Source organism: Microbacterium sediminis, assembly GCF_004564075.1.
GTDB classification, from domain to species: Bacteria; Actinomycetota; Actinomycetes; order Actinomycetales; family Microbacteriaceae; genus Microbacterium; species Microbacterium sediminis.
The window spans coordinates 733458-848012 of record NZ_CP038256.1; the positions used below are offsets into that span (position 1 = coordinate 733458).

105 protein-coding genes, 1 pseudogene and 1 riboswitch (2 of these 107 running past the window's edge) are annotated in these 114555 nt (G+C 71.6%); of the genes and pseudogenes, 47 read left to right on the forward strand and 59 right to left on the reverse strand.

What is annotated here, in order from left to right; translation table 11 throughout:
• Positions 1 to 1594, forward strand: partial view of a DUF4073 domain-containing protein gene (locus E3O41_RS03530; RefSeq protein ID WP_067025527.1) — the 3' portion only. The gene continues 623 nt to the left of window position 1, outside the view; the window shows 1594 of its 2217 coding nt (coding positions 624–2217); its start codon lies beyond the left edge, outside the window; its stop codon occupies positions 1592 to 1594.
• A gap of 68 nt (positions 1595 to 1662) precedes the next feature.
• Complete coding sequence (locus E3O41_RS03535) at positions 1663 to 2361, forward strand: HAD family hydrolase (RefSeq protein WP_244927267.1); 699 nt, start codon at positions 1663 to 1665, stop codon at positions 2359 to 2361.
• Here the strand turns inward: E3O41_RS03535 and E3O41_RS03540 are convergent.
• The 6 genes from E3O41_RS03540 to E3O41_RS03565 are packed head-to-tail and all read right to left on the reverse strand — an operon-like array spanning position 2319 to position 8256.
• A complete protein-coding gene (locus tag E3O41_RS03540) occupies positions 2319 to 3107 on the reverse strand; it encodes an ABC transporter ATP-binding protein (protein ID WP_067025531.1) in 789 nt (262 codons plus the stop codon). The two genes, E3O41_RS03535 and E3O41_RS03540, sit on opposite strands and share 43 nt — an antisense overlap.
• The gene (locus E3O41_RS03545) at positions 3104 to 3976 is read right to left on the reverse strand and encodes an ABC transporter ATP-binding protein (RefSeq protein ID WP_083990888.1); all 873 of its coding nucleotides are present in this window, start codon (positions 3974 to 3976) and stop codon (positions 3104 to 3106) included. The genes E3O41_RS03540 and E3O41_RS03545 overlap by 4 nt, the downstream gene beginning before the upstream one ends.
• Positions 3973 to 4845 (reverse strand): ABC transporter permease, encoded by an 873-nt coding sequence (locus tag E3O41_RS03550; RefSeq protein WP_067025534.1) that lies wholly within the window; start codon positions 4843 to 4845, stop codon positions 3973 to 3975. The genes E3O41_RS03545 and E3O41_RS03550 overlap by 4 nt, the downstream gene beginning before the upstream one ends.
• On the reverse strand, positions 4842 to 5795 hold the full coding sequence (locus E3O41_RS03555; protein WP_067025536.1) for an ABC transporter permease: 954 nt from the start codon (positions 5793 to 5795) through the stop codon (positions 4842 to 4844). Before E3O41_RS03555 ends, E3O41_RS03550 begins: the two co-directional genes overlap by 4 nt.
• Before the next feature lie 28 nt (positions 5796 to 5823).
• Positions 5824 to 7332 (reverse strand): ABC transporter substrate-binding protein, encoded by a 1509-nt coding sequence (locus E3O41_RS03560; RefSeq protein WP_067025539.1) that lies wholly within the window; start codon positions 7330 to 7332, stop codon positions 5824 to 5826.
• Between the two features lie 21 nt (positions 7333 to 7353).
• A complete protein-coding gene (locus E3O41_RS03565) occupies positions 7354 to 8256 on the reverse strand; it encodes an alpha/beta fold hydrolase (protein WP_240482328.1) in 903 nt (300 codons plus the stop codon).
• A 227-nt stretch (positions 8257 to 8483) separates the two neighbouring features.
• Here E3O41_RS03565 and E3O41_RS03570 point away from each other — a divergent pair, with 227 nt between their 5' ends.
• Positions 8484 to 8948, forward strand: coding sequence for a carboxymuconolactone decarboxylase family protein (locus tag E3O41_RS03570; RefSeq protein ID WP_067025542.1), 465 nt, complete (start codon positions 8484 to 8486; stop codon positions 8946 to 8948).
• Positions 8949 to 8958: 10 nt separating this feature from the next.
• On the opposite strand, the gene E3O41_RS03575 is transcribed toward E3O41_RS03570, so the two are convergent.
• From E3O41_RS03575 to E3O41_RS03590, 4 genes are all read right to left on the reverse strand, one after another.
• A complete protein-coding gene (locus E3O41_RS03575) occupies positions 8959 to 9948 on the reverse strand; it encodes an aldo/keto reductase (RefSeq protein WP_135012021.1) in 990 nt (329 codons plus the stop codon).
• A 31-nt stretch (positions 9949 to 9979) separates the two neighbouring features.
• Positions 9980 to 10519, reverse strand: a complete 540-nt coding sequence (locus E3O41_RS03580) for a phage holin family protein (RefSeq protein ID WP_067025548.1) — start codon at positions 10517 to 10519, stop codon at positions 9980 to 9982.
• Positions 10520 to 10574: 55 nt separating this feature from the next.
• Complete coding sequence (locus tag E3O41_RS03585; protein ID WP_240482331.1) at positions 10575 to 11972, reverse strand: amino acid permease; 1398 nt, start codon at positions 11970 to 11972, stop codon at positions 10575 to 10577.
• Between the two features lie 73 nt (positions 11973 to 12045).
• Positions 12046 to 13500 (reverse strand): helix-turn-helix domain-containing protein, encoded by a 1455-nt coding sequence (locus E3O41_RS03590; protein WP_067025555.1) that lies wholly within the window; start codon positions 13498 to 13500, stop codon positions 12046 to 12048.
• Between the two features lie 181 nt (positions 13501 to 13681).
• On the opposite strand from E3O41_RS03590, the gene E3O41_RS03595 reads away from it, so the two are divergent.
• A complete protein-coding gene (locus tag E3O41_RS03595; protein ID WP_067025995.1) occupies positions 13682 to 15466 on the forward strand; it encodes a phosphoenolpyruvate carboxykinase (GTP) in 1785 nt (594 codons plus the stop codon).
• A 110-nt stretch (positions 15467 to 15576) separates the two neighbouring features.
• Here E3O41_RS03595 and E3O41_RS03600 read toward each other — a convergent pair whose 3' ends face one another.
• From E3O41_RS03600 to E3O41_RS03615, 4 genes are all read right to left on the reverse strand, one after another.
• The gene (locus tag E3O41_RS03600; protein ID WP_067025558.1) at positions 15577 to 17598 is read right to left on the reverse strand and encodes a S9 family peptidase; all 2022 of its coding nucleotides are present in this window, start codon (positions 17596 to 17598) and stop codon (positions 15577 to 15579) included.
• Between the two features lie 36 nt (positions 17599 to 17634).
• Positions 17635 to 18702, reverse strand: coding sequence for a winged helix DNA-binding domain-containing protein (locus E3O41_RS03605; RefSeq protein WP_135012023.1), 1068 nt, complete (start codon positions 18700 to 18702; stop codon positions 17635 to 17637).
• Positions 18703 to 18928: 226 nt separating this feature from the next.
• A complete protein-coding gene (locus E3O41_RS03610; RefSeq protein ID WP_067025561.1) occupies positions 18929 to 20809 on the reverse strand; it encodes an ABC transporter ATP-binding protein in 1881 nt (626 codons plus the stop codon).
• A 4-nt stretch (positions 20810 to 20813) separates the two neighbouring features.
• Positions 20814 to 21011: a transcriptional regulator gene (locus E3O41_RS03615; protein ID WP_067025564.1), complete on the reverse strand. Its 198-nt coding sequence runs from the start codon at positions 21009 to 21011 to the stop codon at positions 20814 to 20816.
• 319 nt (positions 21012 to 21330) lie between these two features.
• Here E3O41_RS03615 and E3O41_RS03620 point away from each other — a divergent pair, with 319 nt between their 5' ends.
• Positions 21331 to 22731, forward strand: a complete 1401-nt coding sequence (locus tag E3O41_RS03620) for a dihydrolipoyl dehydrogenase family protein (protein ID WP_067025567.1) — start codon at positions 21331 to 21333, stop codon at positions 22729 to 22731.
• Between the two features lie 13 nt (positions 22732 to 22744).
• On the opposite strand, the gene E3O41_RS03625 is transcribed toward E3O41_RS03620, so the two are convergent.
• The 13 genes from E3O41_RS03625 to E3O41_RS03685 form a co-directional block, all read right to left on the reverse strand.
• Positions 22745 to 24385: an ABC transporter ATP-binding protein gene (locus tag E3O41_RS03625; protein ID WP_067025570.1), complete on the reverse strand. Its 1641-nt coding sequence runs from the start codon at positions 24383 to 24385 to the stop codon at positions 22745 to 22747.
• Positions 24382 to 25377: an ABC transporter permease gene (locus tag E3O41_RS03630; protein WP_067025573.1), complete on the reverse strand. Its 996-nt coding sequence runs from the start codon at positions 25375 to 25377 to the stop codon at positions 24382 to 24384. Before E3O41_RS03630 ends, E3O41_RS03625 begins: the two co-directional genes overlap by 4 nt.
• Positions 25377 to 26465 (reverse strand): ABC transporter permease, encoded by a 1089-nt coding sequence (locus E3O41_RS03635; RefSeq protein ID WP_067025576.1) that lies wholly within the window; start codon positions 26463 to 26465, stop codon positions 25377 to 25379. The genes E3O41_RS03630 and E3O41_RS03635 overlap by 1 nt, the downstream gene beginning before the upstream one ends.
• A 71-nt stretch (positions 26466 to 26536) precedes the next feature.
• Positions 26537 to 28168 carry an ABC transporter substrate-binding protein gene (locus E3O41_RS03640; protein WP_067025580.1) on the reverse strand — a complete coding sequence of 544 codons (1632 nt, stop codon included), beginning with the start codon at positions 28166 to 28168 and terminating at the stop codon, positions 26537 to 26539.
• Between the two features lie 206 nt (positions 28169 to 28374).
• Complete coding sequence (locus E3O41_RS03645; protein WP_067025583.1) at positions 28375 to 29868, reverse strand: aldehyde dehydrogenase family protein; 1494 nt, start codon at positions 29866 to 29868, stop codon at positions 28375 to 28377.
• 118 nt (positions 29869 to 29986) lie between these two features.
• A complete protein-coding gene (locus tag E3O41_RS03650) occupies positions 29987 to 30943 on the reverse strand; it encodes a sugar phosphate isomerase/epimerase family protein (protein WP_067025585.1) in 957 nt (318 codons plus the stop codon).
• A gap of 1 nt (position 30944) precedes the next feature.
• Entirely contained in the window at positions 30945 to 31727 is a 783-nt protein-coding gene (locus tag E3O41_RS03655; protein WP_067025588.1) for an SDR family NAD(P)-dependent oxidoreductase, read from the reverse strand.
• Between the two features lie 69 nt (positions 31728 to 31796).
• Positions 31797 to 32813, reverse strand: coding sequence for a sugar ABC transporter substrate-binding protein (locus E3O41_RS03660; RefSeq protein ID WP_067025591.1), 1017 nt, complete (start codon positions 32811 to 32813; stop codon positions 31797 to 31799).
• A 54-nt stretch (positions 32814 to 32867) separates the two neighbouring features.
• Positions 32868 to 33848, reverse strand: coding sequence for an ABC transporter permease (locus E3O41_RS03665; protein WP_083990891.1), 981 nt, complete (start codon positions 33846 to 33848; stop codon positions 32868 to 32870).
• A gap of 1 nt (position 33849) precedes the next feature.
• A complete protein-coding gene (locus E3O41_RS03670) occupies positions 33850 to 35367 on the reverse strand; it encodes a sugar ABC transporter ATP-binding protein (RefSeq protein ID WP_083990892.1) in 1518 nt (505 codons plus the stop codon).
• Positions 35364 to 36431, reverse strand: coding sequence for a zinc-dependent alcohol dehydrogenase (locus E3O41_RS03675; protein ID WP_067025594.1), 1068 nt, complete (start codon positions 36429 to 36431; stop codon positions 35364 to 35366). The genes E3O41_RS03670 and E3O41_RS03675 overlap by 4 nt, the downstream gene beginning before the upstream one ends.
• A 10-nt stretch (positions 36432 to 36441) precedes the next feature.
• Positions 36442 to 37416 (reverse strand): transketolase family protein, encoded by a 975-nt coding sequence (locus tag E3O41_RS03680; protein WP_083990893.1) that lies wholly within the window; start codon positions 37414 to 37416, stop codon positions 36442 to 36444.
• Positions 37416 to 38291, reverse strand: a complete 876-nt coding sequence (locus E3O41_RS03685; RefSeq protein ID WP_067026010.1) for a transketolase — start codon at positions 38289 to 38291, stop codon at positions 37416 to 37418. Before E3O41_RS03685 ends, E3O41_RS03680 begins: the two co-directional genes overlap by 1 nt.
• Positions 38292 to 38503: 212 nt before the next feature.
• Here E3O41_RS03685 and E3O41_RS03690 point away from each other — a divergent pair, with 212 nt between their 5' ends.
• The 3 genes from E3O41_RS03690 to E3O41_RS03700 all read left to right on the forward strand — a co-directional run bounded on the left by E3O41_RS03690 (position 38504) and on the right by E3O41_RS03700 (position 40964).
• Positions 38504 to 39013, forward strand: a complete 510-nt coding sequence (locus tag E3O41_RS03690) for a MarR family winged helix-turn-helix transcriptional regulator (RefSeq protein WP_083990894.1) — start codon at positions 38504 to 38506, stop codon at positions 39011 to 39013.
• A 121-nt stretch (positions 39014 to 39134) separates the two neighbouring features.
• Complete coding sequence (locus E3O41_RS03695) at positions 39135 to 40250, forward strand: NAD(P)-dependent alcohol dehydrogenase (protein WP_338060476.1); 1116 nt, start codon at positions 39135 to 39137, stop codon at positions 40248 to 40250.
• 60 nt (positions 40251 to 40310) lie between these two features.
• Positions 40311 to 40964, forward strand: coding sequence for a GntR family transcriptional regulator (locus tag E3O41_RS03700; RefSeq protein WP_067026013.1), 654 nt, complete (start codon positions 40311 to 40313; stop codon positions 40962 to 40964).
• 57 nt (positions 40965 to 41021) lie between these two features.
• Here E3O41_RS03700 and E3O41_RS03705 read toward each other — a convergent pair whose 3' ends face one another.
• From E3O41_RS03705 to ligM, 6 genes are all read right to left on the reverse strand, one after another.
• On the reverse strand, positions 41022 to 42290 hold the full coding sequence (locus tag E3O41_RS03705; protein ID WP_067025599.1) for an ABC transporter substrate-binding protein: 1269 nt from the start codon (positions 42288 to 42290) through the stop codon (positions 41022 to 41024).
• A 23-nt stretch (positions 42291 to 42313) separates the two neighbouring features.
• Entirely contained in the window at positions 42314 to 43357 is a 1044-nt protein-coding gene (locus E3O41_RS03710; RefSeq protein ID WP_067025602.1) for a branched-chain amino acid ABC transporter permease, read from the reverse strand.
• 8 nt (positions 43358 to 43365) lie between these two features.
• Positions 43366 to 44247 carry a branched-chain amino acid ABC transporter permease gene (locus tag E3O41_RS03715; RefSeq protein ID WP_067025604.1) on the reverse strand — a complete coding sequence of 294 codons (882 nt, stop codon included), beginning with the start codon at positions 44245 to 44247 and terminating at the stop codon, positions 43366 to 43368.
• Between the two features lies 1 nt (position 44248).
• Positions 44249 to 44959, reverse strand: coding sequence for an ABC transporter ATP-binding protein (locus E3O41_RS03720; protein WP_067025608.1), 711 nt, complete (start codon positions 44957 to 44959; stop codon positions 44249 to 44251).
• A complete protein-coding gene (locus E3O41_RS03725; RefSeq protein ID WP_240482333.1) occupies positions 44946 to 45701 on the reverse strand; it encodes an ABC transporter ATP-binding protein in 756 nt (251 codons plus the stop codon). Before E3O41_RS03725 ends, E3O41_RS03720 begins: the two co-directional genes overlap by 14 nt.
• Positions 45702 to 45928: 227 nt before the next feature.
• Positions 45929 to 47332, reverse strand: a complete 1404-nt coding sequence (ligM, locus tag E3O41_RS03730) for a vanillate/3-O-methylgallate O-demethylase (protein ID WP_067025615.1) — start codon at positions 47330 to 47332, stop codon at positions 45929 to 45931.
• A gap of 193 nt (positions 47333 to 47525) precedes the next feature.
• Here ligM and E3O41_RS03735 point away from each other — a divergent pair, with 193 nt between their 5' ends.
• The 4 genes from E3O41_RS03735 to E3O41_RS03750 are packed head-to-tail and all read left to right on the forward strand — an operon-like array spanning position 47526 to position 51046.
• Positions 47526 to 48281 carry a PIG-L deacetylase family protein gene (locus E3O41_RS03735; RefSeq protein ID WP_067025617.1) on the forward strand — a complete coding sequence of 252 codons (756 nt, stop codon included), beginning with the start codon at positions 47526 to 47528 and terminating at the stop codon, positions 48279 to 48281.
• Positions 48278 to 48985, forward strand: a complete 708-nt coding sequence (locus E3O41_RS03740; RefSeq protein WP_067025620.1) for a 4-carboxy-4-hydroxy-2-oxoadipate aldolase/oxaloacetate decarboxylase — start codon at positions 48278 to 48280, stop codon at positions 48983 to 48985. Before E3O41_RS03735 ends, E3O41_RS03740 begins: the two co-directional genes overlap by 4 nt.
• The gene (locus tag E3O41_RS03745; protein WP_240482335.1) at positions 48982 to 50070 is read left to right on the forward strand and encodes a 4-oxalomesaconate tautomerase; all 1089 of its coding nucleotides are present in this window, start codon (positions 48982 to 48984) and stop codon (positions 50068 to 50070) included. The genes E3O41_RS03740 and E3O41_RS03745 overlap by 4 nt, the downstream gene beginning before the upstream one ends.
• 25 nt (positions 50071 to 50095) lie before the next feature.
• On the forward strand, positions 50096 to 51046 hold the full coding sequence (locus E3O41_RS03750) for a VOC family protein (RefSeq protein ID WP_067025624.1): 951 nt from the start codon (positions 50096 to 50098) through the stop codon (positions 51044 to 51046).
• Between the two features lie 64 nt (positions 51047 to 51110).
• On the opposite strand, the gene E3O41_RS03755 is transcribed toward E3O41_RS03750, so the two are convergent.
• The 14 genes and pseudogenes from E3O41_RS03755 to sdhC all read right to left on the reverse strand — a co-directional run bounded on the left by E3O41_RS03755 (position 51111) and on the right by sdhC (position 65114).
• A complete protein-coding gene (locus E3O41_RS03755) occupies positions 51111 to 52532 on the reverse strand; it encodes an MFS transporter (RefSeq protein WP_067025627.1) in 1422 nt (473 codons plus the stop codon).
• 329 nt (positions 52533 to 52861) lie between these two features.
• The gene (locus E3O41_RS03760) at positions 52862 to 53215 is read right to left on the reverse strand and encodes a Fe-S protein (RefSeq protein WP_067025630.1); all 354 of its coding nucleotides are present in this window, start codon (positions 53213 to 53215) and stop codon (positions 52862 to 52864) included.
• 51 nt (positions 53216 to 53266) lie between these two features.
• Positions 53267 to 53749, reverse strand: a complete 483-nt coding sequence (gene ribH / locus E3O41_RS03765; RefSeq protein ID WP_067025633.1) for a 6,7-dimethyl-8-ribityllumazine synthase — start codon at positions 53747 to 53749, stop codon at positions 53267 to 53269.
• Entirely contained in the window at positions 53746 to 55020 is a 1275-nt protein-coding gene (locus tag E3O41_RS03770; protein WP_067026016.1) for a bifunctional 3,4-dihydroxy-2-butanone-4-phosphate synthase/GTP cyclohydrolase II, read from the reverse strand. The genes ribH and E3O41_RS03770 overlap by 4 nt, the downstream gene beginning before the upstream one ends.
• Positions 55021 to 55034: 14 nt before the next feature.
• Positions 55035 to 55763, reverse strand: a complete 729-nt coding sequence (locus tag E3O41_RS03775) for a riboflavin synthase (RefSeq protein ID WP_083990895.1) — start codon at positions 55761 to 55763, stop codon at positions 55035 to 55037.
• The gene (gene ribD, locus E3O41_RS03780) at positions 55763 to 56824 is read right to left on the reverse strand and encodes a bifunctional diaminohydroxyphosphoribosylaminopyrimidine deaminase/5-amino-6-(5-phosphoribosylamino)uracil reductase RibD (RefSeq protein ID WP_067025636.1); all 1062 of its coding nucleotides are present in this window, start codon (positions 56822 to 56824) and stop codon (positions 55763 to 55765) included. The genes E3O41_RS03775 and ribD overlap by 1 nt, the downstream gene beginning before the upstream one ends.
• Before the next feature lie 76 nt (positions 56825 to 56900).
• Positions 56901 to 57042: riboswitch (FMN riboswitch) on the reverse strand.
• Positions 57043 to 57090: 48 nt separating this feature from the next.
• Entirely contained in the window at positions 57091 to 57948 is an 858-nt protein-coding gene (locus E3O41_RS03785) for an Fpg/Nei family DNA glycosylase (RefSeq protein WP_067025639.1), read from the reverse strand.
• Between the two features lie 945 nt (positions 57949 to 58893).
• Positions 58894 to 59455, reverse strand: a pseudogene (locus E3O41_RS03790) (GNAT family N-acetyltransferase).
• Positions 59455 to 60435 carry a tryptophan--tRNA ligase gene (trpS, locus tag E3O41_RS03795; protein WP_067025643.1) on the reverse strand — a complete coding sequence of 327 codons (981 nt, stop codon included), beginning with the start codon at positions 60433 to 60435 and terminating at the stop codon, positions 59455 to 59457. Before trpS ends, E3O41_RS03790 begins: the two are co-directional and overlap by 1 nt.
• Positions 60436 to 60628: 193 nt before the next feature.
• Positions 60629 to 61528: an exodeoxyribonuclease III gene (locus E3O41_RS03800; RefSeq protein ID WP_067025646.1), complete on the reverse strand. Its 900-nt coding sequence runs from the start codon at positions 61526 to 61528 to the stop codon at positions 60629 to 60631.
• Positions 61529 to 61634: 106 nt separating this feature from the next.
• Positions 61635 to 62393, reverse strand: a complete 759-nt coding sequence (locus E3O41_RS03805) for a succinate dehydrogenase iron-sulfur subunit (RefSeq protein ID WP_067025649.1) — start codon at positions 62391 to 62393, stop codon at positions 61635 to 61637.
• Complete coding sequence (gene sdhA, locus E3O41_RS03810; RefSeq protein WP_067025652.1) at positions 62393 to 64219, reverse strand: succinate dehydrogenase flavoprotein subunit; 1827 nt, start codon at positions 64217 to 64219, stop codon at positions 62393 to 62395. Before sdhA ends, E3O41_RS03805 begins: the two co-directional genes overlap by 1 nt.
• A 23-nt stretch (positions 64220 to 64242) precedes the next feature.
• Complete coding sequence (locus tag E3O41_RS03815) at positions 64243 to 64686, reverse strand: succinate dehydrogenase hydrophobic membrane anchor subunit (RefSeq protein WP_067025655.1); 444 nt, start codon at positions 64684 to 64686, stop codon at positions 64243 to 64245.
• A complete protein-coding gene (gene sdhC, locus E3O41_RS03820; RefSeq protein WP_083990897.1) occupies positions 64686 to 65114 on the reverse strand; it encodes a succinate dehydrogenase, cytochrome b556 subunit in 429 nt (142 codons plus the stop codon). Before sdhC ends, E3O41_RS03815 begins: the two co-directional genes overlap by 1 nt.
• Positions 65115 to 65270: 156 nt before the next feature.
• Between sdhC and E3O41_RS03825 the strand changes: the two genes are divergently transcribed.
• From E3O41_RS03825 to E3O41_RS03845, 5 genes are all read left to right on the forward strand, one after another.
• Entirely contained in the window at positions 65271 to 66383 is a 1113-nt protein-coding gene (locus tag E3O41_RS03825; RefSeq protein WP_067025658.1) for a mannose-1-phosphate guanylyltransferase, read from the forward strand.
• Positions 66384 to 66407: 24 nt separating this feature from the next.
• Positions 66408 to 66803 (forward strand): cytidine deaminase, encoded by a 396-nt coding sequence (locus tag E3O41_RS03830; RefSeq protein ID WP_067025661.1) that lies wholly within the window; start codon positions 66408 to 66410, stop codon positions 66801 to 66803.
• Positions 66800 to 68086, forward strand: coding sequence for a thymidine phosphorylase (locus tag E3O41_RS03835; RefSeq protein WP_067025664.1), 1287 nt, complete (start codon positions 66800 to 66802; stop codon positions 68084 to 68086). The genes E3O41_RS03830 and E3O41_RS03835 overlap by 4 nt, the downstream gene beginning before the upstream one ends.
• Positions 68083 to 69189: an adenosine deaminase gene (locus tag E3O41_RS03840; RefSeq protein ID WP_135012025.1), complete on the forward strand. Its 1107-nt coding sequence runs from the start codon at positions 68083 to 68085 to the stop codon at positions 69187 to 69189. The genes E3O41_RS03835 and E3O41_RS03840 overlap by 4 nt, the downstream gene beginning before the upstream one ends.
• A gap of 97 nt (positions 69190 to 69286) precedes the next feature.
• A complete protein-coding gene (locus E3O41_RS03845) occupies positions 69287 to 69790 on the forward strand; it encodes a DUF4190 domain-containing protein (RefSeq protein WP_067025670.1) in 504 nt (167 codons plus the stop codon).
• A gap of 75 nt (positions 69791 to 69865) precedes the next feature.
• Here E3O41_RS03845 and E3O41_RS03850 read toward each other — a convergent pair whose 3' ends face one another.
• From E3O41_RS03850 to E3O41_RS03870, 5 genes are read right to left on the reverse strand one after another with little or no spacing between them, the layout of a single operon-like run.
• Positions 69866 to 71005, reverse strand: coding sequence for a mannitol-1-phosphate 5-dehydrogenase (locus tag E3O41_RS03850; protein ID WP_135012027.1), 1140 nt, complete (start codon positions 71003 to 71005; stop codon positions 69866 to 69868).
• 3 nt (positions 71006 to 71008) lie between these two features.
• Positions 71009 to 73033 (reverse strand): PTS mannitol transporter subunit IICBA, encoded by a 2025-nt coding sequence (locus E3O41_RS03855; protein ID WP_067025675.1) that lies wholly within the window; start codon positions 73031 to 73033, stop codon positions 71009 to 71011.
• A gap of 41 nt (positions 73034 to 73074) precedes the next feature.
• Positions 73075 to 74727, reverse strand: a complete 1653-nt coding sequence (ptsP, locus tag E3O41_RS03860) for a phosphoenolpyruvate--protein phosphotransferase (RefSeq protein WP_083990920.1) — start codon at positions 74725 to 74727, stop codon at positions 73075 to 73077.
• A gap of 5 nt (positions 74728 to 74732) precedes the next feature.
• Positions 74733 to 75008, reverse strand: a complete 276-nt coding sequence (locus E3O41_RS03865) for an HPr family phosphocarrier protein (protein ID WP_067025679.1) — start codon at positions 75006 to 75008, stop codon at positions 74733 to 74735.
• A gap of 13 nt (positions 75009 to 75021) precedes the next feature.
• Positions 75022 to 75348: a PTS sugar transporter subunit IIB gene (locus tag E3O41_RS03870; RefSeq protein WP_067025682.1), complete on the reverse strand. Its 327-nt coding sequence runs from the start codon at positions 75346 to 75348 to the stop codon at positions 75022 to 75024.
• Between the two features lie 136 nt (positions 75349 to 75484).
• Between E3O41_RS03870 and E3O41_RS03875 the strand changes: the two genes are divergently transcribed.
• Positions 75485 to 77422: a BglG family transcription antiterminator gene (locus tag E3O41_RS03875; protein ID WP_067025685.1), complete on the forward strand. Its 1938-nt coding sequence runs from the start codon at positions 75485 to 75487 to the stop codon at positions 77420 to 77422.
• 122 nt (positions 77423 to 77544) lie between these two features.
• On the opposite strand, the gene E3O41_RS03880 is transcribed toward E3O41_RS03875, so the two are convergent.
• The 3 genes from E3O41_RS03880 to E3O41_RS03890 form a co-directional block, all read right to left on the reverse strand.
• The gene (locus E3O41_RS03880; protein ID WP_067025688.1) at positions 77545 to 77799 is read right to left on the reverse strand and encodes an HPr family phosphocarrier protein; all 255 of its coding nucleotides are present in this window, start codon (positions 77797 to 77799) and stop codon (positions 77545 to 77547) included.
• Positions 77800 to 78138: 339 nt separating this feature from the next.
• Complete coding sequence (locus tag E3O41_RS03885; RefSeq protein ID WP_067025692.1) at positions 78139 to 79800, reverse strand: phospho-sugar mutase; 1662 nt, start codon at positions 79798 to 79800, stop codon at positions 78139 to 78141.
• A complete protein-coding gene (locus E3O41_RS03890; RefSeq protein WP_067025695.1) occupies positions 79797 to 80618 on the reverse strand; it encodes a purine-nucleoside phosphorylase in 822 nt (273 codons plus the stop codon). Before E3O41_RS03890 ends, E3O41_RS03885 begins: the two co-directional genes overlap by 4 nt.
• Before the next feature lie 49 nt (positions 80619 to 80667).
• Between E3O41_RS03890 and E3O41_RS03895 the strand changes: the two genes are divergently transcribed.
• The gene (locus tag E3O41_RS03895; protein ID WP_067025698.1) at positions 80668 to 82089 is read left to right on the forward strand and encodes an NAD(P)H-quinone dehydrogenase; all 1422 of its coding nucleotides are present in this window, start codon (positions 80668 to 80670) and stop codon (positions 82087 to 82089) included.
• A 167-nt stretch (positions 82090 to 82256) separates the two neighbouring features.
• Here the strand turns inward: E3O41_RS03895 and E3O41_RS03900 are convergent, their stop codons facing one another.
• Both E3O41_RS03900 and E3O41_RS03905 read right to left on the reverse strand, forming a co-directional pair.
• Entirely contained in the window at positions 82257 to 84029 is a 1773-nt protein-coding gene (locus E3O41_RS03900) for an acetyl/propionyl/methylcrotonyl-CoA carboxylase subunit alpha (RefSeq protein ID WP_067025703.1), read from the reverse strand.
• Between the two features lie 78 nt (positions 84030 to 84107).
• Positions 84108 to 84752, reverse strand: a complete 645-nt coding sequence (locus E3O41_RS03905; protein ID WP_067025705.1) for a Maf family protein — start codon at positions 84750 to 84752, stop codon at positions 84108 to 84110.
• A gap of 67 nt (positions 84753 to 84819) precedes the next feature.
• Between E3O41_RS03905 and argS the strand changes: the two genes are divergently transcribed.
• From argS to E3O41_RS03970, 13 genes are all read left to right on the forward strand, one after another.
• The gene (gene argS / locus E3O41_RS03910) at positions 84820 to 86484 is read left to right on the forward strand and encodes an arginine--tRNA ligase (RefSeq protein WP_067025708.1); all 1665 of its coding nucleotides are present in this window, start codon (positions 84820 to 84822) and stop codon (positions 86482 to 86484) included.
• A 139-nt stretch (positions 86485 to 86623) separates the two neighbouring features.
• Positions 86624 to 87385 (forward strand): LmeA family phospholipid-binding protein, encoded by a 762-nt coding sequence (locus tag E3O41_RS03915; RefSeq protein WP_067025711.1) that lies wholly within the window; start codon positions 86624 to 86626, stop codon positions 87383 to 87385.
• Positions 87386 to 87434: 49 nt separating this feature from the next.
• Positions 87435 to 88853 carry a diaminopimelate decarboxylase gene (gene lysA, locus E3O41_RS03920; RefSeq protein WP_067025714.1) on the forward strand — a complete coding sequence of 473 codons (1419 nt, stop codon included), beginning with the start codon at positions 87435 to 87437 and terminating at the stop codon, positions 88851 to 88853.
• Positions 88850 to 90148 carry a homoserine dehydrogenase gene (locus E3O41_RS03925; RefSeq protein ID WP_067025717.1) on the forward strand — a complete coding sequence of 433 codons (1299 nt, stop codon included), beginning with the start codon at positions 88850 to 88852 and terminating at the stop codon, positions 90146 to 90148. Before lysA ends, E3O41_RS03925 begins: the two co-directional genes overlap by 4 nt.
• A 2-nt stretch (positions 90149 to 90150) precedes the next feature.
• Positions 90151 to 91128, forward strand: coding sequence for a homoserine kinase (gene thrB, locus E3O41_RS03930; RefSeq protein WP_135012670.1), 978 nt, complete (start codon positions 90151 to 90153; stop codon positions 91126 to 91128).
• 173 nt (positions 91129 to 91301) lie between these two features.
• Complete coding sequence (rho, locus tag E3O41_RS03935; protein ID WP_135012029.1) at positions 91302 to 93263, forward strand: transcription termination factor Rho; 1962 nt, start codon at positions 91302 to 91304, stop codon at positions 93261 to 93263.
• Between the two features lie 7 nt (positions 93264 to 93270).
• Positions 93271 to 94344 (forward strand): peptide chain release factor 1, encoded by a 1074-nt coding sequence (gene prfA / locus E3O41_RS03940; RefSeq protein ID WP_067025724.1) that lies wholly within the window; start codon positions 93271 to 93273, stop codon positions 94342 to 94344.
• A gap of 127 nt (positions 94345 to 94471) precedes the next feature.
• Positions 94472 to 95875, forward strand: coding sequence for a threonine synthase (gene thrC, locus E3O41_RS03945; protein WP_067025727.1), 1404 nt, complete (start codon positions 94472 to 94474; stop codon positions 95873 to 95875).
• Positions 95876 to 96041: 166 nt separating this feature from the next.
• Positions 96042 to 96377, forward strand: a complete 336-nt coding sequence (locus E3O41_RS03950; protein WP_067025730.1) for a PadR family transcriptional regulator — start codon at positions 96042 to 96044, stop codon at positions 96375 to 96377.
• A gap of 2 nt (positions 96378 to 96379) precedes the next feature.
• Entirely contained in the window at positions 96380 to 96748 is a 369-nt protein-coding gene (locus tag E3O41_RS03955; protein WP_067025733.1) for a DUF1048 domain-containing protein, read from the forward strand.
• A gap of 104 nt (positions 96749 to 96852) precedes the next feature.
• The gene (locus E3O41_RS03960) at positions 96853 to 97605 is read left to right on the forward strand and encodes an ABC transporter ATP-binding protein (protein WP_067026026.1); all 753 of its coding nucleotides are present in this window, start codon (positions 96853 to 96855) and stop codon (positions 97603 to 97605) included.
• Positions 97605 to 98372, forward strand: a complete 768-nt coding sequence (locus E3O41_RS03965; RefSeq protein ID WP_276204027.1) for an ABC transporter permease — start codon at positions 97605 to 97607, stop codon at positions 98370 to 98372. The genes E3O41_RS03960 and E3O41_RS03965 overlap by 1 nt, the downstream gene beginning before the upstream one ends.
• A gap of 109 nt (positions 98373 to 98481) precedes the next feature.
• Positions 98482 to 99864 carry an amidase gene (locus E3O41_RS03970; RefSeq protein WP_067025736.1) on the forward strand — a complete coding sequence of 461 codons (1383 nt, stop codon included), beginning with the start codon at positions 98482 to 98484 and terminating at the stop codon, positions 99862 to 99864.
• 142 nt (positions 99865 to 100006) lie between these two features.
• Here the strand turns inward: E3O41_RS03970 and epsC are convergent, their stop codons facing one another.
• Positions 100007 to 100570, reverse strand: a complete 564-nt coding sequence (epsC, locus tag E3O41_RS03975; RefSeq protein ID WP_067025739.1) for a serine O-acetyltransferase EpsC — start codon at positions 100568 to 100570, stop codon at positions 100007 to 100009.
• 19 nt (positions 100571 to 100589) lie between these two features.
• The gene (cysK, locus tag E3O41_RS03980) at positions 100590 to 101528 is read right to left on the reverse strand and encodes a cysteine synthase A (protein ID WP_135012031.1); all 939 of its coding nucleotides are present in this window, start codon (positions 101526 to 101528) and stop codon (positions 100590 to 100592) included.
• Between the two features lie 128 nt (positions 101529 to 101656).
• Here cysK and prmC point away from each other — a divergent pair, with 128 nt between their 5' ends.
• From prmC to E3O41_RS04055, 15 genes are all read left to right on the forward strand, one after another.
• Positions 101657 to 102544 (forward strand): peptide chain release factor N(5)-glutamine methyltransferase, encoded by an 888-nt coding sequence (gene prmC, locus E3O41_RS03985; protein ID WP_135012033.1) that lies wholly within the window; start codon positions 101657 to 101659, stop codon positions 102542 to 102544.
• A 28-nt stretch (positions 102545 to 102572) separates the two neighbouring features.
• Positions 102573 to 103412 (forward strand): L-threonylcarbamoyladenylate synthase, encoded by an 840-nt coding sequence (locus E3O41_RS03990; RefSeq protein WP_083990899.1) that lies wholly within the window; start codon positions 102573 to 102575, stop codon positions 103410 to 103412.
• Positions 103409 to 104578, forward strand: a complete 1170-nt coding sequence (locus tag E3O41_RS03995; RefSeq protein WP_067025746.1) for an MraY family glycosyltransferase — start codon at positions 103409 to 103411, stop codon at positions 104576 to 104578. Before E3O41_RS03990 ends, E3O41_RS03995 begins: the two co-directional genes overlap by 4 nt.
• Complete coding sequence (locus E3O41_RS04000) at positions 104578 to 105045, forward strand: Cg1360 family ATP-synthase-associated protein (protein WP_067025749.1); 468 nt, start codon at positions 104578 to 104580, stop codon at positions 105043 to 105045. The genes E3O41_RS03995 and E3O41_RS04000 overlap by 1 nt, the downstream gene beginning before the upstream one ends.
• A 191-nt stretch (positions 105046 to 105236) precedes the next feature.
• Positions 105237 to 106016, forward strand: a complete 780-nt coding sequence (atpB, locus tag E3O41_RS04005) for a F0F1 ATP synthase subunit A (RefSeq protein WP_240482336.1) — start codon at positions 105237 to 105239, stop codon at positions 106014 to 106016.
• A 43-nt stretch (positions 106017 to 106059) separates the two neighbouring features.
• Positions 106060 to 106299, forward strand: coding sequence for an ATP synthase F0 subunit C (atpE, locus tag E3O41_RS04010; protein ID WP_135012035.1), 240 nt, complete (start codon positions 106060 to 106062; stop codon positions 106297 to 106299).
• A 34-nt stretch (positions 106300 to 106333) separates the two neighbouring features.
• The gene (locus E3O41_RS04015) at positions 106334 to 106888 is read left to right on the forward strand and encodes a F0F1 ATP synthase subunit B (protein ID WP_067025755.1); all 555 of its coding nucleotides are present in this window, start codon (positions 106334 to 106336) and stop codon (positions 106886 to 106888) included.
• The gene (locus tag E3O41_RS04020) at positions 106888 to 107673 is read left to right on the forward strand and encodes a F0F1 ATP synthase subunit delta (protein ID WP_067025757.1); all 786 of its coding nucleotides are present in this window, start codon (positions 106888 to 106890) and stop codon (positions 107671 to 107673) included. The genes E3O41_RS04015 and E3O41_RS04020 overlap by 1 nt, the downstream gene beginning before the upstream one ends.
• A gap of 63 nt (positions 107674 to 107736) precedes the next feature.
• The gene (gene atpA / locus E3O41_RS04025; protein WP_067025759.1) at positions 107737 to 109380 is read left to right on the forward strand and encodes a F0F1 ATP synthase subunit alpha; all 1644 of its coding nucleotides are present in this window, start codon (positions 107737 to 107739) and stop codon (positions 109378 to 109380) included.
• Positions 109381 to 109401: 21 nt separating this feature from the next.
• Positions 109402 to 110301: a F0F1 ATP synthase subunit gamma gene (locus E3O41_RS04030; RefSeq protein WP_067025761.1), complete on the forward strand. Its 900-nt coding sequence runs from the start codon at positions 109402 to 109404 to the stop codon at positions 110299 to 110301.
• A 29-nt stretch (positions 110302 to 110330) separates the two neighbouring features.
• A complete protein-coding gene (gene atpD / locus E3O41_RS04035; RefSeq protein ID WP_067025763.1) occupies positions 110331 to 111782 on the forward strand; it encodes a F0F1 ATP synthase subunit beta in 1452 nt (483 codons plus the stop codon).
• Positions 111783 to 111784: 2 nt separating this feature from the next.
• Positions 111785 to 112045, forward strand: coding sequence for a F0F1 ATP synthase subunit epsilon (locus E3O41_RS04040; RefSeq protein ID WP_067025765.1), 261 nt, complete (start codon positions 111785 to 111787; stop codon positions 112043 to 112045).
• Entirely contained in the window at positions 112042 to 112794 is a 753-nt protein-coding gene (locus E3O41_RS04045) for a YaaA family protein (protein WP_067025767.1), read from the forward strand. Before E3O41_RS04040 ends, E3O41_RS04045 begins: the two co-directional genes overlap by 4 nt.
• Positions 112795 to 112903: 109 nt before the next feature.
• Entirely contained in the window at positions 112904 to 113656 is a 753-nt protein-coding gene (locus tag E3O41_RS04050) for a hypothetical protein (RefSeq protein WP_067025769.1), read from the forward strand.
• Positions 113657 to 113781: 125 nt separating this feature from the next.
• On the forward strand, positions 113782 to 114555 hold the 5' portion of the coding sequence (locus tag E3O41_RS04055; RefSeq protein WP_067025771.1) for a PP2C family protein-serine/threonine phosphatase. 66 nt of this gene lie beyond the right edge of the window; 774 of the gene's 840 nt are visible here — the first part of the coding sequence; its start codon is at positions 113782 to 113784; the stop codon falls past the right edge of the window.

Consider the following 114555-nt stretch of genomic DNA (forward strand, 5'->3'; position numbering starts at 1 on the left):
GTACGCGGCCCGGATCGACGAGATGCGCCGCCGCTTCGCCCGCGCCCAGGACACCTTCGCCGTCGCCGACGCGAGGCAGTACGGCGGCGCGCTCGACACCACCCTCGCCTCGGCGCCCGTCGACGTGGCGGGCCTCGGCGCGGTGCGGCTCACGTTCGACAGCCACTACCGAGGCTCGGCCGGCCAGGCCGGCACGGTCGGCGTCAGCTTCGACGGCGGAGAGACCACCGAGATCCTCCGCCTCGACTCGCAGACCGTCACCGACGGCTACGACGCGCGGCAGATGAACTATGTGCAGGACATCACGGTCGAGGTGCCGGCCGGCGCGCACGAGGCCGTGTTCACCTGGGGCTTCACGGGCGAGGGCGACGACCACTACTGGGCGATCGACTCGGTCGCCGTGCACGAGGCGCTCGCCGAGGCGACGGGCGAGCCCACCCAGGCGTGGGTGATGAGCGACATCCAGGGCCACCCCGGCGACTGGCAGCACGCGCTCGGAGACTACGCGCAGCTCGCGCCCGACGCCGACGCGATGGTGATCGTCGGCGACGTGGTCAACTCGGGCACCGAGGCCGAGTGGGACGACATCTCCGAGGTGATGGACGCGACCGCCGACATCCGCCCCGGCAAGACGATCGCCATGATCGGCAACCACGAGCGGTACGCCGCCGGCGGCTTCGAGGCCAACCGCGACCGCTTCCTCGCCTTCGCGCAGCGCGACGAGGTGTACGACGAGTACCTGCTCGAGGGCCCGGGCGGCGACGTGCCGGTGATCGCGCTCGGCCAGGAGTTCGCCAGCCCGTCCGACGTGGCGATGAGCGACGCGCAGGTGGAGTTCCTCGAGGAGCGGCTGGCGTACTGGACCGCGCAGGACAAGCAGGTGCTCGTGATGACGCACTTCCCCCTCGGCGACACCGTGTCGGCCTCGTGGATCCCCTGGTACAGCGAGCACCACCAGATGAACGACCGCCTCACGAGCATCCTCGGCAACTACCCGAACGCCGTGGTGTTCTCGGGCCACACGCACTACCCGGCCGAGCTCGGCGACTGGGCCGTGCAGCGCCGGACCGCGGACGGCCACGCCGACGGGTTCTGGGCGGTGAACACCGTGGCGATGCACATCGAGTGGGACGCGCGCGGCGAGAACACCCAGGGCATCACCGAGGTGACCACCCGCGACATCAACCAGGGCCTCACGGTCGACGCCTACGCCGACCGCCTGGTCGTGACCGCGTACGACTTCGCCGGCGAGGGCGCCACGCCGCTGCGGCAGGTGACGATCCCCAACCCGCTCGTCGCGAGCGAGACCGTCGCCGCGCCGGCCGTCGTGGCGGGTGAGCCGCGCATCGTGTCGACCCACAAGAACGGCATCAAGCCGGGCGCGAAGCTCACCGTCGACGAGGGGGAGTGGACCGAGGGCGCCGAGTTCGCGTACCAGTGGCTGGCCGACGGCGAGCCGATCGCGGGCGCGACGGGCGAGCAGTTCCACCTCGTGGGAGCGTGGAAGGGCACCGACATCGCGGTGCGGGTGACGGGCACGGTCGCGGGCCTCGAGCCGGCCACGGCCGTGTCGGCGCCGGTCCGCATCGACTGACGAGCATCATCGGTGTGCCCCGTCCCGCGCCGGGACGGGGCACACCGCCGTTCGACCGAGAGAGCCCCGTGATCCCACCCCGCACCGCCCCCGCCGCCGTCCTCTGGGACATGGACGGCACGATCGTCGACTCCGAGCACCACTGGATCGCCGCGGCACACGACATCGTCCGCGCCCATGCCCCCGCCGCCGCGCGCACGGGGCTCGACGCGCTCGTGGGCATGGCGATCCCCGACGGCGCCCTGCTGATGCGGGCGCTCGGCGTGGACCTGCCGGTCGACGAGATCGTGCGGCGCCAGGTCGCCGGGGTGCTCACGCGGATGGCGGCGGAACCGCCGCGCTGGCGCCCGGGGGCGCGCGAGCTGCTCGCGGCGGTGCGGGCGGCCGGCATCCCGCAGGCGCTCGTGACCATGTCGTACCGCGAGACGGCCGATCCCGTCATCGCGGCCCTGCCGCCCGGCACGTTCGACGTCGTGGTCACCGGCGACGACGTCGATCGGGGCAAGCCCTTCCCCGACGCGTACCTGCGCGCGGCCGGAGCGCTCGCGGTGGCGCCCGACCGCGCGGTGGCGATCGAGGACTCGCCTACGGGGCTCGCGGCGGCGCGAGCCGCGGGGATCGCGGTGATCGGCGTACCGCACCACGTGCCGCTCGACGGCGCCGACGCGCTCTGGCCCACCCTCGCCGGGCGCGCCGTCACCGACCTGTCGCTGCCGCCGGGCGGTCAGCCGATCGTCGGGATCGACGCCAGCAGTCGGCGCGTGTAGTCCTGCTCGGGGTGCAGCAGCACCCGCGAGGTGGGGCCGGACTCGACGACGGCGCCGTCCTTCATCACCACGACGGTGTCGCAGAGGTTCTGCACCACCCCGATGTCGTGCGACACCATCACCAGCGTGAGGGCCTCGCGCTCGCGCAGCTCGCGGATGAGCGCCAGGATCTGCGCCCGCACCGTGACGTCGAGGGCCGACAGCGGCTCGTCGCCGACGAGGATCCGCGGCCGGTGCGCGATCGCGCGGGCCAGGGCGATGCGCTGGCGCTGGCCGCCCGAGAACTCGTGGGGGTGCCGATCCGCCATCTCGGGATCGAGGCCGACGTCGCCGAGCACCTCGCGCACGCGCGCGCGGTGGTCGCCGTCCACGCCGAGCGCCCACAGCGGCTCGGCGATGATCCGGCCGACGCTCATGCGCGGATCGAGCGACGCGTACGGATCCTGGAACACGACGCCGGTCATGCGGCGCAGCCAGTGCAGCGAGCGCGCGGGCGCCCGGGCGTCGACGGGGCGGCCGTCGACCTCGACGGTGCCGGACGTGGGCCGGTCGAGGCCCAGCAGCAGCCGCACGAGCGTCGACTTGCCCGACCCGGATTCGCCGATGACCCCGACGGCCTCGCCGGCGGCGATATCGAGGTCGGTCGGCTGCAGCGCCGTGGTCACGCGCCGCGGGGCGAACAGCGCGCCGCGGGGCTGCGCGTATTGGCGGCTCAGCCCCCGCGCGCGGATGATCGGCCCGGTCATGCGTCCCCGCCTTCCCGCGAGACTGCGCCCCCGCGCCCAGACTGCTGACGCTGCCCGCTGTCTCGGCGCGGGGCTGCAGTCTCGCGGTCTTCGCCGCCGCGCCAGAGGGTCGCGGTGGCGTCGCGCAGCAGGCCCTGGGTGACCGGATGTGCCGGCGCCGAGAGCAGTTGCGGCACGGACGCGGCCTCGACGACGCGCCCGTCCTCGAGCACGACGCCGTCGGTGGCGACCTGCGACAGCACGGCCAGGTCGTGCGTGATGAACAGCAGCGACATGCCGGCGTCCTCCACGAGCCCCAGCAGCAGATCGAGGATCTCGGCCTGGATCGTCACGTCGAGCGCGGTCGTGGGCTCGTCGGCGATGAGCAGGCGGGGCCGGCACGCCAGGGCCATGGCGATCGCCACCCGCTGGCGCTGACCGCCGGAGAGCTGATGCGGGTACCGGTTCACGATCGACTCGGGGTCGGGCAGTCGCACGCGCGCGGCCTCAGCCACGGCGATGCGCCGCGCCTCGGCGCGCGAGACGCCGCGGTGGATGCGCACCGCCTCCGCGATCTGCCGGCCCACGGTGCGGATCGGGTTCAGCGCCGTCTGCGGCTCCTGGAACACCATCGCCAGGTCGTCGCCGCGCAGCGCCGCGAGCCGACGCTCGGGCAGGCCGATCAGCTCCGTGCCGTCCCATCGGATCGACCCCGAGGCCCGCGCACCGGGGGGCAGCAGGCCCAGCAGGGCGAGCGCGGTGAGGGACTTGCCCGATCCGGACTCGCCGATGAGCCCGAGGCGCGCGCCGTCGGGCACCTCGAACGAGACGCCGTCGACCACGCGACGGCCGTCGATCTCGATCACGAGATCGCTCACCTCGAGGCTCATGCGACCACCCCCGGGGCCTCGTGCGCGATGCGCTGGCGGTCGCCGTGACGCAGCGTGGGGTCGGTCGCCTCGCGCAGCGCGTCGCCGAGCAGGTTCAGCGCGAGCACCGTGAGGGTGATCGCCAGCCCCGGCCACAGCACCGACGTGGGGTGCACCGTGATGTAGGCCTGCAGCTCGCTCAGCAGCAGCCCCCAGGACGGCTCGGTCACGGTGGCGCCGAAACCGAGGTACGACAGCCCGGCCTCGGCGAGCACGGCCACCGCCATGCCCCACGACAGCTGCACGATGAAGATCGGCGCGACGTTGGGCAGCAGGTGCCGCGCGAGATTCTGCAGGGGCGTGAGGCCGGCGGCGCGCCCCGCGAGCACGAAGTCGCTGCGCTGCACGCGGCGCAGCTCGGGGCGCGTGACGCGGGCGATGTTGACGCCGAAGCCGATGCCCACCGCCCACACGACGACCCACAGGGAGCCGCCCCACACGGACGAGATCATCATCGCGATGAGCAGCACGGGGAAGGCGATGAGGATGTCGATGAGCACGGCGATCGTCTCGCGCGTCCAGCGCGGGGTCAGCGCCCCGAGCGCCGCGAGCACGATGCCGAACAGGGTCGCCACGACGGCCGCGCCCACGGCGACGAAGATGGTGGTCCGCGCGCCGGTCATGAGCAGGCTGAGGATGTCGCGCCCCGTGCTGTCGGTGCCGAGGAGGTGCGGCCAGCTGGGCCCGAGCCACCGAGCGGTGGTGTCGATCGACTTGGGATCGAACGGCGTCCAGAACAGCGACACGAGCGCGCAGAGCACGATCGCGGCGAGGACGATGAGCCCGAAGCGTCCGGTCGAGGAGCGCCACAGGCGCGAGACGGTGCTCATTCGGCCTCCCGCTGACGAGGGTCGATCGCGTGGTGGAGCAGGTCGACGACGAAGCCGATCACGAGCACGAAGGCCGTCAGCAGCAGCAGCTCGCCCTGCACCTTCTCGAGATCGCGCGCGCCGACATCGCTCACGAGCATGCGCCCGATGCCGGGCAGGTTGAACACCTGCTCGATGACGACGGCGCCCACGACGATCCCGGCCACCTGCAGCCCGAGCACGGTGACGATCGACAGCCCCACGCTCGGCAGCCCGTGCCGCAGGAGGGCCTGCGTGCGGGTGAGGCCCTTGGCGGCCGCGGTGCGCACGAAGTCCTCGCCGATGGCCTGCAGCGTGGCGCTGCGGACGAAGCGCAGCAGCATCGCCCCCTCGACCACGCCGATCGTCAGGGCCGGCAGCAGCAGCGAGCGCAGGGCGAGCCACGGCGTGCTCCAGCCGGTCGACGTGGGGAAGCCCTGTGCGGGCAGCCAGCCCAGGCTCACCGCGAACACGACGACGAGCATCATGCCGGCCCACACCACGGGCACGGCCGCCACGCCCTGCGCGATCACGCTGATCGCGGTGCCGTCGGCCCGTCCGCGCCGCACGGCCGAAAGCACCCCGAACGGCACCGCCACGAGCAGCGCGACGAGCATGGCGAGGATTCCCAGCGGCACCGTCACCTGGGCCTTGTCGGCCAGCTCCGCCGTGACGGGCGTGCCCGTGAGGAACGACGTGCCGAGGTCGCCCGTGAAGACTCCGACGATCCACTCCAGGTACTGCGTCAGCAGCGGGCGTCCCAGCCCCAGCTCCTCGCGGATGCGGGCGACCTGCTCGGGCGTGCCGTTGGTGCCGGCGATCATCTGCGCGACGTCGCCGGGGAACACCCGCAGCGTCAGGAAGATGATCGCGCTCGCGACGGCGAGGCCCACCGCGAGGAGCAGCAGCCTCGTCAGCGCGTAGCGGATCACGGTCCCAGTGTGCCCGTCTCGGCGCAGATCAGTCGGTGGCCAGCGTCACGCCCGACACGTCGAGGCGCGAGTTGAGCGAGTCGGTGGGGAAGCCCTCCACGCCGGCGCCGACGGCGGTGATCTGCTCGGCGGTGTACAGCCAGTCGGCGGCGTGGTCTTCCGCGACGATCCGGGCGGCCTCGGCCAGCAGGTCGGCCGAGGCGTCGGCGTCGACCTCGGCGAGGGCGGCGGCGTAGAGCTCCTGGACCTCGGGGTTGTCGTAGTGGAAGTAGTAGTCCGGGTTGGCCCACGCACCGAAGTCGCGCGGCTCGACGTGGTTGACCATGCTGAGCTCGTAGTCGCCGTTGGTGTAGACGTCGTTGAGCCAGGTCGAGAACTCCACCGGCTCGACCGTGAGGTCCACGCCGATGTCGTTGAACGCCGACACGAGGAACGTCGAGACGGCGGTGCCGTAGAACGAGGGCACGGTCAGCTGCAGCTGCAGGTTCTCCTGGCCGGCCTCGGCGAGCAGCTCGCGGGCGCGCTCGGGGTCGAAGGGCGCGACCTCCGACAGGTCCTCGTATCCCGGGTCGAGGCTCGGGATGGGGCCGTACTGCGTCTCGCCGGCGCCGATGACCTCCACGAGGCCATCGTGATCGATGGCCAGGCGCAGCGCCTCGCGCACCCGCGGGTCGTCGAGCGGCGCGACGGCGTTGTTGAACGCGAGCACGTACTTGTCGGTGGTGCGGCCGCGCTGCAGCTCGAAGCCGTTGACGCCGTCGAGCTGCGAGGCGAGGTCGGCCTGCACGGGCGTGAGCACGTCGAGCGAGCCGTCCAGGGCCGCGCTGATGCCGGCCTGGAAGTCGGGGATGTACCGGAACGTCACCGTTCCGACGCCGGCCGGCTCGCCCCAGTAGCCCTCGTTGCGCTGGAACGTGATGCTGTCGCCCTGCGCCCACGACTCGAGGGTGAAGGGGCCGGTGCCGTTCGCCGAGGTCTTCAGGTCGGTCTCATCGCCCTCGTCGAAGACGAGGCCGGCCGGGCCGGTGAGCGTGAACAGCAGGTTCTGGTTCGGCTCGCTCAGGGTGATCACGACCGTGCGGTCGTCGGGCGCCTCGACCGAGGCGACGCCGGCGAGGTCGTCGTGGCCCACGTAGGCGGCGTCCTCCACCACGGCGTTCAGCGACCACACCACGTCGCTGGCGGTCAGCTCGCCGCCGCCGTGGAAGGTCACGCCCTCGTGCAGGGTGAACGTGTAGGTCAGGCCGTCGGCGGAGATCTCGTACTCTGAGGCCAGCGCGGGCACGATCTCGTTGTCCTGGGTGCGGGTGACCAGCCCCTCGTACACGTTGTCGACGAGCACCTGCTCGAGCGCGGCGCCCGAGGTGCGGCGGATGTCGAGGGTGGTCGGCTCGAGCACGAGGCCCACGCGCAGCGTGGCGTCGGGGTCGACCTCGGTGGGCTCGGGCGCGGGGGCCTGCCCGGTGCACGCGGTCAGCGCGAGGGCAGCGGTGAGACCGGCGGCGAGGAGCGCGACACGGCGGATCGGGAACGACATGGGTTTCCTTTCGAGGGCGCGTCAGCGGACGCGCGCCGACTGAGACCGGATCACGGTCGCGAGCCCCTCGGGCGCGACCTCCTGGACGTTGTGGGGTGCGTGGAGCTCGACGATCTCGGCGTGCGGCAGCCGCGCGCGGAAGTCCGCGACGGCGTCGGGCGAGACGAAGCCGAGCGTGCCGCGCACCAGCGTGATCGGCGCGGTCACGGCCTCGAGGTCGCTCCAGTCGCCGGGCGTGCGCGTCTCGGGCGCGAGGGCGCCGGCGGCGATGCGCGCGAAGTGGTGCTTCCACTCCACGGTGCCGTCGGGCAGCACGCGCGAGTTGAGCACGATGCCGCGGCGTGCCTGCTCCCGGTCACCGCCGAGGCCGAACGAGAGCACGTAGTCCAGCAGCTCGTCGCGCGAGGCGAACGAGAGGCGCTCGTAGAACCGGCGCAGCTGCGAGGGGCCCGTGCCGTCGATCCCCGGGGTGATGTCGACGAGCACGAGCGCGGCGACGAGGTCGGGCCGGGCGGCCGCGACGGCGGCGGCGGTGGCCCCGCCCAGGGACTGGCCGACGAGCACGACGGGCGACGCGGCCCACGCCTCGATGCCGAGGATCACGTCGGGCGCGAGCACGGCGGGCAGGTACGCCGCGTCGTCGCGCCACGAGGAGTCGCCGTGGCCGGGCAGGTCGATCGCCAGCGCGGGCTCGCCGAGCGACAGCACGGTCGCGTCGAAGGTGTGCGCATTCAGACCGGCGCCGTGCAGCAGAACCACGCGCGGTGCCTCATCGCCGAAGCGAAGGGCGCTGAGCGTGCGTCCGTCGGGGAGCGGCAGCTGCACGCGGCGGGCGGCCGGCACCTCGGAGCCGAGGGCGGCGGCCTGCGCGGGCAGGAACGAGAACTCGTCGGCGTCGTCCGGACGAGTGATGTCAGCGCTCACGCGGTTCCCTTCGCAGCGGTCGTGAGGTCGATCCATTGTGGGGCCGCCGCGGGCACGCGGGAAATCGGAGATCAAAGTGCCAAGAACGCGCGCGACGATTCGTGGCATTATGTCTAAATGAACCGCGAACTAATTGGCACAGTGATTTTCGAGCGTGATCCATGGTGGGGCGGTACTGTCGTCGGGAGGCACCGCGCGGTGCCCCCATCACGGCATCGGAGGAACCCATGGCGCAGAAGCGCGTGCACCTGTCGAAGGCCGCCCCGGAGGCGTACCAGGCGCTCGACGCCTTCGCCGACACGGCGGCCCGCATCGCCCGCGAGAACGGGGTGGACGATCGGCTCAAGGAGCTCGTGCTGCTGCACTGCTCGCAGCTGAACGGGTGCGCCTACTGCTCGCGCGTGCACGCCGACCGCGCCGCGCAGGCCGGCATCTCGTACGACGATCTGGCGCAGCTGCCAGTGTGGCGCGAATCGGGCGTCTTCTCGGAGCGGGAGCGCGCCGCGCTCGAGCTCGCCGAGGCCCTCACCTTCATCCACCGCGGCGGCGTGCCCGACGACGTGTACGACCGCGTGGGCGGCGTGCTCACCGAGGCCGAGTACGTCGGCGTGAGCTGGCTGGCGGTCGAGATCAACGCCTTCAACCGCATCGTCATCGCCGGCCGCTACCCGGTCCCTCCCCGCACCGCCTGACGCGCCGCCATCACCAGCGGTCGTGCACCAGGGGGCGGATCGCCTCGTCGTACAGGTCGCGCACGCCGTCGAGGAACGCCTGCGGCAGCGCAGCGACGTCGCCCGCCGCGGCGTTCGCGCGCGCCTGCTCGGGGTTGCGGGCGCCGGGGATCACGGTCGTGACGCCGCTCTGCTGCGCCACCCACGCCAGGGCCGCGGTCGCGGGCTCCAGCCCCGCCTCGCGCGCGAGCGCGGCGAAGCGCTGGGCCGCGTCCACGCCGACCTCGTAGTCCACGCCCGAGAAGGTCTCGCCCACGTCGAACGCCTCGCCGTGACGGTTGAAGGCGCGGTGATCGTTCTCGGCGAACGTCGTCTCGCGGGTGTACCGGCCGCTCAGCAGGCCGCTCGCCAGCGGCACGCGCGCGATGATCCCGACCCCGGCGGCCGCCGCGGCGGGCAGCACCTCGTCGAGCGGCTTGCGGCGGAACGCGTTGAGGATGATCTGCACGCTCGCCACGCCGGGCCGCTGGATGGCGCGCAGCGCCTCGGCCACCGTCTCGACGCTCACGCCGTAGTTCGCGATCGCGCCCTCGGCCACGAGGGTGTCGAGGTCGTCGAACACGCGGTCGGCCTCGTAGACGTCGCTGGTCGGGCAGTGCAGCTGCACGAGGTCCAGCGTGTCGACGCCGAGGTTGCGGCGCGAGCGGTCGGTCCAGGCGCGGAAGTTGTCGAGCGTGGCGTGGGCGAGATCCGGCGCGCCGGCGCGGCGGATCATCTTCGTCGCCACGAAGACGCCGGCGTCGGGGTTCGCCCTCCGCCACGCGCCGATCGTCTGCTCGCTGCGGCCGTCGCCGTAGACGTCGGCGGTGTCGAACATGGTCACGCCGGCCGCGTAGGCCGCGTCGAGCACGGCCAGGGCGTCGTCCTGGGCCACGTCGCCCCAGTCTCCGCCGAGTTGCCAGGTGCCGAGGCCGATGATCGAGACGTCGCGGCCGGTGCGTCCGAGGGTGCGCTGCTCCATGCCGCCAGCCTACGGCCGGCGGGGCCCGAGGTCAGAGCTCGTCGAGAAGCTTGCGCTGCTCGTCGGTGAGGCCGTCGCGCAGCTCGCGCTTGCCGGCCTCGGCGGCGGGGTTGGGCGCCGGGGTCTCGGCCGGGGCCTTCGGGGCGCCGCCCATCGCCGACGCGGCGCGGTCGTACAGGGCGCCTGCGCGGGCCTCGACGCGGTCGTCGATCGCGTCGTAGATCGCCCAGCCGACCAGCAGGATCAGCGGGGGCAGCACCCAGCCCCAGAACCCGTCGGGGTCCGAGCCCGACAGCAGGAACGTCACGACCCAGATCGCGAACGCCACGAGGTAGACGACGACGTACTCGAGCGTCTTCTCGCCCAGGCCCGCGCGCCCGCGCATGCCGGTCGCGGCGCCCCGGAAGGCGCGCGCGAGGATCGGCTTGAGGAAGAGGGTGGCGAGGGTCAGGATCACCGCCGCCCACAGGGCGCTCCAGCCCACCCGGGCCGTCGTCAGCCAGCCGACGACGAGCAGCACGAGCACGTTGAACACGTACATGCTCGCGAAACGGATGATCCACGCTCTCATGCGCTCAGCGTGGCACGTCGCGCGCGGGAGCGCCACGGCCCGCGCCGCGGCGGGGTCAGCGCGGCTCGAGCACGCGGGTCTCCAGCTGGGGCCGCACCCGGCCCTCCGGTCGCACGAACAGCGCGTAGGCGGCCGACAGCAGCGCGATCCAGATCGCGCCGACGACGAGCGCGGTGCGGCCCGACTCTGTGAAGGCGAGGATCACGACGACGAACGCCATGAACGCGAGCGCGACGACATCGGTCCACGGCCACAGCGGCATCGGGAAGCCCGTGCCCGGCTCGCCGGTGCGGGCCATCTCGCGGCGCATGCCGTGGTGGGCGAGCAGGATCGACGCCCACGTCAGCACGGTCGCGAACGTCGCGATCGAGGCGACCACGAGGAACAGCTGGTCGGGGATCAGCAGGTAGGCGCCGAGGCCCACCACGGTGCAGCCGGCGACGATCGCGACCGGCACGATCGGCACACCCGAGCGGGACAGGCGCGTGAAGACCGCCGGCGCGTGGTGCTGCTCCGCGAGGCCGTACATCGTGCGGCTCGCGGCGTACGTGATCGAGTTCATCGCCGACAGCGCCGCGGTGAGCACGACGAAGTTGATGATGTGCGCGGCCGCCGGCACGCCGAGCTTCGCGAACACCTGCACGAACGGCGATTCGCCCGATCCGATCTCCGTCCACGGGATGAGCATGAGGATCACGGCGAGGGTCGCGACGTAGAACAGCAGGATCCGCACCGGCACCGTGTTCACGGCCTTCGGGATCGCCCGCGCCGGATCCGCCGTCTCGCCGGCCGTCATGCCGAGCGTCTCGATCCCGCCGAACGAGAACACGACGATGCCGAGGCTCATGACGATGCCCCAGACGCCGAACGGCGCAAAGCCGCCGGCGTGGTCGAAGAGGTTGTGCGGGCCGGGATCGAAGCCGCCCAGGCTCACGCCGAGCACGATGAGCACGAGGCCACCGGCGATGAGGGCGATGATCGTGACGATCTTGATGAGGGTGAACCAGAACTCCAGCTCGCCGAACACCTTCACGCGCAGCAGGTTGAGGCCGCAGATCAGCGCGATCGCGGCGACCATCCACACCCAGCCGGGGGTGTCGGGGTACCACATGCCCATGTACCCGGCCGCGGCGGTCATGTCGGCGACGGCGACGACGATCATCTCGAACGTGAACGTCCAGCCCGTGAGGAATCCCAGGAACGGGCTGACGTAGCGGCTCGTGTACTGCGCGAACGATCCCGCCACCGGGTGGCGCACCGCCATCTCACCGAGGGCGCGCATCACGGCGTACGCCGCGCACCCAGCGACGAGGTAGGCGACGAGCACGGCGGGCCCCGCGGCCTGGATCGTCTCGGACGAACCGTAGAACAGGCCCGTGCCGATCGCGGTGCCGAGGGCGATGAAACGGATGTGCCGCAGCGACAGGGTGCGGCCGAGGCGATCAGAAGACACGAGGATCGAGGCTAGGCGATGAACCCGATCCTCCGGTGCGAGGCCCGCCCTCCGGGCGGACCCTCACCGCGGATCATCCGGCGTGGCGCTCCAGGAACTCGAACACCGTGCTGTCGTCGACGCCCGGGAACGTGCCGCGGGGGAGCGGCGTGAAGATGTGCGTGTGCACGCGGGCGCTGGGCCACGCCTTGCCGCGCCAGCGGTCGGCGAGCTCGCCGGGGGCGCGGCGGCAGCACGACTCGTCGGGGCAGGTCGAGGTCTGGCGGTTCTGCGTCTCGCGGCCGCGCCACCACCGGGCGTCGTCGAAGGGCACGCCCACCGTGATCGAGAAGTCGCCGTCCGAGCGCGATCCGGTCTGGGTCGAGCACCAGAACGTGCCGGCCGGGGTGTCGGTGTACTGGTAGTGCTCGGTCGTGCGGTTCTGCTGGTCGAACGCGTCGCGGGCGCTGAACTTGCGGCACACGACCTGGCCCTCGATCGAGCCCGTGACGTCCTCCGGCAGCGGCAGGCCGTCATTCTCGTACACGCGCTCGATGTGGCCCTCCGCGCCCACGCGCAGGAAGTGCAGCCGCATGTCGAAGTGCGTCGTCATGAGGTTGGTCATGCGCATCGCCGCGGCCTCGTGCGTCACGCCGAACGCGTCGCGCAGGTCCTCGACCGCGAGGTTGCGGTCCTTCTTCGCCTGCTCGAGGTAGGCCACCGCCGCCGTCTCGGGCACGAGGCAGCACGAGGCGTAGTAGTTGATCTCGAGGCGCTGCTGCAGGAAATCCGCGTAGTCCGTGGGCGGCTTGTGGCCGAGCAGGCGGTGCGCCATGGCCTGCAGCGCCATCGAGCGCAGGCCGTGGCCGCCGGGGATCGAGGCGGGCGGCAGGTAGATGCGGCCGTTCTCGAGGTCGGTGATCGACCGGGTCGCCGACGGCAGGTCGTTGACGTAGATGAGCTCGAAGCCCAGCTGCTCGGCCATGATGCTCACGGTGCGGTGGCTCAGCGCGCCGCCGGTGTGGCCGGCGGCGGCGAGCTGCTTCTCGGCGAGCTTCTCGATGTCGGGCAGGTAGTTGTGGCGCTCGCGCATGCGCAGGCGCAGCTCGGTGTTGGCGCGGCGGGCCTCCTCGGGCGTGGCGATCGCCTCGCGCTCGCGGCGCTGCAGCTCGTGGTGGAGGCCGAGGATCGACTCGAGCGTCTCGTCGCTGATCGACTTCGACACCTTCACCGGGGGGATGCCGAGCTGGCGGAACACCGGGCTGGACTGCGCGCGTTCGAGTTCGAGCTCCAGCGCCGCGCGGCGGTTCGGCGGCCCGCCCGCGATGAGGTCCTGCACGCTCGTGCCGGTGGCGACCGCGATGCTCTGCAGCAGCGAGAGCTTGGGCTCGCGCTTGCCGTTCTCGATGAGGCTGAGCTGGCTGCCGGCGACGCCGACGGCCGCGCCGAGCTCGTCGAGGGTGAGCCCCTTCTGCACGCGGTAGTGCCGGATCCGGTGGCCGAGGGTCTTCAGCTCCAGGGCGCTGTGCGCATCGCTCGCCGGTGTCATTCCTTGATCATATCTAAAGAACGATGATTCTTTCGACGCTGTGGGGCCTTAAGTCCGACGGATGGCCGCCCATCCTGGATGTATCCCCTCGTCCATACCGCGAAGGAGCCACCTGGTGACGATCGAGACCTACCCCGCCCCCACGGCCGCCGAGACCGCTCCGGCGATCGTCGGACCCGCCATGGCGGATCTCGTCGCCTGGGTGGACGAGATCGCCGCCCTCACCAAGCCGGACCGCATCCACTGGGTGTCGGGTTCCGCGGACGAGCACGACGCGCTCCTGCAGGAGATGGTCGACAAGGGCACGCTCATCAAGCTCGACGACGCGAAGCGCCCCCACTCGTACCTCGCCCGCTCGGATGCCGGCGATGTGGCGCGCCTCGAGTCGCGCACGTTCATCTGCTCCGAGAAGGAGGAGGACGCCGGCCCGACCAACAACTGGGTCGCCCCGGCGCAGATGCGCGCCCGGCTCGAGCCGCTGTTCGAGGGGTCGATGCGCGGCCGCACCATGTACGTCGTGCCGTTCTCGATGGGCAAGGTCGGCGGCCCGATCTCGCAGCTGGGCGTCCAGCTCACCGACAGCGCCTACGCCGTCGCCTCGATCGAGATCATGACGCGGGTCGGCGACGAGGTCGTGGAGCTGATCGCCGAGGGCGCGCCGTTCGTCAAGACCGTGCACAGCGTGGGCGCGCCGCTGGTGGGCGACGCCGAGGACTCCGCCTGGCCGTCCAACCCCGAGAAGTACATCGTCCACTACCCCGAGTCGCTCGAGGTGTGGTCGTTCGGGTCGGGCTACGGCGGCAACGCGATCCTCGCCAAGAAGTGCTACGCGCTGCGCATCGCCTCGGTGCTTGGCCGCGATCAGGGCTGGATGGCCGAGCACATGCTCCTCATCCGCGTGATCGACCCGAACGGCAAGGCGTACCACGTGGCCGCGGCGTTCCCCTCGGCCTGCGGCAAGACCAACCTCGCGATGCTGCGCCCGACGATCCCGGGCTGGCGGGTCGAGACGCTCGGCGACGACATCACCTGGATCCGTCCGGGCGACGACGGCCGCCTGTACGCGATCAACCCGGAGGCCGGCTTCTTCGGCGTCGCGCCCGGTACCGGCGAGTCGACGAACGTCACGGCCGTCGAGACGCTGTGGGGCAACGTCATCTTCACGAACGTCGCGCTCACCGACGACGGCGACGTGTGGTGGGAGGGCCTGACCGACGAGGCGCCCGCGCACCTCATCGACTGGCAGGGCAACGACTGGACGCCCGACGCCGGCCGCCCCGCCGCGCACCCGAACTCGCGCTTCACGGTGGCCGCCGCGCAGGCGCCGTCGATCTCGCCGGACTGGGAGGAGGCCGTCCCGCTCGACGTCATCCTCTTCGGCGGCCGTCGCGCCACGAACGTGCCGCTCGTGGTGCAGGCCTTCGACTGGGAGCACGGCGTGTTCCTCGGGTCGACGATCTCGTCGGAGCGCACCGCCGCCGCGGAGGGCACCGTGGGCGAGCTGCGCCGCGACCCGTTCGCCATGATGCCGTTCTGCGGCTACAACATGGCCGACTACTTCGCGCACTGGATCGAGATGGGCGAGGCGGCCGAGAAGCTGCCCGCGATCTTCCAGGTCAACTGGTTCCGCAAGGGCGCCGACGGCCGCTTCCTGTGGCCCGGCTTCGGCGACAACTCGCGCGTCATCGACTGGATCATCCGCCGCATCCAGGGCGAGGCCGGCGCCGTCGAGTCGCCCATCGGCCTGCTGCCCGAGCCCGGTGCGCTGAACCTCGACGGGATCGACGTGCCGGAGGCCGACCTCGAGGAGCTGTTCTCGATCGATCCCGACTCGTGGCTGGCCGAAGCCGACCTCACCGAGGAGTTCTACAACACGTTCGGCGACAAGGTGCCGGCGCAGCTGCGAGCGCAGCTCGACGCCCTCCGCACCCGCCTGAAGGCCGCGAAGACCCAGACCGCACGCTGAGTCTTCGCCGCGACGCTCCGGACCGCACGCCGGAGCCGAGCACGACAGATGCGGCCCGCCCCCACCGATCCGGGGGCGGGCCGCTTCTTGTTCGCGCTCGCGGACCCGGGTCAGCCGAGCAGCTCGGGGCGGGGAGCGTCCTCGCCGAGCACATGCTCCGACAGGAACGCGAAGATCGTCTCGTACCAGACCTTCGCGTGCTGCGGGGTGAGGACCCAGTGGTTCTCGTTGGGGAAGTACAGGAACCGGTGGGGCATCTCGCCCTCCGGGCTCGCGTGGTGCAGGAAGAGATCGGTCCACAGGCGCAGGCCCTCGCCGATCGGCACACGGTAGTCCTTGTCGCCGTGGATCACGAGCATCGGCGTGGCGATGTTCTCGACGTGGCGGTGCGGCGAGTTCTCGACGAGGCCCTCGGGCGTGAAGGTCGACAGCCAGTAGGTGGGCATGTCGGTGGTGCCGCTGAACTGATCGAGCGCCCACAGGCTCGCGTGGGTGACGATCGCCCGGAAGCGGTCGGTGTGGCCGGCGACCCAGTTGGCCATGTAGCCGCCGAAGGATCCGCCCATGGCGGCCGTGCGGGTCTCGTCGATGTCGTCGCGCGCCTCGACGGCGTCGGTGATCGCCATGAGGTCGGTGTACGGCTTGTCGCCCCAGGCGTTCCAGCCGCGGGCGATGAAGTCGAGGCCGTAGCCGGTGCTGAGGGCGGGATCGGGCAGCAGCACCGCGTAGCCCTTGGCGACCATCAGCTGCGGCGTCCAGCGCCAGCTCCACGCGTTCCAGCTGTTGAGCGGTCCGCCGTGGATCCACAGCAGCAGGGGGCTCGGCTCCGTCGCCCCCTCGGGGGTGAGCAGCCAGCCGCGCACGCGGGTGCCGTCCTCCGCGGTGGTCTCGACCTCGTGCATCGTCGCGTTCGGCGCGGGCACGCGCGCGGGCGTCGCCAGCGGGATGACCGATCCGTTGACCACCTTGACGGGGTGCGGCGGCTCGAGCCAGTTGGAGCGCAGCGCGGTGATGACGCCGTCGTCGGCGATGTCGATCGAGCTGTAGGCGTAGTCGTCGTGCGTGAGCCGCTCGGGCGCGGAGCCGTCGAGCGGGATCCGGAAGATCGGTGCGCGGCCGTTGTCGTCGGCGGTGGCGATGAGCGCGTCGTCGCCCGGGGCGAACCGGAAGGACGAGGGCCAGCGGTCCCACTGCGCGGCGAGCCGCGTGGGGTTCGAGCCGTCGATGCCCGCGACCCAGAGCTCGGCGTCGGACGGGCCGGCGGGCGTGGTCCGCGCGGTGCGCAGATAGGCCACGCGCGTGCCGTCGTTGCTGATCGCCGGTTCCTCGATGTCGAAACCGTCCTCGGTGATGAGGACCCGGCGCTCGCCGGTGGTGACGTCGATCGCGACGAGATCATGGGCGAACGTGCGGTCGGCGATGCGCCGGACGCTGGAGATCACGGTGCCGCCGTCGGGGGTGATCGCCTGCGTCGCATTGTCGAAGGCGCGGCCCGGCTTCGGGGTGAGGTCGCGCAGGGTCGGGCGAGGCCGCTCGCCGGCGGCCGGGGCGGGGGCGATGTCGCCGTCGACGAGCAGCAGGTGCGGCTCGGAAGGGCCGAGGTCGTGGTCCCAGTAACGCACCGGCAGCGTCTCGTGGAGGATCGCCTGCACCTTCAGATCCTTGCGCTTCTTGCGCAGCTCGGCCTCCGCCTCGAGGCCGGCGGCGCCCGGCAGCAGGCCCGTGCCCAGCACCACGGTGCCGGCCTCGCGGGCCACGGCGGCGATGCCGCTCACCCCGCTGGCCAGCGCCGTGAGCGCGCGGGCGTCGCCGCCGTCGCGGGGCAGCAGCCACAGCTGCGCGGTGGACTCGGGGGCGTCCCTGTCCTCGGCGTCGGGCCGGGCCGACGTGAACAGCAGGTCGCCGCTGGGCAGGAACGCCGCGCCCGTCTCGCCCTTCGCCGAGCGCGTGAGGCGCACCGGCGCTCCCTCGCCGGCGACGGGGATCCGCCAGATCGCCCGCTCCCACGCCGTCTTGTCGGCATTGAGCGTCGCGACCGTCGCCGCGGCCCAGGAGCCGTCGGGCGAGAGGGCGAGCGATTCGACGCGCGGGAGGGAGATGAACTGATCCAGATCGGCGTACGGCGAGGTCATGGCTCCACCGTAACGGCCGCGTGTTACGGCGGGGCGTCAGCCGCGGAGCACCGTCATCGCCCGCTCGAGCGCCGCGTGGATCGCCTCCTCCGGCGCGGGGCGGAGCAGCTCGAAGGTCGGCTCGGCGCTCGCGCGCTGCGTGGGCGGCGGCGGCTTCCACAGGCCCACGACCTCACCCTCGTGCACGAGCAGGGAGCGCACCATGCCGTTGGCGCCGGGGCCGGCGGCGGCCATGACGTCGAACCCCGCGACGCGGGAGCGGTCGGCATAGGCGATGTAGTACTCCTCGAAGGTGGGCAGGGCGTGCGTCGACGGCGCGGCCGGCGAGCGCCGGGGCGGCGACGTCGAGACGAACAGCGTTGCGTCGTCGGCCTCGATCGTGGCGAGGCGCTCGGCGGCGCCCGCGGCCGCCCGCCGCGCGTCGCCCTTCGTCACGCCCGCCCACCAGGCGAAGTCCTCGGGGCTCGCGGGGCCGTGCCCCTCGACGTACCGGGCGAACATCTCGACGAGCGGATCGGCGGGGCTCTCGTGCGCCGGGATCCACTCGTCCACGAGCACGAGACGCTGCTCGCGCGGCTCGAGGCCGTCGCGCCGCACGGTCGGGCCCCAGCAGATCACGCCGCGGAGCGCGATGTGGAACAGCAGGTGGTAGCCGCGGCCGGCGGCGGTGGGGATCCCGGCGGCCTCCCACAGCGCGAGCGCCTCGGCGCGGGTGAGTGCCCCGCCGCCGCGCAGCGCGGAGACGATCGCCTCCCGCGCCCGGGCGATCGTGGCGTCGTCGAGCCCCAGCTGCGCGCGCCGCGTGGCGGTCTGCGCGATCGTGCGCTCGGCCGTGACCGCGAGCACCCCGCGCAGGTCGCGCGCCGCGATCGTGTGGAGCGTGCCGCGTTGCGTCCACGCCCGCACGAGCTCGCCGCGGTCGTACGCCGCGTCGACCTGCGAGGCCGTGCCGCCTCGGGTCCTCGTGGCGATCGCCAGGCGGCCGCCCCAGTAGTCCTGCGACTGCACGCACAGCAGGTGGCGCGCCGCGTCCGAGACCGTGCGCGCGGGGGCGGTCAGCCGGTGATGCCGCAGCCGGAGGGCGCGCAGCCTCGCGAGGTCCATGCCGCCATCATGCCCGTGATCGCCGACATCGCCGGTGCGCCGTCGCTTTCGACTCCGGCGCTTCGCACCTCCGCTCAAGCCGTCTCCGCTGCGTTCGCTTCGCTCACTCCGGTCGACGACCCGTTACGGGCTCGTCGACCGGAGCGCCCGCAGGGCGCGGAGCGGAGACGTGCCGAGCGGAGGCCGCGAAGCGGCCGAAGTCGAGGCGGGGCGGGCGACCGGCGTGTCACACAAGCAGCTGGTGCTTGGCGAGCTCGCGGTACAGCGGCGTCGACTCGACGAGCTCGCTGTGGGTGCCCTGGCCGACGACGCGGCCCCGCTCGAGCACGACGATGCGGTCGCTGTCCACCACGGTGGAGAGCCGGTGCGCGATGACGAGGAGCGTGCGGCCCTCGGCCACCGCGTCGATCGCCTCGCGCATCCGCTGCTCGTTCACGCCGTCGAGCGAGGAGGTCGACTCGTCCAGGAGCAGGATCGGCGGCGCGGCAAGCAGCGCCCGGGCGATCGCGAGGCGCTGGCGCTCGCCGCCCGAGAGCATGACGCCGTCCTCGCCGACGGGGGTGTCGATGCCGGCGGGGGAGCGATCGATCACGTCGCCGAGGTTGACCTGCCGCAGCACCGGCTCGCAGTCGGCGTCGCTGGCGTTGGGGGAGGCGAGGCGGAGGTTGTCGGCGATCGTGCCGGCGAGCGTGGGGGCGTCCTGCTCCACGTAGCCGAAGCGGGCGCGCAGCTCGTCGCGCGGAAGGTCGCGGATGTCGGTGCCGCCGAGGCGGATCGTGCCCTCGGTCGGATCGTAGAAGCGCTCGATGAGCGCGAGGATCGTCGACTTCCCGGCGCCGGAGGGGCCGACGAGGGCGACGCGCTTGCCGACGGGCACCTCGAACGACACCCCGCGCAGCACCTCGTTCGCCTCGTCGGGTGCGGTGATCGACTCGGTGTCGAGGTGCGCCTCGGTGGCCAGGCTCAGCGCCTCGCGCTCGACGGCCGCGCGCGCGGCGACGGCGGCCTCCGGGTAGCGGAAGCGCACGCCCTCGAACGCGATCGCCGGGGTGTCGGTGGCGGCGGTGGCGGGGAGTGTCGCCGGCGAGCGGTCGCCGTCGGACTCCAGGGGCAGATCCAGCACCTCCTGGATGCGCCCGAGCGCGCCGAGGGCCTGCCCGACGGAGGTCATCGCGCCGAAGAACGACGCCAGCGGCATGATCATGAGGAACAGGAACATCACGAACGTCACGAGGCTCGCGATCGAGACCGCCCCCGAGGCGACCCGGAAGCCGCCCACGCCGAGGACGACGAGCATCGAGGCCTGCATCGCCACGCTCGCGACCGGCACCACCAGCGCCGAGGCCTTCGCCACCTTGACGCCGGCGCCGTAGGCGGCCTCGGCCATGCCCGACACCGCGGCCTGCTCGCGCTCGGTCGCTCCCGCGGCGCGCACGGTGCGGATGGCGCCGATCGCGCGCTCGACGCCCGAGGTGAGCTCGCCCACGCGCTCCTGCTGCTCGGCGGTGGCGTTGCGGATCCGGCCGCTCAGCGACCCGACCGCGAGCACCGCGATCACGAGGACGCCGACGATCGAGAGCAGCAGGATCGGGTCGATGAAGATCATCGCCACGAGGGCGCCGACGAACAGCAGCGCGTTGCCGACGCTGTCGGCCAGGCCCTGCGTGAGCACGGCGTAGAGCATGGTGGTGTCGGTGCCCACGCGCGAGACGAGGTCGCCGGTGCGCCGCGCGTCGAACTCGCTGATGGGCAGGTGCAGGATCCGGGCGATGAGCTTGCGGCGGCTCGAGTACACGATCGCCGTGCCGGTGCGCTGCAGCAGGTAGTGCTGATACGCGCCGATCGCCGAGGCCAGCACGACGAGCGCGACGAGGCCCCAGACGATCCCGCCCAGCGTCTCGCCGAGCTGCACGCGCTCGATCACCTGACCGATCAGCAGCGGCTGGACGAGCGTGAACACCGCCTCGATCACGCTGAGGATCGCGACGACGATCAGCACGGCCTTGTGCTCGAAGAGGAACGGCAGCAGCTGGCCGAAGGTGGCGCGCGGCCCCTCCTGCTTCGAGGGGCGACGGAACGGGGAGCGGCGGGGTGCGTCGGTGCTCACGGGTCTACTTTCGTCCGTACTTCTTGTGAGCCGCCTGCTTGCTCACGCCCAGCGCGGTCGCGATCGCCTCCCACGAGTACCCCATGACGCGCGCGCGGCGCACGAGCGCCTCCTCCTCGCGGTTCAGCTCGCGCCGGCGCTCGGCGAGGGCAAAGAGCGCGGGGATCGGTCCGTCGGACTCTGAGGAGGCGGTGGCGGGCATGCGTCAACAGTAGTTGACGCTCCTCGACGAAGTCAACCAGTGTTGACGTCGGGGCGTTGCTGCACAACGACGGCAGATCCGTCGCCGCCGGCTCCACCGACCGCGCCGTCACGCGGGCCGGCCCACCGGCGGTCTCCGATTGCCGTCGTTGTGCCGGGAGCGCGGGTGGCAGGGGCGCCGGGAACGCGGGCGCGGGTGGCACGCGACCCGGGGTTGCGGGCGGCGGGGTCCCGCGGGCGCGGGTGGCACGGGATCGCGGGTGGCGGGCGGGAGCCGGGGCCGTTGTGCGCCATGCCGTCTGAGCCGTAGCGTCGGCGGCATGGACACGCGCGAGGTCGATGTGGTCGTGATCGGTGCCGGCCCGGTGGGCGAGAACGTCGCGGATCGGACCGCGAAGGGCGGGCTGCAGACGGTGATCGTCGAGGCGGAGCTGGTCGGCGGGGAGTGCTCGTACTGGGCGTGCATGCCGTCGAAGGCGCTGCTGCGGCCCGGGGCGGCGCTGCGGGCCGCGCAGGCGGTGCGGGGCGTGACGGGCGGCGCGCTCGACCCGCACGCGATCCTCGCCCGCCGCGACGAGTTCGCCGCCCACTGGCACGACGACGGGCAGGTGGAGTGGCTGGCGTCGGCGGGAATCGAGCTCGTCCGCGGGCACGGCCGCATCGTCGGCGATCGGGAGGTGCGCGTGGCCGCCGCCGACGGCGAGGTCGCGCTGCGCGCGCGGCACGCGGTCGTGGTGGCGACGGGATCGACGCCGCGGATCCCCGAAACGCCGGGTCTGCGCGAGTCGCGGCCGTGGACCAGCCGCGAGGCCACCTCGGCGCAGCGGGTTCCTGAGCGCCTCGCCGTGATCGGCGGCGGCGTGGTGGCCGTGGAGGCCGCGACCTTCTTCCGCGATCTCGGCAGCGAGGTGACCGTGCTGGCGCGCGGTGCGCTGCTGCACGGGCTCGAGCCGTTCGCGGGCGAGGCCGTCCGCGACGGTCTGCGCGAGCGCGGTGTGGACGTGCGCGAGGGCGCCTCGGCGGAGGCCGTCGTGCGCGACGTCGACGTGCGCCTCACGCTCGCCGGGGGAGAGGTCGTGCACGCCGACGAGGTGCTGGTGGCGACCGGACGGGCGCCGCGCACGAGCGGCATCGGGCTCGACGCCGTGGGGCGCGAGCCGGGCCGCGCGATCGAGGTGGACGACACGCTGCGCTCGCCCGCGGTGCCCTGGCTCTACGCCGCCGGCGACGCCAACGGCCGCGCGCTGCTGACCCACCAGGGCAAGTACCAGGCGCGGGCGGCGGGCGACGCCATCGTGGCGCGCGTCCGCGGCGAGGCCCTCGACGACGGCCGCTGGGGCCGCCACGCCGCCTCGGCCGACCACGACGCCGTGCCGCAGGTGGTGTTCACCGACCCCGAGGTCGCCGCCGTGGGGATCACCGCCGCGCAGGCTGAGGAGCGCGGGCTGCGCCACCGGGTGATCGACTATGACCTTGCCCACGTCGCCGGCGCCGGGCTGCTCGCCGACGGATTTGCCGGCCGGGTGCGCGCGATCGTCGACGAGGAGCGCCGCGTCATCGTCGGGCTGACGCTGGTCGGTCCCGGCGTGGGCGAGATGCTCCACGCCGGGACCATCGCGGTGGTCGGCGAGGTGCCGCTGGAGCGGCTGTGGCACGCCGTGCCGTCGTACCCGACCGTCAGCGAGTTCTGGCTGCGCCTGCTCGAGGCGTACGGGCTGTAGCGGGCGCGCCGATTCAGGCCCGCGCCGCGCGGCGCGCGGCCTGCTCCACCGGATCGGGCACCGGCAGCGACGCGATCAGGCGACGGGTGTAGTCGTCCTGCGGATCGCCGAGCACCTGGGCGGTCGGGCCCTGCTCCGCGATCTCGCCGCGGTGCAGCACCACGACGCGGTGCGCCAGCAGGTCGACCACGGCGAGGTCGTGCGTGATGAACAGGCACGCGAAGCCGAAACGCTCCTGCAGCTCCTGGAACAGCTCCAGCACGCGCGCCTGCACCGACACGTCCAGCGCCGAGGTCGGCTCGTCGGCGATGAGCAGCTGCGGGTTCAGCGCGAGCGCACGGGCGAGGCTCGCGCGCTGACGCTGGCCGCCCGAGAGCTCGTGCGGGAAGCGGTCGCCGAAGGCCTTCGGCAGCTGCACCGCCTCGAGGAGCTCGTCCACCCGGTCGCGCGCGTCGGCGGGCGAGGATGCCTCTCCGTGCACGATCAGCGGCTCCGCGATCGCGTCGGCGAGCGTGAGCATCGGGTTGAAGCTCGACGCCGGGTCCTGGAACACGAAGCCCAGCTCGCGGCGGGCCTTGCGGAACTCGCGCTCGCGCATGCCGTTCATCTCGGTGCCGAGCACGCGCAGCGATCCGCCGGTGACCGGGGCGAGCCCGGCCATGGCGCGGCCGATCGTGGTCTTGCCCGAACCGGACTCGCCCACGAGGCCGAGCACCTCGCCGGGGCGGATCGTGAAGTCCACGCCGCCCACCGCCCGGAAGGGCTTGCGTCCGAGGCGGCCCGGGTACTCGATCTCGAGCCCCTTCGCCTCCACCACGGGCGCGGCATCCGGGTCGCCCGTGTACGCGCGATCGGCCACCTCGAGCCGCGGCACGGCGGCGAGCAGGCGCTGGGTGTACTCGTGCTGCGGTGCGGCGAAGAGCTCGCGCACGGGCGCGGTCTCGACGATGTCGCCGTGGTACATCACCGCGACGCGATCGGCGAGGTCGGCGACCACGCCCATGTTGTGGGTGATGAGCACGATCGCCGTGCCGAACTCGCTGCGGGCGCGGCGCAGCAGGTCGAGGATCTCGGCCTGCACCGTGACGTCGAGCGCGGTGGTGGGCTCATCGGCGATGATCACCGACGGGTTCAGCGCCAGCGCCTGCGCGATCACGATGCGCTGCTTCTGCCCGCCCGAGAACTGGTGGGGGTAGTGATCGATGCGGGTCTCGGGGTCGGGGATGCCGACCTTGCCGAGGATCTCGATCGCGCGGGCCCTGGCCTCCTTCTTCGACACGTCGCCGTGGGCGCGCAGGCCCTCGGAGATCTGCCACCCCACCGTGTACACGGGGTTGAGCGCGGTCATGGGCTCCTGGAAGATCATCGCGGCGTCCGGGCCGCGCAGGGCGCGCAGGCGCTCGCGCGAGAGGCCGACGACGTCGGTGCCGTTCAGGATCACCGCGCCGCCCACGCGGGCGGTCTCGGGCAGCAGGCCGAGGATCGATCGGGCGGTGACGGTCTTGCCCGATCCGGATTCGCCCACGATCGCGAGCACCTCGCCCGGGGCGACGTCGAGCGAGATGCCCGTGACGGCGCGGACGTCGCCGCCGTCGGTGGCGAACGTGATCTGCAGGTCGCGGATCTCGACCGCGGGGTCGGTGACGGTGCTCATTCGGTCTCCCCGATCTCGTTGCGGGCGGCGGGCGTGGTGGCGGCCACGGCGTCCGCCGGGGTGGCGGCCGCGGCGCGGCGCCGGGTGCGCAGGCGCGGGTCGGCGAGGTCGTTGAGCGACTCGCCCACGAGGGTGATGCCCATGACGACCAGCACGATCGCCACGCCGGGGAACACGGCCGTCCACCAGCGGCCCGCCGTGACGTCCTCGATCGCGCGGTTGAGGTCGTAGCCCCACTCGGCCGCGGCGCTCGGCTCGATGCCGAAGCCGAGGAAGCCCAGGCCGGCGAGCGTGAGGATCGCCTCCGACGCGTTGAGCGTGAACACGAGCGGCAGGGTGCGCGTGGCGTTGCGGTACACGTGCCGCAGCATCACTCGCCACGTCGAGGCGCCCATCACCTGCGCGGCCTCCACGAACGCCTCCGACTTGATGCGCACGGTCTCGGCCCGGATCACCCGGAAGTACTGCGGGATGAACACCACCGTGATCGAGATCGCGGTCGCGAAGATGCCCGCCCACAGGCCCGACTGGCCGCGCGAGATGATGATCGCGCTCACGATCGCCAGCAGCAGCGACGGGAAGGCGTAGACCGCGTCGGCGATCACGACGAGCACGCGGTCGAGCCACCCGCCGATGTAGCCCGAGATCAGGCCGAGCAGGATGCCGAGGAACATCGACATGAGCACCGAGACGATGATCACGAGGAACGCCGTCCGCGATCCCCACAGCACGCGCGAGAACACGTCGTAGCCGGCGATCGTCGTGCCCCACAGGTGCTCGGCGCTCGGCGCCTGCCGCGGCGTGAAGGTCTCGCCGGCGCCGTCGGAGAGCTGGTTGTACGAGTACGGCGCCAGGATCGGCGCCAGCAGCGCGGCCAGCACGAAGATCGCGCAGATGACGAGGCCCGCCGTGAGCATGCCCCGCTGCAGCCCGACGGACTGCCGGTACTGGTGGACGATGGGCAGCCGGGTCCAGATGGATGGCTTGGACATCAGTACCTCACCCTCGGGTCGATGAACGCCGCGATGATGTCGACGATGAAGTTGGTCAGGGCCACGATCACGGCCAGCAGCGCGACGATCCCCTGGACGGCGACGTAGTCGCGCGCCTTGAGATACTCGCTGAGCTGGTAGCCCAGGCCCATCCACTCGAAGGTGGTCTCGGTGAGCACGGCGCCGCCGAGGAGCATCGCGATCTGCAGGCCGATGACGGTGATGATCGGGATGAGCGCCGGCTTGTAGGCGTGCTTGCGCACGAGCCGGTACTCGCTGACGCCGCGCGAGCGGGCGGCGTCGATGTACGGCATCGCGAGGGTGCCGATGACGTTGGTGCGCACGAGGCGCAGGAACACGCCGGCCGTGAGCAGACCGAGGGCGATGCCCGGCATGATCGCGTGCTGCAGCACGTCGATGAGGTAGGCGGGATTGCCGGTGCGGATGGCGTCGATCGTGTAGATGCCGGTCGGGTTGTCGATCCGGCCGATCTGCAGCTCGACGCGCGGCGAGGCGCGGCCCGACGAGGGCAGCACCCCGAGCCACACCGAGAACACGAGCTTGAGGATGAGGCCCGCGAAGAAGACGGGGGTGGCGTAGCAGAGGATCGCGAACACGCGCAGCACGGCGTCGCCCCAGCGATCGCGCAGCGCGGCGGCGAGCATGCCGAGCGGGATGCCCACGACGAAGGCCACGATGAGCGCGTAGAAGGCCAGCTCCAGGGTGGCGCCGCCGTAGCGCAGCAGCACGCCGACCACGGGCTGGCCGTCGATGGTGGTGCCGAAGTCGCCCGTGAAGATCTGCCCGATGTACTCGAGGTACTGGACGATCAGCGGACGGTTGTAGCCGGCGGCCTCGATCCGCTCCTCCAGCTGCGCCGGGGTGAGCTGACCGCCGAGGGCGGCCGTGATCGGGTCGCCCGTCACGCGCATCATGAGGAAGACGGTCGTGACGAGGATGAAGATCGTCGGGAAGATCAGCAGGAAGCGGATCAGTACATAGCGCCACAGCGAGCTGCCGCCCCGGGCGCCCTTGCGGGCGGCGGGGGATGCGGCGGTCTCGGGCGCTGCCGTTGCGGTGTCTGCCACGGAGGAGTCCTTGTTGCTCGGGGGAAGGGGGCGGCTCCGTTGCCGGAACCGCCCCCTCTGGTCAGGCTCGATCAGCGGGTGAGCGACGCCATGCGCAGCTTGAACGACGCGTCGAGCACGATGCCCTCGACGTCGGCCGCGCTGACCGCGACCTGGGCGCCCTGGAGGTACGGCACCGTCGAGAGGTCCTCGGCCACGAGCGTCTGGATCTGCTCGATGAGGGCCTCACGCTCGGCGGTGTCCGGGGTCGACGCCTGCTGCAGGATCAGGTCGTTGACCTCCTGGTCGTCGTAGTGGTTGACGAGGAAGTTCTCCTGGAGGAAGAACGGCGTCAGGTAGTTGTCGGCGTCCGAGTAGTCCGGGAACCAGCCGAGCTGGTACGCGGGGTAGACGTCGTTGACGCGGTCGTCCGAGTACTGCACCCACTCCGTGCCGGCGAGGGTCACGTCGAACAGGCCGTCCGCCTCGAGCTGCTGCTCGATCATGGCGTACTCGTCGGCCGAGCTCGGGCCGTAGTGGTCGGGGCTGTACTGCAGCGCGAGCGGCACGGGCGTCTCGATGCCCGCGTCGGCCAGGAACTGCGCCGCCGCCTCGGCCGAGGGGCCGCCGTCGCCGTCGCCGTACATGTCCTTCAGCGGCTCGATCGCGCCGGCGAAGCCCTGCGGCACGTACGAGTACAGCGGCGTGTAGGTGCCGTCGTACACGTCCTCGCTGAGCGCCTCGCGGTCGATCAGCGACGCGACCGCCTGACGCACGGCCAGGGCCTTGGCCGGGTCGGCCTCGTCGGTGGAGGCGCCGTACGGCTGCGTGTTGAAGTTGAACACGATGTAGCGGATCTCGCCGCCGGGGCCGTCGTGCACGGCGAGGTTCTCGTCGGCCGAGAGGTCGGCGACGTCGCTGGCCGAGAGGCTGCGGTAGGCCACGTCGACCTCGCCCTCCTGCACGGCGAGCTTCAGGTTCGACGACTCCGCGTAGTAGTTGATGATGACGCCGTCGTTCGCGGCGGGCTCGTGCAGACCCTGGTAGTTCTCGTTCGGGGTCAGCTCGACGAGCTCGTTGAACGTGTAGTCGGTGATCGAGTACGGGCCGCCGAAGGCGTTCGCCTCGACAATGTCCTCGTCGGGCGTGACGGCGTCGGCCGCGAACGACTCCTCGTCGACGATCGCGCCGGGGAACGACGTGAGGACCATCGGGAAGGTCTGGTCGTTCTCGCTCTTGAGGTGGAACACGACGGTGGTGTCGTCGGGGGCCTCGACCGACTCGAGGTTGAACAGCAGCGACGACGGGCCGTTGGGGTCGGCGATCGCGAGCTGGCGGTCGAAGGTGAACTTCACGTCGCTCGAGGTGAGGTCGTTGCCGTTGGCCCACTTCAGGCCCTCGGGCAGGGTGACCGTGTACTCGTTCGGGCCGGTGAACTCGGCCGTCTCGGCGAGGTCGGGCACGACCTCGGTGCTGTTCTCGGCCGTGTTCACGAGGTACGGGAACACCTGCGTCTGCAGCGTGAGCGATCCGTTGTCGTACGAGCCGGCCGGGTCGAGGTGGGTGACCGAGTCGGTGGTGCCGACGAGGATCGTGTTGTCGCCACCGGCGTCGCCGCCGCCGTTGCCGCCGTCACCGGAGGCGCAGCCCGCGAGGGCGAGCAGGCCGACGGTCGGCAGAGCGATGGCGGCCGCGCGCGAGCGAAGCGTGCGAGGGAGTGTCATGTGGGTCCGCTTTCTGTTCCGAAACTGCTGTGTCTGGTGCGGTTGCCGAGCAGAATGCTCGGCGGAAGGCGCCGTCGGGAGGCGCAGTGCAGCGATCCTATGCCGGATGCGTCCCGCGCACCGCATCGAGACGTCACACGAAACAGACTCGCAACGTGCACGGAAAGCGGCCCACCGGAATTCCGGAGGGCCGCTGTCCGCGCGGGTCAGTGGGCCATCGCCGCGAGCGCCTCCGGGTCGATCGTGGCGATCGAGTGGGTGTCCTGGAACGCCCGCACGCCCTCGATGCCCTGCTCCCGCCCGAAGCCCGACTGCTTCATGCCGCCGAACGGCGCGCGCAGGTCGAGGCGGGTGGCGCCGTGGTCGTTGACCCAGACGTACCCGCACACCAGGCGCTCGCCGATCCGCTTCGCCGTCTCCGGCGACGCCGTCCAGACCGAGCCGCACAGCCCGCCCCACGTGTTGTTCGCGGCCGCGATCGCCTGCTCCTCGTCGTCGAACGGGATGATCGGGATGACCGGGCCGAACTGCTCCATCGTCACCACCCGCAGCGACGGGTCGGGATCGATCACGAGCGCGGGCCGCACGAAGTTGCCGCCCTCCAGGTCGCCGCCCGGCAGCTCGCCGAACTCCCGCACGTCGGCACCCGAGTCCTTCGCCTCGCGGATGAGGTCCTCGACGAACGCCTTCTGCGCGGGCTGATGCAGCGGCCCCATGGTCGTGCCCTCGTCGAGGCCGTAGCCGAGCACCGTCCTGCGCAGCCGCTCCTCGAGGCCGGCGACGAGCTCGTCCAGGCGCGAGCGATGCACGTACACGCGCTTGGCGTTCATGCAGATCTGGCCGGTGGTGTCGTAGATCGCCGCGAACAGCCGATCCAGGTGGGTATCGTCGAGGATGGCGTCCTCGGCGAAGACGGCCGCGTCGTTGCCGCCGAGCTCGAGGGTCACGCGGGTGAGCGAGCGCGACGCCATCTCCATCATCTTCTTGCCGCCGCCCACCGATCCGGTGAAGCACACCTTCGCGATGTCGGTGTTCGAGATGAGCAGCGACATGTTCTCGTCGCGGCCCGTGACGACGTTGAGCACACCGGGCGGCAGCTTCGCCGCGACGCGCTGCACCACGCGGGTCGTGGCCAGCGGCGCCGAGGGCGGCGGCTTCACGATGGCGGTGTTCCCGGCGAGCAGCGCGTGGGGGAGCGAGGCGCCGAGGATCGCGATCGGCCAGTTGAACGGCACGATGATCGTCGTGACGCCGAGGGGCTTGTAGGCGACCTCCGTCGTGACGGGGATCCCCGGCGCCGGCTCGAGCACCTTGCCCGCGTCGACCTCGTCGGCCAGCTGCAGCGCGAGGTTCCAGCGCAGCTCGAACACGAGCGCGTCGACCCACGCCTCGAAGCGGACCTTGCCGTTCTCCTGCGACAGGATCGCGGCATCCTCGTCGCGCTCGTCCGCGATGCCCTGGATCGCCTCGGCCATGATCGCCGCGCGCTCCGGCGCGGTGAGCGACGACCACGACGAGTACGCCGCCTTCGCGCTCGCGACGGCCTCGGCCACGTCGTCCGGCGAGGCGCTGGCGGCCTCGCCGACGATGACGCCGGGTTTCGCGGGATCGGCCACCGTCAGCGTCTCCTCGGTGAACCGCTCCTCACCCCCGATGAACAGTCCGGTTCGCACGGCCGCGGCCGTGATGGTGTCAGACATGGGATTCCTTCCTTTCGTCCGCGCATCTTTGCGCGGCGTGCGATCGGGCCGCCGGGTGAGCGGTCCGGAGGTCTCGTGACCAGTGTGATGCGGCGCTGGATGCGAGACAAGATCGTCGTCAATAGTCGTGACGATCCAGCGCGAGACCGGCGGCCTCGCGACGTGCCAACCGCGCGGCGCGGCGGCCCACGGTGCTGCGCGCCCAGCCGGTCCGGATGACGTGTGCGGCGTCGTTGGCGAGGTCGACGCCGTCACGGAACGGCTTGCGCCAAATGGCGAGAGCGCTGCGCGCGGGCGGCGAGAGGATCTCGGCCGAGAAGGCTTCGACGCCCCACCTGCCGGTGTAACCGTCGTCCAGCGCACCACGGACCACCTCCTCCACATCGACCGTGCCCGCGGAGAGGGGACCGCGTCCCGACTGTCCGAGCTCCAAGAAGGCCAGCCGCGGGAGCGCGGCGCGGATCGCGCGCCGCATGTCGGCCTCCTCGACCGCCATGTGGAAGGTGTCGAGGTGGATGCCGAGGTGGGGCGAGCCACTGCGCTCCGCGAACGCCATCGCCTGCTCCGCGGTGTTGAGCATCGACGTCTCGTAGCGATTGAGCACCTCGAACGTCATGCGGACGCCGCGCTCGTGGGCCTCCTCGGCGACTTCCCCGACGGCGGAGGCCGATCGGGCGATCGCATCCGTGGTGGGCGGCTCGTCCGCGCGTCCGAAGAGGCCGTACGGAACCCCGTTGAGCTGATCCGCTCCCAGCCGGACAGCGAGGTCCAGCGCTCGGCGCAGCTCGGCGAGACCGGCCTCGCGCACCTCGCGATCGGCCGACGAGACGTCGGCCTGCAGCGACTGTCCGGCGATCGGGATGGGGGCGATGCCGCGCGACGCGAACGTTCGCCGGGCGGCCGGCACGTCGAACGCGTCGGGATCGACCGGTGGCAGCACCACCCGGCGGTACCCGCGCGCCGCGAGCGCATCGAGGGCAGCCGGCAGCAGGTCGGACGACGGGTGCGCGAGGAGCACGTTGAGATGGCAGGCCACGTCGAGGTCGCGCGGCACGCTCTGGACGCGGACGGACATGTCAGAACACCGGCAGGTCGAGACGCTGCTTGAAGGCCGAGTAGCCGTCCTCGACGTTCACGACGGTGCCGTTGATGACGCGCGACTCGTCGGAGGCGAGGAACGCCACGACGTCCGCGATCTCCTGCGGGTCGGTCAGGACGCCGCGCATCTGCTCGGCCGCGAACGTGGCGCGCAGCTCCTCGCTGAACTGGTTGATGATGGGCGTCGCCACGCGCCCGGGCGTGATCGCCACGGCCCGGATGCCGTGCTCGGCGAGCTCGTAAGCTGCGGAGCGGGTGAACGAGATGACGGCGGCCTTCGCCGCGCTGTACGTGAAGGACAGCTCGGCCGCCTGCTGGCCATACACCGACGAGGTGCTGATGATGACGCCGCCCGTGCCCTGCTTCGCCATCTGGCGTCCGGCAGCGAGGATGCCGTAGTAGACGCCGTCCTGGTCGATGCGGATCAGACGGTGGTAGTCCTTCTCGATGTCGTGCTCGAGCAGGGGAGCGCCGCCCGCGATGCCGGCGTTATTGAAGATGACGTGGACGGCGCCGAACGCCTCGACCGCCCGTGCCACCATCGCCTCGACCTCGGTGAACTCCGCCACGTTGACGGCGCATGCGACGGCGGCACCGGGATAGCCCGCCTTCTCCACCTCCGCGACGACCTCCTCGCCCTTGGCTAAATCGATGTCCGCGACAAGCACCTTGGCTCCCTTGCGGACGAAGGTGAGGGCGGTCGCCCGTCCGATGCCGCTCGCTCCGCCGGTGATGATCGCGACCTTGCCGTCCAGTGTCATTGCTTCTCCTTCAAGAGATGGTGAGGGTGCGGGGCCGGGTACACCCAGCCCGGCCCCGCGGTTGAGGGGTCAGAGCTTGGGCTCGAACGCGTCCGCATTGGAGCGATCGATCAGCTCGGGGGTCTTGCCGACGAATTCCGTGTCGGGCAGCGCCGCGGACTCCTTGTACTCGTCGACCATCGTGACCAGCTCGTCGATGACGGTGATCCAGTCCTGGTTGAGGGTGGCGTAGAAGGGCGTCTCCTCGCGGATCTTCGCCACGGCCTCGCCGAGCGCGTCGGCGCCCGTCACGTAGATGTCGTCGCGCCCGGCCTCCTCGATGGCCTGCACCGCGCCCATCGCGGCGTCGTCCCAGCCGGTCCACACGCCGTCGAGCCCGTCCGGGTTGGCCTGCAGATAGTCGGCGACGAAGTTGAGCGCCTCGGTGCGTCCCGTGCCGGGATCGAGCACCTGCTTCATCTCGCCGCCGGCGATCACCGCACCCGCTTCCTCGAGCATGTCGAGCGCGAGGTTGCTGCGGGTCTGGATGCCCACGTGCGGGTCGTGGCCGATGACCATGACGTTCTTGCCCTCGAGGCCGCCCATCGCCTCCTCGAGCGCGCCCACCGTGAGCGCGGCCATCTCCTCCTGGCTGTAGGTGATGTCGATGACGAAGTCCGAGTTCGCCTCGACGCCGCCGTCGATGGAGAAGATCGGCAGTCCCCGCTCCTGCGCTGACTGCACGAGCGGGGCGATCTGGCGAGGGTCGGGGAAACCGGCGAAGATGACGTCGGCGCCCTGGGTGATGGCGGTCTGGACGTCGCTGTTGATCTTGTCGGAGTCGAACGAGCTCGTGTAGAGCGTGATCTCCCAGTCGTCGGGCGCGACCTCCATGAGGTGGTCCATGGCGAGCTTGCCCGCCGGCGTGGCGTAGCCGGCGGTGAAGGCGGCGACCGTGAAGACGCCGTCGTCGCCGAGCCCGTTTTCGCGATCGGTCGTGTCCGTGGCTCCGCCGCCGGTGTCGACGGTGCAGCCGGTGAGGGCGAGCGCAGCCGTCGCGGCGACGGCGGCGAGCGCCGCGAGGCGGCGGGTGGTGCGTGCGTGCATCAGAAACTCCCTTGTCCTGTGATGCGGGTGGTGGATGTGAAGCTCAGGAAGGCGTCAATCGCGGCTCTTCATCGCCGACAGCAGCACGGCGGCGACGATGATGATGCCGATGAGCACCTGCTGGATGTAGGTGTTGACCCCGACGATGTTCAGGCCGTTCTGGACGATGCCGATGATCGCGACGCCGATGAGCGTGCCGCCGATGTTCGCCTGGCCGGACTTCAGCAGTGTCATGCCGAGGAAGACCGCGGCGACGGCGAACATCATGAGGTCGTTGGCGGTCGACGACCCCGCGCTCGTGAGCCGGCTCACGAGCACGATGCCCCCGAGCGCCGATAGGAAGCCCGCCACGGTGAACGCCAGGAATCGCGTCGGCCGCACGGCCACCCCGGAGAGCCGGGCCACCTCGGCGTTGCCGCCGATCGCATACCAGCGACGACCCACCGTGGTGAATCGCAGCACCAGCCAGACGATCACCGACACGAGCACGGCGTAGATCACGGGCATCGGGATGCCGTTGATGCGCATCTGGCCGATGAGGGCGAAGGAGTCGGGCATGCCATAGAGCGTGGTGCCGTTCGTGACGATGAGCGCGAGGCCCGCGACGGTGGTCATGGTGGCGAGCGTGGCGACGAACGCGCTGAGGCCGAGGAAGGCGACCAGCACGCCGTTGATCGCACCGATGAGTGTGCCGACGCCAAGGCCGCCGAGGATGGCGAGCGGCACGGGCACACCCCCGAGCATGAGCGCCGCGGCGCTGGCGCCGGAGAGCGTGGCGGTCGTCCCCACCGATAGATCGAAGTCGCCTACGACCATCACGACCGTCTGCGCCGCAGCGATGATCGTGAGGATCGCCACCTGGTTCATGATGTTCGTCAGGTTGCCCGGTGTGAGGAAGACGCCGCGGCCCGCGATGGTGAACACCGCGATGAGCACGACCAGGGCGATGACCGTGCTGCTCTGCCACAGGTAGCGGGTGAACGACCCGCGCGTCAGCTGCGACGCCGGGATGCTGAGGGTGTCTGTCTGCGCCATATCAGGCGTCCCTTCCGTATGCGTGCGTGAGGATCTCCTCGTCGGTCGCGGCGGCGGCGTCGAGCTCGCCCGCCACCCGGCCGTCATGCATCACGAGGATCCGATCGGAGATGCCGATGAGTTCCGGCAGTTCGCTGCTGACGGCGATGATCGTGGTGCCCTGCGCCGCGAGCGCCCGCATGAGCCGATAGATCTCTGCCTTCGTGCCCACGTCGATGCCGCGGGTGGGCTCGTCCATGAGCAGGACGCGCGGATTTCGGGCGAGCATCTTGGCGAGCACGACCTTCTGCTGGTTGCCGCCAGAGAGCTGGCCGACGGGCTGGCGGATGCCGCTCGTCTTGATCTGCAGCTTCTCGATGGCGTTGCGCGCAAGCGCCGCGACACGACGCCCGGAGACCACACCGCCAGGGCTGACGCTCGTGAGGTTCGCGAGGGCGACGTTCTCCGCGATCGGAGCGGAGAGGATTACGCCCTGGCTGCGGCGCTCCTCCGGCACCAGGGCGATGCCCGCCTCCAGTGCAGCTCCCACACCCTGACGGGAGAGCGGCTTGCCGCCGAGCTCGATCGCCCCCGCGGTGCGCCTCTGGGCGCCGGCGAGCAGGCGCAGCAGCTCGCTCCGCCCGGATCCCGCCAGGCCGCCGACGCCGAGCACCTCGCCGCGGCGCGCCTCGAACGAGACGTCCTGCACACGGTTGCCCGAGAGGTCGGAGACACGCACGGACACCTCGTCGGTCGCGGTGCCGCGCTCGGGATAGAGCTCGCTCTGCTCGCGGCCGACCATCGTGGAGATGACGTCGTCGATCGAGGACTCGGCCACCGGCTTCGTGACGATCGTGCGGCCGTTGCGCATCACCGTGAGGCGATCGCACAGCTCGAAGACCTCCTCGAGCCGGTGCGAGACGTAGACGATCGCCACGCCCTCGTCCCGCAGGCCGCGCAGCACCTGGAACAGGTCCGCGATCTCGGTGTCCGTCAGCGCCGCGGTCGGCTCGTCGAGGATGAGCACGCGCGCATCGATCGACAGCGCCCTTGCCACCGCGACCATCGTCTGCTGAACGGGGGAGAGAGACCCGGCGAGCCGTCGCAGCGGAATGCGCTGATCGAGCCGCTCGAGCTGCGCCCGGGCGCGGCGGTTGAGCTCGCCCCAGCGCACGAAGCCGAACGTCGACGGCGCTCCCTCCCCGAGCACGATGTTCTCCGCGACGCTGATCGTCGGCACGATGGAGAGCTCCTGGTAGAGGGCCACGACGCCCGCCTTGTTCGCGGCGCGTACCCCGGCGAAGTCCGTGGGCTCGCCTCCCACCCGCACCTCGCCCTCGTCCTGCCGGTGCAGGCCGGTGATGATCTTGATGAGGGTGGATTTGCCCGCGCCGTTCTCACCGAGGAGCGCGTGGATCTCGCCCGGCCGCACCGCGAGGTCCACCCCGCGCAGGGCCTGCACGCCGTCGAAGTGCTTGGTGATGCCGTGCACCTCGAGCGCCGGGATGACCGACGTCGCCACCTCGCTCGCGAGCGTCACGATGCCGTCCCGTCGTCGATGTCGTTGCAGCGGATGACCACCTTCGGGAAGCGGCCCGAGACGTGCACCGCGAACGCCTCCTCCGCGTCGTCGATGTCGAAGACCGCCTGCGTGAGCTCGTCCAGCTCCAGGTGCGGCAGCAGCTGGAGGGCCCGCGGGAACGCGTAGGGCGAGACGAAGACGCCCGTGAGGGTGAGCTCCTTCAGATACAGGTAGTCCGACAGGTTCAGCGGCAACTCGTACCGCTCGGGGTACATCGCGCCGTACACCACGGTGGCGCCCTTCGCCGCGACGTCGAGCAGCCCGCGCACGGCGTGCGGCGAACCCGAGGCGTCGATGACCACGTCGTACCCGCGTCCCTGGGTGATCTCGGCGGCGCGCGCCTGCTGATCCTCGGCGATCGGGTCGATCACGAACTCCGCGCCGTGCCGCAGCGCCATGTCGCGGCGCTCGGCGATCGGCTCGATGAGCGTGAGCGACGTGGCGCCATGGCGCTTCATGACCTGCAGCGCGAGTTGCCCGATCGGCCCGCCGCCGCAGATGGCCACGCGATCGCCGACCCGCACCCGCGTCTTGTCCGCGATGCGCACGGCCACCGAGATGGGCTCGAGCAGGCAGCCCCGCAGCAGCGAGACGTCGTCGGGCAGCCGGTACACCTGCGACTCGTGCCAGGTGAGCGTCTCGGCCATCCCCGGCCGGTTGTACTCCTGGATGTTCTCGCAGAACTGCTGCTTCCCCTCCTGGCACGGTCGGCAGCTGCCGCAGAAGCGCAGGAAGTTGCCCGCGACCCGATCGCCGACCCTCAGGCCGCTCCGGGTGGCGCGGTCGCCGAGGGCCTCCACCACGCCGGAGATCTCGTGGCCGAGGCCGATCGGCACGTCGGTGCCGAAGAATCCCTCGGCGAGGTGCGGATCGGATCCGCAGATCGCGGCGTACGCCACGCGGATCCGCACGTCCTCGGGGCCGAGGGCGGGCTCAGGGAGGTCCACCACGCCGATGCGGCCGCGGGTGGACTCGTCGGGATCGCGCAGGCTGCCGATCCTCGTGACGGCGACGGTCTTCATCTCTGCCGCCTCACGCCGTCGCCGGGACCGGCGCCACGGCGCGGCGCAGGGCGTCCACGGTGGCGGTCAGGCCGTAGCCGTGCTTGTCGCGCAGCTGCTCGTCCTCGCCGAAGCCGGCGTAGACCTGCGGGATGCCGAGGCGCTCGAACGACGTGAGGGCGATGCCGCGATCCGCCACGACGTCGGCGACCCGCGTCGCCAGGCCGCCATAGGCCAGGTGGTCCTCGAGCACCACGAACCGGCCGCCGGTCTCGCTCGCACAGCGCTCGATGAGGTCCGCGTCGATCGGCTTGAGGGTCCACATGTCGACCACGCGCACGGAGATGCCGTCATCGGCGAGCTGCTCGGCCGCCGTCAGCGCCTGGGCCACCGTGGTGCCGTGCGTGAAGAGGGTGACGTCGGAGCCGTCGCGGGCGACGATGCCCTTGCCGATGCGGATCTCGTGCTGGCCGGGCTCGTACAGGACCATGTCCTTCTTGCCGACGGCGAGTCGGATGTAGATCGGCCCCTGCATGTCCATCGACTGGCGGATCACCTCGCCGACCATGACCGGGTCGCCGATCGAGGTGACGGTCATGTTCGTGAGCGAGCACATCAGCGACAGGTCCTCGACCGCGTAGTGCGTCGATCCGCCGTTGCCGACGAGCCCGCCGTGGGTGCCGATGATCTTGACCGGCAGGTTCGGGTAGCAGACGTCCGTGCGGACCTGCTCGAGCGCACGCATCGACAGGAAGGGCAGCATGCCGGACACAACCGGGATGTTGCCGTCGTACGCGAGGCCCGCGGCGATCCCCACGCTCACCTGCTCCGCGAGCCCCACGTCGACGAAGCGGTCGGGGTACGTGTCGCGGAACTCCACGAGGGTCGCGCCGATGTCGGGCGTGATGACCCAGAGGTTGTCGTGCGTCGCGCCGAGCTCGGCGAGGGTTGACCCGATGACGGATCGGGCGGAGAGCATCTCCCCGAAGGTGAAGGTGACGGGCATCAGTGGGCCTCCTTGTTCCGCGATGCCTCGAGCGCCGCCATCGCGCGCTCGAGGTCCTGTGCGCCGAGCGAGCCCGCGTGCCAGGCGAGGTTGCGCTCCATGAAGTCGACGCCCTTGCCCTTGACCGTCTCGCAGATGATCACGGTGGGAACGTCGCTGGTGGGGTCGGGCAGCGCGTCGATCGCGTCGACGAGCTGGCGCATGTCGTGGCCGTCGACCTCGACGACGTTCCAGCCGAAGGCGCGCCACTTGTCGGGGTACGGCTCGAACATCACGCGCTCCTCGGCAAAGCTCGTCATGAGTTGCCGGTTCCGATCGATGAACGCCACGAGGTTGCCGAGCTTCTGGCTGCGGCCGGCCATCGCGGCCTCCCACACCGAGCCCTCGCCGGTCTCACCGTCGCCCATGAGCGTGACTACCCGGTGCGTCTCACGACGGTGGCGGGCCGAGAGCGCCATGCCGACCGCCAGCGGCAGGCCATGGCCGAGCGACCCCGTGGACGCCTCCACACCCGGCAGCTGAACCTTGCACGGGTGCATGCCGTAGGCGCTGTCTAGCTGGCCGTACGTGGCGACGATGTCGTCGTAGTCAAAGAAGCCGCGCATGGCCATCGCGATGTACATGCACACGGCCGCGTGGCCCTTGCTGAGCACGAAGCGATCGCGGGCGGGGTTGCGAATGTCGTTCGGATCGATGCGCAGTCCGCGGTGGAATAGTGCGGTGAGGATGTCGGCGACCGACAGATCGCCGCCGATGTGCACGGCGCCCTCGTACGTGCCGCAGAGGTTCAGCAGCAGGCGCCGCAGCTCGTATGCCAGGTCCTCGAGCTCCTCGACACTGTGGTCGGGCTCTGTGTCGAGCACCGTCTGGGTCATGTGTCCTGTCTCCTCGTCGGTGAGGGGAACGTCGACGTGAGGTCCGTCGTCGTCGACGTTCTCGGTGGTCGCCCGGCCCATCCTCGGGCCGGCGAATGCGAACGTAGCACCGTCTTGTTTGAATGTAAACAGGATTAGGGTCAAACTCGTACGTAATCGTGTCGCGCTGTGATCGGTCGCGTCGCTGACACACTTGCTTCGAGGGGGCGCACATGACTGAGGAACACGGCGGCAGCCGGACGAGGGTCCGTCATCGCGCGCCCGAGGGTGCGATCACCGAGCCGTTGAACGAGGTGATCGAGCCCGAGACGTTCACGCCGCGGTTGCTCGCGCTGCTGTCGAACGCGCTCGTCTGGCGGGAGTCCCACGAGCTGCGGCGGCGCTTCGATCTCGGCACCAACGAATGGCGCGTGCTCTCGGCGCTGTCCACGCGACCGGGGATCTCCGCGACCGAGGTGTCGGATTTCCTTGGCGTCAACAAGGCCGTTGTGTCCAAGTCGGTGAACACGCTGCTGGAGCGCCGCCTCATCGTGCTGTCGGACGGTCCTCGGGGGTCGCGCCCGCTGTACCTCACGGATGCCGGCGCGCAAATGCATCGCGACATGCTGCCGATCTCGCTGAGGGGGCAGGACATCATCCTCGAGGGGCTCTCGCAGGCCGACGTCGCGCGCCTGAACGCCTTCCTGCGGGCGGGCCTGGCGAAGCTGCGTGAGGCCGACTAATCGGCGATCCCCAACAGGATTCGCGCGGATTTCGTTGACAATCCGGGGGCCCGCGGTAACGTCGAAGCGGGCGCTCCATCGGGCGCCGCCGCGAGGATGCGGCACCCGCATGCGAAGGGGCATGTCGATGAAGACGATGGCGGCGGTCGTGCGCGAGACCGGAGGATCGTTCGCGCTCGAGGAGCTCGAACTGGACGAGCCGCGTCCGAACGAGGTGCGCGTGCGCCTGGTCGCGACCGGCGTGTGCCACACCGACGCCGTGGTGCGCGACCAGATCTACCCGACGCCGCTGCCCGCGGTGCTGGGGCACGAGGGCGCGGGCGTGGTCGAGGCCGTGGGGTCCGCCGTCACGACGGTGGCGCCGGGGGACCGCGTGGTGCTGTCGGCGAGCTCGTGCGGCACGTGCCGGCACTGCCTGACCGGCTTCAACACCTACTGCACGCACCTGTACGAACGGAACTTCGGCGGGCGGCGGACCGACGGCTCGACGGCGTTCACCGATGCCGACGGCGCGGCGATCTCGTCGCACTTCTTCGGGCAGTCGTCGTTCGCGGCCTACACCAACGCCGACGAGCGCTCGGTCGTCCGCGTGCCCGACGACATCCCGCTCGAGCTGATGGGGCCGCTCGGCTGCGGCGTGCAGACCGGCGCCGGTGCCGTGATCAACTCGCTCCGGCCCGAGGCGGGCTCGTCGTTCGCCGTGTTCGGCGCGGGGGCGGTGGGGCTCTCGGCGCTGCTGGGCACGATCGTGGTCGGCGTGACCACGCGGATCGTGGTCGACGTCAACCCGGACCGCTTGGCGCTGGCCACGGAGCTCGGCGCCACCCACGTCATCAACGGCCGCGAGGAGGACGCGGTCGCGCGCATCAAGGAGATTACCGGCGACGGCGTGGACTACGCGCTCGAGACGACGGGCGTCTCGCCGGTGCTGCGGCAGGCGGTCGATGCGCTCGGCGTGCGCGGCACGGTGGGCGTGGTCGGCGCCGAGCCGCCGGGCACCGAGACCGCGTTCGAGACGGGCCTGTCGATGACGCGGGGGTGGTCGCTGAAGATGATCATCGAGGGCGACTCGGTGCCGCAGGTGTTCATCCCCCGCCTCATCGAACTGTGGCGACAGGGGCGCTTCCCCTTCGACCGGCTCACGCGGCTGTACGACATCGCCGACATCGACGAGGCCTTCGCGGCGTCGGAGCGGGGTGAGACGATCAAGCCGATCGTGCGCTTCCCCGCGAGCTGAGCGACCCGGGGACCGATGGTGGGTGAGAATCGACAGTCGGTGAAAGGGGAGCGCGTGTCGATGACCGAGGCCGCGAGGGCGGAGACGGAGGACGGCTCGCCCGACCTCACGCAGCGGATCCGCGAGGCGATCCTCGACGGCCGGTTCGCCCCGAACCAGCGCCTCATCGAGGCCGACCTCAGCGAGAGCTACGAGGCGTCCCGCGCGGCGGTGCGCACCGCGCTGATGAACCTCGCGGGCGACGGGCTCGTCGAGCGGCTGCCCAACCGCGGCGCGCGGGTGCGGGCCATCACCGTCGACGAGGCGATCGAGATCGTCGAGGTGCGCATGGGGCTCGAGGCGCTGTGCGCCCGCCGGGCCGCCGAGCGCCTGACGCGCGAGGACGCGGCCGCGCTGCGCGAGCTGCGCACGCAGATCCTCGATGCCGTCGCCTCGGGCGATCTCGTCACCTACTCCCAGCTGAACCAGGAGATGGATCGCCGGATCCGCGAGATGAGCGGCCACGCCACCGCCATCCAGCTGCTCGAGCGGCTGCGCGCCCAGTCGGCGCGCCACCAGTTCCGTCTCGCCTTCGCCCCCGGCCGCGCGGCGCAGTCCGCGCCCGAGCACGTGGCGATCATCGACGCCGTGCTCGGGCGCGACCCCGACGCCGCGGAGGAGGCCACGCGCGTGCACCTCGAGGGCATCGTGCGCGTGCTGCGCGAGCTGCCGTAGGCCGCAACGCCGAAGCGCCCGCCACCGGGGTGGGGACGGGCGCCTCGGCGGGGTGGATCAGTCGATGCCCTCGGCGTTGTCGTAGCCCTGGCCGTTGAACTTCTGCACGACCACGGTCGACACGGCGGGCAGGCCGTCCTGGCTCGTCGACACCTCGGTGCCCTCGAGCATGAGCGGGGCGTTGAGCGAGTCGATGCCGCGCAGCGCCTCCATGAACGCCTCGCGCGTCGGCTCGGCGGTGTTCGTGAACGCCTCCTCGAGCGTGGCACCCACCATGTACGACCACATGCAGTGCGGGAAGTCCGGCGTGGTCGTGTAGTCCGCGGCGTACTGCTCGAGGTTGGCGAGGAACTCCTTCACGTCCTCGTCCTCGGCGTACACCGGCGACTGCGGGGCCTTCGCGAACGCCACCGAGTAGAACCCGTCGGCGGGGTCGGCGCCCGCGGGCTGCAGGATCGCGCCGGGCGAGGAGGTGTTCGAGGGCAGGAACCAGCTGGGGTGCCAGTCGAGCTCGCGGGCCTTCTCGATCGACTGCTGCACGAGCGGGATGATCGACGCGGCGAGGAAGAACACGTCCGCGTCGGTCGCCGCCAGCTCGGTCACCTGGGCGTCGACCGACGTGTCGGTGGCCTCGTACGAGAGCTCCTTCACCACGGTGACGCTCGTGCCCTCGATCGCCTCCTTGAAGCCCTCCGCGTAGCCCTCGCCGAAGTCGTCGTTCTGGTAGAGGATCGCGGCGGTGAGCTCCTCGCCCGACTCGGCCAGCAGCTCGCCGAAGGCGGCGCCCTCGTTCTGGTACACCGGCACGAAGCCGAGCTGCCAGGGGCTCTCGGTCTGGTCGGAGAAGATCGGGTCGCCGGTCATGACGAGCACCTGCGGCACCTCCTCGTCGATCGCCGCCTCGCGGTAGGCGCGGTTCGTGGGCGTGCCCAGGCCCGAGGTGAACGCGAAGACGTCGCCCGAGTTCTGCTGGAAGTTGGTCAGCGCCTTCTGCGGGTCGTAGCCGTCGTCGAACGCCTCGACCTCGACGGTGCGCTGCACGCCGTCGCCGAACTCGACGCCGCCGGCCTCGTTGATCGGGCCGAAGTAGGCCACGAGTCCCGCGACCGTGCAGGTGCCCTGGCCGGCGGTGGCGCCGGAGAGCGGGGTGTTCACGCCGAGCGTGACGCTGGTGTCGGTGATGCCGGGGCTCGCGGCACCGCCGTCGCCACCGTCGCCGCCTGCGCCGCCGGTGTCGCCACGGCTGCAGCCGGTGGCGAGGAGGGCGATGGCCGTGCCGACGGCGACCACGCCGAGGGCTTTGCCTGCCTTGCTGTTGCGGATCATGCGGAACCTCTCTGTTCGTTCGATCAGGTGCGGGAAGGGGAAGGGGAGTCCGAGGGGGTGGCGCGGCGCGAGCGCAGCACCCGGCGGATGCGGTGGGGGATGCTCGCCAGGCCGCCCGGGAGGACGAAGAGCACCACGAGCAGGATCACGCCCTGGATCAGCGCGGTCAGCGTCGGGGCGATCTCGTTCGTGAAGTTCGGGACGAACACGTAGTAGAGCCCGCCCAGGATCGACCCGGCGATGCTGCCGGCGCCGCCGACGACCATTGAGGCCAACAGGTTGATCGAGTGGTGGAAGGCCAGCGTCTCGGGGCTCGTGTACTGCACCACCACCATGTAGAGGAAGCCGCTGACGCCGCCGATCATCGCCGCGATCGTGAACGCCATCACCTTGTAGCGGTAGGGGGAGATGCCCATCGCCTTGGCGACGTTCTCGTTCTCCTTGACGATCGCCAGGGCCCGGCCGAACTTGCCGCGCGTGAGGTTGTAGACGAGCACGAAGGTGATCGCGCCGATGAGCAGCACGAGGTAGTACTGCCACTGGTCGTCGGCCAGCGGCACCCCGTCGGGGGCGCCGGAGAAGCGGGCGGAGACGCCCTGCGAGCCGCCGGTGAGGTCGGACAGCCGCTTGGCGAGCGGCACCCCGATGATGGGTAGGGCGATCGTGACCATGGCGATCGCCAGGCCGCCGAGCCGGGCGGCGGCGAAGGCGACGACGAGGCCCGCGACGCCGGGCAGGACGATCGCGAGCAGGAACGTGAGCAGGATCGGCCACTCCTGCTCCACCCCGTAGGCCGTGACGTAGGCGCCGAAGCCGAGGAAGAAGATCTGCCCGAGCGAGACCTGCCCCGCGTAGCCCATGATCACGTTGAGCCCGAGCACGGCGACCGCGAAGACACCGACGCGGGCGAGCATCTGGTTCGTGGGGATCGGCAGCATGAGCGGCGCGACGATGAGGATCACCGCCACGGCGACGCCGATCGCCCACACCCACCAGGGCGTGCGCCGGTGCAGCGGCGGCGTCGTGACGGTCGCGGTGAGATCGGGGGAGAACTCGGTCTTCGGCATTGCGGGCCTCACACTCGCACCACGGACTTGCGCCCGAACAGGCCCTGCGGCCTCACGAGCAGCACGATGAACAGCAGGACGAACGGCACGGCGACCTTGAGGTCGTGGCCGATCCACGGGACGTACACGGCCGCCAGGTTCTCGAGCACGCCGATCACCCACGCGGCCACGACCACGCCCAGCGCGCTCGACATGCCGCCGAGGATCACGGCGGCGAGGGAGTAGACGAGGATCGAGTCCATCATTCCCGGCGTCAGCGTCAGGCGCGGGGCGATGAGGGCCCCGGCCACCGCGCCGAGCGCCGCGGCCAGGCCCCAGCCGACCATGAGCAGCCGTCCCACGGGCAGGCCGGACAGCGCCGACGAGGCGGGATTGTCGGCGACCGCGCGCAGCGCGAGGCCGAGCTTGCTGAACTTGAACAGCGACTGCAGCAGCAGCATGATCACGAGGATCACGAGGAAGGTGCCGAGCGAGCGCCAGCTCACCGAGGCGCCGAGCAGGTTGAACGAGGCGGCGGGGAACAGCGACGGGAAGTTCTGGTTGTTGTACGACCAGATCCACCCGCACAGCCCGGTGAGCAGCGTGAGCAGGCCGACCGTGGCGACCACCGCCGTGTCGGGGTCGCCGCCCTCGAACCGGCGCATCAGGAAGCGTTCGATGATCGCCCCGAGCACGAACGAGGCGATCACCGACAGCAGGATCGCGACGATGAGCGGCAGGCCCCAGCCGATGAAGGCGTAGGTGAAGTACGCCGCGAGCACGGCCATGCCGCCCTGGGCGAAGTTGATGAGCCCGGTCGCCTGGTTCACGAGGACGATGGCGAGGCCGAGTGCGGCGTACACCGATCCCATGCCGAGGCCGTCGACGACGAGCTGGATGAACTGGTCCATGTCAGCCTCCCAGGTATGCCTTGCGGATCTCGTCGCGGCCGCGCAGCTCGGCGGAGCTGCCGCTGAGCACGCTGCGGCCGGTCTCGAGCACGACGGCGCTGTCGACGATGCGGAAGGCGAGATTGGCGTTCTGCTCGACCACGAGCATGGCGATGCCCGACTCCACGCGCAGTCGCTGGATCGCGTCGTAGACGTTCTTCGCGGTCGAGGGCGCCAGGCCCAGCGACGGCTCGTCGAGCACGAGCAGCCGCGGCTTGGCCATGAACGCCCGGCTCACCGCGAGCATCTGCTGCTCGCCGCCCGACAGCGCGGAGGCGTTCGAGCCGATCCGCTCCTTGAGGTTGGGGAACAGCTCGAGCAGGTAGTCGATGTCGGAGCGCACCTGCGCGGCGTCCCTGCGGAGGTAGGCGCCGACCATGAGGTTCTCGCGCACCGTGAGGTTGGGCAGCGTGCCCCGACCCTCCGGCACGTGCGCGATGCCGAGGGCGGCGACCTTCTCCGGCCCCAGCTTCGTGATGTCGGTGCCGTCGAACGTGATCCGCCCGCCCACCCGCACGGTGCCGCTGATCGCGCGCAGGGTGGTGGTCTTGCCGGCGCCGTTCGCGCCGAGGATGCCCACGGCACCTCCGTCCGGGACGGACAGCGAGACGCCTTCGAGCACCTGCACGCGCCCGTAGGCGGCGGTGACGTCCTCCAGCTCAAGCAGCGTCATCGGCGGCGTCCTTCCCGATGTAGGCCTCGATCACCCGCGGGTCGGACTGCGCCTCGGCCGCGGTGCCCTCCAAGAGCTTGCGGCCGTGGTCGAGCACCACGACGCGATCGGTGAGCGCGGCGATCAGGCCCATGTGGTGCTCCACGACGACGACCGTGATCTCGCCGGCGGCCGCGATGCCCTTGACCGTGTCGATGAGCTGCTCGACCTCGCCGTGCGAGAGACCCGCGGCGGGCTCGTCCAGCAGCAGCAAGGACGGGCGCGACAGCAGGGCCCGGCACAGCTCGATGCCCTTGTGCAGGCCGTGCGAGAGCTCGTCGGCCCGCGCATCGACGGCCCAGCCGAGGCCCTGCGCCTCGAGCAGCGCGATCGCCTCGTCGCGGATCTCGCGCTCGCGCCGCCCGGTCGGCGGCAGGCGCAGCGCCCACTCCAGCGGGCCGCCGGGCAGCCGGGTGTGACCCCCGAGCATGACGTTCTCGAGCACGGTGTGGTGCAGCTGCAGCGCCGGGTGCTGGAACGTGCGCGCCAGCCCCTTGCGGTTCAGCGACGACGGGTGCGCGCCCGCGATCTCCTCGCCGTCGAGCGTGATCGATCCCGAGGTCGGCCGGTAGTGACCGCTGATGCAGTTGAACAGCGAGGTCTTGCCCGCGCCGTTGGGCCCGACCAGGCCGAAGACCTGTCCGGGTTCGACGTCGAAGCCGACGCCCTCGAGCACGGTGACACCGCCGAAGCGGAGGTTCACGTCGTGCAGTGTCAATCGAGCGGCCATCGCTCTCTTTCTTCCTGTCGCGTCCTTGCGAGACGGGTGCCCGGTCGGGTGCTCCGGGTTCCCGTCACGGAAGGCTACTACGGATCGGAGCGAAAATTGTCGACGAAATCGTCACGAGTCGGTTGCGAGTGGGCGGGGCGCTCCCTCAGGGCGCGCGAGCGGGCCCGGGCCCTGGCGGACCCGGGCCCCGAAGGCGCGGCTCAGAGCTGGCCGGTGGAGCGCCAGCCCCCCTGGTACGACTCGCGGGCGACCGCGGCGTAGGGGACGGGGCTGACGATCGCACGCACCGCGAGCTGCTGGTGCGGCTCGACCGTGGTCTTGCCCGATCCGCCGTCCGGCTCGCCCCAGACCACGGTGACCTCGGCGCCCTCGGGGACGTCGCGGTCGACGGTCGCGAGCGACAGGCCGCGCTTCTCGTTCGCGGTCACGCCCGTGAACAGCGACAGGCCGATGTTGTTGCCGTCGGCGTCGAGCACGGCGTCGAAGTTGCTGGAGCCGTAGTTGGCGTTCGGCAGGTCGAAGAACTGGTAGCCGTCGCCGTCGCGGTCGAGCACGGTCGTGAGGATCTTGGCGAGGTCCTCGTCGTTCCATGCCAGGGTCACCTTGCGGCGCTGCTGCTCCGGCTCGATCTGCTCGAGGGCGTCGCGGCCGATGAAGTCGTGGTCGAACTTCACGAACGAGCCGTAGCCGAGCTCCCAGGGGTTGAGGTAGTAGTCCTCGATGTTGTCGGAGACGAACGACCCGGCGATGGCGTTGATCGCCTCGTAGCTCGTGGTGGGAAGCCACTCGCGGTAGGCGCGCTCGGCATCGCTCGAGTAGATCGCGGGAAGCGGCGAGGGGATCCAGCCAGACTCGAGGGTGTTCGAGGAGTAGGCGCGCGAGCCGCACGGCTCGATGCCGAACTCCGCGCCGGCCTCGAGGATCGCGTCGCGGATGCGGCCGTGCTCCTCGTAGGGACCCCACAGCTCCAGGCCCGGGGCGCCGGCCATGCCGTGACGCAGCGTGCGCACTTGGCTGCCCGCGATCTCGAGGTGACCCATGTGGAAGAACTTGACCTTCTCGAGGGTGCCGCCGTTGAGCTTCTCGATGATCGCCCACGCGTTCGGGCCCTGGATCTGGAAGCGGTAGTAGTCGCGGGTGACGGCCTGGCCGTAGGGGCGCGAGGGGGAGCGGTCGTCGTAGCGCCACTCGACGTCGTAGCCGCCGGTCTCGGCGTGGAACTGCAGCCAGTTCGCCCCGGGCGCGCGGCCCACGTAGACGTACTCGCCCTGTTCCTCGTGGAAGAGGATGCCGTCGCCGATGACGCCGCCGTTCGAGGCGGTGGGCACGAACTGCTTCGCGGTGTTCACGGGGAAGTTCGCGAACGAGTTGATCCCGGTGTCGCTCAGCAGCTTCAGGGCGTCGGGGCCCTTGAGGAAGAAGTTGACCATGTGGTGGGTCTGGTCGTAGAGCACGGCCGTGTGGCGCCAGGCCTTCTGCTCGCGGCGCCAGTTCGAGAACTCGGTCGGGACCACCGGGTAGATGTAGGTGCCGAGCTTCGAGTTGCGCAGCAGCTCGACGGTGTTGCCGCTCTCGTCGAGCAGTTCCTGCAGGTTGTTCGCCATGGGGGCTCCTTTGCCGGTGGACGTCGTCGTCATGAGGTCCCGGGACCTGGTGTCAGTCTGCGGGGATCGCATACCGATGTCCATAGGGATTTCTCGTCTCCAGGATTGTAGACAATTTCTTGATCATTCCGCCAGAGGATGATTCACTGAATCCTGCGCGCCGACGTCCGTCGCGCAGAACGGGAGACACTCGATGGCTGAGACGACCCCGGCGCTCCTCGTCGTGAGCGCCCACGCCGGAGACTTCGTGTGGCGCGCGGGAGGCGCGATCGCGTCCGCGACCATGCGGGGCGAGAAGGCGACGGTCGTCTGCCTGTCGTACGGCGAGCGCGGCGAGTCCGCGAGCCAGTGGCTCGCCGGCAAGTCCCTCGACGAGATCAAGGCGATCCGCCGCTCGGAGGCCGAGGCGGCCGCTGCGGCGCTCGGGGCGGACATCGAGTTCCTGGACCTGGGCGACTATCCGCTCGTGGAGTCGCCGGAGGCCGTCGCCCGGCTGGTCGACGTGTACCGCCGGGTGCAGCCCACGGTGGTGCTGACGCACCCCCTCGCCGACCCCTACAACGGCGACCACCCCGCCGCCGCGCGCATGGCGCTGCAGGCGCGGGTGCTCGCGCAGGCGATCGGCGTGGCGAACTCGGACGGCAGCTACCCGTCGAAGGACGACATCATCGGCGCCCCACCCGTGTTCTTCTTCGAGCCGCACCAGCCGGAGCAGTGCGACTTCAAGCCGAACGTGCTCCTCGACATCACCGATGCGTTCCCGAAGAAGCAGGCCGCGATGGAGTGCCTGCCCGCGCAGAAGCACATGTGGGAGTACTACACCGCGCTCGCCGTGCGACGCGGTGTGCAGGTCAAGCGCAACGCCGGGCCGAACCTCGGCCTGCCGCACGAGACCATGGGCGAGGCCTACATGCGGTACTACCCCGAGGTGACGGCGGTGCTCGCGTGACGCTCGGCGTCGTCGTCACCGACATCGCGCGCGCCGACGCGGCCACGATCGACGCCCTCGGCGCACACGGCGTCGCCACCGTGCACGAGGCGATGGGGCGCACGGGGCTCGTCGGCCCCGGCATCACGCCCGTCCAGCAGGGAGCGCGCATCGCCGGATCGGCCGTCACGGTGCTGTCGTGGCCGGGCGACAACCTCATGATCCACGCGGCCATCGAGCAGTGCCGCGACGGCGACGTGCTCGTCGTCGCCACGACCTCGCCGTCGACCGATGGCGCGTTCGGCGACTTGTTCGCCACCGCACTGAAGGCGCGCGGCGTGCGCGGGCTCGTCACCACCACCGGCGTGCGCGACACCGCCGATCTGCGGGAGATGGGCTTCCCGGTCTGGTCGAACGGGGTCCACGCCCAGGGCACGGTGAAGGCGACGGCGGGTTCGGTGAACGTGCCCGTCACGATCGGAGGTCAGGTCGTCCGCCCCGGCGACGTGATCGTCGCCGACGACGATGGGGTCGTCTGCGTGCCGCGAGCCGGGGCGGACGCCGCGGTGGCCGCGGCCGACGCGCGGGTCGCGAAGGAGGCGGCCGACCGCGATGCCTACGGCAGCGGGGCCGAGCTGAGCCTCGACCGCAAGGGCCTGCGCGGCCTGCTGGCCGACCTCGGCGTCCGATACCTCACGCAGGCGGAGTTCGAGGCGGGGGCGTGACCGGCGGCATCCCGTGCATCCTGATGCGAGGCGGCACGTCCAAGGGGGCGTACTTCCTCGCCTCCGACCTGCCCGCCGAGCGCGAGGCGCGCGACGCGCTGCTGCTGCGCGTCATGGGAACGCCGGACGCACGCCAGATCGACGGCGTCGGGGGAGCGCACCCGCTCACGTCGAAGGTGGCGATCGTCGCGCCGTCCGCGGACGACGGCGCCGACGTCGACTACCTGTTCCTGCAGACGGGCGTCGACGAGGCCTTCGTGTCGGACCGCCAGAACTGCGGCAACATCATCGCCGGCGTCGGCCCGTTCGCCGTGGAACGCGGGCTCGTGACGGCCGCCGACGGCACCACGAGCGTGCGGATCCGCATGCTCAACACGGGCGGGTACGCCACCGCGACGTTCGCCACGCCGGGCGGCGTGGTCGACTACGACGGCGAGCTGGCGATCGACGGCGTGCCGGGCACGGCCGGGGCCATCGCCCTGGACTTCCAGGGGGTCGCGGGCTCCACGGCCGGCGCGCTGTTCCCGACCGGTGCCGTGCGCGACGAGATCGACGGCACCGACGTGACCTGCGTCGACAACGGCATGCCGTCGGTGCTGTTCCGCGCCGCCGATCTCGGCATCGACCCCGACGCCTCGCCGGCCGAGCTCGACGCCGACGCCGCGCTGGCCGACCGCCTGGAGCGGCTGCGCCTCGCGGCTGCGGAGCGGATGGGCCTCGGCGATGTGGCCGGCGCGACGATCCCCAAGCTCGTCGCGATCGCGGAGCCGCGCGCGGGTGGCGCGCTCGCCACGCGCACCTTCCTCCCGCAGGGCGGAAAGGGCTTCCGCACGCACACGTCGATCGGTGTGCTGGGCGCGCTGACGGTGGCCGCGGGTGTCGCGATCTCCGACTCAGTGGGAGCGGGGCTCGTCACCGCGCCGGCGCCCGGCGATCCTTTCGTGGTGGAGCACCCGACGGGCCACTTCGATGTCGATGTGGCCGTCGAGCGCTCCGCCGACGGATGGCGTGTGACGCGATCCGTCGCCCTGCGCACGGCGCGCAAGCTCTTCGAGGGCACCGTGTACCCCCGCCCTCGTCTCTAGAACGGACGTCAGAGAGGACTCCCGCATGACCGCATACAGCTCGTTCGACATCGCCCACCTCGGCAACGTCGAGCTGTTCACCCCGAAGTTCGACGAGAGCCTGTGGTTCTTCCGCGACCTGCTCGCGATGCGCGTGGTCGCCGAGGAGGGCGACTCCGTGTACCTGCGCACGTGGGACGAGTACGAGCTCTACACGATCAAGCTCACGGCGAAGCCGGACGCCGCGGGCGTCGGCCGCACCAACGTGCGCGCGATCAACCCGGAGGCCCTGGAGCGCCGGGTCGCCGCGATCGAGGCGGCGGGGCTCGGCGTCGGCTGGGAGGACGGCGAGGTCGGCACGGGGCCGACGTACGTCTTCAAGGACCCGGACGGCCACGAGATGGGCATCTACTACGAGACCGAGCGCTACGTCGCCACCGACGACAAGCCCTCGCTGAAGAACCAGGCCTCGGCGTTCCCCGGGCGCGGTGTGAACGCCCGCCGGCTCGACCACATCAACTGGCTCGCCGCCGACGTCGAGGCGTGCGGCTCGTTCATGACGGATGTCCTCGGGCTGCGCGAGTCCGAGCGCATCCGCCTCGACAACGGCAGGTTCGCGGCCCGCTGGTTCCACTGCTCGCTGAAGTCGTACGACCTCGTGTACAGCGACGACTGGACCAAGCACGGCAACCGCCTGCACCACATCGCGTTCGCCCCCGACACGCGCGAGGACATCCTCAAGGCCGCCGACATCTTCCTCGAGAACGGCATCCACATCGAGTCGGGCCCGCACAAGCACGCGATCAACCAGACGTTCTTCCTCTACGTCTGGGAGCCGGGCGGCAACCGCATCGAGTTCGCCAACGCGGGCGCCCGCCTGCTGCTGGACCCCGACCAGCCCGTCGTCGAGTGGACCGAGGAGGAGCGCAAGAAGGGCCAGGCGTGGGGCATGAAGACGATCGAGACGTTCCACACCCACGGCACGCCCGTCGTCTGATCCTCCCCGCACACGACGGAGCCCCCGGTGCATCCACCGGGGGCTCCGTCGTCGAGGCGGGGGATCAGACCATCGCGGCTTCCTTGGCGGCAAGCTGCGCGCCCTCGTCGCCCTCATCGGTCACGCCGTCGCCGTCGATGTCGACGTCCTTCGTCTCCTTGCCCAGGATGAGCGCGACGAGCGTCACGACGCCCGACAGCGACAGGTAGATGCCCACGAGCCAGGGGCTGCCGGCGCCGACCTCCCACAGCCACACGGCGATGATCGGGGCCAGCGCGGCGCCGAGGATCGACGAGACGTTGTAGGCCACCGCCGACCCGGTGTAGCGCACGTTGGTCGGGAACAGCTCGGGCAGCAGCGCGCCCATGGGGCCGAACGTCATGCCCATGAGCAGGAACCCGAAGATGAGGAACGCCTGCACGAGCGCGCCCGAGAACCCGGCGGCGTCGCGCGGGGCGAGGAACACCATCCAGATCGCGCCGAACACGATGATGAACGACGTCACCCACAGCAGCAGCTTGCGGCGGCCGATCGAGTCGGCCAGCGGCCCCGACGCGAGCGTGCAGATGCCGAAGAACAGCACGCCGATGATCTGCATGAGCACGAAGTCGGTGTACGCGAAGCCGAGTCCGGCGACGGGGGCATCGACGGGGCGGGTGCCGAACGACAGGGTGAAGCTCGTCATCAGGTAGAACAGCACGTACGTCGCGAGCATGAAGAAGGTGCCGAGGATCAGCTGCCACCAGTACTTCTGGAAGACGTAGCCGATCGGCGCCTTCTTGATCTCACCCTTCGCGGCGGCCTTCTTGAAGGCGTCGGACTCGACGAGCTTGAGGCGGACCCACAGGCCCACGATCACCATGACGGCCGAGAACAGGAACGGGATGCGCCATCCCCAGCTGAGGAACGCGTCGCTGGCGACGCCGCCCTCGCCCGGCAGCGAGAAGTTGATGATGAGGAACACCGAGTTGGCGATGATGAAGCCGATCGGGGCGCCCAGCTGCGGGAACGTGCCGTAGAGGGCGCGCTTGCCCTTCGGGGCGTTCTCGGTGGCGACCAGGGCGGCACCCGACCACTCGCCGCCGAGCGCGAAGCCCTGGGCGAGGCGGCAGATGAGCAGCAGGACGGCGGCCCAGACCCCGATGTCGTTGTAGGTCGGCAGGCAGCCGATGAGGAACGTCGCGATGCCCATGGTGAGCAGTGAGGCGACGAGCGTGCCCTTGCGGCCGAGGCGGTCGCCGAAGTGGCCGAAGACGACGGCGCCGATCGGGCGGGCGACCATCGCGGCGCCGAAGGTGGCGAACGACAGCAGCAGCGCCGTCGTGGTGTTGCCGGTGGGGAAGAAGAGGATCGGGAACACGAGCACGGCCGCCGTGGCGTACGCGTAGAAGTCGTAGAACTCGATCGTGGTGCCGACGAGGCTCGCCGTGATCACGCGACCGCGTGAGTTGGCGGGCTGGGCAGCGGGTGTTGCTGTGGACGTCATGTCTGCCTTCTGGAAGAAGCGGGGATCGCGCGGGCGGCGCGGGGTATGCACGCCTCTTGTTCGGTGTGCCGGCCGGGGCCTCGCCGCGGGGTGCTGCGGCGTGGGGCGTCCGGTCGCGCTCCCCGGCGTCGTGACCGGGGACACAAAGGACGATTCTATCCCGCTGAATGAGCATTCTGCGCACCCGGCGCGCGCCCGGGTGCGGCATGACGGGATGCCGGGGGAGACCACGACGCCCCCGCTGATCACATTGATCAACGGGGGCGGGAATGCCGTGTGAAGTGCGCGTGTAACGGGCGTGTTTCGGGGAGGTCTGCTCCGGCTGGGCGTCAGCGCCAGATGACGGCCAGGCCCGCGTTCAGCAGCGTGAGCCCGCCGATGAGCCAGAACACCCACGACGGCAGCGGCGTGCCCTTGCGCGCGCGGCTCGTGCTGATGCCCACGAGCGCGCCGATCACGATGAGCACCACGAGCTTGATGCCGATCTTGACGTAGTTGAGGTCGTGGTCGAGGCCCCACGGCGCCGCGAGCGCGAGGCCCGCCACGCCGGCGACGAGGACGCCGAGGTCCATGAGCCGCGTGGCCTGGTAGCGCCGCGCGACGGCCTCGACGAACCAAGCGCCGAAGAGGATCGCGAACCCGGTGAGGTGGACGAGCAGGACGACGTGCCGCAGGATCTCCATAACTTCTACTCTATGTAGAGAAACCCCCGCGGCGGAAGGCCGCCGCCCGCCTCAGCTGCGGAAGCGGCGCAGCTCGCGCAGGGTGACGGCGGTGCGCAGCGCGGCGTCGGCCGCCTCGCCGCCCTTGTCCTCGGTCGATCCGGGCAGGCCGGCGCGGTCGAGGCCCTGCTGCTCGTTGTCGAGGGTGAGCACGCCGAATCCCACCGGCTTGCCCGTGTCGAGGGCGACGCGGGTGAGGCCGTCGGTCGCGGCGGACGAGACGAACTCGAAGTGGGGGGTGCCGCCTCGGATGATCACGCCGAGCGCGACGACCGCGTCGGCGCCGGCCTCGAGGGCGGCCTTGGCCACCACGGGCAGCTCGAACGAGCCGGCCACGCGCACGAGCTCGTGGCTCGCCCCCGCCGCGTCGAGCACGCGCCGCGCGCCGGCGATCATGCCCTCGGTGATGGTCTCGTGCCACGTGCCGGCGACGATCACGACCTCCAGGCCGGTGCCGTCGATCCGGTCGCGCTCGGGTGCGCCCTTGCCGCTCATGCGTTCTCTCCCGCGTTCATCTGGGCGACCGCCTGCGCCAGCTCGGCCTCGCCGATGATGTGGCCCATGCGGTCGCGCTTGGTCTCGAGGTACTGGTGGTTGTTGGGCCCGACGCCCACGATCAGCGGCACCTGCTCGGCCACGTCGAGGCCGAAGCCGCGCAGCTGGGAGACCTTGTCGGTGTTGTTGGTCAGCAGCCGGATGCTCGAGACACCCAGGTCGGCCAGGATGCCCGCGGCGGCCGCGTAGTCGCGGGCGTCGGCGGGCAGGCCCAGCGCGGTGTTGGCGTCGACGGTGTCGAGCCCCTCCTCCTGCAGCGCGTAGGCGCGCAGCTTGTTGATGAGGCCGATGCCGCGCCCCTCGTGGCCGCGCATGTAGATGACCACGCCGCCCTCGCGCTCGATGGCGTCCAGCGCGGCGTCGAGCTGCGGGCCGCACTCGCACTTGAGCGAGCCGAACGCCTCGCCCGTGAGGCACTCCGAGTGCACGCGCACGAGCGGGGTCTCCAGCGACGACAGGTCGCCCGAGACGATCGCGAGGTGGTCGGTCCCCGTGATGCGGTCCTTGTAGGCCAGGAACCGGAACGTGCCGTGCGAGGTGGGCACGAGCGCGTCGGCGCGCAGGCTCACCGCCCGGCGCTGCGGGCCCTCGGCCCCGCGCGGGTCGTGCTCCTCGAGGTAGGCGACGAGCTGCTCGATCGTGATGACGGGCAGTCCCTCGCGGGCGCCCATCTCCACGAGGCCGGGCAGGCGCATCATGCTGCCGTCCTCGGCGACGACCTCGGCGATCACCGCGACCGGCTGCAGGCCGGCGAGCTGCATGAGCTCCACCGCGGCCTCGGTGTGCCCGCCGCGCTGGCGCACGCCGCCGGCCACGGCCCGCAGCGGGAGGATGTGGCCCGGCCGGATGACGTCGGCGGCCTGCGACTCCGGATCGGCGAGCACGTTGAGCGTGCGCGCCCGGTCGGCGGCGCTGATCCCCGTCGTCACGCCGGTGGCCGCGTCGACGCTGACGGTGTAGGCGGTGCCCTTCGCGTCCTCGTTGTTGGTCACCATCGGCGGCAGGTCGAGGCGGTCGGCCCAGTCGTGCGGCATCGGCGCGCACAGGTAGCCGGACGTGTAGCGGACCGTCCAGGCGATCCACTCGGGGGTGGCGAGCTCGGCCGAGAGGATGACGTCGCCCTCGTTCTCGCGGTCCTCGTCATCGGCGACGATCACGGGGCGGCCGGCGCGGAGCGACTCCAGCGCCTCCTCGATGGTGGCGAGGGCCAGGGGAGCGGTCGGGCTCATCGCGAGCCTCCTTCGAACGGGGCGGAGAGGATCGTGTAGTCGGCCGGGGGCGCGTCGGTGGTCATGAACGACGTGCCGGGGCGGGGGACGGTGCTGGGCGCGGGCGCCTGCGGCGTGGCGGCCGAGAACGCCATGAGGCGCTGCACGTGCCGAGCCAGGATGTCGGTCTCGAGGTTCACGCGGGCGCCGGCGACGAGCGCCCCCAGCGTGGTGGCCTGCAGCGTCTCGGGGATGAGCGACACCTCGAACCATGGGCTCAGCGCGCCGGCGGGGCTCACGGCGCTCACGGTGAGCGAGGTGCCGTCCACGGCGATCGAGCCCTTGTCGACCACGAGCGGGGCCAGGTGCGTCGGCAGGGCGACGCGGATCACGCGCCACTGCGCCCCGGGGCGCACCTCGGTCACCGTGCCGGTGCCGTCGATGTGTCCCTGCACGATGTGACCGCCCAGGCGGTCGCCCACGGCGGTGGCCCGCTCGATGTTGACGCGCGTGCCGGGGCGGGCCTGGCCGAGCGTCGACATGTCGAGGGTCTGCTTCATCACGTCGGCCGTGAAGCCCTGCGCGTCCCACGCGACCACCGTGAGGCAGACGCCGCTGACGGCGATCGAGTCGCCGTGACGCACGCCCTCCACGGCGCCGGGCGCCCGCAGCGTGAGCCGCACGCCGTCGCCGGACGGCTCGATCGCGGTGACCTCGCCGATCTCTTCGATGATCCCGGTGAACATCAGTCCTCTTCCTTCCCGGGCCACGGCCGGCGCTCGCGCAGGCGGGCCTCGAACAGCACATCGTCGCCGAGCGTGGCGGTGTGATCGATCACGAGCCGGCGCGCGTCGCCGATGGTCCCGACGCCGATGTCGTCGAGCGACAGGCGCGGACCGCCGAGCAGCACCGGCGCGACATAGACGAGCAGCCGATCCGCGAGCCCAGAGCGCAGGAACGCGCTCACGAGCGTGGGGCCGCCCTCGACGAACACGCGGTGCAGGCCGCGATCGCGCAGATCGGCCAGCACAGCGGCGAGGTCGTGGGTCGGGTAGACGAGCGGCTGGCCCCCGACGGCCTCGTTCGCGGGGTGGCGGTGGACGGCCGCGTCGGCGGGCACCCGGCTCGTGCCGATCACGACGGGCACCGGCTGGCGCTCGGCGAGGCGTCCGTCGATGCGGGCGGTCAGCTGCGGGTCGTCGGCGAGCAGCGTGCCCGTGCCCACGACGATCGCGTCGGCCTCCGCGCGGCGGCGGTGCACGTCGGCGCGCGCCTCGGCGCCGGTGATCCACTGGCTCGTGCCGTCGGTGGCGGCGGCCCGGCCGTCGAGGCTCTGCGCCCACTTCACGGTGACGTGCGGGCGGCCGAGGCGGAACGACGTGATCCACGGCTCCAGGAACGCTCCGGCCTCGTCGGCGAGCACGCCCGCCTCCACGTCGACCCCCGCCGCGCGCAGCCGCTCGGCGCCGCCGCCCGAGGTCTTGCCCGGGTCGTCGATCGCGTAGACCACGCGCGCGACGCCCGCGGCCAGGAGCGCCTCGGAGCAGGGGCCGGTCAGGCCGGTGTGGTTGCACGGCTCCAGTGTGACCACGGCCGTGGCACCGCGGGCACCGCCCTCGGGCAGCTTCGACAGCGCGTCGACCTCGGCGTGCGCGGTGCCGGCGCCGCGGTGCCAGCCCTCGGCGAGCACCTCGCCCCCGGGCGAGAGGATCACGGCGCCGACCTGCGGGTTCCGGCTGCGCGGACCGCGGGCGGCGAGCTCGAGGGCGCGCGACATCGCGCGGCGCTCCGCCTCGCTGTGGGCCATTCGATCCTCCGGGTTCGTCGCGTCCGGGGTCATCGAACGGCTCCCCGCGGCTCGCCTCAGCGATCCGCGGACAACCGCGTGCTTCCTCTCATCCGGACTCGCAGGCTGCGCCTGCATCACCGTCGGTCCCGGAATCCCACCGGATCAACCTCGGGATCGCTCCCTCGGCTCGCGGACTGTCACCGCCGGTTCGGATTCTCACCGACCCCGGAGCACGTGTGCTCGTTCCAGCCTAGTCAACGCGGCGGGCGCCGGCGTATTCCGCGTCACTTCAGCAGGCGCGACAGCCGGCGGTCGGCGAGGATCTTCCCGCCGGTCTGGCAGGTGGGGCAGTACTCCATCGATCGATCGGCGAAGAACACCGATCGCACGGTGTCGCTGCACACCGGGCACGCCTGCCCGGCCCGGGCGTGCACGGCCATGCCCCGGCGCTTGGCGTCCTTGAGGTCGGCCGGCGGCTTGCCCTCGGCGGCGCCGATGGCATCGGCGAGGGTCCGGTGCATCGCCGCGTGCAGGCGCGCGACCTCGTCGGGCGTGAGCGTGGCCGCGATCGCGTACGGCGACAGGCGGGCGGCGTGGAGGATCTCGTCGCTGTAGGCGTTGCCGATGCCCGCGATGACCGACTGATCGCGCAGCAGCCCCTTGATCTGGGTGCGCCGCCCGCGCAGCACCGCGGCGAAGGCCTCCTCGCCGAGGCCGAGCGGATCCGGGCCGAGGGTCGCGATGCCCGGCACGTCGCGCGGGTCGCGCACCACGTAGGCGGCGAGCGACTTCTTCGTGCCCGCCTCGGTGAGGTCGAACCCCGAGCCGTCGTCGAACCCGACGCGCAGCGCGATGGGGGAGCGGCCCGGCTTGATCACGGTCGCCGGCAGCTGATCGGACCACCGCAACCAGCCCGCCTTGGCCAGGTGGAACACGAGGTGCAGCCGGTCGCCGAGCACGAGATCCACGAACTTCCCGTGCCGCTCCGCCCCCGTGACGGTGGCGCCGGTCAGCGCAGTCAGCGGCGGGTCGAACGTCTTCAGCGCCGCGATCTGCGCCACCTGCGCCTTCACCACCGTGAGCCCGGTGGCGCGGTTGCGCAGGAACCGCACCAGTCCCTCGACCTCGGGCATCTCCGGCATGCGGCCATCCTGCCACGGTGCCCTGGATCCGTGGGGCACCCGCGGACTCGGGCTCGCGCCCTCGGGAAGAGGCCCCGCGCATCCCGAAGGAGATCCGTGCCCGGCAGGAGGGATCCGCGGGCTCCCCTCCGACCGACGGCGGATATCCTGCGCGGCGCGGCGATCATCCGCCCGTGGGCGGCGCGCCGCCTGGGATCCGCCGCCGCGCCCCGGGACCCGCGCCCTCGGGCTCGCGCCCTCGGGAGGAGGTTCCGCGCATCCCGAAGGAGATCCGCGCCCGGCAGGACGGATCCGCCGGATTCTCTCCGACCGACGGCGGATATCCTGCGCGGTGCGGCGATCATCCGCCCGGCGGCGGCGCGCCGCCTGGGATCCCCCGCCGCGCCCCGGATCCGCGCCCTCGGGCTCGCGCACTCGGGAGGAGGCGCCGCGCATCCCGAAGGAGATCCGCGCCCGGCAGGACGGATCCGCCGGATTCTCTCCGACCGACGGCGGATATCCTGCGCGGTGCGGCGATCATCCGCCCGGCGGCGGCGCGCCGCCTGGGATCCCCCGCCGCGCCCCGGATCCGCGCCCTCGGGCTCGCGCACTCGGGAGGAGGCGCCGCGCATCCCGAAGGAGATCCGCGCCCGGCAGGACGGATCCGCCGGAGTCCCTCCGACAGAGCGCTGATCTCCGGCTCAGCGCGGCAATCGTCCGCCCGACGGCGCGCCGCCCGGGTCAGCCCGGCGGCGCCCGCCCGGCGGCGCCCGCCCGGCGGCGCCCCCAGCCCTGGATCCCCCGGCGCGAACCGGATCCGCGCCCTCGGGAGGAGGCCCCGCGCATCCTGAAGGACATCCGCGCCCGGCAGGACGGATCCGGGGGATCCCCTCCGACCGACGGCGGATATCCTGCGCGGTGCGGCGATCATCCGCCCGGCGGCGGCGCCCCTCGCCGCGGCCCGGGTCAGAGCGGCCAGGACTGGGGCGTGCGCGCGTCGGTGGCGAGCAGGCCGGCGACGTGGCCGTCGCGGCGGGTGCCGCCGCCGCCGATGCGGCCGAGGCCCCTGCGCAGCAGGTCCTCGTAGCGGAAGCCGAGCCGCTGGGCGACGGCGACCGAGGCCGCGTTGCCCGTCACCGCCCGCCACTCGACGCGCTCGAGGCGCATCGGGCCGAACGCGAAGTCCAGTGCGGCGTTCGCCGCCTCGATCAGGTATCCCCGACCGCGGGCGGACGCGGCCACCCAGTAGCCGATCTCCGCCGCGGCGTCGCGGATGCCGTGGGAACCCGATCATGCCGACCAGCCCGGTCTCGTCGCGGATCGCCCAGGTGTACTCGGCCCCCGACTCCCACCATTCGGCCACGAGCGCGACGAAGCTCTCGGCGTCGGAGCGCTGGTACGGCGACGGGACCGTGGTGAACCGCTGGATCTGCGGGTCCTGGCAGGCCTCGCAGATCGCGTCGATGTCGGCCTCGGTGGGCGCGGAGAGCACCAGCCGCGGCGTGCGCAGCACGATCGGCTCGGGCATCACACGGCGCGGCGCAGCAGGCCGACCCTGTCGTACACGTCGGCGAGCGTCGCATCGGCGACGGCCTCGGCCTTGGCCGCGTTCGCCGCCAGCACGCGGTCGAGCTCGGCGGGGTCGTCGAGCAGCTCGAGCGCGCGCTCGCGCACCGGTCCGAACTCGGCCACGACCACATCGCGCACGGCCTTCTTGAAGTCGCCGTAGCCGCGACCGGCGAACTCGTCCTCGATCTGCGCGATCGTGCGCCCGGTGAGGGCGGCGTGGATCGTCATGAGGTTCGAGACGCCGGGCTTGTTCTCGCGGTCGTACGCCACGACGCCGTCGTTGTCGGTGACGGCCCGCATGATCTTCTTCGCGGTGACGTCGACCTCGTCGAGCAGCCACAGCACGCCGGCGTGGGACTCCGCCGACTTCGACATCTTCGAGGTGGGGTTCTGCAGGTCGTAGATGCGCGCCGTCTCGCGCGGGATGACCGGCTGCGGCACGCGGAAGGTCTCGCCGAAGCGCGCGTTGAAGCGCTCGGCGAGGTCGCGCGTCAGCTCGACGTGCTGCTTCTGATCGTCGCCGACCGGCACGACGTCGGTCTGGTAGAGCAGGATGTCGGCCGCCATGAGGACGGGGTAGGTGAACAGCCCGACGCTGGCGTTGTCGGCGCCCTGCTTCTGGGACTTGTCCTTGAACTGCGTCATGCGGCCGGCCTCGCCGAAGCCGGTGATCGTCGAGAGGATCCACGCCAGCTCGGCGTGCGCGCGCACGTGCGACTGCACGTACAGCGTCGACCGCGACGGCTCGATGCCGGCGGCGATGTACTGCGCGGCGGTGCGGCGGGTCTTCTCCCGCAGCTCGGCGGGGTCCTGCGGCGCCGTGAGGGCGTGCAGGTCGACGACCGAGAAGAACGCGTCGTACTCGGTCTGCATGTCGCGCCACTGCATGAGCGCCCCGATGTAGTTGCCGGCCTGAAGCGAGTCGGCCGATGGCTGCATTCCGGAGTAGAGGCGCTGCTGAGTCACCCGTCAATCCTAGGCCCGCGCCCGCGAGCACTCGGTCTCGACTCCGCGGCTGCGCCGCTCCGCTCGACCCGTCTCCGCTCCGGCGCGCTGCGCCTCCGGTCGACGAGCCGTGACCATCCGGGCTCGTCGACTGAGCGAAGCGGAGCCGAGAGCGGGGCGGCGCCGATCAGCCGATCGCGTACTCGGCCACCACCGGGGCGTGGTCGCTCCAGCGGGTGTCGTACGACGGCGCGCGGTCGACGCGGTAGTTCGACGCCCGCGGCGCGAGCGCGGGGGAGGCCAGGTGGTAGTCGATCCGCCACCCGGTGTCGGTGTCGAAGGCCTTGCCGCGCATCGACCACCAGGTGTACGGGCCGTCGACCTCGCCGTGCGCGGCGCGGCCCACGTCGACCCAGCCGAGCCCCGTGGCCCCGGCGCTGTACGACCGGGTGTCGCTGAGCTCGCCCACCATGCCGCGGCCGATGCCCTCCTGCCCGGCGACGGGCTCGCCCGCCGGCGTGAGGATGCGGTCGAAGTACGCCCGCTCGCGCGCCAGGAAGCCGGCCTTCTTGACGTTGCCCTTCCAGTTGCGGATGTCGAGCGGCCGATGCCCCACGTTGAGGTCGCCAGTCACGAGCGCCAGGGCGCCGTCGGCCGCCAGCTCCGTCATGCGGTGCTCCATCGCGTCGAGGAAGGCCCACTTCGGGTCCTGCTTGGCGGGGGTCTCGGCCTCGCCCGTGAACACGTAGGCGCTGACGACCGTGAGGGTCTCGCCGCCGACCTCGAAGTCGGCCTCGATCCAGCGCCCGCTCGACTCGAGGCCGTCGTCGCCCAGCTCGACGCGCGAGATCGCGCACTCCTCGCGCGAGGCGATGGCGACGCCCGCGCGCCCCTTCTGCAGCGACGCGTCGGCGATCACGCGCCAGCCGGGCATCGCCTCCTCGAGGTGCTCGAGCTCGCCGCGGACCTCCTGCAGCGTGACGATGTCGGGCGCGGCCTCCTCGAGCCACGCGCCCATGCCCTTGCGGGCCGCCGCCCGGATGCCGTTGACGTTGATGGACGCGATGCGGAGGGGGCGGGAAGTCATGCTTCCAGCCTAGGCGGGGCCTCCGACACCGCCCGCGCCGGCCGCCGGGCGCAGGAAAACGGAAAAGGGGCCCGGCCGAAGCCGAGCCCCCTTCACCGGGTCGATGTCACGGGCGTCCGCGCAGGACCGCGTTCTTGACCTCGGCGATCGCCTTGGTGACCTCGATGCCGCGGGGGCACGCCTCGGAGCAGTTGAAGGTCGTGCGGCAGCGCCACACGCCCTCCTTGTCGTTGAGGATGTCCAGGCGCACCTGGGCCTCGTCGTCGCGCGAGTCGAAGATGAAGCGGTGCGCGTTGACGATCGCGGCGGGGCCGAAGTACTGGCCGTCGGTCCAGAACACCGGGCACGAGGTGGTGCAGGCGGCGCAGAGGATGCACTTGGTCGTGTCGTCGAAGCGCGCGCGGTCCTCGATCGTCTGCAGGCGCTCCTTGCCCTTGTCGGGCGTCGACTTGGCCTGCAGGAACGGCTGGACCTCGCGGAACGCCGCGAAGAACGGGTCCATGTCGACGATCAGGTCCTTCTCGAGGGGGAGGCCCTTGATCGCCTCGACGTACACCGGCTTCGAGATGTCGAGGTCCTTGATGAGCGTCTTGCACGCCAGGCGGTTGCGGCCGTTGATGCGCATCGCGTCGGAGCCGCAGATGCCGTGCGCGCAGGAGCGGCGGAACGCGAGCGACCCGTCGACGTTCCACTTGATGCGGTGCAGCGCGTCGAGCACGCGGTCCGTCGAGTACATCTCGACGTCGTAGTCGACCCACTTCGGCTCGCTGTCGACCTCGGGGTCGAAGCGGCGGATCATGAACGTGACCAGGTAGGACTGGACGGCCTGCTCCTCGGCGGGAGCCTCAGCGACGGCAGACGACATCAGTACTTCCTCTCCATGGGCGCATAGCGAAGCTCGCCGGCCTCATCCTTCGTGAACACCACGGGCTTCCAGTCGAGCCGGATGTGGTCCTCCGGGTTCGGCGAGTGCGGGTCACCCGTGAGGTACGCCATCGTGTGCTGCATGTAGTTGACGTCGTCCCGGTCCGGGTAGTCCTCGCGCATGTGGCCGCCGCGACTCTCCTTGCGGTTGCGGGCGGCGTAGGCGACGATCTCGGCGAGGTCGAGCAGGAAGCCCAGCTCGACCGCCTCGAGCAGATCGGTGTTGTACCGCTTGCCCTTGTCGTCGACGTAGACGTTCTGGTAGCGCTCGCGCAGGTCGTGGATCGTGCCGAGGACGTTGGTGAGCGTCTCCTCGGTGCGGAACACCTGGGCGTTCTTGTCCATCTCCTCCTGGAGGGTGGTGCGGATGTCGGCGATGCGCTCGGTGCCCTTGCGGGTGCGCAGCGTCTCGAGCATCTCGCGGACCTCCTTGGCGGGGTCCTCCGGGAGCGGCACGAAGTCGGCCGTCTTGGCGTACGCGACGGCGTTGTTGCCCGCGCGCTTGCCGAACACGTTGATGTCGAGCAGCGAGTTGGTGCCGAGGCGGTTGGCGCCGTGCACCGACACGCACGCGCACTCGCCCGCGGCGTACAGGCCGGGGACGATCGTGTCGTTGTCGGCTAGGACCTCGCCGTTGTTGTTGGTGGGGATGCCGCCCATGGCGTAGTGCGCCGTCGGCATCACCGGAACCGGCTCGACGACCGGGTCGACGCCCAGGTACGTGCGGGCGAACTCGGTGATGTCGGGCAGCTTCGTCTCGAGCACCTCGGCGCCCAGGTGGGTGCAGTCGAGGTAGACGTAGTCCTTGTTCGGGCCGGCGCCGCGGCCCTCGAGCACCTCCTTGACCATGCAGCGGGCGACGATGTCGCGCGGCGCGAGGTCCTTGATGGTGGGGGCGTAGCGCTCCATGAAGCGCTCGCCCGAGGCGTTGCGCAGGATCGCGCCCTCACCGCGCGCGCCCTCCGTGAGGAGGATGCCCAGGCCCGCGAGGCCGGTCGGGTGGAACTGGAAGAACTCGATGTCCTCGAGCGGCAGGCCCTTGCGCCAGATGATGCCGACGCCGTCGCCCGTGAGGGTGTGGGCGTTCGAGGTGGTCTTGAACATCTTGCCGAAGCCGCCGGTGGCGAAGATGACCGACTTGGCGTGGAAGACGTGCAGGTCGCCCGTGGCGAGCTCGTAGGCCACGATGCCGGCGATGCGGGTCTTGCCCGCCTCGTCCTTCACCGTGATGAGGTCGAGCGCGTAGAACTCGTTGTAGAACTCGATGCCGAGCTTGACGCAGTTCTGGAACAGCGTCTGCAGGATCATGTGGCCCGTGCGGTCGGCGGCGTAGCAGGCGCGGCGCACCGGCGCCTTGCCGTGTTCGGCCGTGTGACCGCCGAAGCGGCGCTGGTCGATCTTGCCGTCCGGGGTGCGGTTGAACGGCAGACCCATGTTCTCGAGGTCGATGACCGCGTCGATCGCCTCCTTGGCGAGGATCTCGGCCGCGTCCTGGTCGACGAGGTAGTCACCGCCCTTGATGGTGTCGAAGGTGTGCCACTCCCACGAGTCCTCCTCGACGTTCGCGAGCGCGGCGGCCATGCCGCCCTGCGCCGCGCCCGTGTGGGAACGCGTCGGGTAGAGCTTCGTCACGACGGCGGTCTTCGCGCCGGGGCCGGCCTCGATGGCCGCGCGCATGCCGGCACCGCCGGCGCCGACGATCACCACGTCGTACTGGTGGTAGTAGACGCCGTCCTTGAGCTCGGCGTCAGGGTACTTCTGAGTCACGAAATCGGCTCTCTTCAGTCGGTTCAGGCGGCGGGGCAGCTGTCCCAGAGGACGCTGTCGGGGGTCACGCCGAGGCACGGGTCGAAGGTGAACACCACGAGGGTGCCGAGGACGATCATCAGCCCGGCGGCGATCCAGATGGCCCACACCAGTGCGGCGCGCAGCTTGGCGCCCTGGACGTAGTCGTTCACGATCGTGCGCATGCCGTTGGCGCCGTGGATGAAGGCCAGCCACAGCATGAGCACGTCCCACCACTGCCAGAACGGCGAGGCGAGCTTGCCCGCGACGAACGCGAAGTTGATCGCGTGCACGCCGCCCTCGGGGATGATCAGGTTCGAGATGAGGTGGCCGAAGATCAGCACGACCAGCAGCACGCCGGAGACGCGCATGTAGAGCCAGCCCCACTTCTCCCAGTTCGAGCCGCGACGGGCGGACGAACGCGGAGCGGCGATGGTGTCGGCGGTCATCAGTGCCCACCTCCCGAGAAGACGTTCATGAGGTGGCGCGGCGCGAAGCCGGCCATGACGACGACCCAGACGCCGATGACGCCCCAGAACAGCCAGCGCTGGTATCGGGCGCCCTTCGACCAGAAGTCGACGAGGATGATCCGCAGGCCGTTGAACGCGTGGTAGGCGATCGCGCCGACCAGGACCAGCTCGCCGAGGCCCATGATGGGCGTCTGGTACGTGCTCATCACGGCGTTGTACGCCTCGGGTGAGACGCGGATGAGTGCGGTGTCGAGCACGTGCACCAGGAGGAAGAAGAAGATGGCGACGCCGGTGATGCGATGCAGCACCCACGACCACATTCCTTCGCGGCCGCGGTAGAGCGTGCCCCGCGGCGTCTTCGAGGTGGTCTCCGACACCGACGGCGTCGGGCGTGCGGTGGTGGACACGACGGCCTCCTAGTCGATGCGAGGTGGATCGTCCGGCTCACAGAAGGCGCGCCGAACCTGTTCATCCTATTCCCAGCCCCGGAAGGCCAGCGACGAAGGGGACCCTAACCACCTCCCGCTGATTGGGATGTCAAGCGGGCCCGTTAGCCTGTCGGCATGACCGAGACGATCGACGACTTCTTCGCCGTGATCCCCGCCGGCGGCATCGGCTCCCGCCTCTGGCCGCTGTCGCGGGCGGAGGCGCCCAAGTTCCTGCACGATCTGACCGGTTCGGGCGTCTCGTTGCTGCGCGAGACGTGGGATCGGCTGCTGCCGCTGACGGGCGCCGATCGCATCTCGGTCGTCACCGGCGTCGCGCACGGGCCGGCGGTCGAGAAGACGCTCCCGGACATCCCGGCCGACAACGTCTTCCACGAGATCGACCCGCGGGACTCCTCGGCGGCGATCGGACTCGCCGCGGCGGTGCTGCTGCGGCGCCACCCCGACGTGATCATCGGCTCGTTCGCGGCCGATCACGTGATCCAGCGCCAGCGCGCGTTCGAGTTCGCCGTGCGCCAGGCCGTGGCCGTGGCCCGCGAGGGCTACATCTGCACGATCGGCATCACCCCGAGCGAGCCCTCCGTCGGGTTCGGCTACATCCAGACCGGCGGCGAGCTCGACGTGGCCGGGGCGCCCATGGCGTCGACGGTGCAGCGCTTCGTCGAGAAGCCCGACCTCGACACGGCCCGCGCGTACTTCGCCGATCGCTCGTTCCTGTGGAACGCGGGCATGTTCATCTCTCGGGCCGACGTGCTGCTCGACGAGCTGAAGGCCAACGAGCCCGAGCTGCACGCGGGCCTGACCGAGATCGCCGCCGCGTGGGACACCGAGGCCCGCGACGAGGTGCTGGGGCGCGTGTGGCCGTCGCTGAAGAAGATCGCGATCGACTACGCCGTGGCCGAGCCGGCCGCCGAGAAGGGCCGCCTGGCCGTCGTTCCCGGCCAGTTCGACTGGGACGACGTGGGCGACTTCGCCAGCCTGCGCAAGCTGGTCGCCGACGGCCGCCGCCACGAGGTGTCGATCCTCGGCGAGAACCGCAACGTCATCGCCGACGAGTCGGCCGGGCTGGTGGTCTCGCAGACCGATCGCGTCATCGCCGTCGTGGGCCTGGACGACATCATCGTCGTCGACACCGCCGACGCCCTGCTCGTGACCAACAGCGAGCACGCGCAGCGCGTCAAGAGCGTGGTCGGCACGCTGCACGCGCGCGGCCGCGACTCGGTGCTGTGACCCCCGCCGGGCGATAATCGGCGCATGGACATCGACTGGGACGAGCTGCGCGCCGTCGCGACCGACATGCTCGAGCACGCCTACGTGCCGTATTCGCACTACCCCGTGGGCGCCGCCGCGCTCGTGACCGACGGCCGCATCGTGTCGGGCTGCAACGTCGAGAACGCCTCGTACGGCCTCGGCCTGTGCGCGGAGTGCGGCCTGGTGTCGAACCTGGCGGCGACCGGCGGCGGGCAGCTCGTGGCGTTCGTGTGCGTCAACAAGGACGGCGACATCATCATGCCGTGCGGCCGCTGCCGCCAGCTGCTGTACGAGTTCTCGGTGCCGGGCATGCTGTGCTGGACGGTGGCCGGCATCCGCACGATCGACGAGGTGCTGCCCGACGCGTTCGGTCCGCGCGACCTGGAAGCCGTGCGGTGACCGAGCCGTTCGACGCCGTCGACGTCATCCGCGCCAAGCGCGACGGCGGCGAGGTGCCCGAGGCCGCGCTGCGCTGGATGATCGACGCCTACACGCGCGGCTACGTCGCCGACGCGCAGATGTCGGCGTTCGCGATGGCGGTGCTCCTGCGCGGCATGACGCGCGAGGAGATCCGCGTGATGACGGACGCGATGATCGCCTCGGGGGAGCGGATGTCGTTCGCCGGCCTCGGCAAGCGCACCGCCGACAAGCACTCCACGGGCGGCGTGGGCGACAAGATCACGCTGCCGCTCGCGCCCCTGGTCGCCGCGTTCGGCGTGGCGGTGCCGCAGCTGTCGGGGCGCGGGCTCGGGCACACCGGGGGCACGCTCGACAAGCTCGAGTCGATCCCGGGGTGGCGGGCGGCGCTGTCGAACGACGAGCTCATGGCGCAGCTGCGCGACGTGGGCGCGGTGATCTGCGCCGCGGGAGCCGGCCTCGCCCCGGCCGACAAGAAGCTCTACGCCCTGCGCGACGTGACCGGCACGGTCGAGGCGATCCCGCTGATCGCCTCGAGCATCATGTCGAAGAAGATCGCGGAGGGCACCGAGGCCCTCGTGCTCGACGTCAAGTTCGGCTCCGGCGCGTTCATGAAGGACCCGGCCGCCGCGCGCGAGCTCGCGCGCACGATGGTCGCGCTCGGCGAGGACTCGGGCGTGCGCACCACCGCGCTGCTCACCGACATGAGCACCCCGCTCGGGCTCGCCATCGGCAACGCCAACGAGGTGCGCGAGTCGGTCGAGGTGCTCGCGGGCGGCGGGCCGGCCGACGTCGTCGAGCTCACGGTCGCGCTCGCGCGCGAGATGCTCGCGCTCGCAGGGCTGCCCGACGCCGACCCGGCCGCGGCGCTCGCGGACGGCCGCGCGATGGACGCGTGGCGGGCGATGATCGCGGCCCAGGGCGGCGATCCGGACGCGGCGCTGCCCGCCCCGCGCGAGACCCACACGGTCACGGCCGCGCGCGACGGCGTCGTCTCGCGGCTGGACGCCTACACGTTCGGCGTCGCCGCGTGGCGGCTCGGGGCCGGTCGCGCCCGCGCCGAGGATCCCGTGGTGCACGCCGCCGGCATCGACCTGCACGCCAAGCCGGGCGACCGCGTGGCGGCGGGACAGCCGCTGTTCACCCTCGGCGCCGACGACGCTTCGCGGTTCGCCCGCGCGATCGAGGCGCTCGAGGGTGCCTACGAGATCGCTGCCGAGGCGCCGGAACCCCGGCCGCTCATCGCCGAGAGGATCGCCGCGTGAGCGACGCGATCCGGGCGCTGCCCAAGGTGTCGCTGCACGATCACCTCGACGGCGGCCTGCGCCCGCAGACGCTCCTCGAGCTCGGCGCCCGCGTGGGCCTCGAGCTGCCGGCGAGCGACCCGGCCTCGCTCGGCGACTGGTTCCTCGCCGCGTGCACGTCGGGCTCGCTGCCCGAGTACCTCACGACCTTCGATCTGACGCTCGCCGTGATGCAGACGCGCGACGGGCTGGAGCGTGTGGCGCGCGAGTTCGTGGAGGATCTCGCCGCAGACGGCGTGGTGTACGGCGAGGTGCGCTGGGCGCCCGAGCTGCACCAGGGCGCCGGGCTCACCCTCGAGGAGGCCGTGGCCGCGGTGGCCGACGGTTTCGCGCAGGGGGAGCGGGCGGTCGCGCTCGCGGGCGGGCGCATCCGCGTGCGCCAGCTGATCACGGCGATGCGGCAGAACGACCGATCGGCCGAGATCGCGCGCCTGGCGATCGCCTCGCGCGACGCGGGCGTGGTCGGCTTCGACCTGGCCGGACCCGAGGACGGCTTCCTGCCGTCGAGGCACGCGGAGGCCTTCGCGATCCTGGCCGAGGCGCTGTTCCCCGTCACCGTTCACGCCGGCGAGGCCGCCGGTGTGGACTCCATCCGCTCGGCTCTCGTCGACGGTCGGGCGCTGCGCCTGGGCCACGGCGTGCGCATCGCCGACGACCTCGAGGTGCCCGGCGGGCGCGCGGGCGCGGCGCGGCGCGGGGCCACCGACGCCGCCGACGTGCGGCTGGGGGAGCTGGCCGCCTGGGTGCGCGATCGCCGCATCCCGCTCGAGCTGTCGCCGTCGTCGAACGTGCAGACCGCGGGCTTTGCCGACTGGGGCGCGGAGATCGCCGATCATCCGATCGATCTGCTGCGCCGCCTCGGCTTCGCCGTCACGGTCAACACCGACAACCGGCTCATGAGCCGCACCTCGCTCACGCGCGAGCTGACCCTGCTCGCCGACGCCTTCGGCTACGGGCTCGGCGACCTGGAGCGCCTGCAGGTGACGGCCGCCGAGGCCGCGTTCCTGCCGCTCGCTGAGCGCGAGGAGCTCGTCGCGCGCGTCCGGGACGGCTTCCGCAGCTGACCCGGGCGCGCCGCCGGGCCCCTCGCCGGGCCGGCGGCGTCGTCCTACGATGGAGCGAACCCGGCGCTGCCGCGCCGCGAGACGCGAGAGGGATGCGATGAGCAACGACAACCCGACCCCGCCGCCGTCGGAGCCGAACGGTCAGCCCGCCTACCCCGGCACGCCCGCCGGCCAGCCGCAGCCGACGTACCCGCCGCAGGCCTCGTACCCGACGCCGCCGCCGTCGTATGCATCTCAGTATCCCGGGGGATACCCCGGCGCGTACGGGCAGCCCGCCGGCCCGGGCGGCGAGGACCCCGGCAAGACGATGGGCATCGTCGGCCTCGTCGTGAGCATCGCCGGCCTGTTCATCCTGTTCGTGGCTCCGATCGCGGGCATCATCGTCTCGGCGATCGCCCGCAGCCGCTCGAGCCGGGCCGGCTTCTCGAACGCACCGGCGCTGTGGGGCATCATCGTCGGCGCCGTGATGCTCGTGCTCAACGTCATCTTCGTGATCGTCATCATCGCCGTGATCGCCGCGATCGCCAACGCGGCGCTCTGCGGCGAGCTCGGCCCCGGCGTGCACGAGATCGCCCCCGGCCAGGAGATCGTCTGCTCGTGAGCCGGCCCGCATACGCCGCATGAACGACAAAGGCGGCCGCCCGGAGAGCCCCGGGCGGCCGCCTTTCTCGTGGCGTCAGCGTGCTGCGGCGACGACGTCCACGAGTCCCGCGTACAGCGGGTGATCGGCGTCCAGACCCGAGACGCGGCGGACGAACTCCGGTGCGTCGAGCTCGCCGAGCAGGCGGCGCATCTCGACCGACTGCTCGTCCTCGGGGTCGTCGAACGCGAGCGCGGCGCCCACGGCGGCCAGGAGCCCGTCGACCGGGAGCCCGCGCTCGGCGGCCTCCGCGGCGGGGCCGATGAACCGCTCGTGGCGCGACAGCTTGCGCAGCGGCTGGCGCCCGACCCGCCGCACGGTGTCGGGCAGGGCGTCGTTGCGGAAGCGGTCGAGGATCGTCGCGCGGTACTCCGCCAGCTCCTCGGGGGCGAACTCGTGCTTGGCCACGAGGATGCGCGAGGTGTCCTCGAGCGCCGCCTCGACCCCCGCGGCCACCGACTCGTCGGCGAGGGCCTCGGCGATCTTCTCGTGCCCCGCCTGGGCGCCGAGGTAGGCCGCCGTGGCGTGCCCCGTGTTCACCGTGAACAGCTTGCGCTCGATGTACGGGCTGAGGTCGTCGACGAAGTGCGCGCCGGGGATGTTCGGCGGGGTGTCGCCGAACGGCGCACGCTCGATCGCCCACTCGAAGAACGGCTCGACCGTCACGTCGATCCCGGCGCCGTCGGGCTGTCCCGGCACGATGCGGTCGACGGCCGTGTTCGCGAACACGGCGCGCGCGGCCAGCTCGTCCCAGTCGTCGCCCGCCGCGGCCTGCATCTCGCCGCGCAGGGTGTCGGTGGCGCCGATCGCGTTCTCGCACGCCATCACCTGCAGCGGCGCGGCGCCCGGGTCGCGGCGGCGCAGGCCGGCCACGAGGAGCGGCGCGATGAAGCGCAGCACCGTCGGGCCGACCGCGGTGGTGGCGACGTCCGCCGCCGCCACCTCCGCGGCCACCGCGTCGGGGTCCTGGGCGCTGTTGAGCGCGCGGAACCCCGTGACCACGTGATCGCGGCCGCCCACTCCGACCTCGTGCACGGTGTACTGGTCGGCCGCGTTGATGGCGTCGACGAGCGGTGCCGCAACGTCCGAGAACACGAGCTCGTACCCGCCTTCGTGGAGCAGCAGCCCCACGAAGCCGCGGCCGATGTTGCCCGCGCCGAAGTGCACAGCCTTCATCGATCAGCCCTCGTTCACCGTCTGCAGGAGGGCGTAGAGCTCCTCCGGCGTGGCCGCGGCCTTGAGCTTCGCGATCTGCTCGTCGTCCGAGAACAGCGTCGCGACGTTCGACAGCAGCGAGAGGTGCTCGTCGCCCTTGCCGGCGATGCCGACGACGAAGGTCGCCGTCTCGCCGTCCCAGTCGACGCCGCCGTCGTAGCGGACCACGGTGAGCGCCGACGCCAGCACGGCGTCCTTCGCCTCGTTGGTGCCGTGCGGGATGGCCAGCTCGTTGCCCATGTACGTCGACACCGTCTGCTCGCGGGCGAGCATGGCGTCGTAGTACGCGCCGGTGACCGCACCGGCGGCCTGCAGCATGTCGGCCGCCTCGCGCAGCGCCTCGTCGCGCGAGACCGATCCGGCGTGGATGCGCACGCGCTCGGGGGCGAGCACGCTGTCGGTCGCGGCGGGGGCGGCGGGTGCCGCCTCGGCCGCGACGGGCTCGGCCGCGCCGCCCTGCTGCTGCTCGAGCAGCATGCGCGTGATCTCGTCGTAGCGCGGCGAGTTCATGAAGTTGTCCACCGAGACGTGCAGGGCCGACTGCTCGCGCTGCTGGGCGCGCTCGGTCAGCTGCTGCTGCGTGACGACGAGGTCGGCGGTGCCGTCCAGCGCCGCGATCGCCTTGTTGGTGACGGTGACGCCCTCGATGCCGGCGGCCTTGAACTTGTTGCGCAGCACGCTCGCGCCCATGGCCGACGAGCCCATGCCGGCGTCGCACGCGAACACGACCTTCTGGATCGTCTTGGTGGCGGTCGCGGTGCCGCCGGCGACGAGGCCGCCGAGCACGCTCGACTTGCGGCCCTTGTTGGCCTCGGTCTGGGCCACCGCCGAGGCGAAGCCGTCGGCGCCGGCGGCCTCGGCCGCGAGGTCGCGCTTGCGGCTGCCGAGGAGGAACAGCATGCTCACGAGGAACGTCACGCCCGCCGAGAGGATCACCGACAGGATCACGCCGAGGTGGCTGCCGGGGGCGGTCTGGATCAGCACCGCGAAGATCGACCCTGGGGAGGCCGGCGCGACGAGGCCCGACTGGAAGATCACGTTGGTCAGCACGCCCGTGGCGCCACCGGCGATGAGGCCGAGCAGCAGGATCGGCTTGGCGAGCACGTACGGGAAGTACACCTCGTGGATGCCGCCGAGGAACTGGATGATCCAGGCGCCGGGGGCCGTCGCGCGGGCGGCGCCCACGCCGAACAGGGCGATCGCGAGGAGCAGGCCGGCGCCGGGGCCGGGGTTGGCCTCGACGAGGAACAGCAGGCTGCGGCCGGTCTCGGTGGCCTGCTCGCTGCCGATCGGGGTGAACACGCCGTGGTTGATCGCGTTGTTGAGGAAGAGCACCTTGGCGGGCTCGACGATGATGCTCGCGAGCGGGATGAGGCCCGTGTCCACGAGCCAGCCGACGACGGCGCCGAGCAGGTCGGTGAGCCACTTCATGGCCGGCGCGAGCCAGAAGAACGCCGCCAGGGCGGTGAAGAAGGCCACGAAGCCCGCGGAGAAGTTGTCCACGAGCATCTCGAAGCCGGCCCGGACCTTGCCCGCCCACAGCTTCTCGACCTGCTTGAGGATCAGCGCCGCGACGGGGCCGGCGACCATGGCGCCGAGGAACATCACGGTGCCGGCGGCGCCGATGATCACGCCGAACGCGGCCACGGCACCGACCACGCCACCGCGGTGACCGTAGACCACGTTGCCGCCGGTGAAGGCGATCAGCAGGGGCAGCAGGTACGTGATGATCGGGCTGACGAGACCGATCCACTCGGTGCCGTCGGAGGCGGTGCCGCCGCCGAGCATCGCCGAGTCGGCCCAGCGCCACGCCGGGATCGGGCCGCTGTTGCCGAGCCAGCCGGTGTCGATGAACAGGGCCGTGATGAGGCCCCACGCGATGAACGCCGCGATGTTGGGCATGATCATGCCCGAGAGGAACGTGCCGAACTTCTGCACGCCCACGCGGACCGTGCCGGGCGACTTCGCCGCGGCTGCTGTGTCAGTCATGGATTCGTCTTTCTGGGTATGGGGAGGGTGGATTCGGGTGATCACGAGATGGCGGCGCGCGCGGCCTCGCGGGCGGCGCCGGCGTCGGTGGTGGCCAGGGCGGCCTGCGCGATGCGGCGCGCGTCGTCGAGCGTGTGGCGCTTCAGCTCCGCGCGCACATCGACGAGCGAGCGCGGCGACATCGACAGGGTCGTGGCGCCGAGGCCCACGAGCACGACCGCGAGCAGCGGATCGGCGGCCGCCTGGCCGCAGATGCCGACGGGCTTGCCGTGGCGGGCGCCGGCGGCGCCGACCTCGGCGATCAGGCGCAGCACGGCGGGGTGCCAGGGGTCCTGGAAGGACGACACCGTGCCGAGCAGGCGATCGGCGGCCATCGTGTACTGCACGAGGTCGTTGGTGCCGATGGAGCCGAAGTCCGTGTGCTGCAGGATCGCGTCGGCCAGCAGGGCCGCGGCGGGCACCTCGACCATGACCCCGGCCGTCTTCAGGCCGTGCTCGTGCGCGAGCTCGGTGAAGTACTGCGCCTCCTCGACGTTCGAGACCATGGGGGCCATCACCCACAGGTCGGCGTCGGTGGCGGCATCGGCCTGGGCGAGGGCGGTGAGCTGGTCGCGCAGGATCTGCTCGTGCGCGCGCAGGCTGCGCAGGCCCCGCAGGCCGAGCGCCGGGTTCTGCTCGTCGCCGTCGGTGAGGAACTTCAGCGGCTTGTCGGCGCCGGCGTCGAGCACGCGCACGACGACCTTCTTGCCGGGGAACGCCGCGAGCAGCTTCTCGTACGAGGCGCGCTGGGCATCGACCGTGGGGGCCTCGTCGGCGCTGAGGAAGAGGAACTCCGTGCGGAACAGGCCCACGCCCTCGGCGCCGAGGTCCACCGCCTCGGCGGCGGCGTCGGGATTGCCGAGGTTGGCCAGCAGCGGGATCGCCGTGCCGTCGGCCAGCTCGCCCGGGGTGACGGGCGCGGCGGCGGCGGCCTTGCGGCGCTCGACGCGCTCGTCGGCCTCCGCGAGCTGCTCCGCGGTGGGGTCGAGCACGACCACGCCGGCGGCGGCGTCGACGAGCACCGTCGCGCCGTCGACGAGGCCGGGGTGCTCGCCCGTGCCGACCACGGCCGTGATGCCCTTGTCGCCCGCGAGGATCGCCGTGTGCGACGTGGGGCCGCCCTCGGTGGTGACCACCGCGAGCACCTTGTCCAGATCGAGCAGGGCGGTGTCGGCCGGGGCGAGGTCGTCGGCCACGAGCACGAACGGGTGGTCGAGCTCGGGCACGCCGGGGGCCGGGACGCCCCGCAGCTGCGCGATGACGCGCTGCGAGACGTCGGCGAGGTCGGCGGCGCGCTCGCCGAGGTAGCCGCCCATCTCCTGCAGCGTCTGCGCGAAGCGGGCGAACGCCGTGTGCACCGCGTACTCGGCGGTGCGGCCCTCGTCGATGAGCTCGCCGACCTGCTCCTCGAGCGTCGGGTCCTCGGCCATCATGGCCTGCGCCTCGAGCACCTCCTGCGCGGCACCGCCGGCCCGCTCACCGCGTGCGTTCAGCTCGGCTGCGACGGCGGCGACGGCGCGCGCGGCGTCGGCCTTCTCCTCGTCGGGGGTGCGGGTGCTGCGGGCGTCGCTGGGCGCCTCGAGCCGCGGCGCCATGCGGGCGATCGGCCCGTGCGCCACGCCCTGGCCGATGCCGACACCGCGGATGTCGGTCATCGACGTCACTCCGCGTCCTGGTCGGTCTCGAGCATCGTGACGAGGCGGTCCATCACGGCCTCCGCGTCGTCGCCCGTGACCTCGAGCGTGACCTCGTCGCCGGTGTTGGCGCCCAGGGCGATCACGCCCAGGATGCTCGCCGCGTTGACGGGCTTGCCGTCGCCCTTGGCGATCGTGACGGGGATTCCGGCGTCCTTCGCGGCCTGCGCGAAGAGCTTCGCGGGCCGGGCGTGCAGACCGTGCGATGCCGCGATGCGGACGGTACGGGAGATGGTGCTCATGGGCATCCCTTCGTCAGGCGGACGCCGCGTCGGCGCCCTGATCGGCGACGGCGCGGGCCAGCGCGAGCGTGCGGGCGCCGTCGAGGTCGGTGAAGATGTCGTCGGGCAGCACGCCCACGGCCACGCCCCGCGGCGCCGCGAGCGCGCGGATGTCCTCGAGCGAGCGCTCGAGATGCGGGCCGATCAGCACCACGTCGGCCGTGTCGAGATCGATCGGCAGCGACTTCTCGGTGCCGGCGAAGGCGGCGTATCCGAGTCCGGCGGCCTGCGCGGCGCGCCGGAGGCGAAGGGCGACGAACGTGCTGGACGCTCCCGCGCCGCACACCACAAGGATCCTCATCGATCTCCAACTTTCCCTTCTGATCGATCCTGCTCGTCCGTCGAGGGGCGAGGCAACCAGGCTTCTTTCCGCCCGTGCGGAAGATCTCCTCGCACAGGCCGCGCGTGATTGACTGATCCGGCAACGGAAGGCGGAGATGACCAGGCGCAGACAGGATCGGATGCTCGGCATCCTGCTGCGTCGCGGCGACTGGATGACGGCCGCGACGCTGGCCGATCAGCTCGGCGTCACGCCGCGCAGCGTGCGCTCCTACGTCACGGCCGTGAACGCGCGGGTGCCCGACGGCGACGCGATCGAGTCGGGCCCCGCCGGCTACCGCGCCCTGCCGACGGCGGCCGCCGTGCTGCACGCGGGCACCGAGCCGGGCACCCCGCGGCAGCGGCTGCACGAGATCGTGCGGGCGCTGCTCGATGCCGACGACGGCATCGACGTGCACGAGATGGCCGACCGCCTGCACGTGAGCTCGGCCACGCTCGAGTCCGACCTGGGGCGCGTGCGATCGCTGCTGAGCGGGCCGGGCCCCGCCGCCGAGGGATCGGGGCTCGCCCTCGAGCGCCAGGGGTCGCGGCTGTGGCTGGCGGGCACGGAGCTCGCGCGGCGGCGATTCGTGAGCCGCCTCGTGCACGACGAGATGGACGACGGCGCGTTCGACCTGGCCTCGCTGCGGCGGGCGGCCGATGCGCTGGCCGTGCCCTCGGCGGCGCTCGGCGCCTTCAAGGCCGACCTCGTGGCGGCGCTCGGCCGCCTCGGCTACTTCGTCAACGAGCTCGCCGCCTCCGACGTCGTGCTGCACGTCGCCATCGCCGCCGACCGGGTGGCGCAGGGCCACGCCCTCGAGGCCGCGCACGGCGACCCCGACCCGACCCGCGAGCGCATCGCCGACGCGATCGGCGAGCTGGCCCGCACGCACTTCCGTGCGGAGCTCGGCCGCGGCGACCGGCTGCACCTGGCCGCGCTCGTCCTCACGCGCATCGTCGTGCCCGGGGCGCAGGAGGAGCCGGGCGGCGCGAACCCGGACCCCGCGATCGAGGCCGCGGTGTCGGCGGCGGTCTCGCGCGCGGCGGCGGGGTATCTCGTCGACATCGCGCACGAGGACTTCGTGCAGCGCCTGGCCCTGCACGTGCAGAACCTGGTCTACCGCGCCCGCGAGCAGGCCTGGTCGCGCAACCCGCTGACGCGCACGCTGAAGGCGACCTACCCGATGATCTTCGACGTCGCCGTCTCGATCGCCGGCGAGCTGTCCGAGACGCTCGGCGTGCCGATCCGCGACGACGAGATCGCGTACATCGCCATGCACGTCGGCGGCCGCCTGGAGCGCAGCCGCCGCGCCGAGACCACGCTCACGGCGACGATCGTGTGCCCCGGGTACTACGAGCTGCACGAGCTGCTGCGTTCGAGCGTCGACCGCTCGCTCGGGCGGGCGATCGAGGTCACGACCGTCGAGACCCGCGTCGACGTGGACTGGGACGCGATCGGCACCGATCTCGTGCTCACGACGATCGAGCCGCCCGTCCCGTCCGAGCGCATCGTGCGCATCCAGCCCTTCCTCACCGACGCCGACGTGGAGCGCGTGACCGCCGTGGCCGCGCGCGTGCGCCGGACGCGGCGGCTGGGACGGCTGCGCGCCGAGCTGGCGCGGTACTTCGCGCCCGGGGCCTTCGTGCGGGGCATCGACGCGAGCGGCGGCGAGGAGGGCGTGATCCGGCACCTGGGGGAGCTGCTCGTGGCCCAGGGCGTGGTCGGCGACGACTACGTGGAGAGCACGATCGAGCGCGAGCGCCTCTCGTCCACGGCCTTCACCGAGACCCTCGCCGTGCCGCACGCGCTGCGCATGACCGCCACGCGCACGGCGATCGCGCTCGCGGTGGCCGAGCAGCCGATCGCCTGGGGCGACGGCCGCGTGAACGTCGTGGCGCTGGTGGCCTTCAGCGAGAGCGACCGCGAGGCGTTCCAGACCGTGTTCGAGCAGTTCGTGGAGGTGTTCGGCGAGCCCGAGAACGCGCAGCGCCTGATCCGCCGCGGCACCGACCTGTCGTCGTTCCTCGACGAGCTCGCGGCCGTCATCGACGGCTGAGCCCGCGGGGCCTGTTTTCCGGCGCGCTGGTTCCGACGCGAGGGGGATCGCTCGGGATCCGACCGGATCCGCGGGATCGCCCTCGGCTCGCGCGATCTCCCTCGGCTCGGGACGGCGGCGGGTCAGGCGGGCGGTGCGAGGATCGCGGCCACGGCGTCCAGCGTCGCCGGGGCGTCCTCGCCCTCCGCCTCGACGACCACGCGCGTGCCGGGGGTGAGCTCCAGATCCATCACCGCGAGCACGCTCGCCGCGTCCACCATGCACCCCTCGATCCCGAGCCGCACCGTGCCGGTGGCCTCGCGCGCCAGCTGGGCGAGCTGAGCCGCGGGGCGCGCATGCAGCCCATCGGGCGACGTCACGACGATGATCCGCTGCACGCCCCCACGCTACCCGTGCCTCGAGGCCTGGGCTTGAGCCCCAGCGCTCTCGACTCCGCTGCGCTCCGCTCGAGCCGTCTCGGCTCGCTTCGCTCGCTCGACGAGCCGTGGGTGGTTTCGGCTCGTCGACCGGCGGCGGCGGAGTCGAGACCGAGGCTTGAGCCCCAGAGCTCTCGACTCCGCTGCGCTGCGCTCGAGCCGTCTCGGCTCGCTTCGCTCGCTCGACGAGCCCGGGTGGTCCCGGCTCGTCGACCGGAGCGCGAGGCGCGGAGCGGAGACGGGTCGAGCGCAGCGCCGAAGGCGCGGAGTCGAGGCCTGGGCCGCACGCCCGGCGCGGGGTCAGGCCAGCGTCTCGAGCAGGCGGCGGACGGCGGCCTCGAGGGCGGCGAGGCGGGCCTGGGCCTCGGCCGCATCGGCGCCGCGCACGTCGAGGTAGACCTTGAGCTTGGGCTCGGTTCCGCTCGGGCGCACGATCACCCGCGAGCCGTCCGCGAGCGCGTAGCGCAGCACGTCGCCCGCCGGCAGGTCGGTGCCGCCGGCCGCGAGATCGTCGGCCCGGTCGACCGGCACGTCGCCGAACGCCGTCGGGGGATCGGCGCGGAGGGCGGACGTGATGCGGCCGATCACCGACAGGTCATCGACGCGCAACGCCACCTGGCCGTCGCGGTACACGCCGATCTCGGCGGTCACCTCGTCGAGCAGGTTGGCGATCGTGAGCCCTCGGCCGCGTGCCTCGGCGGCGAGGCCGAGAAGCGCCACGGAGGCCGAGATGCCGTCCTTGTCGCGCACGGTGTCGGGGTTGACGAGATAGCCCAGCGCCTCCTCGAAGCCGAACACGAGGCTCGGGGCGCGCGAGATCCACTTGAAGCCCGTGAGCGTCTCGTGGAAGTCGAGCCCGTAGCGCTCGGCGATCGCCCCCAGGCCCGGCGACGACACGAGCGAGCAGGCCAGCGCCGCGCCCGGCGCGCCCGCGGCGGCGCGAGCGGCACGCAGCCCCAGCAGCAGCCCGATCTCGTTGCCCGTCAGCCGGCGCCAGCCGTCGCCGTCGGGGATCGCGACGCCGAGGCGGTCGGCATCGGGGTCGTGCGCGACGAGGAACTCGGCGCGCGCGGCGCTCGCCGTGGCGTACGCCAGATCGAGGGCGCCGGGCTCCTCGGGGTTGGGGAAGACGAGGGTGGGGAAGGTGCCGTCCGGCTCGAGCTGCGCGGTGGTCAGCGCGGGCCGCGGGTAGCCGGCGGCATCGAGCACGCGCGCGAAGGTCTCCCACCCCACGCCGTGCATCGCGGTGTACGCCCACGTCATGCCGGCGGCGGCCCCCGGGGCCGGCGCGACCGCCGCGGTCGCCGCGACGTACGCGTCGATCACCGACTCCGGCGCGATCTCGAACGCGCCCGACCGCGGCAGCTCGGTGATCGGCCGCTCCGCGACGCGGGCGATGTGCGCGGCGATCGCGCCGTCGGCGGGCGGGACGATCTGCGATCCGCCGTCGGCGCCGCCGAGGTACACCTTGTAGCCGTTGTCGTCGGGCGGGTTGTGGCTGGCCGTCACCATGACGCCCGCGTCGGCGCCGAGGTGGCGCACGGCGAACGCCAGCACGGGCGTGGGCAGCAGGCGCGGCAGCAGCACGGTGCGCACGCCCGCGCCGGCGAACAGCTCGGCGGAGTCGTGCGCGAACACGGCGGAGTTGCGGCGCCCGTCGTACCCGATCACCACGAACGGCTCCCGATCGGCGATCTGCTCGCGCAGGTAGGCCGCAAAGCCCGCGGCGGCCTGCGCCACCACGACGCGGTTCATGCGCAGGGGCCCCGCCCCGAGCGCGGCGCGCAGGCCCGCGGTGCCGAACTGCAGGCGACCGGCGAAGCGGGCCTCGAGGTCGGCGCACGCGGCCGGCTCGCCGTTGGAGGCCGAGGCGATCAGCGTCGCCAGCTCCGCGCTCGTGGCCGGGTCCGGGTCCTGCGCGAGCCAGGCGCGGGCCTGCCCGAGCACGTCGGCGACCGTCACGCGATCCGCCCGATCACATCCGCCAGCAGCCGCGAGATGCGCGCCTCGGCCGCCTGCCCCGCCTCGATGACCTCGGCGTGGCTGAGCGGGGTGGGCGAGATGCCGGCGGCGAGGTTCGTGATGAGCGAGAAGCCGAGCACCTCCATGCCGGCCTGGCGGGCGGCGATCGCCTCGAGCGCCGTGGACATGCCGACGATGTCGCCGCCGATCGCCTTCGCCATGCGGACCTCCGCCGGCGTCTCGTACTGAGGCCCGCGGAACTGGCAGTACACGCCCTCGTCGAGCGACGCGTCGACCTCGCGCGCGATGTCGCGCAGCCGCTGCGCGTACAGGTCGGTCATGTCGATGAACGTCGCGCCCTCGAGCGGCGTGTCGGCGGTGAGGTTGATGTGGTCGCTGATCAGCACCGGCTGCCCCGGCGCCCAGCTCTCGCGGATGCCGCCGGCGCCGTTGGTGAGCACCATGGTCTTCGCGCCGGTCGCCGCGGCGGTGCGGACGCTGTGCACCACGCGGCGGACGCCGTGCCCCTCGTAGTAGTGCGTGCGGGCGCCGATGACGAGCACGTGCGCGCCGGCCGCCGTGCGCACGCTGCGCAGGGTGCCGACGTGACCCTCGAGCGCGGGCCGCGAGAACCCCGTCACCTCGGTCGCCGGCACGGTCGCGACGGTCTCGCCGATGAGGTCGGCGGCCTTGCCCCAGCCGCTGCCGAGCGTCACCGCGAGGTCGTGTCGGGCCACGCCCGTGAGGCGCGCGATGTCGTCGGCCGCGCGGCTGGCGACGTCGAACGGATCGGCCGGCGGATCGAGGGGATGAGTCATGTCACGAGGATAGTTCGGCCCCGCGGCGCGGGTGGGCAAGAATGGACGCATGACCTTCGACTTCGAGCGCAAGCAGCGGATCGCGATCATCGGCGGCGGCCCCGGCGGCTACGAGGCGGCGATCGCGGGCGCGCAGCTGGGCGCAGAGGTGACGCTGATCGAGAGCACGGGCGTGGGCGGATCGGCGATCCTCACCGACGTCGTGCCGTCGAAGACGCTCATCGCCACCGCCGACGCCGCGCGGTCGATCGGCGACGCCGGCGACCTGGGCGTGCAGTTCTACGCCCGGGGCGAGAACGGCAAGCCGCTCAAGCCCGAGGTCGCCATCAACCTGCTCGCGGTGAACAAGCGCATCCTCGCGCTGGCCGGCCAGCAGTCCGAGGACATCCGCGAGCAGCTGCTCGACGCCGGCGTGAAGATCATCTCGGGTCACGGCCGCCTCGAGGGCGACGAGGCCGTCGTCGTGTCGACCGGGCCGAAGGGCACCGACTTCGACCGGATCGAGGCCGACACGTTCGTCATCTCGGTGGGCGCCTCGCCGCGCGAGCTGCCCAGCGCCAAGCCGGACGGCGATCGCATCCTCACGTGGAAGCAGCTGTACGACCTCGAGTCGGTGCCCGAGAGCCTCATCGTCGTGGGATCGGGCGTGACGGGCGCCGAGTTCGCCTCCGCCTACATGAACCTCGGCTCGCAGGTGACCCTCGTCTCCAGCCGCGAGCAGGTGCTGCCGGGCGAGGACCCGGACGCCGCGAAGGTGCTGGAGAAGGTGTTCCGCCGCGGCGGCATGAAGCTGCTGGCCAAGTCGCGCGCCGAGAAGGTCGTCAACACCGGCGACGGCGTCGTGGTCACGCTCTCCGACGGCTCGACCGTCGAGGGCTCGCACTGCCTCATGGCGGTGGGCGCCGTGCCGAACACGAAGGATCTCGGGCTCGAGACGGCCGGCGTGCAGCTGGCCGACTCCGGCCACATCATGGTCAACAAGGTCGGCCGCACGTCCGTGCCGAACATCTACGCGGTCGGCGACTGCACCAACCTCGTGCCGCTCGCGTCGGTGGCCGGCATGCTGGGCCGCACCGCCGTGTTCCACGCGATGGGCGACGCCGTGATCCCGTTCTCGGAGCGGCGCATCGCCTCCAACATCTTCACCAGCCCCGAGATCGCCACGGTCGGATGGACGCAGGAGGAGGGCGCGGCCGTCTACAAGCTGCCCCTCGAGGCGAACGCCCGCGCGAAGATGATGGGCGTCAAGGACGGCTTCGTGAAGCTGTTCGCGCGCGAGTCGTCGGGCACGATCATCGGCGGCGTCGTGGTGGCGCCGAAGGCGAGCGAGCTGATCTTCCCGATCGCGATCGCGGTCGAGCGCCGCCTGACGGTGGATCAGCTGGGCCGCGTGTTCGCGGCGTACCCGTCGCTGACGACGTCGATCACCGACGCCGCCCGCGCGATGCACGGCGTCGACCTGCGCTCCTGACGCGGGCCCCGCTCACGCGCCCGCGTGAGCGGGTTGCGATGGTCGCTTCCGCTCCGGCGCTTCGCGCCTGCGTTCAGCAACCGATCCGTGCAACCCCTCGGTTGCTGAACGGAGCGAGCGAAGCGAGCGCAGCTGAAGCGACCACCGAATCCCCGCGCGGGGAGGGGTCAGACGATCTGCAGGAGCTGGTGGCCGGCGGGGACCGTGGCGCCCGGCGTCGCGTCGACGGCCGAGATGACGCCGTCCTTGTGCGCCTGCAGCGGCTGCTCCATCTTCATCGCCTCGAGCACGACCACGAGGTCGCCCTTCACGACCGACTGGCCCTCCTCGACGGCGACCTTGACGACCGTGGCCTGCATGGGCGACTTCACGGCGTCGCCCGAGGCACCGCTCGTGACGGTCGCGGTGTGCGAGCGGCGCGACGGGGGAGCCACCGCGGGCCGTCCGGCCGACGCGGGCGCCGCGAGGCGGTCGGGCAGGCTCACCTCGAGGCGCTTTCCGGCGACCTCGACGACCACGGTGTGGCGGCCGACGGGCGCGGGCAGCGGCTCGGGCTCGCCGTCCCAGGCCGGGATGTCGTTATCGAACTCGGTCTCGATCCAGCGCGTGTACACGCCGAACCGGCCGTCCTCGGCGGTGAAGGCGGGCTCGCGCACCACCTTGCGGTGGAAGGGGAGCACGGTGGGCAGGCCGGCGATCTCGAACTCGTCGAGCGCGCGGCGGGCGCGCTCGAGCGCCTCGGCGCGATCCTTGCCGGTCACGATGATCTTCGCCAGCAGCGAGTCGAAGGCGCCGCTGACGGTGTCGCCGGCGGTCACGCCCGAGTCGAGGCGGATGCCGGGGCCGCCGAACGTCTTGAACACGTGGATCGGACCGGGCTGGGGCAGGAAGCCGCGGCCGGGGTCCTCGCCGTTGAGGCGGAACTCGATCGAGTGGCCGGTCGGCGCGGGGTCGTCGTAGTCGATCGTGCCGCCCGCGGCGATGCGGAACTGCTCGCGGACCAGATCGATGCCCGTGACCTCCTCGGAGACGGGGTGCTCGACCTGCAGGCGGGTGTTGACCTCGAGGAACGAGATCGTGCCGTCGGCGCCGATGAGGAACTCGCAGGTGCCGGCGCCGGTGTAGCCGACCTCGCGCAGGATCGCCTTGGACGCCTCGTAGAGGATGCGGTTCTGCTCCTCGGTGAGGAACGGCGCGGGCGCCTCCTCGACGAGCTTCTGGTGGCGGCGCTGCAGCGAGCAGTCGCGCGTGGAGATGACGACGACGTTGCCCTCGGCGTCGGCGAGGCACTGGGTCTCGACGTGGCGCGGCTTGTCGAGGTACTTCTCGACGAAGCACTCGCCCCGACCGAACGCGGCGATGGCCTCGCGGGTGGCCGACTCGAACAGCTCGGGGATCTCGTCGAGCTCGCGCGCGACCTTGAGGCCGCGACCGCCGCCGCCGTAGGCGGCCTTGATCGCGATCGGCAGGCCGACCTCGCGGGCGAAGGCGACGACCTCCTCGGCGGTGTCGACGGGACCGGGGGTGCCGGGGGCGAGCGGGGCGCCGACCTTCTCGGCCACGTGGCGGGCGGTGACCTTGTCGCCGAGCGCCTCGATCGCCTCGGGCGACGGGCCGATCCAGACGAGCCCGGCGCCGATGACCGCACGGGCGAACTCGGCGTTCTCGGCGAGGAAGCCGTAGCCGGGGTGGACCGCGTCGGCGCCCGAGCGGCGGGCGACGGCGAGGATCTTGTCGATGCGCAGGTACGTCTCGGCGCTCGTCTCGCCGCCGAGCGCGTAGGCCTCGTCGGCGAGCTTGGCGTGCAGGGCGTCGCGGTCCTGATCGGCGTACACGGCGACCGATCCGAGACCGGCGTCGCGCGCGGCGCGGATGATGCGGACGGCGATCTCGCCGCGGTTGGCGATGAGGACCTTGCGGAGCGCACGGGGGTCGGACATGGATTTCAGCCTAGTTTTGGCCGGCCGCGCGGGTTTGAGTGACTCCTACAGCAAACCCCGTGTTTCGTGTCGTGATGTCTACGACGCCCGGTTCCAGAGCGAGGTCCACTCCACGCCCAGCTCGCGGACCAGGCGGCGCAGGGTCGAGAGCGACATGCCGACCACGGTCGACGGGTCGCCCTCCACGCGCTCGATGAACGCGCCGCCGAGGCTGTCCACCGTGAACGCGCCCGCGACCTGCAGCGGCTCGCCCGTGCCGACGTAGGCCGCGATCTCGGCGTCGGTGACGTCGGCGGCGAAGCTCACGGCGGCCTCGGCGACGGCGTGCGCCTCGCGCGGCTCCCGGCCCGGCGTCACCCGGACGACGCTGTGCCCGGAGTGCAGCACCCCGGTGCGCCCGCGCATGGCCCGCCACCGCTCGGTGGCCTTCTCGGCGGTGTAGGGCTTGCCGTAGATCACGCCGTCGAGCTCGAACATCGAGTCGCCGCCGATGACGACGCCGTCGAAGCCCTCCTCGGCGAGGCGGGTCGCCACGTCCCGCGCCTTCAGCCGCGCGAGCACGAGCACGTGCTCCGCCGGGGGCAGCGTGCGCCCCTCGGCGGCCTCGATCGCGGCGATCTCGGCCTCCTCGTCCACGCCGGGCGACGCGAGCCGGGGCTCGATGCCCACCTGGCGCAGGAGCATGAGGCGGGCGGGGGACGTCGAGGCGAGGCAGACCTGCATGCCACCACGGTATCGAGCGCCGCCGCTCGGCATTTGCCCGAGCGGCCCACAACTAGACTGGGCCCCTATGAATCCCGAAGCCCTTGCCGCCGCTCTGCTCGCCGTCCTGACGCCGATCGCCGAGCGACGCCGACCGGGCGAGGACCTCGGGATCACGACCGCCGACCTCACGTTCGAGCGCCCGCGCAACCGCGACCACGGCGACTGGGCGAGCAACGCGGCGATGAAGTTCGCCAAGCCGCTCGGCACCAACCCGCGCGAGCTCGCGCAGGAGATCGCCGAGGGCCTCGCCGCCGTCGATGGCGTCGCGGGCGTGGAGGTCGCCGGACCGGGCTTCATCAACATCCGTCTCGACGCCGCCGCGGCCGGCGCGCTGGCGAAGACGATCGTCGAGGCCGGCGACGCCTACGGGCACGGCACCGCCTTCGCGGGCCAGAAGATCAACCTCGAGTTCGTCTCGGCCAACCCCACCGGCCCGATCCACCTCGGCGGCACCCGCTGGGCCGCGGTGGGCGACTCGCTCGCGCGCCTGCTCGCGGCGCAGGGCGGCGACGTCACGCGCGAGTACTACTTCAACGACCACGGCGCACAGATCGACCGCTTCGCCCGCAGCCTCGTGGCCGCCTACCAGGGCGCCGAGACGCCCGAGGACGGCTACGGCGGGGCCTACATCGGCGAGATCGCCCAGCGCGTCGTCGCCGCCTACGACGGCGACCTGAGCACGCTGGCCCCCGACGAGCTGCAGGAGACGTTCCGCCGGATCGGCGTGGACTTCATGTTCGCCGACATCAAGCAGAGCCTGCACGAGTTCGGCGTCGACTTCGACGTGTACTTCCACGAGAACGACCTGCACACCTCGGGTGCCGTCTCGCGCGCCGTCGAGCGCCTGCGCGAGCTGGGCCGGATCTTCGAGCAGGACGGCGCCGTGTGGCTGCGCACCACCGACTACGGCGACGACAAGGACCGCGTCGTCATCAAGTCGGACGGCAACCCGGCCTACATCTCGGGTGACCTGGCGTACTACCTGAACAAGCGCGAGCGCGGCTTCGACCGCTGCATCATCATGCTCGGTGCCGATCACCACGGCTACGTGCAGCGCCTCATGGCCATGTGCGCGGCGTTCGGCGACGAGCCGGGCGTGAACCTGCAGATCCTCATCGGCCAGATGGTCAACCTCGTGCGCGAGGGCCAGCCCGTGCGCATGTCGAAGCGCGCCGGCACCGTCGTGACGCTCGAGGACCTCGTCGAGATCGTCGGCGTCGACGCCGCCCGCTACTCGCTGGTGCGCAGCTCGACCGATTCGAACCTCGACATCGACCTCGACGTGCTGCAGAAGCGCACCAACGACAACCCGGTGTTCTACGTGCAGTACGCCCACGCGCGCACCCACAACGTCGCGCGCAACGCGGTCGATGCGGGCGTCACCCGCGACACCTTCGCGCCCGAGCTGCTCACGCACGAGACCGAGGCCGCGCTGCTCGGCGCGCTGCAGGAGTTCCCGCGCATCGTGGCCTTCGCCGCCGACCAGCGCGAGCCGCACCGCGTGGCCCGCTACCTCGAGGAGATCGCCGGCCTGTACCACCGCTGGTACGACAACTGCCGCGTCACGCCCAAGGGCGACGAGCCGATCGAGCCGGTGCACGGCACGCGCCTGTGGCTGAACGACGCCACCGGCCAGGTGCTGCGCAACGGCCTCGGCCTGCTGGGAGTGAGCGCCCCCGAGCGCATGTGAGCGCCGCGGCCAGCCACGGCGAGCCCCAGGTTGCGCTGGTCGCTTCAGCTGCGTTCGCTGCCGCTCACGTCGTTCAGCGATGGGGCTGACCTTCCCACCCACCGAAAGCCGCCCAGCTCGGCGTGAGAGCATGCCGCGTATGAGGAAGCGTCGGGGATGGATCGCGCTCGCGGTCGTCGTCGTGCTGCTGGCCGGAGCCTTCGCGGGCGGCGAGGCGATCGCGCGCTCGGTGATCCGTGACCGCGTGGAGCAGGCCGTGCGCGACGCGGGGATCGAGGCGTCGGCGCCGATCGACATCGGGATCCCCGGCCTCGTGCTGCCGCAGCTGATGGGCGGCCGGATCGGCGAGGCGACCGCGTCGGCGCGGGGCGTGACGGTGGAGGGCATCACCGCCGACGTGACGCTCGACGTGCGGGGCCTCGATGTGCGCACCACGGCGGCCGAGAGCATCGCCGCCGAGGCCAGCCTCGACGCGGGCGCGCTGCAGGCGCTGCTCGGCCGCGCGAGCGCGGGGTCGGTGTGGCACGAGCTCGGCGACGCCGCGCGCGTGCGCATCGCCGAGCCGCACGTCGAGGTCTCCGGCGAGCTGCCCGTGCTCGGCCTCCCGCTGCCGCTCGAGCTCGCCCTCGACGCCTCTGCCGACGACGGCCGGCTCCTGCTCGCGCCGCAGCGGCTCACGCTCGGCGACTGGAGCATCGACCGCGAGGCGCTCGACGCGCTGCCGCCCGGGGCGCCCGCCTCGCTGTCGCAGCCGATCCCGGTGTGCCTCGAGGAGGCGCTGCCGCGGGGCGTGGCCCTCGACGCCGTGCGCGTGCACGGCTCCCGCCTGCTCGCCGGATTCCGGATCGACGGCGCGATCCTGAACGATCCGTCGTTGCGGCAGCCGGGCGACTGCGCATAGCGCCCAACGGACGACATGGCGCCCGCCGCCCTCGACTTAGACTCATCGGGTGTCCTCCCACAGCCCCGCCGGGGCGGTCGTGCCCGAGTGGCTCGCCGTGCCGGACGATCCCAATGACCTCGTCGAGCCCGTCTGGCCCGCCGGCGCCGCGCGCGACCCGCGGGGCGTCCTGACGCTCGGCGGCATTCCCGCCACCGAGCTGCGCGAGCGGTTCGGCACGCCCCTGTACGTGGTCGACGAGGACGCCGTGCGCGCCCGCGCCCGCGAGGTGCTCGCCGCCTTCCGCGAGGCCACCGCCCGGCACGGCGCGCGCGCCCGCGTCTATTACGCCGGCAAGGCGTTCCTCAGCACCGAGATCGTGCGATGGGTGCGCGAGGAGGGCCTCGCCGTCGACGTGGCGACCGGGGGAGAGCTCGCGATCGCGCTCGCCGCGGGCGCCGATCCGTTCCACCTCGGCATGCACGGCAACAACAAGTCGATGGCCGAGCTGGAGCAGGCGGTGTCGGTCGGCATCGGATCGGTCGTCCTCGACAGCGCGATCGAGATCGAGCGGCTCGCCGCGATCGCCGAGCGCCGCGGGGTCGTGCAGCGGGTGCTCGTGCGCGTCAACAGCGGCGTGCACGCCGAGACCCACGACTTCCTCGCCACCGCCCACGAGGACCAGAAGTTCGGATTCCCGCTGCAACAGGCGCCCGAGATCGTGGCGCGCATCCGCGAGCTGCCGTCGCTGGAGTTCATGGGCCTGCACTGCCACATCGGCTCGCAGATCTTCGGCACCGCGGGCTTCGCCGAGTCGGCCGCCCGCGTGATCGAGGTGCACGCCGAGCTGCTGCGCGGCGGCGACGTGCCGGTGCTCAACCTCGGCGGCGGCTTCGGCATCGCCTACACCCGCGTCGACGACCCCACCCCGATCGCCGAGCTGGCCGACGGCATCGTCGACGCCGTCGCGGGCGAGTGCGCGGCGCGCGGGATCCCCGTGCCGAACCTCGCCTTCGAGCCCGGCCGCACGATCGTCGGCCGGGCCGGCGTGACCCTGTACGAGGTCGGCACCGTCAAGCCGGTGCAGGCGACCGCGGCCGTCACCCGGCTCTACGTGAGCGTCGACGGCGGCATGAGCGACAACGCACGCCCCGCGCTGTACGGCGCCGACTTCTCGGCCCGGATCGCCTCGCGCACGAGCGACGCCCCGCCGGCCCTCGCCCGGGTCGTCGGGCGCCACTGCGAGTCGGGCGACATCGTCGTCGACGCCGAGTACCTGCCCGCCGACGTCGCCCCGGGCGACCTGCTCGCCGTGCCGGCGACCGGCGCCTACTGCCACTCCCTCTCCAGCAACTACAACGCCGTTCCCCGTCCGCCCGTCGTGGCGCTTCGTCAGGGCACCGCGCGCGTCATCGTGCGCGGCGAGACGATCGACGATCTGCTCGCCCGTGACATGGGCGTCGCGGCACCGAATGAGGTCACCGAATGATCGAACACCGCAAGCTCCGGGTCGCCCTGCTGGGGGCCGGGTCCGTCGGATCGCAGGTGGCGAACCTGCTGCTCACCCACCGCGAGGAGCTCGCCGAGCGCTCCGGCGCCGAGCTCGAGCTCGCGGGCATCGCCGTCCGCGACGTCGACGCCCCGCGCGATGTCGAGCTGCCGCGCGAGCTGCTCACCACCGACGCCGAGAGCCTCATCGTGGGAAGCGACATCGTCATCGAGCTCATGGGCGGCATCGAGCCGGCCCGCTCGTACGTGCTCGCGGCGCTGACCTCCGGCGCCGACGTGGTCACGGGCAACAAGGCCCTGCTCGCCACCCACGGCGCCGAGATCTTCGACGCCGCCGATCAGGTGGGCGCGTCGGTGTCGTATGAGGCGGCCGTCGCGGCGGCGATCCCGATCATCCGCCCGCTCAAGGACTCGCTCGCGGGCGACCGGATCCAGCGCATCTTCGGCATCGTCAACGGCAGCACCAACTTCATCCTCGACAAGATGGATCGCGAGGGCCTCAGCGCCCAGGAGGCGCAGCAGCTGGCCACGGACCTCGGCTATCTCGAGGCCGACCCCACGCTCGATCTCGAGGGCTACGACGCGGCGCAGAAGGCCGCGATCCTCGCGAGCCTGGCCTTCCACACGAAGATCTCCATGGACGACGTGCACCGCGAGGGCATCTCGAACGTCACCGCCGAGATGATCGAGGGCGCGCGCAAGGCCGGCTCCGTCGTCAAGCTGCTGGCGATCTGCGAGCGCCTCGAGGAGGACGGCGAGGAGTCGATCTCGGTCCGCGTGTACCCGGCCCTCATCGGCCGCGACCACCCGCTCGCGAGCGTGCACGGCGGCAACAACGCCGTGTTCGTCGAGGCGGCGGCGGCCGGGCCCCTCATGTTCTACGGCGCCGGCGCGGGCGGCGTGCAGACCGCATCGGCCGTGCTCGGCGACGTCGTCTCCGCGGCCCGGCGGCACATCGCCGGGGGCGTCGGCGTGGGGGAGTCGCCCCGCATGAGCCTGCCGACGTCGCCGATCGGACGCATCCTCACCCGCTACCAGGTGCGGCTCGAGGTCGCCGACGAGCCCGGCGTGCTCGCCACGATCGCGGGGCTGTTCGCCGACGGCGGCGTCTCGGTGGCCACGGTCGACCAGACGCAGGGCGACGAGGGGCAGGCCATGCTCGTCATCGGCACGCACCGGGCGCGCGAGCAGGCGCTCAGCGACATCGTCGCGCGCCTGGCCGCCAGCGACGCCGTCGAGCGCGTGGCCTCGGTGCTGCGCATGGAGGGCGAGTGACGGTGGCGCAGGGCTCCCGGCCGGGTGCGGCCGCGGGCGGCTGGGGCGAGGGCGCCGTCGCGATCCGCGTGCCCGCGACGAGCGCGAACCTCGGGCCCGGCTTCGACACCCTCGGCCTCGCGCTCAGCATCTACGACGAGCTCACCGTCGAGGAGCTGCCCGGTGGTGAGCTGCGCATCGACGTGTCCGGAACGGGTGCCGAGTCGATCGCCCGCGACGAGTCCAACCTCGTCGCCCGCTCGATCTGGCACGTGTTCGAGGCGGTCGGGATCGACGCCCCCGGGCTGCGGATCGACGCCCGCAACGGCATCCCGCACGGCCGCGGTCTCGGCTCGTCCGGCGCGGCCGTCGCCGCCGGGGTGCTCGCGGCGAAGGGGCTGCTGGCCGGGCGGGCGGAGCTGAGCGACACCGATCTGCTCCGCTACGCGACCGAGCTCGAGGGGCATCCCGACAACGTCGCGCCCGCGCTTTTCGGCGGGCTGACGATCGCGTGGCTGGAGAACGGCGTGCCGCAGCACAAGAAGCTGCTCGTGCATCGCGGCGTCTCGCCGCTCGTGTTCGTGCCCGAGACCACGATGTCCACCTCGGCCGCGCGCGGCCTGCAGCCCTCGCAGGTGCCGCACGCCGACGCGGTGTTCAACGTGTCGCGGTCGGCGCTGCTCATCGCCGCGCTCATGCAGAGCCCCGAGCTGCTGCTGTCGGCGACCGACGACAAGCTTCACCAGACCTACCGCGCCGAGGCGATGCCCGAGACGCATCGGCTCGTGCAGGCGCTGCGCGCCGAGGGGTTCGCGGCCGTCGTCTCGGGCGCCGGGCCGAGCGTGCTCGTGCTCGCCGACGGGCCGGGGCGCCGCCTCGAGGCGGTGGAGGTGGCGCGCCGCGCGGTCGACACGGCGTGGGAGCCGCTCATGCTCGCCGTCGATTTCAAGGGTGGTACAGTGAGGGACATAGCGGAGGGTGCCCTCGAGCACGAATTCTGAATCCGCTCGCAAATCTGCGAAGCCCCGCACGGTCTCCCTACCGTCCGGCCGTATGTTCCACTTTCGGCGCGGCAACCCGGCGATCGGCGCACGACGTGGCGCGCGCATGGCGAATCCCTCTGACGGATCCCCCTGCGGTGGCTGAATCAACCACGACCCGATGAGGAGTCAAGTTGGAGTCCATCTCCGAAGTCCAGGACGGTGCCGTGGAGGCGCCCGAGAACCTCGACGCGCCCGCCGAGCAGGCGGAGGCCGCTGAGGCCGTGACGGCCGACGAGGCCGAGGCCGTCGCCGCGGCGGAGGCCGCCGAGGCCGAGACCGAGGCTGTCGCCGAGGCCGAGACCGCCGAGGCTGCGGAGCCCGTGGCCGAGCCCGCCCCGGCCAAGGCCCCCCGCAAGCGCGCGCCGCGTCGCGCCAAGGCCGCGTCGGCCGAGGCCCCGATCGAGGCGTCGGCGGCCGAGGAGTCCGCTCCCGCCGCCGAGGAGCCCGCCGCCGCGCCGGCCGCCGAGGCACCGGCCGAGGCCGCCGCCGAGCCCGAGGTGGCCGAGGAGGCCCCGGCCCAGAAGCCCAAGCGCGCCCCGCGCCGCCGCGGCAAGGCGGCCGAGGCCGCCGAGCAGGCTGCCGCCGACGAGGCCGCCGCCGCGGCCGACGCCGAGAAGACCGAGGCCGCGGAGGAGGCCGCGCCGGCCGAGACCGAGCCCGCCGCCGAGCAGGGCGAGGGCGACGCCGAGGGCGAGCAGGGCGAGGGCGAGGGCTCGGAGGACGGCAACGGCCGCAGCCGCCGCAGCCGCTCGCGCAGCCGCAACCGCAATAAGAACCGCGCCGACGCGCCGGCCGCCGAGGCCGCCGCGCCCGCGCCGCAGGCCCAGCCCGCCGCGCAGGACGAGGGCGGACGCGGCAACCGCCGCAACAAGCGCGCTCGCGGCGCCCAGAACGACGAGTTCGAGCCGGAGATCGGCGAGGATGACGTCCTCATCCCCATCGCCGGCATCCTCGACGTGCTCGACAACTACGCGTTCGTCCGCACCACGGGGTACCTGCCCGGTCAGCAGGACGTGTACGTGTCGCTCGGCCAGGTCAAGAAGTACAACCTCCGCAAGGGCGACGCCGTGGTCGGCGCCATCAAGCAGCCGCGCGAGAACGAGCAGCAGGGGCGCCAGAAGTACAACGCGCTTGTGAAGGTCGACGCGATCAACGGCCTCTCGGTCGAGGACGCCGCGAACCGCGTCGAGTTCGGCAAGCTCACGCCGCTCTACCCGCAGGACCGCCTGCGCCTCGAGACGGCGCCCGAGAAGCTGACCCAGCGGATCATCGACCTCGTCGCGCCGATCGGCAAGGGCCAGCGCGGCCTCATCGTCGCGCCCCCGAAGGCGGGCAAGACGATCGTGCTGCAGCAGATCGCGAACGCGATCGCGCAGAACAACCCCGAGGTCCACCTCATGGTCGTGCTCGTCGACGAGCGCCCCGAGGAGGTCACCGACATGCAGCGCACGGTGAAGGGCGAGGTCATCGCCTCGACCTTCGACCGCCCCGCCGAGGATCACACCACGGTCGCCGAGCTCGCCATCGAGCGCGCCAAGCGCCTCGTCGAGCTGGGCCGCGACGTGGTCGTGCTGCTGGACTCGATCACCCGCCTGGGCCGCGCCTACAACGTCTCGGCGCCCACGTCGGGTCGCGTGCTCTCGGGCGGCGTCGACGCGTCGGCGCTGTACCCGCCGAAGCGCTTCTTCGGTGCCGCGCGCAACATCGAGAACGGCGGATCGCTCACGATCCTCGCCACGGCGCTCGTCGAGACCGGGTCCAAGATGGACGAGGTCATCTTCGAGGAGTTCAAGGGCACCGGCAACATGGAGCTGCGCCTGTCGCGCCAGCTCGCCGACAAGCGCATCTTCCCGGCGGTCGACGTCAACGCGTCGAGCACCCGCCGCGAGGAGATGCTGCTGAGCCCTGACGAGGTCAAGATCACGTGGAAGCTGCGTCGCGCCCTCGCGGGCATGGACCAGCAGCACGCGCTCGGGGTCATCCTCGAGAAGCTCAAGGAGACGCAGTCGAACGTCGAGTTCCTCGTCCAGATGCAGAAGTCGATGCCCGCCACGGGCGGCCGCTCGTCGGGCGACGAGAACCAGATCCGCTGATCCGCACGTGTTCGAGTCCGTCGACGCGCTGATCGACGAGCACCGTCGGGTCCAGGAGGAACTCTCCGACCCGGCGGTGCACGCCGACGCGGCGCGCGCCAAGCGCGTCAACCGCCGCTACGCCGAGCTGTCGCGCATCGTCGCGGCGCATCAGGCGTGGGTCGCGGCGGGGGTGGACCTCGAGGCGGCGCGCGAGCTCGCCCGCGAGGACGAGGCGTTCGCCGACGAGGTGCCCGCGCTCGAGGAGCGGCTCGCCGAGGCGCAGGAGCGCCTGCGACGGCTGCTCATCCCGCGCGACCCCGACGACGCCCGCGACGTGATCATGGAGATCAAGGCGGGCGAGGGCGGCGCCGAGAGCGCGCTGTTCGCGGCCGATCTGCTGCGCATGTACCTGCAGTACGCCGCGTCGCAGGGCTGGAAGACCGAGATCATCGAGCGCGACGAGTCCGACCTCGGCGGGTTCAAGAACGTGCAGGTGGCGTTCAAGGGCTCGTCCAGCGACCCCGCGCAGGGCGTGTGGGCGCATCTGAAGTACGAGGGCGGCGTCCACCGCGTGCAGCGCGTGCCCGCGACCGAGTCGCAGGGCCGCATCCACACGTCCACCACCGGCGTGCTCGTCTTCCCCGAGGTCGACGAGCCCGAGGAGATCGCGATCGATCCGAACGATCTGAAGATCGACGTCTTCCGCTCGTCCGGCCCCGGCGGCCAGTCGGTCAACACGACCGACTCGGCGGTGCGCATCACCCACATCCCGACCGGGATCGTGGTGTCGATGCAGAACGAGAAGTCGCAGCTGCAGAACCGCGAGGCCGGCATGCGCGTGCTCCGCGCCCGGCTGCTCGCCCGCCAGCAGGAGGAGCTCGCGGCGGTGGCGGCGGACGCCCGCAAGTCGCAGATCCGCGGCATGGACCGCTCCGAGCGGATCCGCACGTACAACTTCCCCGAGAACCGGATCGCCGATCACCGCACGGGGTACAAGGCCTACAACCTGGATGCGGTCATGAACGGCGCCCTCGACCCCGTCATCCAGTCCTGCATCGAGGCGGACGAGGCCGAGCGGCTGGCGGCGCTGGGCGACTGAGCAAGTCCGCAAGTCTCTGCGGAATCCGGTCGTCCGGACGCGCGGAGTTCGCAGAGACTTGCGGATAAGGGCCCATGCGGGGCGTGCCAGAATGGGACATCCGAGCAGGTCCGATCCGAGGAGCGCCGTGCAGTTCATCTCCACCCGAGGCGGCGCGCAGCCGCTGTCGTACTGCGAGACGCTGCTGGAGGGACTGGCCACCGACGGCGGCCTCGCGGTGCCCGAGACGATGCCCCGGGTCGACGCCGAGACGCTCGAGCGCTGGCGCGCGCTGACCTACCCGCAGCTGGCCACCGAGGTGCTCGGGCTGTTCGCGACCGACATCCCGCGTGAGGATCTCGCCCGCATGACCGCCGCCGCCTACGAGGCGTTCCCGGACGAGGTCGTGCCGCTGCGCTCGATCGGCGACGGCATCACGCTCGTGGGGCTCTCGGAGGGGCCCACGCTGGCGTTCAAGGACATGGCGATGCAGTTCCTCGGCCAGGTGGTCGAGTACGCGCTCGAGCGCACCGGTTCGGTGCTCAACGTGCTGGGCGCGACCTCGGGCGACACCGGCTCGGCCGCCGAGCACGCGCTGCGGGGCAAGGAGCGCATCTCGGTGTTCATGCTCTCGCCGCAGGGGCGCATGAGCGCGTTCCAGCGGGCGCAGATGTTCTCGATCGACGACGCGAACGTGCACAACATCGCCGTCGACGGCGTCTTCGACGACTGTCAGAACCTCGTCAAGGAGCTGGCGGGCGACCTGGCGTTCAAGCGCGCGCAGCACCTCGGCGCCGTGAACTCCATCAACCTCGCCCGCATCACGGCGCAGGTCGTCTACTACTTCTGGGCCTGGCTGCGCGCGACCGACGCCGGCGGCCCGATCGAGGTGTCGTTCAGCGTGCCGTCCGGCAACTTCGGCAACATCCTCTCCGGCTTCTTCGCCCGGCAGATGGGCCTGCCGATCCGCCGACTGGTGCTGGCGACGAACGAGAACAACGTGCTGGACGAGTTCTTCCGCACCGGCGTCTACCGCCCGCGCAGCGCGGCCGAGACCCACGCGACCTCGAGCCCGTCGATGGACATCTCGAAGGCGTCGAACCTCGAGCGCTTCATCTTCGAGCTCCTCGGCCGTGACGGCGAGCGCGTGGCGGCCGCCTGGCACGAGCTCGACGCCCAGGGGTTCTTCGACGTCTCGGCCGAGCAGCCGCGCTTCGCCGACGAATTCGGCATCGTCAGCGGCACGTCGACCCACGCCGACCGCATCGACACGATCCGCGCCGTGCACGCCGCCACCGGCGAGATCATCGATCCGCACACGGCCGACGGCGTGAGGGTCGCCCGCCCCTTCGTGGAGCCCGGCGTGCCGATGCTCGTCCTCGAGACCGCCAAGCCCCACAAGTTCGCCGACACGATCCGCGAGGCGCTCGACATCGAGCTCGAGTACGCGCCCGAGGTGCGCGCCATGCTCGACGCGCCGCAGCGCGTGACCGAGATGCCCGACGACGCCGCCGCCCTGCGCGCCTACATCGAGGCGCACGCGCTGCGCTGATCGCCCGCGATCGCTCCCGAAAGCCCCGGTTCGCCGGGGCTTTCGTCGTCTCCGGATCTTTTTCCTCGGAACGCTTGCGCCCGATCACTATTCAGTGTCACTATGTACTAGTAGTCAATATCGCTAGGTACTAGTACATAGCGACACGGAGTAGCAGGAGGACGAGATGGGCAAGCAGATGACGGAGATGCTCAAGGGCGTGCTCGAGGGCATCGTCCTGGGTGTCCTGTCGGCGCGCCCCGCATACGGATACGAGATCACGGCATGGCTGCGCGACCGGGGATTCACCGGCATCGCGGAGGGCACCATCTACGCGCTGCTCGTGCGCATCGAGCAGCGGGGGCTGGTGGACGTGGAGAAGGTTCCGTCCGAGAAGGGGCCGCCGCGCAAGGTGTACTCGCTCAACGCGAGCGGGCACGACCGACTGAACGAGTTCTGGAACGACTGGAGCTTCCTGGCCGCACGGCTCGAGGAGCTCCGCACCGACACGGGAGAGAAGTGACCATGGCAGCAGGATGGATCGAGAAGCTCACGGGCTCGATCGAGCAGAAGAAGCAGTACCGGCAGTACAAGGCGCGCCTCGAGGCGCTGCCGGGCGAGTACCGCGTCGCGGCGCAGGCGCTCGACCGCTACGTGATGTACGCCGGCGGCATCGCCGACGGTGAGGTCATGATGCGCATGTTCGGCGACCTGGCGGACCTCTTCGAGGAGCACGCCGCCGCGGGCACGCCGACCCGCGACATCGTGGGCGACGACCCGGTCGAGTTCGCCGAGGAGTTCGTCTCGAACTACTCGGACGGCGGCTGGATCACCAAGGAGAAGGAGCGCCTGAAGAAGGCGATCGACGGCATCGACGCGGGAGGTGCATCGTGACCGCCCACGGGTCGTCGACCGGAGCGCCCGCCGGGCGCGGAGTGGAGACGGGTCGAGCGACACTTCGACACGGCTCAGCGCGGGTCTCCGCGAGTCGAGACCGCATCGCGATCACCGTCGCCGGCATCGAGAAGTCGTTCGGCGAGCTCGCGGTGCTCAAGGGGGTCGACCTCGAGGTCGAGCAGGGCGGGATCTTCGCCCTGCTCGGCTCGAACGGGGCCGGCAAGACCACCCTCGTGCGCATCCTCAGCACCCTGCTGCGGCCCGACGCCGGCACCGCGACCGTCGCGGGCAACGACGTCGTCTCCGACGGGCAGGCGGTCCGCGAGGCGATCAGCCTCACGGGCCAGTTCGCGGCCGTCGACGAGGTGCTCACGGGGCGCGAGAACCTGGCGCTCGTGGCGCGGCTGCGTCACCTGCCCGATCCGGGCCGGGTGGCCGACGAGCTGCTGGCGCGGTTCTCGCTCACCGAGGCGGGTGGGCGGCGCGCCGGCACGTACTCGGGCGGCATGCGGCGCCGGCTCGACATCGCGATGAGCCTGATCGGCGAGCCGCCGATCATCTTCCTGGACGAGCCCACCACGGGTCTCGATCCGGAGGCGCGCATCGAGGTGTGGGACACGGTGCGCGAGCTCGCCGGCCGCGGCGCGACGATCCTGCTCACCACCCAGTATCTGGACGAGGCCGAGCAGCTCGCCGACCGCATCGCGATCCTGCACGAGGGGCGCATCCTCGTGCACGGCACCCTCGCCGACCTCAAGGCGCTCATGCCGCCGGCGAAGGTCGAGTACATCGAGAAGCAGCCGAGCCTGGAGGACGTCTTCCTCCGGCTCGTCGGAAAGAAGGAGGCGGCCTGATGGCCATGGCACACGTGCTCGGCGACACCGCCGCGCTCACGGGGCGCTCGATGAGGCACATCCTGCGCAGTCCCGACACGATCATCACGACGGCGGTCACGCCGATCGCGATCATGCTGCTGTTCGTGTTCGTCTTCGGCGGCGCGATCCAGACACCGGGAGACCAGTCGTACATCGACTACATGCTCCCGGGCATCCTGCTCATCACGATCGCCTCGGGGATCGCGTACACGGCCTACCGGCTGTTCCTCGATCTGCAGGGCGGGCTCTTCGAGCGCTTCCGCTCCATGCCGATCGCGCGGTCCAGCGTGCTGTGGTCGCATGTGCTGACCTCGGTCGTCGCGAACCTCGTGTCCGTCGCGCTCGTGATCGGGGTGGCGCTGCTGATGGGCTTCCGCACCGGCGCGAGCGTGCTCGCGTGGCTCGGCGTGGCGGGCATCCTCGCGCTGTTCACGCTGGCGCTGACCTGGGTTGCGGTGATCGCGGGCCTGTCGGCGAAGTCGGTGGAGGGGGCGAGCGCGTTCTCGTACCCGCTCATCTTCCTGCCGTTCATCAGCTCGGCCTTCGCGCCGACCGACTCGATGCCCGGCCCCGTCCGTTGGTTCGCCGAGAACCAGCCCGTCACCTCGATCGTGAACACGATCCGGTCCCTCTTCGCCGGTGAGAGCGTCGGCGTCGAGATCTGGATCGCGCTGGCCTGGTGCCTCGGCATCCTCGCCGTCGCGTGGATCGCGGCGGCGCTCATCTACCGGGGCAAGGCCCGGTGAGCCTGCCGATCCAGCCCGCGTGAGCGCCTTCCCGAGTCGACCGGGAAGGCGCTTTCGCGTGTGGCGTCCGTTTTCGGCCCCCGCCCCCCGGGCGCGAGAGGATGGGCGGGTGGAACTGCATGAGCTGGGTCTGGTCGGTCTCGCCGAGGCGCTGCGCCGGGGCGAGGTGACGCCGGTCGAGGCGGCCGAGCATCACCTCGGACGGATCGACGCGGCCGCGCAGCTGGGCGCGTTCGTGGAGGTGACGCGCGAGCGGGCGCTCGACGCGGCCCGGGCGCTCGGCGCACCGCCCGAGGACGCCCCGCCGCTGTGGGGCGTCCCGCTGGCGGAGAAGGACCTCACCGCCCGCGCCGGCGTGCCCACCCGCTACGGCTCGCGGGCCTTCGCCGACTTCGTGCCGGAGCGATCCGATCCGCTCGCCGAGGCGCTCGACCGGCTCGGGGCGATCAGCGTCGGCAAGACCAACACCCCGGAGTTCGGCCTCACCGGCTACACCGAGTCGCTCGTCGCGCCGCCGGCCCGCAATCCCTGGGACCCCGCCACGGGCGCCGGGGGCTCGAGCGGGGGAGCGGCCGTCGCCGTGGCGGCCGGCCTGCTCCCGGCGGCGCCCGCCTCGGACGGCGGCGGGTCGATCCGCATCCCCGCCGCGACCGTCGGCGTCGTGGGGCTCAAGCCCTCGCGCGGGCGGCTGCCGTTCGGCTCCGGCCTCGATGCGCCGGGCGGGCTGGCCGTCGCCGGTCCGATCGCCCGCACGGTGGCGGACGCGGCGTACCTGCTCGATGCGCTCGCCGGGTCGGCGCCGTACGAGTACGCGACCCGGGCGCCGGGGGAGGGGCCGTTCGCGGCGTCCGCCCGGCGCGATCCGGGGCGGCTTCGGATCGGGGTCACCACCGTGAGCCCGTGGGACGGCTGGACCGACACCACGCTCTCGCCGTCGGCGCGCGGCGCCTTGGAGCGGGCGATCGCGCTGCTCGGCGCCCACGAGGTGACCGAGCTGGACTGGCGACCGCAGGGCTATCCGGAGCTCTTCACGACGATCTGGCGCGCCGCCGCCGCGCGCATCCCCATCGCCGACGACGAGCTCGATGCACTGGCCGGACCGCTCACGGCCTGGCTCGTGCGCGAGGGGCGCGCGCTGTCGGCCGAGCGGGTGATCGGCGCCTACCAGGCCGCGGCGGCGTTCGAGCGCGCGACGATCGCCGCCTTCGCGCCCTACGACGCGATCCTCACCCCGGCCCTCGCCCTCGATCCGCAGCCGATCGGGTGGTTCGGGGAGGCCGGCGATCCCGAGGGCGACTTCGCGCGCCAGTGCCAGTACGCGCCGCATACGAGCTTCGTCAACGTCGCGGGCCTGCCGGCCATCTCGGTCCCGGTGACGACGCAGGGCCGACCCGTGAGCGTGCAGCTCATCGGCCGGCCCGGCGGCGAGGCGACGATCCTCGCGCTCGCCGCGCAGCTCGAGGCCGGCCGCGGCCCGCTGCCCTGGCCCTGAGTCGACGCCGGACGAGCCCCCGCTCAGATCTCGACTCGCTTCGCTCGCTCGATCCGTCTCCGCTCGCTTCGCTCGGTCGACGAGCCGTGAGGGGTTTCGGCTCGTCGACCGGAGCGGCGGAGTCGAGACGACCCCGGGCGCGTCAGATCATGTACTCCGGGGCCTGGAGGTACTTGCGGGCGTCCTCGCCGGTGCCGCGCGCGCGGACCTTGGCCGGGATGCCCAGCAGCACGCTGTGCGGCGGAGCGTCGCGGGTGACGACGGCGTTGGCGCCGACCACGGAGTGCGCGCCGATCGTCACCGGGCCGAGGATCTTCGCGCCGGCGCCCACGGCCACGCCGTCGCCGAGGGTGGGGTGACGCTTGCCCTTGGCGAGCGAGCGTCCGCCGAGCGTGACGCCGTGGTACAGCATGACGTCGTCGCCCACCTCGGCGGTCTCGCCGATGACCACGCCCATGCCGTGATCGATGAAGAAGCGGCGGCCGATCGTCGCGCCCGGGTGGATCTCGATGCCCGTGAGCCAGCGGGTCAGCTGCGACCCCGCCCTGGCCACGAAGCGCAGGCCGCGGCGCCACAGCGCGTGCCACACCCGGTGCGCCCAGATCGCGTGCAGCCCCGGGTAGAGCAGCACGATCTCGAGGAAGCCGCGCGCCGCCGGATCACGGCGACGCGCGGCTTCGACATCCTCGCGGACGTTCAGTCCCATGGGATCGATTATCCCGGGATCACTCCTCGCGGAGGTCGTCGAACAGCCCCGTGGAGATGTAGCGCTCTCCGGTGTCGGGGATGATCACGACGATGTTCTTGCCGGCGTTCTCGGGCTTCTTGGCCTCCTGGATCGCGGCCCAGGCGGCGGCGCCCGACGAGATGCCGACGAGCAGGCCCTCCTGCGCGGCGAGCGCGCGGGCGGTGTCGATCGCGTCCTCGAACTCGACGGTCGCGACCTCGTCGTAGACGGTGGTGTCGAGGATCGGCGGCACGAAGTTCGGGCCGATGCCCTGGATCTTCGCCGGGCCGGGGGTGCCGGTCGACAGCAGCGGCGAGGCGGTGGGCTCGACGGCGACGATCTTCACGTCGGGGTTGCGCTCCTTGAGCACCTGGCCGACACCGGTGATGGTGCCGCCGGTGCCGACGCCGGCGACGAAGATGTCGACCTTGCCGTCGGTGTCGCGCCAGATCTCCTCGGCCGTCGTCTTGCGGTGGATCGCCGGGTTGGCGGCGTTCTCGAACTGCTTGGCGAGGATCGCGCCGGGCGTCTCGGCGACGATGCGCTCGGCCTCGGCGACGGCCGCCTTCATGCCGCCGGTGGGATCGGTGAGCACCAGCTCGGCGCCGAAGCGCTTCAGCAGCGAGCGGCGCTCCTTCGACATCGACGCGGGCATCGTGAGGACCACCTTGTAGCCGCGCGCGGCGCCCACGAGGGCGAGCGCGATGCCGGTGTTGCCGCTGGTGGCCTCGACGATCGTGCCGCCCGGCTGCAGCTGGCCCGACTCCTCGGCGGCGTCGACGAGGGCGATGCCGAGGCGGTCCTTCACGCTCGATCCGGGGTTGTAGTACTCGAGCTTGGCGAGCACCGTAGCGCCGGCGTCTCCCGGCACGCGGTTCAGGCGCACGAGCGGGGTGTTGCCGAACGCCGAGGTGATGTCGTTGTGGATGCCGGGCATGGCGCCACCTTTCACGGAGTGGGACGGATGTCGCAAGCCTATGGCCGGAGGGACCGGCGCGGACAGGCCCCCGTAACACTGTGACGGGCGGACCCGCCGTTCAGGTCGCGCGGCTAGGCTTGCGCCCCGTGACCGCCCTCGAACCCGCCGTGTCGCGCGCCTCCGTCCGCGAGGCGCTGCGCGACGCCGCCGCCCGGCTCGCGCGCGCCGGCGTGCCCGACCCGGATGTGGACGCCGAGCTGCTGCTCGCACACCTGCGCGGCGTCGGCCGGGGCGAGGTGCAGGCGTCCGCCCTGCGCGGCGACGCGCTTTCCGGCGACGAGTCCGCGGCTCTCGAGGAGCTCATCGCCCGCCGCGCCGCGCGCGAGCCGCTGCAGCACATCACGGGCGTCGCGCCGTTCCGCCACCTGGAGCTCGCGGTCGGTCCCGGCGTGTTCGTGCCGCGGCCCGAGACCGAGATGGTCGCGCAGCTGGCGATCGACGCGCTGCGCGCCGTGCCCGACGCCGAGCCGATCGCGGTGGACCTGTGCACCGGCAGCGGGGCGATCGCGCTCGCCCTCGCCACCGAGGTGCCGCACGCCCGCGTGATCGGGGTGGAGAACTCCGTCGACGCGTTCGTGTGGGCGAAGCAGAACGCGGCCCGCGTCGCCGCCGACAACCTGCGGCTCGTGTTCGACGACGCCACGCGCGCGCTCCCGGAGCTCGACGGCACGGTCGCCGTGCTCGTCACGAACCCGCCCTACGTGCCCGACGACGCCATCCCGCGCGATCCCGAGGTCCGCTTCCACGATCCCGAAGCGGCCCTGTACGGCGGCCCCGACGGGCTCGACATCGTCCGCGCCCTCAGCGCGCGCGCGCTCGGGCTCGTGCGCCCGGGCGGCACGATCGTCATCGAGCACGGCGAATGGCAGGGGCGGCCGATCCGCGAGCTGCTCACCGCCGACGGCTGGCGCGCCGCGGCCACCCACCCCGACCTCACGCAGCGCGACCGCGCAACCACGGCGATCCGGCCCTGAGCGGGCGCGCGACGTAGACTGATCGGCGATGTCCCCCGTCTTCGACTGCGCCGACTCCGCGCAGCTGCTCACCGGTATGCGCCAGGCGCGCCAGGCGATCGCACGCGGGCAGCTCGTGGTCATCCCGACCGACACCGTCTACGGCGTCGCCGCCGACGCCTTCAGCCCCGCCGCCGTCGCCGGCCTGCTCAAGGCCAAGGGGCGCGGACGCCAGCAGCCGCCGCCCGTGCTCGTCTCGGGCCGCGCCGCGCTCGCCGCGCTCGTGGAGTCCGTTCCCGTCGAGGTCGACGCGCTCGTCGACCGGTTCTGGCCCGGCGGGCTCACGATCGTGCTGCCCGCGCAGCCGTCGCTGTCGTGGGACCTCGGCGACACCGAGGGCACCGTGGCGGTCCGCATGCCGAATCACCCGATCGCGCTCGAGCTGCTCGAGGAGACCGGGCCGCTGGCCGTCTCGAGCGCGAACCGCACCAAGCTCCCGGCCGCGGTGTCGGCGGGGGCGGCGCAGGACATGCTCGGCGACTCCGTGGCCGTCTACCTCGACGCCGGCCCCAGCGAGACGGGCATCGCCTCGACGATCATCGACGCGACCTCGCTCGTGACGGCCACCGAGCCGGCCGCGCGCGAGGTGCGCGTGCTGCGCGAGGGCGCCGTCTCGCGCGAGGCGCTGCGCGAGGTGCTCGGCTCGCTTCTCGCCCCCGCCGAGGGCGAGACCGGCGAGACCCCCGAGCCCGACACCGTCGCGAACCCCGAGAGCGAGGCCCCGCGGCCGGACGGTGCGCCGGGCGACCCGCGATCGGCGTTCGCGGCGGCGCTGCAGCGCAGCAGGGAATCCCAGACCCAGCAGGGGAGCGGTCAGGAGAGCGCGTGAGGCAGTACGTCTTCACGCTCATCCTCACGGCCGCGCTCACCCTCGCCCTGGCCTGGGCGATCTGGCGACTCGCGCTGCGGTTCAAGCTGTATCCGGGCATCCGCGATCGCGACGTCCACACCGTGCCGACCCCGCGGCTCGGCGGCGTGGCCATGTTCATCGCGATCGTGACGGCCATGCTCGTCTCGTCGGCCAACCCGTTCTTCGGCATCATCTGGGCCGACTCGCGCGTGATGTGGTCGATCCTCGGAGCGGCCGCGCTGACGGTCGTGGTCGGCGTGCTCGACGACCTGCTCGACCTGGACTGGATGATCAAGCTCGCGGCGCAGTTCCTGGCGGCGGGGATCATCGCGGTCGGCGGCGGGCTGCAGATCTACACGCTGCCGCTCGGCGACCTCTGGGTCGGCTCGAGCTGGCTGAGCATCGCGCTGACGATGTTCGCGATCGTCGTGGTCATGAACGCCGTCAACTTCATCGACGGCCTGGACGGCCTCGTGGCGGGCGTGTGCCTCATCGCCAACACGATGTTCTTCGTGTACTCGTACGTGCTGGTGCGCGACACCGGCAACAGCACGTACTTCAACCTGGCGACCTTCCTCGCCGTCGTGCTCGTCGGCGCGTGCGCGGGATTCCTCCCCATGAACTGGAACGGCGCCAAGCTCTTCATGGGCGACGGGGGCGCGCTCGTCCTGGGCCTGCTCATGGCCACGAGCGCGATCGCGATCACGGGCCAGTTCGACCCCGCCATGCTCGAGGACGATCGGCTCGGGCGCTCGCAGCTGGTCGGTGCCTTCCTGCCGATCCTGCTGCCGATCGTCGTGGTGATGCTGCCGCTGCTCGACTTCGGCCTCGCGATCATTCGCCGCCTGCGCGCGGGCAAGTCGCCGTTCTCGGCCGACCGCAAGCACCTCCACCACCGCATGCTCGACATGGGGCACAGCGACCGCGACGCCGTGCTCATCTTCTATGCCTGGACCGGCATCTTCAGCCTCGCGGTGCTGCTGATGTACCTCGGCGCGCGCGAGGACTGGCCGGGGGAGTACCTCCCCGGCGTCGGCTTCGGCCTGCTCGGCGTGGCCGCGTGCCTCGTCGTCACGCTCACGCCGAGCCGCCGCACCCGGCCGGGCGCGCTCCCCACGACCCCCGACACAGTGAAGGCCTCCTGATGCCCCGCAAGACCATCTCCAGCAACCCGACCTTCCGCGCCGGCCTCCTGTGGACCACGGTCGCCGGCGCCGTGGTGCTCGTCGCGGCCGCCGTCGTCGGCCTGATCGTCGACGGCTCGCAGGGACTGTGGAGCGGGGTGCTGGGCGCGCTCATCGGCGCCCTCTTCCCGATCATCACCGTCGCGAGCATGCTCTTCGGCAACCGCTGGTACGGCACGCCCCAGTTCCTGCAGATGTTCTTCGGCATCACGATGGGCGTGTTCATCGTCAAGGTCGTCGTGTTCCTCGTCGCGATCGCCGTCGTGCTCGGCCTGCCGTGGGTGAACCTCATCGTCTTCTACGTCGCGCTCGTGGCCGCGGCCGTGGCGTCGCTCGTCATCGACGTGATCATCGTCACGCGCATGCGCATCTCGGGCGCCAGCGACGTCGCCCTGCCCGGCGACGACGAGGAGTCGCCGCGGCCCTGATCCGCGACTTCTACAGCGTGTCAAAAGGCGGGCCGGAATCCTGCTAGGCTGGGAGAGTCCTCGCGGCTGGCAGGCGGCGCAAGCGCTGTGGTCCCGCGGATGACACACCCACCACCGACTTACCCGCCCGGTTGCTCTCTGGGCGAGAAGCTGGAGCCACCGAGTTGACTCAAGCGACGATGATCGTCCCGATGGCCGACGGCAACGTTTTCACCCCGCCGTCGATCACCGACTTCTTCCCGGACGCGATCCTCACCATCGGTGGCGTCGACATCATGACGCGAATCAACCTCGCGCAGGTGCTCGCGACGATCGTGCTGGTCCTCCTCCTGGTGCTCGGCACCCGCCGCCTCACGGTCGTGCCGGGCCGCTTCCAGAGCGTGCTCGAGTTCGGCTTCGGCTTCGTGCGCAACAACATCGCCTACGACCTCCTCGGCGAGAAGGACGGCCGGCGCTTCGTGCCGCTGCTGACGGCGATGTTCCTCACGATCCTCTTCATGAACGTGACGGGCGTCGTGCCGGGCATCAACATCGCCGGCACCTCGGTGATCGGCGCCCCGCTCGTGTTCGCGCTTGTCGCGTACGTGGTCTTCATCTACGCGGGCATCAAGAAGCACGGCGCGTTCCGCTACCTCAAGAACTCGCTCCTGCCCGGCGGCGTGCCGATCTACCTGGCGCCGATGATCATGGTCATCGAGTTCATCTCGACCTTCATCGTGCGTCCGGTCTCGCTCACGCTGCGACTGCTGATGAACATGATGGTCGGGCACTTCATGCTCGCCCTGTTCTTCGCGGCGACCAACTTCTTCGTGCTGAGCCTGCCGAGCCTGATGGGCGTGTTCTCGATCGGCTCGTTCGCCATGGGCCTGCTGTTCATGCTCTTCGAGCTGTTCGTCGCCTTCCTCCAGGCCTACGTCTTCACCATCCTCACCGCGGTGTACATCCAGCTGTCGCTCGCGGACGAGCACTGACGGTCAGTCAACCGGCTGATCGCCCTAAGAAAGGAAATATCCAGTGGACGCAACGACGGTTCTCGCCGCCATTGAGGGCAACATCGCCACCGTGGGCTACGGCCTCGCGGCGATCGGTCCGGCCATCGGTCTGGGCATTCTCTTCGGCAAGGTCATCGAGTCGACCGCCCGTCAGCCCGAGCTTGCCGGCAAGTTCCAGCAGACCATGTGGATCGGTCTTGCCTTCATCGAGATCCTCGCGCTGATCGGCATCGTGACGCCGTTCATCTTCGCTGCGGTCTGATCCCCTTTCCGCGACTCACAGAGAAGGAGACAGGGTGCTGAACGCTCTTGTCACCGTCGCGGCGGAGGAGGGTCACACGACCAACCCGCTCCTCCCGCACGCGTACGACATCATCTGGTCGGCCGTGTGTCTGGCGATCGTCCTGGTCGTGGTCATCTTCGTCGCGATCCCGCGTCTGAACAAGGTCCTCGACGCGCGCGCCGAGGCCATCGAGGGCAACATCGAGAAGGCCGACGCCGCCCAGAAGGAGGCCGAGGCCGCGCTCGAGGAGTACACCAAGCAGCTCGCCGAGGCGCGCGTGCAGGCCGGTGAGATCCGCGAGGCCGCCACCGAGAACGCCAAGAAGATCGTCGCCGAGGCGAAGGCGCAGGCCGCCGCCGAGGCCGACCGCATCCAGGCGGCCGCTCAGGCGCAGATCGAGGCGGAGCGTCAGGCCACCCTCATCTCGCTGCGCAGCGAGGTGGGCGGCATCGCCCTCGACCTCGCGGGCAACGTGATCGGCGAGACCCTGAGCGACGACGAGAAGGCGAAGTCGGTCGTCGACCGCTTCCTCGCCGACCTCGAGGCGTCGCAGGAGGCCGCGAAGTAATGGGCAGCGCGACCACTCAGGCACTCGCGGCATCGGTCGCCGTGCTCGACAAGCAGCGGATCGGCGCCGCCACGGCGCGCGATCTGTTCGCTGCCGCGCGCGCCGTGGCCGGCTCGCCGCAGCTGAGCGGCGCGCTCGCCGATCACTCGGCCGGTCCGGAGGCCCGTACGGCGCTCGTCGCCTCGGTGTTCGGCAAGCTGTCGGCGGGGGCTCGCAACGTCATCGCCGCGGCCGCCGCGCAGCGCTGGTCCTCGCGCCGCGATCTGATCGAGGGCATCGAGGATCTCGCCGTCCGTGCCGCGGCGAAGGCGGAGAAGACCGCCGACGTCGCCGGCGAGCTGTTCGGCGTCACGCGCCTGATCGCCTCGAACCCCGAGCTCGAGCTCGCGCTCGGCAGCACCCTCGGCGACCCGGCCGCCAAGTCGGCCCTCATCGAGAAGCTGCTGGCGGGGAAGGCGAGCGAGACGACGATCCTCATCGTCTCGGAGCTCGTGCGCGAGCTGCGCGGCCGCCGCGTCCGCAGCCTGCTCAGCGACGTCATCCGCACCGTCGCGGCGCAGACGGGCCGCACGGTCGCGACCGTGACGACGGCGCGCCCGCTCACCGACGACCAGGCGCAGCGCCTCACGGCGAGCCTCTCGCGCAGCTACGGCGGCGAGATCGCGCTCAACCAGATCATCGACGCCGACGTCGTCGGCGGCATCCGCGTGCAGATCGCCGATGACGTCATCGACGGCAGCATCTCCGCGCGCCTCACCGACCTGCGCCAGAAGCTGGCCGGCTGACACCGACTTCCCGCCCCGGCGGAGACTTCGGGACCTCCGGGTCCCACCGAACGAAGGAAGACAATGGCAGACATCACCATCAGCCCCGACGTCATCCGTGACGCGCTGAAGGACTTCGCCGCCGCGTACGAGCCGTCGAGTTCCGCCGCGGCCGAGGTCGGCACCGTCGTCGACGCCGCTGACGGCATCGCCCACGTGTCGGGCCTGCCCGGCGTCATGGCGAACGAGCTCATCCGCTTCGAGGACGGCACGCTCGGCCTCGCCCAGAACCTCGAGGAGCAGACGATCGGTACGGTCGTGCTCGGCGAGTTCGCGGGCATCGAGGAGGGCCAGCAGGTCACCCGCACCGGCAAGGTGCTCTCGGTCCCCGTGGGCGAGGGCTACCTCGGCCGCGTGGTCGACCCGCTCGGCAACCCGATCGACGGCCTTGGCGAGATCACCGGCATCGAGGGCGAGCGCGAGCTCGAGCTCCAGGCCGCCGGCGTCATGCAGCGCAAGTCGGTGCACGAGCCGATGCAGACCGGCATCAAGGCGATCGACGCCATGATCCCGATCGGCCGCGGCCAGCGTCAGCTGATCATCGGCGACCGCCAGACCGGCAAGACCGCGATCGCGATCGACACGATCATCAACCAGAAGGACAACTGGGCCTCGGGCGACCCCGACAAGCAGGTCCGCTGCATCTACGTCGCGATCGGCCAGAAGGGCTCGACCATCGCCTCGGTGAAGGGCGCCCTCGAGGAGGCCGGCGCGATGGAGTACACCACCATCGTCGCGGCCCCCGCCTCCGACCCGGCCGGCTTCAAGTACCTGGCCCCGTACACGGGCTCGGCCATCGGCCAGCACTGGATGTACCAGGGCAAGCACGTCCTCATCGTGTTCGACGACCTGTCGAAGCAGGCCGAGGCCTACCGCGCCGTGTCGCTGCTGCTGCGCCGCCCGCCGGGGCGCGAGGCCTACCCGGGTGACGTCTTCTACCTGCACTCGCGTCTGCTCGAGCGCTGCGCGAAGCTCTCGGACGAGCTGGGCGCCGGTTCGATGACGGGTCTGCCGATCATCGAGACCAAGGCCAACGACGTCTCGGCGTACATCCCGACCAACGTGATCTCGATCACCGACGGCCAGATCTTCCTGCAGTCCGACCTGTTCAACGCGAACCAGCGCCCCGCGGTCGACGTGGGTATCTCGGTCTCGCGAGTCGGCGGCGACGCGCAGCTGAAGCACATCAAGTCGGTCTCCGGCACGCTCAAGCTCGAGCTCGCCCAGTACCGCTCGCTCGAGGCGTTCGCGATGTTCGCGTCCGACCTCGACGCGGCCTCGCGTCGTCAGCTCGACCGCGGTGCGCGCCTGACCGAGCTGCTCAAGCAGCCGCAGTACTCGCCGTACCCCGTCGAGGAGCAGGTCATCTCGATCTGGGCCGGCACCAACGGCAAGCTCGACACCATCCCGGTGGAGGACGTGCTGCGCTTCGAGCGTCAGCTGCTCGACCACGTGCGTCGCAACACGGGCATCATCGACGCCCTCAAGGCGACGGGCAAGCTCGAGGACGACACGAAGGCCGAGCTCGAGAAGGTCGTCGACGACTTCGTGCTCGAGTTCCGCTCGGGCAAGGGCGTGAACATCGCCGCGCCCGGCCACGAGGAGGTCGGCGCCGCCGAGCACGAGGACGTCGGCCAGGAGCAGATCGTCAAGGGCCGCAAGGCGTAACGCCTTCCGGAGAAGACGCATATGGGCGCACAACTCAGGGAGTACAAGCAGAAGATCGCTTCTGCTCAGACGACCAAGAAGATCACGAAGGCGATGGAGCTCATCGCGGCTTCGCGGATCCAGAAGGCGATGGCGCGCGTGCGCGCGTCGTCGCCCTTCTCCCGCGCGGTCACTCGTGCCGTCTCGGCCGTCGCCACGCACAGCGACATCGACCACGTGCTGACGCGCGAGCCGGAGACGGTCACGCGCTCGGCGATCCTGCTGCTGACGAGCGACCGCGGCCTCGCGGGCGCCTTCAACTCGCAGGTGATCCGCGAGGCGCTGGAGCTGGCCGAGCTGCTGCGCTCGGAGGGCAAGGAGGTCGTCTTCTACCTCTTCGGTCGCAAGGCGGTCGGCTACTTCCAGTTCCGCCGTCTCGCCAGCGCGCAGCAGTGGATCGGCGACGCCGACACGCCGCACTTCGACACGGCCGAGGAGATCGCCAAGGCCCTGCTCGACGCGTACCTGCTCGACGAGTCGGAGGGCGGGGTCAACGAGATCCACGTCGTCTACAACCGCTTCGTCAGCATGATGACGCAGTCGCCCGAGTCGGTGCGCCTGCTCCCGCTCGAGGTGGTCGAGGCCGGCGAGGCCGACGTCCCCGCCGAGGCGGAGATCTTCCCGCTGTACGAGTTCGAGCCGGAGCCCGAGCTCGTGCTCGACAAGCTCCTGCCGGTGTACATCCAGAGCCGCATCTTCAACGCGCTTCTGCAGTCGGCCGCCGCCAAGCAGGCCGCCACGCAGAAGGCGATGAAGTCGGCCAGCGACAACGCCGACAAGCTGATCACCGACTACACCCGTCTGCGCAACAACGCGCGACAGGCCGAGATCACCCAGCAGATCGCCGAGATCGTCGGCGGTGCCGACGCGCTGGCCCACTGATCGCAGATTTCCAAGAAGGAAGAGACAACATGACCTCCACCGCCACGGCTGAGACCAGCACCGCGGTCGTCGGGCGCGTCGTTCGCGTCACGGGGCCGGTCGTCGACATCGAGTTCCCCCACGACTCGATCCCCGACATGTACAACGCGCTCAAGACGACGATCACGATCGGCGAGCAGTCGACCGAGATCACCCTCGAGGTCGCCCAGCACCTCGGCGACGACGTCGTGCGCGCCATCTCGCTGAAGCCGACGGACGGCATGGTCCGCGGCCAGGAGGTGCGCGACACGGGCGCCCCCATCTCGGTGCCGGTCGGCGACATCACCAAGGGCAAGGTGTTCGACGTCACGGGCAACGTCCTCAACCTCGAGGAGGGCGAGACGTTCGAGGTGACCGAGCGCTGGCCGATCCACCGCAAGGCGCCGAACTTCGACCTGCTCGAGTCGAAGACGCAGATGTTCGAGACGGGCATCAAGTCGATCGACCTCCTCACCCCCTACGTGCAGGGTGGAAAGATCGGCCTCTTCGGCGGTGCGGGCGTCGGCAAGACCGTCCTCATCCAGGAGATGATCCAGCGCGTCGCGCAGGACCACGGTGGTGTATCGGTGTTCGCCGGTGTCGGCGAGCGCACCCGTGAGGGCAACGACCTCATCCACGAGATGGAGGACGCGGGCGTCTTCGACAAGACCGCCCTCGTGTTCGGCCAGATGGACGAGCCGCCGGGGACGCGTCTGCGCGTCGCCCTCTCGGCCCTGACCATGGCCGAGTACTTCCGCGACGTGCAGCAGCAGGACGTGCTGCTGTTCATCGACAACATCTTCCGCTTCACGCAGGCGGGCTCCGAGGTGTCGACCCTGCTGGGCCGCATGCCCTCGGCCGTGGGCTACCAGCCCAACCTCGCCGACGAGATGGGCGTGCTCCAGGAGCGCATCACCTCGACGCGCGGTCACTCGATCACCTCGATGCAGGCGATCTACGTGCCGGCCGACGACTACACCGACCCGGCCCCCGCCACGACGTTCGCGCACCTCGACGCGACGACGGAGCTCTCGCGTGAGATCGCGTCGAAGGGTCTGTACCCCGCCATCGACCCGCTCACGTCGACGAGCCGCATCATGGACCCCCGCTACCTCGGCGAGGACCACTACCGCGTCGCGACGAGCGTGAAGCAGATCCTGCAGAAGAACAAGGAGCTGCAGGAGATCATCGCGATCCTCGGTGTCGACGAGCTCTCGGAAGAGGACAAGATCGTCGTCGCCCGCGCGCGCCGCATCCAGCAGTTCCTCTCGCAGAACACCTACATGGCGAAGAAGTTCACCGGTGTGGAGGGCTCGACCGTTCCGCTCAAGGAGACCATCGAGTCGTTCGACGCGATCGTCAAGGGCGAGTTCGACCACGTCGCCGAGCAGGCGTTCTTCAACGTCGGCGGCATCAGCGACGTCGAGGCCAAGTGGGCGCAGATCCAGAAGGAGAACGGCTGATCATGGCCCTTCAGGTCAGCCTGGTCTCCGCCGAGGCGGAGGTCTGGAGCGGCGAGGCGAAGCTCGTGGTCACCACGACCACGGAGGGCCAGATCGGCTTCATGACCGGTCACGAGCCCGTGCTGGCGATCCTCGGCGACGGACCCGTCCGCATCACGCAGACCGATGACTCGGTGATCGAGGCGACGGCCGGCGACGGCTTCGTGTCGGTCGAGTCCGACCGGGTGACGATCGTCGCGGGTCACGCCGCGCTCGCGTCCTGACCACGGTCCTGCTGCCCCCTTCGGAGACGAAGCGGGCAGGCGGATCGGGTGAGCCGCTCGCTCTCGACGGCCTCGCACTGCCGGTGCTCGCACCGCAGCGCGAGGCCGTCGCGGCGTCTCTGGTGGCCCTCGCCGCGGATCCGGACGCGTGCGCGCGCGTGCTGAAGCTCTCGCCCCGCCAGCTGGGCGCGATCGACGACAACGCCGCGCTGCGCACGTCGCCGACCATGCCCGCCGCGGATCGCTACACGGGCGTGCTCTTCGACGCGCTCGATGCCGGCACCTTCGACAACGCCGCGCGCTCGTGGCTCGGGGCGCACGTGCTCATCCACACCGCGCCGTTCGGTCCGGTGGGCGCGCTGGACGCCGTCCCCGCCTATCGGCTCGCCGCCGGCACGTCGCTGCCCGGCCTGCCGCCGCTGCGCCGCCTGTGGGCCGAGCCCACCACGGCGGCGCTGTCCGCGGTGGCGGGGCTCGTGATCGATCTGCGTTCCGAGGCGTACGCGGCGCTCGGGCCGGTGCCCGAGACGGTCGCCTCGACGTACGTGCGGGTCGTGACCGAGGGGCCCGACGGGGCCACGCGGGCGCTCAATCACTTCAACAAGAAGGCCAAGGGCGAGCTCACTCGGCTGCTGTGCCTGCGCCGGCCCGAGCTCGCCTCGGTCGCCGACTTCATTGCGTGGGGGAGCGAGGCCGGCGTGGCGCTGCGCCCGGGGGAGCGATCGGGCGAGACGGAGCTCGTGGTCTGAGGATCACCCGGCCCGGATCCTCCGGTCAGCCCCCTGTCGCCGGGTGTCCGACCGCGGATATCGTGGGCGGACGCCGCCTCTCCGGCGGCGCGCGTCCCGGGAGGATCCCATGGAACTGATCGCCGTCATCTTCGGCAGCATCGTGCTGCTGATGTCCGGACTGGCCGTCGCCGTCGGCGCCTACCTGCTGTGGTCGGCCTTCGCGATGTCGCTCTTCCGCAAGGCCGGGGTGCAGGGCGCCTGGCGCGCGTGGGTGCCGTTCTACAGCCAGATGATCTTCCTCAAGCTCGGCGACGTGAACCCGTTCCTGTTCCTCTTCGTGCTCGTGGGGTGGATCGACGTCCTCGCGCCGATCGTGAACCTGTTCGTGTGGGTCATGATGTGCCTGGCCGCCTACCGGATCGGGCTCAAGCTGCAGAAGGAGAGCTGGTGGGTGGTGCTCTTCGCCATCCCGCCGATCACGTTCGTGTGGCTCGGGATCGTGGCGCTCGACGGTTCGCGCTGGGATCCGCGCGTGCCGCCGGCCGCCTGGGCCGGCAACGGCTTCCTGGCCGACCGCACCGCGTGGGAGGGCGTGCCCGCGCAGGCGACCGCCGCGCCCGCCGCGTACGCGCACGCGCACGCGCAGCCGGGCTACGCGCCGCAGCCCTCCCCGCAGCCGGGCTACGCGGCGCAGCCGCACCCCGGCGCGCCCGCCGACCCGCTCGTGCCGCCGCGTCCCGCCGACGCGCCCGGCCCGAACCGCCCGCCGGCGGCGTCCGATCCGCTCGCGCCGCCGCAGCCGCCGACGCCGCCGCCCACGACCCCGCCGCCCTTCGACCCGCCGGCGCCGCCGACCACGCCGCAGAATCCGCCGTCGTAGGCGCGAGCTCGGGACAGCGCGATGACAGAAGGCGTGCAACGCGCGCGACTATGATGTGAACACCGACGTCGCCGAGCCCGCTCCGGGGTCCGCCGCGCGACCTCGACCGACCAGGAGGCCGATTCGTGCCCGACGCGACCACAACGGCGCAGACCCAGAGCGTGCCGCTCTCGAGCGGCGCCGAGGCGCTGCTGACGTGGGCGGGCGCGACGGATCGCGGCCGCAAGCGCGAGGTCAACCAGGACGCGATCCTCATGGCCTGCCCGCTGTTCGTCGTCGCCGACGGGATGGGCGGCCACATCGGCGGCGAGATCGCCAGCGCGAACACCATCTCGCGGCTGTCGGACGTCGCCGAGTCGGGCGAGATCACCCCGGAGTCGATCGAGGGCGCGCTCAGCGCCGCGGTGCACGACATCGCCGATCACCCCGAGACCACCGACGACGGCACGGGCACGACCGTGACCGGCATCTACCTCGACCCGGCCGAGCCCGAGTCCTGGGTCGTCCTCAACATCGGCGACTCGCGCGTGTACCTGCAGCGCGACGAGGCGCTCATCCAGATCACGACCGATCACTCGCTCGTCCAGGAGCTCGTGCAGGCCGGGCGGCTCAGCCCCGAGGAGGCCGAGAGCCACCCCTACGGCAACGTCATCACGCGCGCCGTCGGCCCCAGCGAGAGCGTCGTGCCCGACTACGTGCGCGTCGAGGTCGTCGACGGCGATCGCTTCGTCATCTGCTCGGACGGGCTCACCAAGGAGCTCACCGACTACGGGATCCTGCACTTCCTGCGCGAGAACCCCAACCCCGCCGATGCCGTCGACGCGATGCTCGAGGCGGCGCTCGAGAACGGCGGGCGCGACAACATCTCGATCGTCGTCGTGGACGTCGCCGTGACCGAG

Coding starts and splice junctions, on each gene's coding strand:
- E3O41_RS03750 (WP_067025624.1), top strand. CDS start 50,096: ATGACCGCATACAGCTCGTTCGACATCGCCCACCTCGGCAACGTCGAG.
- E3O41_RS03915 (WP_067025711.1), top strand. CDS start 86,624: ATGAGGAAGCGTCGGGGATGGATCGCGCTCGCGGTCGTCGTCGTGCTG.
- E3O41_RS03700 (WP_067026013.1), top strand. CDS start 40,311: ATGACCGAGGCCGCGAGGGCGGAGACGGAGGACGGCTCGCCCGACCTC.
- E3O41_RS03645 (WP_067025583.1), bottom strand. CDS start 29,868: ATGTCTGACACCATCACGGCCGCGGCCGTGCGAACCGGACTGTTCATC.
- E3O41_RS03855 (WP_067025675.1), bottom strand. CDS start 73,033: ATGACTGACACAGCAGCCGCGGCGAAGTCGCCCGGCACGGTCCGCGTG.
- ptsP (WP_083990920.1), bottom strand. CDS start 74,727: ATGACCGACATCCGCGGTGTCGGCATCGGCCAGGGCGTGGCGCACGGG.
- E3O41_RS03705 (WP_067025599.1), bottom strand. CDS start 42,290: ATGATCCGCAACAGCAAGGCAGGCAAAGCCCTCGGCGTGGTCGCCGTC.
- E3O41_RS03650 (WP_067025585.1), bottom strand. CDS start 30,943: ATGTCCGTCCGCGTCCAGAGCGTGCCGCGCGACCTCGACGTGGCCTGC.
- E3O41_RS03600 (WP_067025558.1), bottom strand. CDS start 17,598: ATGACCTCGCCGTACGCCGATCTGGATCAGTTCATCTCCCTCCCGCGC.
- E3O41_RS03660 (WP_067025591.1), bottom strand. CDS start 32,813: ATGCACGCACGCACCACCCGCCGCCTCGCGGCGCTCGCCGCCGTCGCC.
- E3O41_RS03675 (WP_067025594.1), bottom strand. CDS start 36,431: ATGAAGACCGTCGCCGTCACGAGGATCGGCAGCCTGCGCGATCCCGAC.
- E3O41_RS04020 (WP_067025757.1), top strand. CDS start 106,888: ATGGGCAGCGCGACCACTCAGGCACTCGCGGCATCGGTCGCCGTGCTC.
- cysK (WP_135012031.1), bottom strand. CDS start 101,528: ATGCCCGGCATCCACAACGACATCACCTCGGCGTTCGGCAACACCCCG.
- E3O41_RS03850 (WP_135012027.1), bottom strand. CDS start 71,005: ATGAAGGCTGTGCACTTCGGCGCGGGCAACATCGGCCGCGGCTTCGTG.
- E3O41_RS03800 (WP_067025646.1), bottom strand. CDS start 61,528: ATGACTTCCCGCCCCCTCCGCATCGCGTCCATCAACGTCAACGGCATC.
- E3O41_RS03685 (WP_067026010.1), bottom strand. CDS start 38,291: ATGACCCAGACGGTGCTCGACACAGAGCCCGACCACAGTGTCGAGGAG.
- E3O41_RS03760 (WP_067025630.1), bottom strand. CDS start 53,215: ATGGAGATCCTGCGGCACGTCGTCCTGCTCGTCCACCTCACCGGGTTC.
- ligM (WP_067025615.1), bottom strand. CDS start 47,332: ATGGCGAACAACCTGCAGGAACTGCTCGACGAGAGCGGCAACACCGTC.
- atpD (WP_067025763.1), top strand. CDS start 110,331: ATGACCTCCACCGCCACGGCTGAGACCAGCACCGCGGTCGTCGGGCGC.
- E3O41_RS03715 (WP_067025604.1), bottom strand. CDS start 44,247: ATGGACCAGTTCATCCAGCTCGTCGTCGACGGCCTCGGCATGGGATCG.
- E3O41_RS03575 (WP_135012021.1), bottom strand. CDS start 9,948: ATGGAGCAGCGCACCCTCGGACGCACCGGCCGCGACGTCTCGATCATC.
- ribD (WP_067025636.1), bottom strand. CDS start 56,824: ATGGCCCACAGCGAGGCGGAGCGCCGCGCGATGTCGCGCGCCCTCGAG.
- E3O41_RS03710 (WP_067025602.1), bottom strand. CDS start 43,357: ATGCCGAAGACCGAGTTCTCCCCCGATCTCACCGCGACCGTCACGACG.
- E3O41_RS03665 (WP_083990891.1), bottom strand. CDS start 33,848: ATGGCGCAGACAGACACCCTCAGCATCCCGGCGTCGCAGCTGACGCGC.
- E3O41_RS03805 (WP_067025649.1), bottom strand. CDS start 62,393: ATGTCGTCTGCCGTCGCTGAGGCTCCCGCCGAGGAGCAGGCCGTCCAG.
- E3O41_RS03615 (WP_067025564.1), bottom strand. CDS start 21,011: ATGCCCGCCACCGCCTCCTCAGAGTCCGACGGACCGATCCCCGCGCTC.
- E3O41_RS03625 (WP_067025570.1), bottom strand. CDS start 24,385: ATGAGCACCGTCACCGACCCCGCGGTCGAGATCCGCGACCTGCAGATC.
- E3O41_RS03755 (WP_067025627.1), bottom strand. CDS start 52,532: ATGACGTCCACAGCAACACCCGCTGCCCAGCCCGCCAACTCACGCGGT.
- E3O41_RS03570 (WP_067025542.1), top strand. CDS start 8,484: ATGGCGCAGAAGCGCGTGCACCTGTCGAAGGCCGCCCCGGAGGCGTAC.
- E3O41_RS03815 (WP_067025655.1), bottom strand. CDS start 64,686: ATGACCGCCGACACCATCGCCGCTCCGCGTTCGTCCGCCCGTCGCGGC.
- E3O41_RS03545 (WP_083990888.1), bottom strand. CDS start 3,976: ATGAGCCTCGAGGTGAGCGATCTCGTGATCGAGATCGACGGCCGTCGC.
- E3O41_RS03965 (WP_276204027.1), top strand. CDS start 97,605: ATGGCCATGGCACACGTGCTCGGCGACACCGCCGCGCTCACGGGGCGC.
- E3O41_RS03590 (WP_067025555.1), bottom strand. CDS start 13,500: ATGACACCGGCGAGCGATGCGCACAGCGCCCTGGAGCTGAAGACCCTC.
- ribH (WP_067025633.1), bottom strand. CDS start 53,749: ATGAGCGGCAAGGGCGCACCCGAGCGCGACCGGATCGACGGCACCGGC.
- E3O41_RS03785 (WP_067025639.1), bottom strand. CDS start 57,948: ATGCCGGAGATGCCCGAGGTCGAGGGACTGGTGCGGTTCCTGCGCAAC.
- E3O41_RS03775 (WP_083990895.1), bottom strand. CDS start 55,763: ATGTTCACCGGGATCATCGAAGAGATCGGCGAGGTCACCGCGATCGAG.
- E3O41_RS03875 (WP_067025685.1), top strand. CDS start 75,485: ATGACCAGGCGCAGACAGGATCGGATGCTCGGCATCCTGCTGCGTCGC.
- atpB (WP_240482336.1), top strand. CDS start 105,237: ATGGCCGACGGCAACGTTTTCACCCCGCCGTCGATCACCGACTTCTTC.
- E3O41_RS03865 (WP_067025679.1), bottom strand. CDS start 75,008: ATGAGCACCATCTCCCGTACCGTCCGCATCGCGGCATCGCACGGTCTG.
- E3O41_RS03825 (WP_067025658.1), top strand. CDS start 65,271: ATGACCGAGACGATCGACGACTTCTTCGCCGTGATCCCCGCCGGCGGC.
- E3O41_RS03605 (WP_135012023.1), bottom strand. CDS start 18,702: ATGGACCTCGCGAGGCTGCGCGCCCTCCGGCTGCGGCATCACCGGCTG.
- E3O41_RS03925 (WP_067025717.1), top strand. CDS start 88,850: ATGATCGAACACCGCAAGCTCCGGGTCGCCCTGCTGGGGGCCGGGTCC.
- E3O41_RS03560 (WP_067025539.1), bottom strand. CDS start 7,332: ATGTCGTTCCCGATCCGCCGTGTCGCGCTCCTCGCCGCCGGTCTCACC.
- epsC (WP_067025739.1), bottom strand. CDS start 100,570: ATGGGACTGAACGTCCGCGAGGATGTCGAAGCCGCGCGTCGCCGTGAT.
- E3O41_RS03550 (WP_067025534.1), bottom strand. CDS start 4,845: ATGAGCACCGTCTCGCGCCTGTGGCGCTCCTCGACCGGACGCTTCGGG.
- E3O41_RS03655 (WP_067025588.1), bottom strand. CDS start 31,727: ATGACACTGGACGGCAAGGTCGCGATCATCACCGGCGGAGCGAGCGGC.
- E3O41_RS03695 (WP_338060476.1), top strand. CDS start 39,135: ATGTCGATGAAGACGATGGCGGCGGTCGTGCGCGAGACCGGAGGATCG.
- E3O41_RS03870 (WP_067025682.1), bottom strand. CDS start 75,348: ATGAGGATCCTTGTGGTGTGCGGCGCGGGAGCGTCCAGCACGTTCGTC.
- E3O41_RS03680 (WP_083990893.1), bottom strand. CDS start 37,416: ATGCCCGTCACCTTCACCTTCGGGGAGATGCTCTCCGCCCGATCCGTC.
- E3O41_RS04000 (WP_067025749.1), top strand. CDS start 104,578: ATGCCCCGCAAGACCATCTCCAGCAACCCGACCTTCCGCGCCGGCCTC.
- E3O41_RS04030 (WP_067025761.1), top strand. CDS start 109,402: ATGGGCGCACAACTCAGGGAGTACAAGCAGAAGATCGCTTCTGCTCAG.
- argS (WP_067025708.1), top strand. CDS start 84,820: ATGAATCCCGAAGCCCTTGCCGCCGCTCTGCTCGCCGTCCTGACGCCG.
- E3O41_RS03955 (WP_067025733.1), top strand. CDS start 96,380: ATGGCAGCAGGATGGATCGAGAAGCTCACGGGCTCGATCGAGCAGAAG.
- E3O41_RS03905 (WP_067025705.1), bottom strand. CDS start 84,752: ATGCAGGTCTGCCTCGCCTCGACGTCCCCCGCCCGCCTCATGCTCCTG.
- E3O41_RS03620 (WP_067025567.1), top strand. CDS start 21,331: ATGGACACGCGCGAGGTCGATGTGGTCGTGATCGGTGCCGGCCCGGTG.
- atpA (WP_067025759.1), top strand. CDS start 107,737: ATGGCAGACATCACCATCAGCCCCGACGTCATCCGTGACGCGCTGAAG.
- E3O41_RS03580 (WP_067025548.1), bottom strand. CDS start 10,519: ATGAGAGCGTGGATCATCCGTTTCGCGAGCATGTACGTGTTCAACGTG.
- E3O41_RS03630 (WP_067025573.1), bottom strand. CDS start 25,377: ATGTCCAAGCCATCCATCTGGACCCGGCTGCCCATCGTCCACCAGTAC.
- trpS (WP_067025643.1), bottom strand. CDS start 60,435: ATGCAGCCATCGGCCGACTCGCTTCAGGCCGGCAACTACATCGGGGCG.
- E3O41_RS03900 (WP_067025703.1), bottom strand. CDS start 84,029: ATGTCCGACCCCCGTGCGCTCCGCAAGGTCCTCATCGCCAACCGCGGC.
- E3O41_RS03640 (WP_067025580.1), bottom strand. CDS start 28,168: ATGACACTCCCTCGCACGCTTCGCTCGCGCGCGGCCGCCATCGCTCTG.
- E3O41_RS03690 (WP_083990894.1), top strand. CDS start 38,504: ATGACTGAGGAACACGGCGGCAGCCGGACGAGGGTCCGTCATCGCGCG.
- E3O41_RS03720 (WP_067025608.1), bottom strand. CDS start 44,959: ATGACGCTGCTTGAGCTGGAGGACGTCACCGCCGCCTACGGGCGCGTG.
- E3O41_RS03895 (WP_067025698.1), top strand. CDS start 80,668: ATGACCTTCGACTTCGAGCGCAAGCAGCGGATCGCGATCATCGGCGGC.
- E3O41_RS03595 (WP_067025995.1), top strand. CDS start 13,682: ATGGCGGATCTCGTCGCCTGGGTGGACGAGATCGCCGCCCTCACCAAG.
- E3O41_RS03540 (WP_067025531.1), bottom strand. CDS start 3,107: ATGACCGGGCCGATCATCCGCGCGCGGGGGCTGAGCCGCCAATACGCG.
- E3O41_RS03950 (WP_067025730.1), top strand. CDS start 96,042: ATGGGCAAGCAGATGACGGAGATGCTCAAGGGCGTGCTCGAGGGCATC.
- E3O41_RS04040 (WP_067025765.1), top strand. CDS start 111,785: ATGGCCCTTCAGGTCAGCCTGGTCTCCGCCGAGGCGGAGGTCTGGAGC.
- E3O41_RS03845 (WP_067025670.1), top strand. CDS start 69,287: ATGAGCAACGACAACCCGACCCCGCCGCCGTCGGAGCCGAACGGTCAG.
- E3O41_RS03990 (WP_083990899.1), top strand. CDS start 102,573: ATGTCCCCCGTCTTCGACTGCGCCGACTCCGCGCAGCTGCTCACCGGT.
- E3O41_RS03830 (WP_067025661.1), top strand. CDS start 66,408: ATGGACATCGACTGGGACGAGCTGCGCGCCGTCGCGACCGACATGCTC.
- E3O41_RS03890 (WP_067025695.1), bottom strand. CDS start 80,618: ATGACTCATCCCCTCGATCCGCCGGCCGATCCGTTCGACGTCGCCAGC.
- E3O41_RS04050 (WP_067025769.1), top strand. CDS start 112,904: ATGGAACTGATCGCCGTCATCTTCGGCAGCATCGTGCTGCTGATGTCC.
- E3O41_RS03735 (WP_067025617.1), top strand. CDS start 47,526: ATGGCTGAGACGACCCCGGCGCTCCTCGTCGTGAGCGCCCACGCCGGA.